Below are 112,752 nucleotides of genomic sequence, written 5' to 3'. Positions count from 1 at the left end.
GAGCTGGGCGCACGGGTCCGGGCGCTGCTGCGACGGGCGGCGCCCCAGCAGCCGGACGAGGAACTGTCGTTCGCGGATCTCTCGCTGGACGCGGCGACCCGCACCGGTCTGCGGGCGGGTCGTCCTCTCGAATTCAGCCGGACCGAATTCGCCCTGCTGGAACTTCTGATCCGCCACCCGGGCCAGGTACTCCCGAGGGAGACGATCCTTGAGCTCGTCTGGGGCCAGGACTTCGGGCCGGACTCCAACTCGCTCGCGGTGTACGTGGGTTACCTGCGCCGGAAACTGGAGGCGGGTGGCGAGCCACGGTTGGTGCACACCGTCCATGGCATCGGCTACCGCCTGGACACGCCATGAGCGGTGCCCGCCGGCTCGGGGCGCGCTGGCGGCGGCAGCGACCACTGCGCACCCGGCTGGCGCTGACGGCCTCGGCCGCGGTGGCCCTGGTCGCCCTCGGTGTGTGTACCGCGGCCTTCTTCGTGATCCGGTACGAGATGTTCCACCAGCTCGACCTGAATCTGACCCAGTCGGCGACCCGGCTGACCCAGGAGCACCGGGGCGAGGGCCCGGACGTTCTCGCCGGGGAGTGCCGATTCCTGTCCGCCCCCGCCTGCGCGCAGATCGTCCCCGCCACGCCGGCCGGCGATCCGGCCGCCCCGTACCTCCTCCCGGTCTCCGCCCCGGTCCGGGAGGTCGCGGCGGGCGGGCGCGCCCCGTACTTCACCAACATCACACTCTTCGGCAAACCTCACCGGATGCTGACCTCTCCCATCGGAGAGGGGAATGCGCTTCAGGTCGCACTGCGCTCGGACCCGGTGGAGAAGGGGGTCCGCCAGGCCGCCGGGCTGCTGGGGGCGATCGGCGTGGCGGGTGCGCTGGTGGCGGGAGGGCTCGGCTACTGGGTATCGCGCACCGTGCTGGCGCCGGTCGCCCGGCTGACCTCGGCCACCGAGCGCATCGCCACCACCCGGGACCCCCGCCACCGCATCGAACTGCCGCCGGGCCCACCGGGCCGGCAGGACGAGGTGACCCGCCTCGCCACCAGCTTCAACACGATGCTCGGCGAGCTGGAACAGTCGGTCACCGCCCAGCGCAGACTGGTCGCGGACGCCTCGCACGAACTGCGCACCCCGCTCACCGCGCTGCGCACCAACGCGGAGCTGCTGGCCCGCGCCGACCGGCTGACCGACGCGCAGCGCGATCGGGCATCGGGGGCGCTGGGGCGCCAGCTGCGCGAGGTGACCGGCTTGGTGAACGACCTGATCGAACTGGCCCGGGACGAGGAGCCCCGCCCCCTTCTGGAGGAGGTGCGTCTCGCGGACCTGGCCGAGCACGCGGTGGCGACTGCCCGCTTCCACTGGCCGGCGGCACGGTTCCTGCTCGACATCGTCCCCGAGGCGAGGTGGGTGACCTGCCCCGGCGTACCGTCCCGCCTCACCCGACTGCTGACCAACCTGCTGGACAATGCCGCCAAGTTCAGCCCACCGAACACCCCGGTCGAGGTAACACTGGCCACCTTCCCAGGCACTCTGGAACTCACGGTCCGCGACCACGGACCGGGGATCGCCCCGCAGGACATACCGCACGTCTTCGACCGCTTCTACCGCGCGGAATCCGCGCGCGCCCTGCCCGGGTCGGGGCTCGGCCTGGCCATGGCCCGTCAGATCGCCCGCGCCCACGGAGCCGACCTCACCGCGGAAGCGGCGCCTGGAGGCGGAGCACTGTTCCGCCTGGTGTTCCCGGTGGCCGATTCCTGAGACCGCCTGGCAGCGGCTGCGCCCTTGTCGCGGCTCCGAGGATGACGTGCGCAGCAGCCACTCGCAGTTGGTGTAACCGACAGCTTCACCTGGCCGCGCCGCCACTCGTCCAGGGCGGACCGCCCGCTCCCGGGGGTCGAGAGGGGGCGGGCGCCGGCGGGTCTCCGGTGCCCGAGAGGAGTTCGGCCGGGCGCCGGACGCGAGCCACTCCACAGCCCCCGCCGGTCACCTGCACGGCATCTCCACAGAAGCGGAACGCCGTTACCTGGCTATGACATAGCCGGCTTGAGTCACTGTCATCGCACAAGTAGTTTCGCTATGAAGCAAGATCATGCCAAGAGCCGGCGTCCCTGCGCCGGGAGAAAGAAGGGACGCCCATGGGTTCCCACGCCCGCCCCAACCGGATACACCGCACCGGGGTCCGGATCGCGACGGTCGCACTTGTCGGGGCAGCCCTGCCGCTCACCGCCGGCGGCCTCGCCGAGGCGGCCACCCCCGGTGCCACGCACTCCGCCGACGAGAACGGCCGGCAGGGCAGTGAGGCCACCACTTCGGCTGACCAGGACCAGGACGCGGCGCAGCAGCCGCAAGTGGCGCGGTCCGCCGTCAGGGAGAAGGCCGCCGACGCACAGGACCAGACCGCTCCCAAGATCAACGCCGACCACGCCTTCCTGCTGGATGCCCGCGACGGCAGTCAGGAGCGGGAGATGTGGGCCGGGTCCAAGGCTGATGAGAGCGTGCCGATGGCCAGCACCACCAAGATCATGACTGCCATGGTGGTGCTCAAACATCCGGAGTGGCTGAACCGGCAGATCACGGTGAAGCAGGCGTACCGGGACTACGTCCAGAACGCCGGCGGCAGCACCGCCGACCTCCAGACCGGCGATGCGCTGACCGTCGAGCAACTGTTGCACGCCATGCTGATCCCGTCCGGTGACGACGCCGCTATGGCCCTGGCCGACAACTTCGGCTCCGGGGACACCGAGGACGCGCGGATCGCCGACTTCGTGAACCAGATGAACGCCGAGGCGCAGCAGCTGGGCATGACCGGGACGCACTTCGACACCTTCGACGGCATCTCGCACGGCAACAACCACAGCACCGCCCGCGACCTGGCCAAGCTCGGCCAGCGGGCGATGCTGCAGCCGGTGTTCGCCGACGTCGTGAAGAACAAGGAGTTCAAGACCGAGGCCCCGGCGGCCAACGGCCACACCCGGTACTACACCTGGAACACCACCAACGAGCTGCTGAGCAGCTACGTCGGTGCCCTGGGCGTCAAGACCGGCAGCGGCCCGGAGGACGGCTACTGCCTCGTCTTCGCCGCCAGGCGGGACAACCGCACCCTGGTCGGCGCGATCCTCAAGGACGACACGGGCCGCTTCGACGACGCCACCAAGATGCTCGACTGGGGCTTCGCCCACTGAGCAGGCAGCGCCCCGGCACTGAGCGTGCTGAGCGTGCACCGCGTGCGGCACAGCTGGGCCCCCGCCCCGCCATCACGGCGGACCAGCGGGGGCTTTCGGTGTCGCGGACTCTCCGCGACACGCAATAGCCGGAGTTAAGTGTCGCTTCTCGTGACTCGAGTGAAAGCTGTTGACCGGCGGTTGGCCTCCTCAAGTGCCCCATCCCTGCCGTGATTCCTTGATCCGTACTGCGTCACTCCGTCCGATTACTTCATGCACAGGTTTCCCCGGCACGTCTGTGTGCGCCAGGCACAACCATCCTTGCCACTCGGGAGTCACATCAAGTGGGAGTGAACCGCTCTCAGAGACACAAGGGGGATACATGGGAAGCATGCGCAACATCGCGGCTGTCGGGGCGCTAACCACACTGGTGGCGGGCACCGCGGCAGTGTTCGGCCCGACCGCCTCTGCCGCACCCAACGTCACACCGCAGGGCGTCTGTGGCAGTGCCTACAAGACCGTGAACTCGGTGCCCGTCGGCTCGCTGGGCACCGTCTATCTGACGTACAACTCCTCGAACGGCAAGAACTGCGTCGCGACCATCCGTGCCAACCCGGGCGCGGCCAAGGACATGTCCACGTACATCTACGTCACCGACACCGACGCGTGGGCCGGAGACTCCGGGAACTACACGTCGTACGCTGGGCCGGGCTACGTCTACGGCAAGGGTCACTGCGTGAGTTGGGGTGGCAACATCGCCAACGTGTACGTGTCGGTTGAGAACTCCAACTGTGCAGCGCTGAAGGAACACCGGGTCACCGAAATCCGCTGATCCGGCGCATCACCCGGCCGCGAGGTCCCGCGCAGCGGCTCCCTGGAATCCAACCGACATACCGCTGACGGTTGCCGGGAGGTATCCATGTGCCGAAGGTGGGGCGGGACCTCGCAGTGGGCCGGACTGCCACGGCGTACGCGGGCTGCACGCTCGGCGACCTGAGCGCGCAGCCCGTGAGGGGCGCCCGCCGGTCACCGATGGCCCGTTCGCGGAGACCAAGGACCTCATCGCCGGCTGGATGGTGATCGATGTCGACAGTTACGAGCGCGCCATCGAGTTGGCCGGGGAACTGTCGGCCGAACCCGGGGCGGGCGGGAAGCCGATCCGCGAGTGGCTCGAGGTGCGCCCGTTCCTGGCCGCGCCGCCCACCATCGCGGAGTGGCTCCGGCCACTTCCGTGCGTGATCCGGCCCGCCGCGAGACGGCAACGGCCGGTGATACTGGTAATGGCGGCGGCGCGCCGCGGAAGGTGCGACGTACCTCCCTCGTCCGGAACGCCCCTGCACCTCAGCCGTCGCCGTATGACGCCGCGATCTCCTGCGGCGTTGCCCAGCGGCTGTAGGTCGGCGACTGGGGCCAGCCTTCGGGGGAGTCCTGCCACTCCTCCTGACGTCCGTAGGGCAGGAGATCGATCAGGGGGAACAGATAGCTCAGCTGCTCGGTGCCGCGGCCGTCGGTGTGCCAGGTGCGGTAGACCGTGTCGCCGTCGCGCAGGAACACGTTGACCGCGAATCCGCCGTTCGGCGGGGCGCCGATATCGCTGCCGAACGTGCTGTTCGCCGTTGAATACCACGTCATCGTGTTGCCCACCTTGCGCCTGTAGGCGAGCGCCTCGTCGATCGGGCCCTGGGTGACAATCACGAACCGGGCGTCGAACTTCTCCAGGCCCGCGAGCCGGGTGAACTGGGAGGTGAAGCCGGTGCAGCCTCCGCACTGCCACTCGGCGCCCTCATGCCACATGTGGCTGTAGACAATCAGCTGCGGGTGATCGCCGAAGATCTCAGCGAGCCGGACGGCGCCCTCCTCGCCCTCCAGTACGTAGCTGGGCATCTCGACCATCGGTAGCCGGCGGCGTTGCGCCGCGATGGCGTCGAGCTCACGGGTGGCGGCCTTCTCCCGCACGCGCAGAGCTGCCAGATTCTTCGCCCAGGTGGAGGCGTCGACGACGGCGGGCAAGGAGCTGCTTCTGGTGGACATGGTGCCTCCGGGCGGTAGGGAGCCGTTTTGAAAGTACCGACTCCCCGTCCGGTCGAAACTCATCGCTCACCCCGCGATGCGTCGTGTGCCCACCAGGTTCGGGTGTTGCAAGCATCGCACTCAGACCTTGGTCGGCGACTGTGCTGCTCCTCGTCGGGCTCCGGCTCCACTTCTGCGAGGCTGAGCTTTGTGCGCGCCCACCGGCGGGGTCAGCCGAGCACCTCGCTCCCCGGCGGGACGCGGTGCGGGGGTGAGGCGTTAGCTGCTTGCCGGTCGGTATGACGTGTCCGGCAACGCAGCCCCGCTGCGGCTGCTGCCCATTTCAGTAGAAGTCCCGTGAGGGCTGCGCGTTGTTGCGCCTGGGTCAGGAGGGACGGGTCGTTGGCGGGCTCTGTCGATGCTTGGCCGGGCCACGTTCCAGTGGGTTGCGGACGGAGCCGACCGGATTCGAACCGGTGTCCTCGCGATTTTGGAGACCGCGCGCGACGACCTCTGCGCTACGGCTCCGCCCGCTCGGCACCCTACGTCAACCCGATGCCTTTCCCACCCTTGGCTGCCCCGTGGTAGCCGAGGGTGGAGAGGGCTGCCTGTTGCTTGGATGTATTGCTGCAGGGCTGCTACGCATTGGTGAAGGCGTCCGCGCTCTTCCCTGTCTCCGCCCGAACCTCGTACGGCCTGTGCGGGTGTCTTCTGCGCCCGCACGGCGGCTGTCAGGCGTCCGGGGCAGTTCTGTCTTGCCGCCTCCGATAGGCCACGCTGCCGCTGAGGGCCACGAACAGGGAGCCTCCCGCCACCCATGGCAGGTCCGACACGAACGATGTCGTGGGGTCGTGGAACGTCCGTGACACGGCTACTCCGAGAAGTCCACCCACCAGAGTGGCCCCCCAGAGCAGCAGCAGGAGTGTCAAGCCATTCCGTGCACGCAGCCAGTCATTCATTTGATCACCATGCACCATTCGCTACCGATGAGAACCACCCTCGTGCAGAGAATGAGTAACTGGTACTCACCCATCCATGACCGATCCGGCTCATACTGTGAGCGGAGACGCAGACGCGGTGTCGCGAGTGGGAGAGATCAGATGACCATGTTGGGCGCGGTTCCCGGTCCGCTGCTGCTGACTGTCACGGCCGCAGTGCTTCTGTTGCTGAAGCGCCGCAGGAGTCCGTACAGGCAGCCTGCCCCCTGGTTCATCACCCTGACCGCTTTCGTCGTCGGCGCGCTGTGGGCAGGGGCACAGGGCCCCTCCCTGATCAACATGATCGTGAGTGGAGTCAGTGCGGCCCTACTCGTCGGGTTCGGCTACATCGCGTACCAGCGACGGAAGTCGCTCAGCAGGTAGAGCCGGCCAATGCCCGAGGGGTTCGCGGTGCGAAGGCCGTGAGGCCGGCGTTCTGCTGCGGTGTTCGGTGACGACGGCCGCGTGATGGGGAGGTGCGCGTGCCCCTGCGGAATGGGTGCGGACATCGCCCTGTCTGCGGGATGAGGGTGCTGCAGATCGATGGTGCCGTGGTGTGCACCCTTGCGGCCAGGGCGGACGTCTCCACAGTGCGGCCCTTCCCCGGCTTACCGTGGCCGACCGGTCACCGGTTCGCCGACCGAACCCGAACCGTTCACGGCACTGACCATGCCCAGGTGGAGGCAGGACACACAGCCGTCGCGCGATCCAGCGACAACTCGGCATGAGCCGAACCGTCAAACGGTACGCGGACGCTGCCAAGCCGGAGGACCTCTTCACCGGTCAGTGGCAACCCGGCACTCCGTCCTCGGCGAGTACAAGACCTACCGCCACGACCGCTGAACGAGGGCTGCGGCAACGCCTGGAAACTGGGGAAGAGATGGCCCCGCTCGGCTACCGGGACAGCTACCAGCGCGTTCGCGCCCACGTCCGCCAGAAACGACGCCGATGAGACCATGATGCCGCTTCCCGCGCTGTCAGCCGGGCCGCAGACCCTGGTGGCGTCTGGTGGGGCTGCTGACCGTCAGCGCCAGACCTCGGGCGTTCGCTTCGCTCGGCCGGCGCCATCGGCACCGGCCCGGACACCGCATGACCTGGTCAGCCGCCCTTTGCCCCCTGGTCCTGCTGGAGGCGGTTCGTGCCGATGTCCGCCAGAGCCGCGATCAGCGCGGCGACCACGAACGCGACCGACACGATCAGTCCGTGGTCGTAGGCGGTCGGCCACCCGTCGGCCATCTGGGCGAAGAAGACCGAGCCCACGGCGGCGATGCCCACGGCGGAGCCCACTCGCTGCCCGGTCTGAAGAGTTCCTCCCGCGCTGCCCCCCATGGACACCGGGACCTCCGACAGTGTCAGGGTCTGGTTGGGGGCGATCACCAGGCCGCTCCCCAGCCCCGCCAGCAGCAGCGGCCCCGCCATGGCCCAGCCCGCGCCGCGGCCCGGCACCATGTGCACCGCAAGTGCCGTGCCGCCCAGACCGACAGCCACCATCGTCAGTCCGATCGCGATAAGGGGCCGGCCGAAGCGGCTCACCAGCCGGCCTCCCAACGCAGCCGTTGCGCCCGAGCCGAGCGCGAATGGGGTGATGGCCAGTCCGGCGAGCAGCGCGGTGTAGTGCAGCCCGCTCTGCAGATAGAGGGTACTGATGAAGAAGATGGAGGTGAATCCGGCGAAGTACAGCAGGATCAGCAGACACCCCAGCCAGTACGAACGCACCCGGAAAAGAGCCATGTTCAGTACCGGCTGGATGCCCCGGCCGGAGCACCGGGACTCCCACCCGGTGAAAGCGGCGAGCAGCAGCAGCGCGACCGGGAGGAGCAGCCACTTCTGCGCGCCGTGCCACTGCTGGGACTGCACGAAGGGCAGCAGCAGCGCCAGCACACCGGCGCCGAGCAGGAACTCACCGAGCGGATCGAGATCGCGCAGGCGCACCCGGCTGGCCGTCGGGGTGTCCGGCAGGAGCCGGCGGGCCAGCGCGAGGCAGACGGCGCCCAGCGGAAGGTTCACGTAGAAGACCCAGCGCCAGCCCTCCTCGGGGCCCGCCGCCTGGATCAGCAGGCCACCGAGGAGAGGCCCCACGGCTGTCGAGATGCCGACCACGGTGCCGAACATCCCGAAGGCCCGGCCGCGCTCGTTGCCGGAGAACATCTGCTGGATCAGTGCAGAGATCTGAGGCGAGATCAGGCCGCCCGCCACGCCTTGCAACAGCCGTGCGATCACCAGCCACATACTGGACTGGGCCGCGCCGCAGGCCGCTGACGCGAGGGTGAAGAGGGCCAGGCCCACCATGAACACCGCGCGACGACCTCTCGCGTCACCCAGCCGTCCCGAGGGGATGAGGAACAGGCCGAAAGCGAGCGCGTACCCGGACACCACCCACTGCAGGTCGGACTCCGGTGTGTGCAGACCTTTACGGATCGAGGGCAGCGCGACGTTGACGATGGAGACGTCCAGGAGCGTCATGAACCCAGCGATCAGACACACACCGAGCGCTGTCCAGCGCCGCGGGTCCGGGCGTCCGGAGGTGTCTCCCCGACCGGCATCCGCATCGCCCACGGGTTGTGCCACAGAATCTTCCCTTCCTCCTGAGGCTGCCGGCCGGCGCCGCTGATTTGACCACACCGGGATGGAAGCAGTTGCTGAAATCGCCGGGCCTCAGAACGGCCGGAGTCCGTCGCGGAGTCACTCCAGTGGTGGTGCAAGGGAACGAGCCGGTCCCGATGGTCTCCCGTCGGTACGCGGTCCGCGGTGGAGGGTGGGGCGCGCCGCGTGGTCCGTGGAGACCTCCCCAGCGAGGTAGGTCCCGCCTGCGTGAAGGGCGGCCGTCCGCCGAGGCCCCTGTTCGGTCCACACAGACCATTCTCTGCTCGGCCAGCTGTGTGGAATCGGTGGTCTCGGAGAGATGCCGAGTGCTGATGCGGTCTTGTGGGCGGAGTCTCCAGCGGCGACCGGCGACGCGACCTGCTGCATCAGCTGACCCGCGTAGGTGAGCCTGCGCCGCAGGGACCGGACCACAGCCATGTCGGCAGGCGAACGTGCTCGATCGTGCCCCGCTCGTACTCGTCCGAGTGCCGCGTCATGTCCTTACTTCCTACCTGGCACTACTTCCTCCGGAACCTCTCAGATCCCAGTCTCCAGGTGTCCACGATCAAGGGAAGGCTTGACTGGCCAGGTGAATCAAAGATCTGGACATCGCCGAGGATCACCGGGCCTCGTCGTTCCCCGATGACAGGGGCGCCCAGGTGTATCTGATGCGCACGCCGCGGTCGTGGAGCCAGGAGGTCTCGCGGTGCCGGAGTTCGTGCGCGGACTCCGGCGCGATGGCACTGGGCCAGCGGACGAGTACGGCGGTGACGTGGCCCGTCTTTACCAGCTGTCTCACACGCCGCCACCCTCTGCGCTGGGCCGGGTCGGGCTCACCGTACGTGTCGGTGACGACCTCGGCGATCGTCAGTCCGCGCTCCTGGGCAAACGCGTGGCCTTCTGTCTGTGCGCGCTGCGTGGCTGCCCCGGGCGCGCCCGGGGCTCGGTCGGCGCATACGTACAGCACGACGGGGGATGTGGTTTCACCGTGGGGGGTCATGGGCGCCTTCTGTAGCTGCATCGAGGAGAAGGGACTCCTCGCCGTGCGAAGGGGACGCAGCAGCGGGGCCGTGCGGTGCCGACTGCGGTCTCTGCCGTTGGACGGGGAATCGGTCTGCTGTTGCAGCAGACCGGGCCTGTCCACGTGTATCCGGGCTGTCGCTGCCGGGGCGGGCTGCCGTATTCGGCACGGGCGGGCGCCCATGGCTTCAGGGGTAGGCTGTCAACTCTGCCCAGACGAAGTTGCCTTCGGCCCGCGTCGATCGTGCGGAGCCCCAGCGGTCCGCGAGTTGCTGAACGAGGAACAAGCCTCGCCCGCTCTCCTCGCCGGAGCCGGCGAGGAGAGCGGACGGCCTGACCGGTGTGCGGCCGTCGTCGTGGAGTTCGATACGCAGGCGCCGCTCGTCGCCGGTCAGCGTGAGGCCACACAGGACATGACCACTGTCGGTGTGGAGTACAGCGTTCGTAGTCAGCTCGGAGACCAGCAGCACCGCGTCGCAGCATCTGTCACCGGGCACCTTCCAGGAACGGAGCCGGTCGCGCACGGTGTCGCGGGCGGATCTCGCGCTGGTGCGCAGGGCGGGCAGGCCGAACCAGTACTCCCGACACGGCACGGTCGCGGCTAAGGCGGGGGTCGAGGCCGGGGCTGAGGGCATGGGCAGAGTCACGGAGTTCGCCTTCCAGTGCCTTTCGGGGGCAGGTGCGGTGTGGGATGCGGGCTGCGGCCCGAGAGGTGAGAGGCATGTGCCGCGGCAGGCCCCCTGGGTTGGGACGCCGACGACGACATCAGCATCGCGGGTCCCGTCGTCCGGGCCGGATGCTGCGTCAGAGCTGTGACTCGACCGCTCACATGCCAACTATGCGCGTCGTCCCCCTCACGCTGCAACCGACTCCCTGATAATTTCAGCAGCACGGGTATCGCCCTGGCGTCTTCACCAAGTCACTGTCACAATGGCGCTGTTGATGAACCCTCAGGAGGTTGGGCGTGAGTGAAGCCCGTTCCAGCACCAGCGCACCGACAGTCCTGCGCATGATCCTCGGCCGCCGGCTGCAGGAAATGCGGCTCGGCGCCGGAGCCTCGCTGGAGGATGCGGCAAAAGCACTGCGCGTGACGACCCTGACGATCCGCCGGCTGGAGAAGGCCGAGGTCGCTCTGAAGCCTCTCTACGTAGAAAAGCTCCTGGAGACCTTCGGCGCGGACCGACAGGAGATCGACGAGTTCGTCGACCTGGCCGAGCAGGCCAACGAGCCTGGCTGGTGGCACTCCTACCGCGACGCCGTTCCCAGCTGGTTCACCGCCTACGTCAGCCTGGAGACCGGTGCCAAGACCCTGCGCACCTATGAACCCCAGTACGTCACCGGCCTGCTGCAGACTCCCGACTACGCCCGCGCCGTGCTGCTCGGCGGGTTGCCGAACGGCAGCGAGGAGGAACTCACGCGCCGTGTGGAGCTGCGGCTGCACCGCCAGAGCCTGCTGGAGCGGGAGGATGCCCCCACATTGTGGGTGGTCATGGAGGAAGCCGTCCTGCACCGGGCGGTGGGCAGCCCTGACGTGATGCGGGAGCAGATCGAGCGGCTCCTGGACCTGTCCGAGCTCGAGCACATCAGCATCGACATCGTGCCCTTCGCCGCGGGTGCGCATGTCGGGGCGTGCGCCCCGTTCACGTATTTCCGGTTCGAGGAGCCCGAGCTACCCGACGTCGTCTACAGCGAATTGCTGTCTGCATCCGTCTACCTGGACCAGCGCGCGGACGTGGTCGCCCATCTCGAGGCGCATTCCCGTATGGCGCTGCTGACGTCGTCCGAGGACAGCAGGGCGCTCTTGAACCGCATGCGCAAGGAGTACTCGTGACGATCACCGACAAGGGCGTCTACAACGGTATGTCGGCCCGCGATCTCGGGGAACAGGGCTGGGAGCGTCCCTGGAGCGGGCCGAACGGCGGTCAGTGCGTCGAGACGAAGAAACTGGCCGACGGCCGCGTGGCCGTACGGCAGTCGACCGACCCGGCCGGGCCGGCGCTGATCTACGCGCCTGAGGAGATCGCCGCATTCGTCCGCGGGGTCAAAGAGGGCATGGCCGATCACTTGACCGCCGGGTGAACCGGCGGCGGGCAGAAGGGACGACGACACCGGTCCCGTTCCTGGCCTGCGGGCCGACAGACACACGCATGAAGGGGAGAACATGACCACCAGGCAGGCTGGCCGGGATCTCGACACGAGCAGGCCGCACTCGGCCCGGATGTACGACTACTTCCTCGGTGGCAAGGACCACTTCGAGATCGACAAGGAAGCGGCTCTGGTCGCAGCCGAGGCCCACCCCGGCCTCTTCGTGACTGCCCGCGAGAACCGGGCGTTCATGCACCGGGCCACGCGTGTCCTGGCGCAGGAGCACGGCATCCGCCAGTGGCTCGACATCGGCACCGGCATCCCGACCGAGCCAAACCTGCACCAGGTCGCCCAGTCCGTGGTGCCCGAGGCCCGCGTCATCTACGCCGACAACGACCCCCTGGTTCTCAAGTACGCCGAACGCCTCATGCGCAGCACGACGCAGGGACGCACGACCTATATCGAGGCCGATATCAAGGACCCCGATGCGCTGATGAGCTCCGTGCAGGCTTCGGAAGTCCTGGACTTCGACCAGCCCATCGCCCTCTCCCTCAACGCGCTCATGCATTTCATCACCGCCCCGCACGACCCATACGCCATCGTCCGCCGGCTGCTCGACTCGCTGCCGGTCGGCAGCGCCCTCGCCATGAACCACTGCACGCCCGACTTCGACCCCGTCACCTGGAACAAGGTCGCGGAGGTCTACACCAGCTCAGGGACTCCCGTGCAGTTCCGTTCACACAAGGAAGTCAACCGCTTCTTCGACGGGCTCGATCTGGTCGACCCCGGCCTCTGCTGCTGCCACCGCTGGCGGCCCGCCGGGCCCGCCGACGGGACGGAGCCCGCAGACGCCCAGATCGGCCTACTGGCGGGCGTAGGCATCAAACGCTGACCGGGGTCGGGTCAGGCCGACAGTCCGGTCGGCTGGGCACCTGCCTCCGCAGCGCAGTCGACCAGGGGCTGGGGGCTGCGGGGAGCACGAGACTCACACAAGTCACCTTCGCCTATTGCCCGCAGGGCGGTCCGGATGGCGTTGTACGTGTGTGTTCTTCGGCGGGTTGGCTGTGGGGGAGACGTTTCGCGGGAGCGTGGATGCCGACGCAGCTCGTGTCGGTGAGCGTCGGCAGCCACTCTCGTGCGGCTCCGCAGAGGACTGGCAGATCGACTCCGGTACTCGGAACATCAAGCAGCACGGGGAAACGTGCGCGTCATCACCGTCCCGGACGGATTTCCCCTCCGGACCACTCCCTGGAGCCGGGCTCGACCCACGATCTCACCCCCGCTCGTGGTGAGGCCGGCGGGCCTGGGCGCGGTGGCGACAGTCCGTGCGGACATTCGGGCCACCAGGCCAGGTGCTGATGAACCGAGAAGAGGACGGCATGACCGATGTGACCCGCTTGATCACTCACGCTGATCTGGACGTCGGTGCCACTGGTGCTCGGCAGCTGTCGGTGTCGGCACGACTTGTGGCCGTACTCGCCGACGGCCGAAGTCTGGTACTGCTCGACGATCGCGGCTGGAGTTCGTCGGGCCCAGCCAACATCCGAGCGGAGACTTCGGCCGAGGACATCGACAGGACCGCCCGGATGGTGGTCGGGCCGGACGAACCGTTCGACGGTAAGACACCAGCGCAAATGGCGGCCGATCACTGGGGTTCGCTGGCCGACACCCTCAGGCGAAAGGGCGTGGATGTCGACACACAAGAGCTCGAGCGGCTGCCGCACGATGTCCAGCTGAGCGAACGCCTTCGAGCATGGCTCATCTGAAGGACTCGACGCCTGTCACACATCGCACCGATTGTGCGCGCGAGCCGGAAGAGTCCCGCGGAGCTGTGTACCAGCACTGTGAACCCACCAGAGTCTCGCGTTCGTCCTCTGACGTCGGCCAGCGGCCGTCCCGTACATTGCATCGGATGTCAGGCGGAGGACTCCAGCGCCGCCGTTCCGTCGCTCAAGGCCACTCCGCAGTCCCTCCGCTGTGCCGTGGCTCAGGCGGCGATGAACTTCAGCAGGTCGGTGTTGAACCTGTCCTTGAACGGGGGCACCGCCATCAGACCGTGGGGTGCGCCCTCGTACACCTTGAGCTCCGCGCCCTTGACGAGTCCGACGGACTTCTTGCCTGCCGCGACGAGCGGGACGATCTGGTCGTCGTCACCGTGCACGATCAGTGTCGGGACGTCAATGAGCCCCAGGTCATCGGTCAGGTCGGTCTCGGAGAAGGCCTCGACGCAGTCGTAGGCCCCCTTCATACCCACCTGCATGCTCCACATCCAGAACATGTCCCGGACGCCTTGCGACACCTGGGAGCCCTCGCGGTTGGCCCCTTAGAAGTTCGCGCTCAGGTTCTCGTAGAACTGCGAACGGTCGGCGAGGAGGCCGTTGCGGATGTCGTCGAACACCTCGATGGGCAGGCCTTCGGGGTTGTCCGGTGTTTTCAGCATGAGCGGGGGGATGGCGCTCAGCAGGAGCACCTTCGACACCCGGGACGTGCCGTGTCTGCCGACGTAGCGGGTCACCTCGCCGCCGCCGGTGGAGTGGCCCACGAGAACCACGTCCCGCAGGTTCAGTTTTTCGATCAGCTGCGCGAGATCATCGGCGTAGGTGTCAAGGTCGTTGCCGTCCCACGGCTGGTCCGACCGGCCGCCGCCCCTCCTGTCGTGCGCGATCGCGCGGTAGCCGTTCCGCGCGACCAGGTGCAGCTGGTCGTCCCACGCGTCGGAGTTCAGCGGCCAGCCGTGGCTGAACACGACGGGCCGGCCGGTGCCCCAGTCCTTGTAGTAGATGCGAGTGTCGTCGGTGGTGGTGAAGGAGCTCATGAACGATTCCGTCCTCTCGTGCTCCCGATGGGGAAATGCAGGAGGTCCGTGAGTGCTCAGCGCCCGGATTCTCTCCGGCGCCCTCCCGGCCCGGTCACACGCGGCCGCTTTCCTCAGACGCATGGACCCGTTCCCAGACAATGCGGCACAGCTCGACGGAATCCGTCTCATTCAACGCGATCGCCATACACCCCTTCGGGGTCCTGTGCCCCGCAAGGTACTGCCGCCCGGCCCACGGCCCTCCGTTCCACTGTCCCCCGTGGCGGTGCATTCCGCATCAGTTGAATGGCCGCACCTCGACCGCCTCCCGCGTGAAGAGATCATCATGCGTGATTCATGACGGCAGCGTGTCCCGCACCGACAGGCCCGTCAGTGACTCCATAGTCCAGCTCAACATTCGCCCTCAGCCATCGGTCGGCTTCGGCGTCAGGGTTACGGCCACCTGCCAGTCAAGAGCGATGGGCGGCTCCACCAGTCCGGTGCGGAGCGTCTCCAGTCCCTCAGCTGCTGTACCCACCACTGCCAGCCCTCCGCGGCTGCCTACGCTCACCGCTCTACCGCCGCACACCGGTCAGTCCCAGGGCCAGCAGTACAGCAGAACGTACAGCAACCACACCGACGGCCAACGACCTTGGCCGGGTCTGTACTGCCCGGTCACGTCTAGAGTCTTTCGTCAACATCCACGGACTCTGGCTAACAGTTCTCACAGGTCAAGGACGTGGTGGCAGGTCATGAGATCGGCCGCATTTTTTTGGGGCGAAGCGGTCGCTCCGGCAGGGGGCATCGCAGGATGATGGCCTTTAGCGCCCTGGTGCCCACGTCCACTGGGCCGGGACACGTCGATGTCCGTCGGCTATGACTGGATTTCCTCGACTGGAAGAGTGCTACCCGGTCGGTGCCGCCAGGCGAATGCCCACGCCGATCGCCGCCAGATCTTGCTCGTAGGCGCCGTGTCGACGGGCGCACCGGGCCAGATCGCGGTCGTGGCGGAACGCCCCGCCTCGAGTGACGTGCGGATCGAATGCCCAGTCCTCGGTGTCCGGCACCCCGGCGGGAGCACCCGGGTAGGGGGCGTAGAGGGTGGAGGTCCACTCGTCGGCGTTGCCGGCCATGTCCAATACCCCGAAAGCGCTTGCGCCTTCGGGAAATGAGCCGACCGGCATCGTGGTGCAGATTCCCAGGTCCACCAGATTGGCCAGGCCGGTGCGGTACTGCGCACCCCAAGGAAACTCCCGGGCGTCGTCGCCACGGGCAGCGCGCTCCCACTCGTCCTCCGTGGGCAGCCGCACCTCCAGGCCGCCGAGCTGCTCCCCAAGCCATTGGCAGTAGGCCGTCGCCGCGTCCCAGGTGACCCCGATGACCGGATGGTCTGCCGGCGCCTGGGGGAGCGGCCTGCCGGTAGCTGCCGCGAAGAGTGACCACTGGCCGACCGTGACCTGGGTGCGGGCGATCCGAAATGCCGGCAGGGGGATCTCTGCGCGCGGGACTTCCTTTTGGTACCACTCCACTGGCACCCCGGTGTCGGCATATACGTGGGCCACCTCCGCCACCTCGTCAATCGGCGTACCCCGATGCAACAATCCGGACGGGACTTCAACCCAGTCCACCTGTTCGGCCCGCACGGCTCCTCCTCAGCTCGAACCAACAGCCCTCATGATCCACCTCGGTGGGCAGGGCGAGTATCGGCCGATGGACCTACCCCGACAGCGACCTTGGAACCAGGACCTTGTGGCCGCTGTTCCGGCATACAAGCTGTGCACGTTCGCGCGTTCCGGGCTGCACGGGAGCCCACGACGGGCGCGAGTTGCACCGGGAGGTGTCCGAAGGGGGCTGCCGAGCGGTCCCCCGCTCCGGTGCCCCTTTCCGGCTCCCGACTGCCAAACACAATCCCGCACACCAACTAACCCTCTCCGAGCGTCACCTGATGTGTGGGTAGGAGGGAGGCTTGCGTTCTTACGGGGATGTGGTCGCCTTCAGTCGGCCACCGAGGCTCCGAACTGGGCCCCGGTCGCGGGCAGGCCCATGGTGGACGAGCCGAACGAGAAGGAACCGCTCGCGGTGATGCCGCTCGAGGTGGCTGAGAAGACCCACGCGGCACCGTTGTTCGCGTTCTCCGCCCAGTCGCCGACGACCAGGCCTTCCTTCTTGTCGCCGTTGGCGTCGACGAGGGCGGTCTCGCTGCCGAAACGGTCCAGCTTCTCGGCCGAGCCGGTCACCCCGGCGGTGTTCTGGCTGAACGACTTGATGCCGGTGGTGGTCAGACCGTTCGCGCTGCCGCGCAGCACGAGCACGGTGCCGGCGTCGGTGAGGCCGTCGAAGTCCTCGCCGGGCAGGCCGGTCACCACGTCGGGGTAGCCGTCGCCGTTGGTGTCGCCGATCGACAGGCCGGAGCCCATGCCGTCATGCCACTCTCCCACGCCGGGTACGCCCGCGGTGTCCTGGTTGATCCACACCGGCTTGCGGGTGGTGGACACGCCGTTCGGGCCGCCGTGGACGACGGCGATCGCACCGCCCTTGACCGGGAGGCCGACGTCGTAGTCGGTGCCGTCGGCGGAGTGGCCGACGACGATCTCGGCGTGACCGTCCTTGTCGAGGTCGCCGATCTCGACGTCCTCGCCGCGGATGAGCCGGCCCTGGGCGTCCTTGAGGAGGCCCTTGTACGTGAACCCGGAAGGACCGCCCACCAGCAGGGCGACGCCACCGGTGCCGATCTCGCCGTCCTGCTGCCTGGCGCTGATGGCCAGATCGGCAACGCCGTCGCCGGTCACGTCACCGGCGGCCATCGCGATGGCGTACCACTCCTCACCGGGGAAGAGGGTGTACCGGGTCGTCCTCGCGCTGCCGCCGTCCCGCTGGAACGGGCCGTGCAGCACCGAGCCGTCGCCCGGCGTGCTCTCGTCGCCGTAGTCGTCGCCCGACACCGCCACGTCCGGGTTCTTGTCCCCATCAACGTCGGCGACCACGAAGGCTCCGCGGGAGTTCGCCGGCACGTTTCTCAGCAGGGTCGGCGTGGCGGACAGCCCCTTGGGGCCACCCCAGTTGACGGCCAGGAAACGTCCGTCGTAGCCGCTGATCGGCGACATGTCCACGAGCGACAACAGATCGGCGTAGCCGTCGCGGTCGATGTCGCCGCTCTGCAGATCGCTGCCGTAGCGCGTCTGTGGCTGCGTCGTTGACCGGCTCGACCAGGTCAGCAACTGTTTGTGCGATGTCGACAGCCCGCTGGACGAGCCGTACAGCACGCTGACGGCCCCCGCCTTCGTCTGCCCGTTCAACGTGGTGCCAGGCGCGCCGATCGCCAGGTCGGGGTAGCCGTCGCCGTTGAAGTCGTCGTGCAGGCGCTTGGTGCTGGGCGTGGTGGCGGTCGTGGCGGTGATCGTCGCGGCCGGGGAGGCGGCGTTGGCGACGGGAACCAGCACGGCACCGCTGACCAGGGCGATACCGGTGGCCAGGACCAGCCGTCTGCGGCGTCGGGGAAGGGAACGGGAAGCCATGGCTGTCCTGACGTAGGCGGAGAAGAAGGCGCGTGAGGGGTGGTGCGGGATCAGCGCGGGAACGCGTCGCCGAGCCAGGCGCCGCTCGCGTCCGTGCCGAGAGCGCGGGCGCCCAAGGAGAAGGAGCCCTTGGCCGTGACACCGGCGGGACCAGGAGCGGAACACCCATATGGCACCCGGCGTACGCATCCTCGCGCTGCCCAGTACGACTCACCAGAGAGACGGTTGGTTGTGCTGGGGTATGCCGCGACTTTCCCTGCCGTGGACGTAGCGCTCGTTCAGGCCGCGGCCCGCGCGATCTCCGCGCTGGTGGCCGCTGGTATCACCATGCTCCGCAGGGGCATGCTCGCCCAGGACTGGCCGGGCACGCATCGTCAGTCGATATGAGCTGTACTGGGTTGCTCGGTGGGGCGGCCGTCAGGAGATAGCGGCTTCCTCCACCGTTGCGCGGATCTGGAGGACGGCGTTCATGCCGGTCAGGTCCAGGAGGCGCCGCAGTTGCGTTCCGGGCGCGGCCACGCGCAGGTCGGTCTTCTGGTGCACGAGGATCAGCATGTTCAGGAACGAAGAGTCGGCGAAGGTGACGCCAGAGGCGTCCAGGATCACCCTCGGGTGCTCGGCGGCCGCCGCGGACAGTGCTGCCGACAGGGGAGTGATCGTGTCTATGTCGTACTCGCCGGCGGCCACCACCACCCAGGCGCCTGGCAGCGCGTACTGCGTCGCCCCGGCCTGCGCGGCTGCGCCACCGGAGCCCGCACCCGAGTCAGGAGGACACGCGCTGTTGGCGGCGGTGTCGCCGACAGGTCCTGTGATGATGGCTTCGTCCCACGGCATTCTCGGCCTCCCAGCCCGCTTCCCCTACAGAACCGCGTCGATCGATGCGTGAAACCATGTCACGCGATGCGCGAAAACTATGTCATGAATCCGGGTGCTGGCAAAACCGTTCCATCCCCTAAAATGCAAGGCATGATCGGAGAAGCTGAGGCCCGCATCGGGTGGACGTTCATCACCAACCACGCCCGCGTTCTGGCAGCCATCGCTGACGACCCGACCGTGCGGATCCGCGACATCGCCGTCCACTGCCGGCTCACCGAGCGGGCCGTCCAGCGGATCATCGCCGACCTTGAACAGGACGGCTACCTCTCCCACACCCGCGAAGGACGCACCAACATCTATCGCATCAGGGCGGACAAGGTGCTGCGCCACCCGGCGGAAGCCGGCCTGCCCGTCGCCTCCCTGCTCTCCCTCCTGGTCCAGGACGAGAGTGACCGAAGCCGGGGACCAGCCGCCCCATAGCCGTCCCCGTTCCGGCCGGACGTGCTCCCGCCCTGGCCGCAGTCCGAAGGGACCGTACTCATCCTGGCGCCCCGGCCGACGCCCGGCCGCACTTGACGCGGACATGCTTGCGGTGTCCGGTCTGGATGACGGACCACGTCCCTGAGGATCCTGGGAGCGAGCCCGAGAGGGGCGGCCGAACAGCGAGGAAGCCCCTGCCTGGCGCGGTGTTCCTGCCCGGTCGTACTTGCCCCCGTACGTTGAGGCAGATCAGCAGCTGGTCATCACGCACCCGGGGCAGCCTCCGTAGACCCATACGCTCCAGCCGCTGGTCTGGATGTGTCCAATTCGAAGCTGGGTGCTCCCGAGGGCCGGGTGTCAGCACGCCGCGGAGCTGGGGTGGTGGCCGCTGAGGCGTCTGGATGGATGGTGAGGACGCGGTCCAAGCCGATGAGGCGGAAGATCCGGACGGTGGTGGCGGGCACCGCAGCCAGGGCTATGTCACCGCCTTGTTCGGCAACCAGCTTGCGGGCGGGCGGCAGAGTGGTGACGCCGCTGGAGTCGCAGAACTCCAGATCGGTCAGGTCCGGTAGTTGCCCGGCAGCAGGGTGAGGTTGTCCACCGTCCGGCGAAGTTCGGGGGCTGTCGCGTGGTAGAGGTCACCGGTGATCCCAGTACGAGACCGGCCGCGACGTCTCGGGAGGTGATCGTCAGCGGTTCACATCAGTCTTCACCTGCAAGGGCGGGCACGCCGAGGGCGAGTCGCGCCGTGTCGTCGTCGAGTCCGTCGCCGAAGCCGGCGAGGAGCCCGCTCAGAGGTGTGACCAGGGCCTGCGGTCCAGCTGGCGGCTGTCCTGCGAGCCTTGTGGACCGGGGCTGGCCGGGTACCAAGACGCACGTCCTGTCGGACGCGAACGGACTGTCTCTTCTCGTCGGTCTCTCCGCCGCGAACGTCCACGACAGCCTCGCGCTGAAGACCATGGTCGAGGGCCACCAAACGCGACAGGACCCTACCGAGGAAGCCACTTCAAGCCCCAATGCCTCCCCGCGGACAAGGCCTACACGACGTCCCTCACCTGCGGAAATGGTTATGGGGCAAGCGCATCGGCGTGCGCATCGCCCGTAAGGGCATCGAGTCCAGCGAACGGTAAGGGCGCCGCAGTTGGGTCATCGAGCGGGCCATTGTCCTCGCTGACCGGCTGCCGCAGACTCAGCCCCCGCTACGAACGCCAACCCCGCAACTAGCCGGCCTTCCTTGGGCAGATGCACTCTGCTGCGACAAAGGACTCATCCGACTCACCACACAGGACATCGTCTTAAGGGCGAGGACACCAAGGCTCGCGCCAAGGAGATGGCGGACACCCGGCACTTCGTTGGCATCGCCCTGTTCGGCCGGATGGTCACCGACTCCGGTGATATCAAAGTATGTTCGTGGGGGGCGAGGACCCGCACAGCGTGATCGCCGACATGGCACATGGATCAAGGAGCGGGAAATGATCAGCAACATCGCAGCGGCCGTGGTGATCGGGGCCGTCGGCACCACCGGCGGCACCGGCTGGCTCACCGAGAACGTGACGATCGGCACCACCACCTACCACCTCAACGCGCTGCCCCACGGCGTGACCTACACGCTGGAGTTCCGGGATGCGGCGAGCCGGACCCGCCTGACCCCCTACGCGTCGGCGACGGCAGCGCAGCTGAACTCGCTGGCGTCCGTCAAGGCGGCGGGCATCCACTTCGCCGTGAGCAGCACGCTGGCTCCGCTGACCGAGCCGACCGGCGCGCTGCGCCCCTCGGCCTCGCCGAGCAAGTACCACATCAACCTTGTGCTGCGGAAGAGCAACGTCTCCGGCATGTCCTGGACCAACGCCTCCGTCTCGGCGCAGCGCTTCGCCTGGGGTGGGGACATCTGGATCACCCCGGAGTACTGGTCCAACTCGCACTGGATCAGCACCGACCCGGTCAAGAACACGGCCGACATCAAGAACACGATCACTCATGAGATCGGGCACTCGATCGGCCTGGACCACCCGAAGACCTTCAAGGTCCCGGCCGGGCGCGCCGTGCCGGTCATGACCCCCGGGCCGTCGGGCGGCTACCAATCGGCTGCCAATGGGGGCAAGTTCACTACCTACGACGTCGTCGGTATCAACGCGCTCGTCGCGAACGGAGGTCTGTGACCCATGGCTGTACTGGTGAGGTGCGATGCCTGCGGCACCACGGCGGAGACCACAGGACTGGTGATCTAGTACCCGTCGCCGTCGCAGATGACGGCGACGGGGCCATCCCCGCCGGGTCGGGCTGCCCGACGGCTGTCGCTACATGGACGTGCCGATGCCTGACAGCAGCAAGTGGTCCAAGATCCTGCCCCGAGGGTCTCAAGATCCTATGGAAGGTGCTGGGCGTGAAGTACGCCGAGCCTGAGCCGGAGGTGGGCTGATGTCCGGCTCGGCGGGGTTTTTGCCTGCTCTCCGCACGCGCGGGAAAGGGGCTGCGGGCCGCGTGGGCGTCCTGATGCTGCACTCAGGCATGATCGGGCAGCTCGTGTGCTGCTCGCCGCAGGACGCCCCGCACCGCCATGACAGGGTCACTTTCAAGGGCATCTGGTTGGCGGTCGAACCCCGTGGTCCGGACGATGGGCCGGCAGGGGCCCGACGCACTGGCGGTCGACCGTACCGGGTTCGGCCGGACACTGGCCGGGCGGCGCGAGTGCGTGAGGTCGGCCCTCCCCGGCCCAGGGGGTGACGACCCGCGCCTTGTTGACTGCGCGGGAGAACATCACGGACACCATCGCCGCGCGGGCGATGCTGTGCATTCTCGTTGCCAGGGCCGGAGTGACCGAGCGCCACAGGGTGGCGGTTTTCGCCAACTCCCTTGTTCAATAACTGCTGGGTTATGTCGGCCGGATACAGAGGAAGCACCCCTCCCAGGCGGGCATGGGCGGAGCGCGGCCCCTACCCCGGATGCGCCGCATGACTGCATGGGCGTCTCCGCCGCGTCAGCACAGCCGCGATCGTGGTCAACCAAGGCCCCGTAAGCAGCTGTTGTCTTCACAACGAGTGAGGGCCTTGTGGCCCCGTTTTCGCCGCACCCTGGTGTCGACCGGTCTCCGCGGATCGAATCGCGGGACGCTGTCCGCAGCAAGCGGGCGGCTACTGAGGCGGTCGTCTGCGAAGGGTCCTGGTCGGTAGGGTGACCGCCTGCCGATCAAGAAGTCGAGGGACGCTCATGGCCTCAGAGAGACACGTCAACGCGGCCCGTAGCAAGGTATTCGGTGAGGTGGCCGAGCTGTACGATGCCTCCCGCCCCGGCTACGCGGACACGATGGTCACGGAGGTGCTGGAGTACGCGGCACTCGGGGACCGTGCAGCTGTGGAAGTCGGCGCGGGTACCGGGAAGGCCACTGTGCCGTTCGCCGCGCTGGGGATTCCGCTGGTGTGCGTCGAGCCCGACGCGCGCATGGCCGAGGTGCTGCGGCGCAATGTCGCCGGGTATCCGAACGTCCGAGTCGAGGTCGGCGACTTCGAGCAGTGGCAGCCGGGCAGCCGGCGCTACGGGTTGCTGTTCGCCGCCTCCGCCTGGAATTTTCTGGACCATGACCGGCGCTGGGGCCTGGTCCACGCCGCGCTCGCACCTGGCAGTGCCGTCGCGCTGGTCAGAAACCCGCACGGCGTACATGACGCCGGATTACGCGCCGAACTCGCCGGCATCGGCGACCGTCACGGGATTACCGGGTCGCCGCACCGCTTCCTGGCTTCCGACATCGCCGGCGGCGAGCCCGGGAACTGGGACCAGGCCTGGCCGGATACCGAGTGCCGCCGAGACGGCCGCTTCACCGACCTGCGTTCGGTCCGGTTCCGGGAGGATCTGCGGTACGACACCGACCGCTACCTCGGCTACCTCTCGTCCCTGTCCGCCTATCGCATTCTGCCCGACGATCACCGCGAACAGGCGCTTGCCGAGGCCGGCCGCCTGCTCGACGCCCACGGCGGCGGAATCGACGTACTCCAGGTCACCGACGTCTTCCTCGCCCGCACTCGCTGAGAGACCGATGCGGGCACCCACGCAGGAAGAGTCTGCTGCGGTGGTCAGCTGGTGACCCTGCTGCCCGGCGCGAGGGCGGTAGCGGCGAGAGGACAGGAGTCAGTGTCGGTCTCGATGACGTTGCCGGGAGGCATCGCAGATGGGGCTCGGTACTACGGCGCTGTCACTGAGGACGGCGATCGTATCGACGACCCGTTCGAGGACGCGCTGTTCAGAAGGGGAAGGGTGTCGTAACTGCCCAGCGACGTGCTCGGCCATGGCGAAGACCCGTGAGGCGAATCGCGGAATTGCCCGTCGCCTTCTGGGCTGTCGCAGACTCCCCGCCCGGCCGCGCCTACTCTTCGGCCGGGTTGTTCGGCTATCCCTCCGCCCCTGTGAACGTGGGTGCGAGCGCCTGTTCGGGTGTAAGGCCGAAGCCGATATCGGTGCCGTAGACCGTCATGGCGAGAGCCTGGAACGTCGGCGGAGGCGTGATGGCGTTGGGATTTTTGGTGGACACCACCTCGATCGCCGTCTGACGGGCGGGCGAGTACATGGCGGTGGACTCGTAGCCGGCGAAACTGCCTTCTCCGCCGATGAACCCGCCGGACTCGACGAATCCCAGTCCGTATCGCCACTTACCGGGCCCGTTGTAGTGCCCCGCGAAGACGAAGGGGATCGGGTTCTTGGTCGCCTCGGCCCAGACCTCCGGCTTGAGCAGTGCACCGGTCGCCAAGGCACGGGACCAGCGCCGCATGTCCGAGAGGGTCGAGACCATGCTTCCGTGCGCCCAGAGGCATGACGCCGGAAGGGCTGTCGCATCATCGGAAGTGGTGGGTGCCTGCGTGGGACCCACATCTCCCAGCCCGTACCCGTGTGTGAAGGGCTTGCTGAGGCCGTTCCCCGACGTCGGGAGCAGGGTGCGACGGAGTCCGAGCGGTCGGGCGATGCGCTGCTGGACCGCGGTGCTCAGATCCTGGCCGCCGGCCAGCTCCACGACACGGCCGAGCAGGTTGTAACCGTAGTTGCTGTACGACCACTTGGTGCCGGGAGGTGCGACAGGGGGAAACTTCGCCTCGGCCGAGAGGAGCTCCGTGACGGTGCAGCCGGTGGTCACCTTCCCCTGGACGGTGGGCGTCGTGAAGCCGTCTGCGAGGCCGCTGGTGTGGTTGAGGAGCTGCCGGATCGTGATCTGGTCCCCGTTGGGCACGCCCGTCACCCATTTGGAGATGTGGTCGTCAAGGGCGACCTTCCCCTCTCCCACCAGCTGCAGTACGAGGTCGGCCGTGAATGTCTTCGTCTGGCTCGCGATCTTGAACTGCATGTCCGCTCGGAGGGGCGCCCCGGTCGCAAGGTCGGCGACGCCAGTGGCACTGACGAAGGTTCCCTTCGGGCTCCAGATGCCGACCAGGACACCCGGGGTGCGGTTGGTGTCCTGGAACCGGCGCACGACCTTTTTGACCTTGGCTTCAGTCGGCCCGTCGAGAGCAGCACTGTCGCTGCTACCCGGCACCAGGATGTCGCCGTGGGAGTCGCATGCCGACACTGCCAGGACACCGACCAGGACCAGGGCGCCAAGCAAACGTTCTTTGCACCGGCCCATGGCCTCACGGCTCCCGTGTGTCGACGTCTCCAGCGTCGACGAGCGAGAACGCTGGCTTTCCACCAGCGTCGCGTGCGGAGTGGCTGGGCGCATCCGGCCACGCCCATCGGAGTGGCGAACTGCCCGGTGGGGCCAACGATGGTGCTGCGCGCGGAAACGCGGGCACAGGTCTCCCCAGTGATCACCGAGCGTCGCAACTCCATGATCACCGGCACCTGCCCATCCTGTTACCGGTGTCCCCAACCACGCCCATCCGCGCGACCTCTAAAACACAAGCTCACCGGTTCGGGTTCCAACCGTCCCTCTGGCGCAGGGTCAGAAGTCGAGCTCGATGTAGTCGATGTCTGTGAGCTCTACGAGGAGGCCGTCGGCGCGGCGGCCGCGGTCCTTGAAGTAGACCTCCTGGAGCCCTTCGGCGGCGATGTTCTGCAGTTGCTGCTCCGAAGCGCCGGCGGCCTGGGCGTCGAACAGCCGTGAGGCGTAGGTCGGCGGGAGGTGCTGGGTGATCAGCCGCAGCCGTCCATCGTCGGTGGTGCCCGGGGCGGCGGTGAACCCGAACCTGGCCCGGGTCTCCATGGTGATGCCGGTAGCGGTGGCTGCGTTCTTCTTCGCCTTGGCCTGGACGCGGGGCTGCCACTTCTTGCGGACCTCCCCCGCCAGGCGTGCGGCGAGGTCCTTGCGGGGCCGCCTGAGCTGTCCCTTGATGTACCGCTCCACGGTGCGCTGCGAGATGCCCAGCAGTTGCGCTACGGCCATGGTGGAGCCCCGGTTCTGCTTGACCAGGTATCGCATCTGCGCTCCGGCGCTTTTGGGGATCGGCCGGGTCGCAGTGGCTGCGGTGGCCTTGTGGAGGCTGTCGCCCAGGATGCCCATCTCGGAGTCCTACTCTCCGTCGTCGATCGAGTCGGTGCCCTTGATGTACGAGGCGGGGTTGTGGCCCCCATCGAGCATCGTGACGGCCCACATCAGCGGCTCGGTGCCCTGGTGCTTGACCATGCCGGGGCTGACGCCGAGGCGGAATCCGCCGGGAACGGGCTTGCCGTCGGCGGTATGCGGGAGCACGTCCAGGGGGGAGGGCCCCTCTGAGAGGTACACGGCGCAGTCGGACAGGATCGCGATGGGAAGCAGCGCATCCTCACCCAGCGTCAGGTGCCCGACCGGGGCGGGGCCGGTCTGGGTGGCCAGGGCGGTCTTGAGGATCTTGCGGTGCATTCCGGTGCGGGCCTTGGCGATGACTTCGGCACGGATGTGCGGGCTCCACGCCACGCGCTTGAGGGCCGGCCACGGCTCACCGGCCGGGATCCGGGTGTCCTTGTTGCGCTCCCTCAGCTTGCCGATGCCGCCCTTGACGGTCGACTTGATCGCGGACAGCACGGCGACCATCGCCGGGTCGCTGTCCTTGTGGACGGCCATCGCGTCCAGGAACTCCTGCTCGCCCATCCCGGCGACGACGCCGAGGTCGGCCATCGTCGCTTTGTATGCGTCTGCCAGGCGCTTGTACCAGGGGTCCAGGTAGGGTCCGGACTCCTTGCGCAAGTACCCCTCGGCCGGCTCGATGGTGACGGGCAGCCGGTAGGTGTCGATGAGCTCAGCCGCGTAGGCGACGGTGGAAGTGGAGTACCAGCCCGGCCCCGTCGGTCCTTCGCCGCGGAACGTGAACGGGTTCGGCAGTCGCGGGTCCATCTCGATGGCGGACAGGTCGACCAGCCACGTGCCGGGCACCGCCTTGTCGAACACTGGCGTGCGGACATGGACCGGCTCGGACAGGCCTACGACCAGCCGGTTCGCGGCGGCGAGGAACGCGGTGTTCACGTCGATGCCGACCGCCCACTTCCGGGTGGCTTCCAGGTCGGTGAGCATTTCCACGTCGCGGAGCCAGTCGTAGGCTTCCTCATGGAAGACGTCGTCCTCGCTCCGCTCGCGCCCCTTGAACTCGGCAGCGACCACCGGGTGTTCGTCGGGTGCTTCGGGCAGGGCCGGCGGAAGCGGGCCGGGCAGGGAGCCGGGCATCGCGCCGGGCACCCAGGTGCCGGTCTCCTCGTCCTTGACCGCGCGGGTCGGTGGGCGCAGCGACGTCATCAGTTCCAGGCTGGAGACGGCCGTCGAGCCGCGCGGGGTCAACACCCGCATCGCGTACGTACCCAGGACCCGGGCAACCTCCGGGGCCTCCATCTCGCCGGTGTCGCCCCACGAGCGGGTGTCGAGCGCGTCCCAGGGCAGGATCGCGAACTGCACGCACTGCCGTTCCGTGCCGCGCCGGAACACGCGCGCCCACGGCCCGAAGCCGCGCTTGGTGAGTTCCCACTTGGCCTTGGTGATCTGCTTGATGACCTTGTGATCCTCGGGCAAGCGCAGCCCGCGCCGGTCCTCCAGACGCAGCGGCAGCCCGAGCCGTTCGGCGGCGGCTGCCGTGAGCACGATCAGCGGGTCGCCGTCCTTGCCTGACCGGTGCAGCCGGGGCGAGCCGAGCTTCGCCTCGCGCACAGTCCAGTCGACCAGGGCCGGGATCGTTTTGGCCGGGCATTCGAGGACCAGGCCGCCGACGCAGTACAGCGACCCGTCGCCGTCCAGTACACCGAGCGGCCCGTGTCCGAACCGAGGATCGACAGGGGCCGGGGTGGCGGGACTTGAGCTCTGCTTCTTCGCCGCCGGACGGCGCGACGTCGACGACGGCCTGGCGGCGGCCGTCGGAGGGGACGTCGGCACCGCGGCGGCAGCGGGTGCCTGCACCGGTTCCGGGGCCGGGCCGGTGAACAGCTGCGACACCTCCCGCTCCGTGGCGGTGGGCGCCTCGGTGGCCTGGGCGGGGAAGCGCGCGGCGAGGCCCTCCAGGAGCCGGGCGTAGGCGGCACGCTTCGGTGGCCGCGGCTCAGTCCTCCCGGCCTCCCAGTTTCCCACTGCTTCCCGGCGAGCGTTCAGCGCCGTGGCGACCTGAGCCTGGCTCAGACCGGCCGCTTCACGCAGCCGCTTCCGCTCGTCAGGTCCCGGCAGATCGTCTTGCGCGACCTGCTCCAGCAGCGCATCGACAGCGCTGAACAACTCGTTCTCGTCGATGGACACAGAGATCACCTCCACCGCCTATCGTACATTAATCGCGCATTGAATCGTGTTCAGATCGCTCTTCAATCGCGCTAAGAAATGTAGTACGTCGGCCCGGGTCAGCACGTATTGGGGGAGCCTGGGCGGCGCGGCCTTGTGCGAGGCCCGGATGCGGCTCAAGGCCGTCACCGGGCCTGCCGGGGCGGCGACGTAGATGGCGGCCGGTCCGCGCCGAGCATCACGGTCGTGTTCCCGGATCGGCAGGAGATCCGGGGGCACCTGTTTGCCCGTCGGCAGGTGGAGAGCGGTGAGGCGCTTCCAGGTCGGGGTGCCGATGTGGCGGCACGAGGAGGCGGAGGTCATCGCGGTCGAGTACCGGGTGTGGGTGTCTCCGGAGCAGTTGCGGCCGCTCGAAGGTGTCCGGTACGACCAGGTGCCTATCCGCGGTCTGCCGCCGGATCAGGAGCCGGCTCCGGCCGGCCCGCGGTGGGGATGGCGCGTCGTGCCGCTGCTCGACAACCGCCGCAGGACGCTCGGTCAGGTCGTCCATGTCCACGACTGCACAGAAGCGGAGGGCGGGCGCGACGCCGACCTGGACGAAGCGCTCGACGCGTTGCGCCGGCCGGGAGGCCAGGCATGCCAGGAGTGCGCTGCGGCAGAGGCCCTGCTGCCGCTTCAGTAGGGCGGTGTTGAGGAATGGGTCGGGTTGACCCGGCTCATCGGCCGGGCTGGTCGGCGGGCGGCATTGGCAACACGGGTGTCGCGCAGCCGTGTCGGTCGGCGGAGCGGGTCGCGAAGGTGCGCAGGTCGTTGCGCTCCTGTGAGGTGAGCGGCTGCTCGGTGAAGTCGCGCTTACTGTCCTCGGTGGTCGAGATGTCGTACACGGCTTTCTTGGATGCTCCCGGGCAGCGGGCCGAGCCCCACGTCCCAATACCGTCCTCGCCCCAAGGCTTCTCGTATCGCCCGGGGCCATTTGAACTTTTGGAGGTGCCGGGTACGAAGGGTCCGTAGTAGGCCCGTAGCACCAGGTCGTTGCCGAGCACACAGGACTCGGCGGGGGCGACTCCGGCCGCGGTTTCACGCATCCGGGGGTGCGAACGCAGCCCGGCGCAGGTTCCCTTCGCCGCTCCGGGGGCCGTCTCCTGGCCCGTGCCGCTTCCTGCGATCCGGGTGATTTTTCCTCCCGGGTGGGCGCCGCAGCCGCTTTGGTGCGCCGTTCGTTCGGCCGCGACGGTGGCGACCCGGGCCACCGGGGTGCGAGCGCCCTCGGCGCTCACGGTCACCAGGATCCCGGTGCCTTTGCTGCGGCTCCAGTCCGGGCAGTCCAGTAGCACTGAGGCGGTGGTGTCCGGGCCGTCAAGTGTCGTGTTGTCCTGTGCCAGCAGCCCCCTCCACCCCTGCCCGAGGGGGAGCGGGAGGATGTCGTCGCGTCGCTGGAAGGTGTGGTCGAAGTAGGGGTCGTAGACGTCGTCAGCCGTCTCGATCGTGACATTCACGCCTGATGGGGTGGCCCGGCAGGTGACGGGAAGGCCTTCCGGCTTACCGGCCTGGGCCGGACCGTCGGGATGCCAACTCTCCAGCGTGTAGTCCGAGCTGACGCCGCTCTCCGCGTCCGTCAGCTTGAGCATCTCGTCGACGGGCAGTGCCCCGTTGCAGATCTTGGCCAGCCGGACCGCGGGGGTGCGCTCCCTGAACCAGAGTGCGCCGCCCGCGACCGCCAGCACCACAGCCGCCACGACCGCCGCTATCCCGATCCGTTGCCACCTCAATGCAGCCCCCGTGCAGAGTTCCAGTTGAATCCCGGGAATCCTACGCACCCCCCGCCGTGGCCGACGAGCGCCTGCGACGACCACCGTTGCCGGCACGGTGGCCCGGCCGCACGTCCGGCGGTGCTGCACAGCTGATGCGCTCAGGTATCGAGGGGGCGCAGACGCACGAACTGGACGGTGGCGTGACGGCCGCTCGTGCGGCGGATCTCGGCGACGAACCCCGGGGCGACCGGGTGGACGGTGCGCCCGTCGGCGCCGCGGGTGCTCTCTTCGAGGTGTCCGGCCACCGCGCGGGCCACATGCGTGGCCTGGGGGATGTCGAGGCTCCGGGACGTCGTGACAGGAACGCCATCGAGGAGCACGCGTACTCCGTGAGGGCGCGCGGGCGGGCCCAGCACCGCGAGGACCGGTGCGTCCTCGGTGTCCGCCGACCGCCATACCATCCAGGCGCGCTTGAGCGCGGGCTCGGACAACGAGTCCCAGGCGGTGCGAGACCCTCAATTCCCGCGGAGGCTGCCGAGGTCTGCGCCCTGCCGTGGCTGGATCACCAGCCGGTCGGGGTAGCACAGCAGCGCGGCCACTCCCCGCCTCGGCCGCGCAGCGGCGTGTCCCTCTTCGTCGTTATCACCGCCGGTGTGGGAGTCTCAGCAACCGCGGCAACGTCCGCGGCGGCCGACAGCTTCACGCAGAAGTTCACCTGCAAGAAGGCGGACGCGCGGACCGAGCCGAACGGCAAGGCCACACGTCATGTACGCGTGCAAGGCGAACAAGGACTGGGGTCGTATCAGCAGGCAGTGACTCAACAGCAAGGGCAGCACCGTGTACTGGTGGGGCACTTGGCACTATGGCAAGACGGCCGAGAAGGGCTGGGCCAAGCTCTCGTGCGCGGACCCGCGCGGCTGAGATGTAAAGCCCCTGCCGGGCCGGTCTGTTGTGGGCCCGCCCGGCGATGCGATGCGCACCGCGCTGCCTGCGGCGATCACGACGCCGCCGGGCAGCGTGCTTGCCCGCCGGCCAAATGCCCGGCCTCGCCCCCACATCACCGATTCCGGAGAGGAACACCCCCCACCATGTCCCCATACATAACCCGGGCCGCACGTCTGCGCCCGCTGGCCATCACAGCCCTGAGCGTCGCCGCGGCGGTCACGCTCAACGCGTGCGACGCAGGCGGCGCCGACGGCCCGACGTCGAGCGCGAGCCGCGCGCCCAAAGGCGTGATCACCAAGGCGGCCGCCAAGAAGCTGCTCGACCGCTACGAATCCGTGAACTACCGGTCCAATCAAGCACGCAATGAGAAATTGCTGTCCACTGTCGAGGCGGGGCAGCTCAACGCGCAGTCGACTGCTGACTACGAGCAATGGAAGACGAGGACCAAGAAGGACCAGAAGAAGTACACCTCGAAATGGTCCTACACCAACCGCAGCTACTACATACCGTCCGCCGGTACGGCTTCCTGGTTCGCGGTCAAGGCAACCGCGACCGCAGATACCACGTACGAGTGCCTCCTGCTCTTCGACAAGGTGGGCGGCACCTACAAGGTCGTGGATGCCGTGTACGCCAAGAAGGGCCTCATACCCAAGCTGGCCACCGACCGCAATGGGCTCGCGACGGCCGTCGACCCAGCCAAGCGCGTGGGAACGCTGAGTCCGAATCAGGTCGGCGATGCGCTCTCGGACGTGCTGGAGACCGGTGGCAAGAAGGAAGGCACGCTACTGGCCTCCACCGCAGACACCGAGGCCTACCGCAAGTGGTACACGCAACGCGACACCAGCACCACCGGCAAGGATCTGAGCTGGCGCACGCTGAGGTACTTCACCAAGGATCCGGCGCACCCGAAGGTGTACTCGCTGCGACTGGCCAACGGTGGCGCCCTCGGGGTCTTCCCGTACGCCTTCAACGCCGAGTACCTGGACACCCGGTACACCAGCGGCGACAGGATCATCCCGAGTAAGGAGGAGGCGATCTACGACTCGAAGGACCGGCCGGTCGTCATCGACGTGTACCAGGGGCAGGCCATAGCGGCGCTGACCTCGACCGGCAAACCGCGCGTGCTCGGCGACGAAGAGCGCATGGTGGACTCCAGATGACCAGCCGACAGATGCCTAGATGGCCATCCGAGCGCAGATCACGCGGGTGGCCATGGGCTGTGGGCGGTCGTCTCCTGGGTCGTGGAGGGTCTCGGCCCGCAAGGTTGTGAATCCGTGTTCGGCCAGGAGTTTTTCCCATACCGGGAGATCGAGGACCCAGCGCTGCATGGTGTTTCCGTCGCCTCTGCGGGTGGGGATGTGTGCTGGGCGGCAGGCTGTCTCGGGTGGGGCCCCGTTGCTGTAGTGGGCCAGGGTGGACAGTACGAGCCGGCCGCCGGGCCGCAGCGCCGTGGTGATGGCGGGGAGGGTTGTCTGCGGGTCGGTGAAATCGAGTGCACCGAACAGTGAGTAGGCGAGGTCGACGCTGTGGGGATGCTCGCCCAGGTAGGTGACGGCCTCGGCCTCGATGAACTCCAGTCCCTGGACGTGTCCGTACAGCGCGCGGCCGCGCGTGTGCTGGGTGGGCGCGTTGTCGATGGCGAGGACCTGGGCTGGTGCGAGGGTGTGGGCAATGTGGGCGGCCTGGCGGCCGACGCCTGCGCCGAGCTCGGCGACTGTGCGGCCGGCGACGTCACCGAGGAGTTCTGCACCGGGCCCGGTGCGCTGGTACCAGTCCCAGTACATCCGGGCATCGACATCCCGGGGACGGTCGCCTTCGGGCGGGCGTGTGCCGTAGTGCTGCCAGAGGTCGGCGGGGGCTGCTGAGGCGGATGAGGACACAGTCACGGAGCCATCCTGGCCGCTCGCCATGATCAACCGCGCCCGCACAGCGGTCGGGTCCGCGAACAGCCGTTCCGCGAAGGCCTCTTGCAGCGGGCCCCGGGCCAGGTCCAGGGCCCGCTCGCGCGCAGTCGCGTCGATGAGCGGCGATGGCGCACCGAAGTGGATCGGTTGCTGCAGCACGTGGTGACGAGCGCGGCGGTCACATTCGTTTCGTCATCGATCCGGTCCACGACGTCCAACTCCTCCGCGAGGGTCGGCGGAGGCTGGGCGGGGACCAGGAAGCCGGCTCGTGAGGAACGCCAGAGGAACTCAGCCTCCCGCAACCGCTCGGCAGAACTCCGGCCGCAGCCCGGCCCAGCCGGCGAGTCGCGCGGATGATGCCCGGGTTCGCCAGCACGTGCAGCATCGCGGTCAGCTCGGCCAGCAGGGAGGCGGCGAACCGCAGTCGCTCGGACGGCAGGCCGCTGATGTCGATCCTCAACGTCACCCCCTCATCATCACTGACCGGATCGACGGCGACGGCGTCGGCGTCGGTTGGCGGTTGTCCGTCACCGACGTACCCAGCCCGGCGGCGTTGACGCGCCATGGCAACCACCACCAAGATCCAGCCCCGTGCCTCGTCTGTGCCTCCGGAGGCCGCTATGCCGTCGCCCTGGCCGTGGACGCGCTCGGCATCGGCCTGCTCCGGCCCTTTCTGCTGCTCTACGAGGCGACGGTGCTGAGGCTGTTCGCGCCGGACACCGGCATCGCCATGACGGGCGGCGTCGTCGTGGGTCTGGTGTGCAGGCCAGCAGTCGGCCGGTGGCTGAACCGGGACGCACGCAGCACGGTCGTGGCAGCGTCGATACTGGTAAGGATGATGGGCGTGGCGCTGCTGGGCACCTCCCCTCGTGCGCCGTTCTTCCACCTGCCGGAGGGGGAGCCGTGCTGATGGCGACGGGTTGGCACGATCGACCGGTGAGCCGGCCAGGGACGGAGAGCGGAAACGGGCGCTGGGGTGGGCCGGGTCACGGAGCGGGGACGGGCCGCCGAGCCTCAATGGTCCCGGGGACACCCCTCTTCCCCGGCGCCTCGAGATCCCATGGCGCACCCTCGATACCTGTAATGGTGTGGCGCGCCGCCGTGTCGCTCTTTTCTTGTGAGTTTCAGAAAGAGTCGCCCCGTATGGTGATCGACATGGCTGAACAAATGAGTGAGGACGTGTGGCGGGCCTTCATCCTGCAAGGCACTCGCACCGGAAAATTGTCCACCACGAGAGCGGACGGCAGTCCTCACATCACGCCCATGTGGTTCCTCATGGATGGCAGCGATCTCATGTTCACTACAGAGAAGAAGACCGTCAAAGGATACAACCTGCTGCGGGACGAACGGGTGGCGTTGTGTGTGGACGACGAGCGGCCACCCTATTCCTTCGTGATGCTGCGCGGGCGTGTTGAGATCTCGGAAGACCCCGGACTTCTGCTCACCTGGGCGACCGACATTGCCGCGCGGTACATGGGCCAGGAACGTGCCCGGGAATTCGGGGAGCGCAACAGCGTTTCGGGCATGCTACTGGGTCGGATGCGAATCGAACACGTCGCCGCCTACGCGGCCATTGCTTGAGCACTGCGACTACGCCTCACAGTCCATATCGTCTCATCGCGCGAATGTCCGCTGGTAGGCGCCACTCACGGTCCAACGCCCACCATTGCGGCCTGCACCACTAACCTCTCGTACACGAATGGCAGCGCAGCTTCGGTCTCAGACGAATCGAGCAGGTCCGAGGATTTCAATCGCCGCTGCTGGTCTCCCTCTGATTCACTTGGCAAGTTCTCTTCTGGAAGGCCTGACGATGGGCGCGGACAACCTGACCAAAGCTGGGGCTCCCGAGGTATTCGACCACACCACGAAACTGACGGTGAACGGGCTCCCGTCCGTCCTCAGCGTCGACACACGCGTCACGCTTTTGGACGCGTTGCGTGATCACCTCGGTCTGGTGGGGACGAAGAAGGGCTGTGACCAGGGTGCTTGCGGTGCCTGCACAGTGCATGTGAACGGAAAGCGGGTTCTGTCGTGTCTCACCCTTGCAGCGCAGTGTGAGGGGTACGCGGTAACGACGATCGAGGGCCTCGCACCCCCGGGCGGGACGCATCCGATGCAAGACGCCTTCGTCGCGCATGACGGCTTTCAGTGCGGATTCTGCACGCCGGGACAGATTATGTCGGCGGTGGCCCTGATCAATGAGGGGCGGGCCGGAACGGATGAGGAGATCCGCGAATTCATGAGCGGGAACCTATGTCGGTGCGGCGCCTATCCGAACATGGTGGCGGCGATTCACGAAGTGGCGTCCGCCGGGAGCAGCGATGCGGTCGTTTGAGTACGTCCGGGCGACAGAAGTCGCCGATGCGGTGCGGCTGGTCTCGGCTCATCCCGGCGGGGCGTATCTGGCCGGGGGAACGACACAGGTCGATCTGATGAAGGACGGGGTGCTCGGTCCTGACCTGCTGGTGGACATCACGCGCCTCCCGCTGACCGGTGTCGAGCGGCGGGACGAGGTCCTTCGCGTTGGTGCCCTGACGACGATGGAGGAGCTGGCGGCCGATCCCACCGTCATCGAACGCCTCCCTCTGGTCCGCGAAGCGCTGCTGAAAGGAGCGTCGGCGCAGCTGCGGAACATGGCCACGATCGGCGGAAACCTTCTGCAGCGGACACGTTGCCGGTATTTCCGCGACCTCGACGTCCCGAAGTGCAATAAGCGCCTTGTCGAATCTGGTTGTGCGGCCGTCGAGGGCGCGCCCCGTATGCACGCCGTCCTCGGTGCGAACGAGCGGTGCATCGCCTTGCACGCCTCGGACCTGGCGGTCCCTCTGGTGGCCCTCGATGCGGTCGTGTGCCTCCTGGGTGCCGCGGGGGAACGGCAGATCCCACTGACCGATTTCTACTTCGCCTCGTCGGACAGTCCCGACGTCGAGAATCGCCTCTCACACGGCGAATTGATCACCGCGATCGAGATTCCGCTGCTCCCCGTCGAAGCTGTTTCGGGCTACCTGAAGGTGCGCGATCGGGTCTCCTACGAATTCGCCCTCGCCTCGGCCGCGGTGGCCCTGGTGATCTCCGGCGGGGTCATCCGACAGGCCCGGATCGGGCTCGGTGGGGTGGGTAGCAAGCCGTGGCGGGCGTGGGACGCGGAGCGGGAACTCGTTGGCTCGCCCACCGCCACCGCAACCTTCAGGCGGGCTGCGCAGGTTGCCGTACAGGGTGCCTGGACACTGCCCGGCACGGCGTTCAAGGTGGAACTCGCGCAGCGCTGTCTGGTCCGCGAACTGCGCACGGTGTCAGGAGTGGCGGCATGAGCGGAAGGGCTGTCGGGGCCGGGATCAACCGTGTGGACGGCCCGCTCAAGGTGGCGGGCGCGGCACCCTATCCGTCGGACTTCGACGTCCGCCATCCGGCACACGCCGCGCTCGTCGGGAGCACAGTCGCTGCCGGCCATGTCGTCCGTATGGAAACCGCCGCCGCCGAAGCCTCGCCCGGTGTGATCACGGTCCTCACCCACCTCAACATGCCACGGCTGGAGCGTGGGCCCATGACGGCCCTCGGTGTCTCGCCGCCGGCACCCATGCAGGACAGCCGCATCCGGCATTACGGCCAGCACGTTGCTTTTGTCGTGGCGGAAAGCCTCGAGCAGGCAGCGGCCGCGGCCCGGCTCGTGTCGGTCGAGTACGAGCGTGAGGAGCCGTTGCTCGACGTGCTGGATCCGCAGGCCACGCAGGTGATCGACCCGTGGGGGTTGGACAGCGATCGGGGGAACGCCTCCGGGGCCCTTGCCGCGGCGGAGGTGAAGGTCGAGCAGACCTACACCACACCGGACAACACCAACAGTCCGCTCGGCCTCTTCGCCACCCTCGCCATCTGGGACCAGGACCGGCTCACCGTCCACGACACCACCCAGTGGCCCTCCATGGTCAAGGCGACGCTGGCCGGCGTCTTCAAGATCCCGGAGAGTTCGGTTCGCGTCCTTGTGCCGTACGTGGGAGGTGCTTTCGGCGCCGGCCTGCGGACCTGGCAACATGTGATCCTCACGGTCCTCGCCGCCCGTCGCATCGGCCGGCCGGTCAAACTCGTGCTGACCCGGCCCCAGATGTTCAGCTGCGTGGGTCATCGGCCGGACACCGTGCAGCGAGTGTCACTCGCGGCGAACCGGAGTGGGGAGCTAACCGCGATCGACCACCGTAGCGTCTCGTCACTGGCGATGGAGGACGACGACTACGAGGCAATCTCGGCCGGCTCGGCGTTCGCGTACCGGTGCCCGAACGTGGTGACCCGGGACATCCAGGCACGTCTGAACCGTCCTGCCCCCTGCTCGATGCGGGCCCCCGCGGAGGGCCAGGGCAACTTCGCCCTGGAGTCAGCGATGGATGAGCTGGCCTACGCCCTGGCGATGGACCCGCTGGAGCTGCGTGTTCGCAACTACGCTGAATCGCACCCCCAGTTGAGCCTGCCGTGGTCGAGCAAGGCATTGCGGGAGTGTTATGAGGTGGGGGCGGAGAGGTTCGGGTGGTCACTGCGCAATCCCCAGCCCCGCTCCATGCGGGACGGCGACTGGCTCATCGGATACGGAGTGGCCGGATGCAGCTACCCGTGGTATGCGGCGCCCTGCTCCGCACAGGCCACCGTCAGTCGCGACGGCAGCGCGCTGGTACGCAGCGCAGCCACCGACATCGGAACCGGCACCTACACGGTGATGAAGCAGCTCTCGGCAGAGCGGCTGGGACTCCCTCTTGATCTGGTCCGCTTCGATCTCGGTGACTCCGACATGCCCCCCGCACCCCAAGCGGGTGGCTCCGGGCTCACCGGGGCCTTGGGGGCTGCCGTCCTCGACGCCTGCGACCGGCTGCTCCGCCGGTTCGCCGAACTCGCCGTGACAGACGCGGATTCGCCGTTGCACGCCGCCTCGCCTGACGCGGTGACCGTCACTGGCGGACATGTCCATGTGATCGGCGCTCCCTCCCAAGGGGAGCCCTACACCGACATCCTCGGCCGCCACGGGCTCTCGGAACTCTCGGCAGACGGTTCGAGCGCACCCGCTTCGCCGCAGGATCTCGGCATGGCCCCCGCCGGTGCCTTCGGCGCCAAGTTCGTCGAGGTGCGCGTCGACCGCGACCTGGGACTGGTGCGCGTGGCGAGGGTCGTGTCCGCCATCGACGGCGGCCGCATCCTCAACGAGAAGACAGGTCGGAGCCAGATCATCGGCGCGACGATCGGCGGCATCGGCCAGGCTCTGCTCGAAAACACGGTCACCGACCCGCAAACCGGCCGTATCGCCAATGGCACCTTCGGGGACTATCTCATCCCCGTCAGCGCCGACATCCCGGACCTCGATGTCGTCTTCGTGGGGGAACCGGACCGCTTCTCGCCGGTCGGCACCAAGGGTATCGGCGAAGTCGGCCTGGTGGGTATCGCCGCCGCTGTGGCAAACGCCGTCCACCACGCCACTGGCAAGCGCATCCGCTCGCTGCCCATCTCCATCGACGCCCTCCTGTAGCTGCTTGATCCGTTCGCCTGCCGCTCATACCGGTGGCGCCTTTCGGACGGTCGGGACGATGCCTGACCGGCGATGCCGTCAAGTTCCAGGCAGTCATGGAACAGGTTCTGGCCACGGGTACCTGCGTAACGGACCGTGCGTACCGCGTCCCTGCCGTCGCCGGAGAACAGCGCGACCGCGCCTTCTCGGCCTCGTTTTCTGCGCCTGGACGACGCCAACGGCCGCCGCTGGGAGTGTGCCTGGCCATCATCAAGGAAAGGCGATGGGCGGGGGACCGCCTGGCCGTGGTCAGCGAGTCCGGCGCCCGCATCGGCGCCACGCTGGACGTCACAGGAGCTGGCCGACTTCACGGTGCCCTTCTTCGCCGACTACGTGACCGTCGATCTGACGGGGGCGGTGCGGCTAGGCGAGGAGCCGCTGGAGCGGCTGAGCCCCTCGCACGGGCGCATTCCCACATTCCGGCGCGCCGGCAGAGCCTCCGTCCCGACCCCACCCACGACATCTGGCTGGACAACGATCCCGCGCGGGCGGAGAAGATCCGTGAGTTCGGCATGCACTCACTGCTGATCCGCCCCATCCACGCCCGGGAGTCCTTCTGGGCGTTGCGGTGTTCGTGCGGACGGAAAACCCGACGCCGTTCGACGAGAGCGACCAGTTGCCGGCCGAGGAACTAGTGGCCAGGGCGCCGCGCTGAGCCTGCCGCCGGCGTCGATCTCGATATGCCTCCGGGGAAGCTACCGACCAGGCTGGACCGGACGTGCATCCGACTGGTCGAGGACGAGGACCGGGACGGAGTGGGAGCCAGCCCCGGCCCCGTTCATGGGTGCCACCTGCGTCTACAACCCGGACGTGCACGGTGGCCCTGGCAGGGCATCCGCCGCCCGCCCTCGTCCACCCGGGCGGTGGCGTCACCTTCCCCGACCTGCCGCACGGCACGCCGCTCGGCCTCGGCGTGCTGCCCTATGAGTCCGCGGAGCTGGAACTGCCCGCAGGCAGTCTGATCGCCCTCTACACAGACGGACTCATCGAGGACCGTCACCAGGACATCGACGTCAGGAGGGAGCGGGTGAGAGACGCTCTGGCCCGTCCGGCTCGACCCTGGAGGAACTCTGCAGGTCTGTGATCAACACGCTGCCCACCGCGACTCCGGCTGACGACGTCACTCTCCTGCTGGCCCGCAGCCTCCGAAACAGCTGAAGCGTCCGCCCATGGCGGGTTGGTCAGTCAAAGCGCACGCCAGGGAGACAGAATTGCCTGCTCCGTGATCTAGCCTGGCCCTGAAGGCACGTACCGATGGCTGACAGTGGCGGCCCCGCCGTACGTCGTACGGGGCGGCTTCTCACCAACGCGCTGGCCCTTGAGCGATGAACGCGCTGACGACCCCAGGCGTGACAGCCCACCAACAGGAGGTGGAGCGGGTGCCGGCACCCGGCAGCTCACCGGTCGGGCGAATTCATGCCTGGCTGCGAGCGAAGGACCCAGAACTGGCCGTGACCCGGAGGGCCGCGCGTGCCGCGCTGGTACTGCCGGGTCTGTTCGCCTTGTGCACCTACATTCTCCACTCACCGACCATGGCAACCTTCGCAGCATTCGGCTCTGTTTCCATGCTTCTCTTCGTGGATTACGCCGGTCCCACGGCACGAAGACTGCGGGCGCACATGGGACTGGCAGCTGCCTGGGGGGTGCTCATCTGTCTGGGTACCGTCGCGGCCCGCGAAAGCTGGCTCGCGGTCCTCACCATGACAGGGGTCGGCTTTCTGGTGCTCTTCGCCGGCGTTGTCAGTTCCGTTCTGGCAGGGAGCGCGACCGCGCTGCTCCTTGGGTTCATTCTTCCGGTGACCTCGCCCGTACCGCTGTCAGAGGTTCCGGAGCGGCTCGCCGGAGCAGGCCTTGCCGCAGGTGCCTCGGCCCTCGCGGTGACCCTGCTGTGGCCGCTGCCCGCAGCAGACCCCCTGAGCGCGCCTGCGGCTCAGGTATGCCGCACCGTTGCCACGCAGCTACGGACCGATGCCTCGAGGCGCACCGGCGGCCCGCACTCACCGAGCATCCACCGATACCGAGAAGTCGCCTCTCAGGCGGCCGACGCCGCCGCAGCATTGCGCACCGCATTTGAAGCCACCCCGTACCGGCCGACTGCACTGTCCACCAGCTCTCGCGCCTTGGTTCGTCTTGTCGACGAGCTCACCTGGTTGAGCATCATCGCGGCCGCCGGTGAGCTCTCCCCCGAGCACCGCCCCGCCTGCGACCCCGACGCGCACACCGTCCAGCGAGCCGTCGCCACCGCCCTGGAGAGGACTGCCGTTCTGCTGGAAGCCCCGCGAACGAGGCCCGATGCGCTGCAATCCGCGACAGCAGGCTTGCACCAGGCCATGACGGGGATGGAGGACAACGCCAGCACGAGGCTCCCCGAGCAGCAGCAAGGTCCCTCTTCGGAAGAGGAATTCCGCGCATTTCTGGAAACACTCGACCTGTCGTTCGGCGCCCAGGAACTCGGCTTCGTCGCACTCCAAGTCGCTGCCAACGCGGAACTGTTCGCCACAGCACACCAACGGACGTGGAGGGAACGACTACTCGGCCGACAGCCTGGAGCGCCGAAAAAGCCTCTGGCTTCCGCCCTCGATCGCGCGAAAGCCCATTTCCAGCGGCACTCTGTCTGGCTCCACAACAGCCTCCGAGGGGCCGTAGGGCTCGGTACAGCAGTTGCACTGGTGTACCTGGCCGACGTGCAGAACTCCTTCTGGGTACTTCTGGGGACCCTGTCGGTGCTTCGATCGAATGCGCTCAACACTGGTCAGAGCGCCATCCGCGCCTTGGGCGGCACATGTGTGGGATCGGCTCTCGGGGCCGCATTGCTGTACGCGTTGCACGACCAGCGTGCCGTCCTGTGGTTTCTCCTGCCACTCGCGGTGCTCATCGCAGGGATCGCGCCGGCCGCCATTTCATTCACAGTGGGTCAGGCAGCCTTCACCGTCACCCTGATCATCCTCTTCAGCGTCGGACATGGCTCCAACTGGCACATCGCGCTGCTGCGGGCACAGGACATTGGCATTGGCTGCGGAGTCGGACTACTCGTAGGCCTTCTCTTCTGGCCCCGCGGCGCCGCAACAGCCGTCGGCCGTGCCCTTGCTGACGCGTACACACAAAGCTCTCGCTATCTGGCTGCGGCAGTCCAATACGCCGTCAATTGTTGCGAACCCTCGTCCACCACTGCCCCAGGGCCCCCGATGGAGGACGGGCGGCAGGCCGCCGCGGCGGCACACAGACTCGATGATGCGTTCCGTACATATCTGGCCGAGCGAGGAGCGAAGCCTCTGGCCCTAGCGGACATGACCGCCCTGGTCACCGGCGTTGCGGGACTTCGCCTGGCCGCCGACGCTGTGCTGAGCTTGTGGCAGCACGCCTCGGACGCCTCCACGCCTTTGAGCCGAGGTCACGCCCGCCTTGCCCTGCTGGAGGCAGCCGCGAGGGTGACTCACTGGTACCTGTACCTGGCTGCCAGCCTGGAGAAGGGAGCAGGCAGCCCCCCGGCCCCGTTGCCGCCCGACCAGACCGTGGTGACACGATTGGTCGGCTCCATTCTTGATGAGCTGTACACCGAAAGCGGGCAGGCCACTACCACTGCCGTCCGCGTCATCTGGACAGGTGACCACATCAAGGCAGCTCGCCGTCTCCAGCCGAGGTTGTGGTCCGCTGCACGGAATAGCGGTCTTACTTCGTAATCGCCGCCACCGAGCCCCTTCCTGCCATCGGGCTGCCGACATCCGTCAGGCGCGGCACCCACACACCAAGTGAGACGGTTCCTCAGCACCGCCCCAGCGACGGACTCTCGATGTCAGCCGTCCACCCGGGGAGTCAGCAGGTCGGACAGGCCGATGCGGTCGTAGAAGTCGGCGCGGATGCGGTCGGCCACATCGCTGGCCTTTTTCGGATCCGTCGTCGGCCGGGCCGATGGTGGTGCCGAAGGGGCGGCTGCCTTGGGATATGGCGACGATTGCGCGGGCGACCTCGTTGACGTCGGCGTCCGGGGGCGCCAGGGTGGCCAGCCGCTTGCCGACCTCGTCCATCAGGCTCGCGTAGAAGGCGTCGTGCGCCTCCGCCGTCGCGGTGTCCTGTGGCTGCATGGCATGCGCGAAGTGGTTGGTGCCCGATGTGAACGAGCCGGGGACGACGAGGGCAGTGTCGCTGCCGAAGCGGGCGAGCTCGACGGCGTAACTCTTGGCCAGGTGGTCCGTGGCGGCCTTGGCGTCGAAGTAGGGGCCCGAGATACGGGGGCGTGCCGCCGTACGTACTGGTGGAGCCCACCCATACGAGCAGGCCGTCACGGCCACTCGCATCTGCGGGAGTACGGCTCGGTCGACCCGTTGGATGGAGACCATGTTGGTGTCATGGATCTCGGCGATCCGCTCCGGGGTGAAGGGACTCGGTAGGGCCGAGCACCATATGGCCAACGTTGTGCACGACGACGTCGAGCTGCGCTTCCTGGGTGATCGTCGCGACCGCGGAGTCGAGAGAGCTCTGGTGGGAGACGTCGAGTTCGGCCGTACGGAGCTGTACTGCCCGCGCCGTTCACCACGCCGGTACGGGAACGGGGCGTCCACTGGGTCGAGCCCGTCCTCGTGGTGGAGATCGGCTTCACCGAATGGACCCGTGACGGGATGTCGCGCCCACGCTTTCTCGGGCTCCGGCAGGACGAGCCCGCAGCCGATGTCGTGCGGGAGCGGGCGCGCATTTCGCGGTGAAGCCCACCGGAGTCCGGCACGCCGCCACGTACGACGACACCCTCACCCCCTGGCCGCGCCGAGACGCTTCTGCGCCGACTCAGGCAGGCCCATGAGCGCGCGTCAGCCCGGATCGCCGGGTGTGAGCCTGTCCCACCGAATCTGACCGGCCACGGGCCCGAACCGGCCTCCGGTCGGAAATCCGTTGAAGGTCGGACCGGAGGATGCGCGGGCCCCTGTGAAGTGGACAGCAGCGGTGCTTGGTCTGCCCAGTACGAGGTGCTGTTCGGTCAGCCGGCTGCGTGGCTCCCAGCTCTCAGCCGCTGGTGTGGGGCGTTGAGAATGGGTCTTGCGGTCTCAGTTGTCCTCGATGTCGTTGCCGCTGAGTTCCGGAATCTGACTGAGGATCCGGGTGAGCGGGTCGTCTTCGCCGGCGGAGACGTTGTCGGCACACTGCTGGGTGTGCGGCGTGGACAGGATGGGGATGTCCTGAAGTGCGATGTTGGCGAGGCCGACGACGGTCTGGAGGCCGAGCTTGGCTGGAAGGTCGCCGCAGACCTTGTTGAGCGCCGCTCCCTCGACGAGGCCGAACTGTGGTGAAAGGTCGTCGGACGACACGGCGAGCCCGTTCAGGACGTCAGACGACTTCAGCTTTTCGATGAGCGCGTTGACCGGGTTGTCCGAGTCGTTCTTGACGGCTTCGGCGCACTTTGCGTACTCCGGGACTCGCAGCCGGGCAAGGTCCTTGGCCGTGAACGTGGTCAGGTCCGGTATGCCCTTGAGGGGCGCCTTGTCGGACATGCCGAGACACTTCGCGGTGGTGTCGGCGATCAGACCGATGCGGGCCTCCTTGGCCGGGGAGTCGGCAGCCATGGCGGTGGGGGCGGTGCCGCCGAGAACAGCGGCGGTACTCAGAGCGAAGGCGGTCAGGAAGACGCGGTGATGCATCAGGGTTCTCCTGTGGGTACGCGCCGCATTGCGGCGAGGGGAAAGTTGGCATAACCCACAGTCACAGGGGAGATGAGCGGCCGCGCGGCGGGATGATCCGTATGAGCTACTGTGCCATGGCCGAGCCTGAACTTGATCTTTATACGGACACCTTGCGTCGGCCATGCTCGTCCCCGGTTTTCGGTTGGTCGACCCTTCCTCTCCGCCGACAGGGTGCGGCTTCCCCGCTCGTGTCGGTGCGTTTGCCGATGAGAATGTTCGGCCGGTGCCCGCCGTCACGCCCGCGTTCGCGTTTGGACTCCTCCGGATGGCGCAGATGACCGTACGGCTACAGTCGGGAAGCCGGGGAGGGCGTGGACCAGCACGTCGTGCCGCCCCGGGCGGGCTCCGGTGAGCCAGAACCGGATCAGGCGGTCATACACAGCCCGGATCCCGTGGACCCCCCGCGGCCCCGCCCGCGCGCTACGTGTTCCGCGACGGGCGCGACGATGGTGCAACACCACCCACCGACTGGCGGTCCGTGTTCAGTGGCCCCGCCTGGCACCGAGTGCCCGACGGGCAGTGGTACCTGCACCTGATCGCTCCCGAGCGCTTTGGACCGCCGCTCCCTCTACACCAGTGCCTTCACCGCGGTGGTGTCGTCCCCGGTGAGGTCTCAGCGATGCAAAACCAGTTCCTCGCGCATGTGCTCAGCGAAGAAGGGCACCGTGACCGAACGTCCGGTCCACATCACCTCAGTCCCGGGCGGCAGGTCCGATGCGGCCGCTTGCGTGATCTCGGCGAGGTGGGCGCAGAGCGCGGTGAACGCTGACCCGAGTTCCGAAAAGGTCAGGGCCCGGTAGGGGTCCTCCCGGTCAAAATCCGCGAGTGGCCCACCGGCGCGCCCCCCAAGTGGGCGGTGATGACCCGAGCCAGCTCTTCGGCGTTGCCGGTTTGATGAATCAGCACATCACGCACTGTCCATGCTTCACACCACGTTCCGTCATCGGGCCGCCTTGCCTGTACGGCATGAGTGAACGCCTCCCACTCGGGAAGCACATCGGCGATTGCCGCAGAGATACGCACCCACTCCCTCTCCCGCATTCCGCGCCAGGACGTATCTGTGCTCAGCCGGTTGACAGGGCTCCGATCAAGTCGCCGGGACCGGGCGGGTGGAGGCCGCCTTCTTCGCGGGCGTTCCCTCCGCTTACGGGGTCCTGGATGACGGCAGCTCACCGTTCCACAATGAGTACCCGAGTGGCGCTTCAACACGCACGGCGTGCGCGCAGGGAGCGGATCCGCGTCCCGAGGAGGTCTGATTCAGCAGGCCAGAGGCCTGGAGGCGCACCGGGCCCGCCCCGTGGCATGCCACGGGGCGGGCCCGGCTCAGGCTCCAGCGGATGCGTAGGCTGGACCTGCCTGTGGACCAATACTGGGGCGGTACCGGTAACTCGCTCGCAACTCACGATCGACCACGGGGCTTCGGCCGTGCTGAGTTCCCCGAGTGGGCTATCGCGTCACTTCCGCCAGAACAGGTGGTGTGTCACGCCGCTCGGGCTGGGCACGACCTCGAGGTGGAACCGGTCGAGCAGCTCATCGGGTGACTCCCAGAGTCGCAATCCGGACCCGAGCTTCACCTGCGAGACCGCCACATGCATGGTGTCGACGAGGTCGGCGTCAAGGAACTGCCGAACGGTGGTGACCCCGCCGCCGAGTCGGACGTCCTTGCCCTGCGCCGCCTTCCGCGCCTGCTCGAGGACTGTCGCCGGATCGCCGCCGACGAAGTGGAACGTGGTGTCGGAGAGCGCGAACGATGGACGCTCGTGATGGGTCATGACGAACACCGGGGTGTGGAACGGGGGCTCGTCACCCCACCAGCCGCGCCACTCATGGTCGTGCCAGGGCCCTCGGTCGGGTCCGAACTTGTTTCGGCCCATGATCTCGGCGCCGATGTTGCGCGCGAAGTCCCGCGTGAAGTAGTCATCGAGGCCACGGCTCCCCCCGGAGTCGGTGCGCATGGGCCAACTGGCCGTGGCTCCGGCCCAGGCAAACATCCTCTCGGGATCGACGTGACCGAACGGTCGCTCGAGGCTCTGGTCCTCACCGGCACCGATTCCGTCACTCGAGACATTGAAGTTCTGGACTCTCAGCAGCTGAGCCACCTGTTCCTCCTGTGTTGTCGTCAACGGTGGTGAGACTCTGACTCTCCGGGCCGGAAGGACTCATCGCTGCGTCCCTGGCCGGCCATCATGCGGACCACCGGGCGACCTGGCCCGGGAGGTTCTCAGGGGTTGGGAGAAGCTGCTCCCGGGAGGCGCGCCCCCGCACGGACGCCGGTTCCCCCGGCCGGTGCGAGCGCGTTCCCTGCGCTCGGCGGCGGAGGCCTCCGGTGTCCGCGGTTCCTCGGGTGTCGGCCCGGCATGTCCGAGCCGAGGGTCGTGCTGCGCTCCACCAATCTGCGGGAGACGGGACAGATGTGCACCGTACCTCCCTCTCGGCCGGCAACAGTGGTGACCTGCCCTTCAGACGTCGGTGGTGTTCCTGCGCAGGTTGCGGCGCTGATCGGGCGGCTGCCGCCGGCCGAGGTCACATGCGGTCTTCGTGTTCGCGATCTTCGTGTGTGTGGTGGGGGTGGGGGGGGCAGTAGCCGTCCGTACCCGGAACCCATCCGAGCGAGTGGCGGCGGGAGGCAGCCTGGTGACTGCTTCCCCCGTGGCAGCAACTGACCTGCGCTGTCTGCGCGTTGTGTGAAGCAGGGAGCCTGGGGCCAGCGGGCTCGGCTGCGGCCCCACCTCATCGTCCACCCCGTGTGGCCTTCACCGTCGGCCGTCACTCGGGGAAAGGTATCCAGGCGACCACGGCCATGGGGCAGATACGAACCGCCATCCACTCACTGTCCTCGCTGGATCTCGAATGCGACGAGCTGCTGGCCCGGCTCAACGACACGGTCGCGCGCCTCGCCAACGAGCGTTCCGGCCTCGACCTCGGAGAACTCCCGCGCGAAGAGGAGCTGACCGTGGGTTGTCCGTACGGCACCTTCGACCCCCGATCTGGACCGAGCAGGAGATGCCCCCGCCCACTCCGGCCTCCTGAGCCTTCCCCCGCCCTTGACGGTCTGACGTCCGGCTCGGCGACGGCGTGGGCCGGCTTCCGTACACCTCCGCGTGCGGGCCAGAGGCTCCGCAGGTATCGAGGGTGCGTTCGAACCGGTGATGGGCTTCGATCTCGTAGCTGCACCTGCCCGGCTACCCGGCGGCTGTGACCGTGTCGGCACTCAAGGAGCGCTGTCGTCGCTACGCCGTGCGATCCCCCTGGCGGATGCGTCGGCCGTTGCCACATCACGCGGGTAGGTGCGCAGGGCAAGCGTCCCCAGGAGGCCGGCCGCGATCAGCGGGAGGAGGAAGAGCAGCAGTGTGCGGTCCAGCGCCGCTCCGCCGCCGCCGAACGCGTGCTCCGACACGTATCCGAAGGCAGTGGGTGCCGCCGCCTCGCAGAGCGTGCGCAGCAGGGTCCGTACACCCTCCGCCGTCCCCCACAGATAGGGATGCATGATGTCCAGCCTCGCGGCGTCCAGCGGCGGGTTCACCGCGCCCAGCAGGAACAGCCCGCCCATCAGCAGCGGCAGCGCGACCAGCAGCGAGGTGAGAAGGGTGGCCGGCGCCAGCAGAATCGGCACGGCCAGCAGACACACGGTCGGAACCAGGACGCGGGCGTTGGCGCGGCCCCGGCGCATCAGACGATCGGCCACCCGTCCTCCGACGAGCACCCCCGCCAGCGCGCCGATGCCCACCACCAGCACCAGTTGGGTGGCGAGTGCCGTGCTTACGCCGTAGTGCTCCGTGGCGAACAGAGGGGCGAAAGCACGCATTCCGCTGAAGAAGAAGTAGCCCAGGCCCGAGGCGACGATCAGAACGAGATTCGTGGGAACCCGCAGCACATATCGGATGGCGCGCCACGGGGAGAACTGCCGGGGGTCGTCCCGCAGTACACGTTGCCCGACGGGGCGTACGCCGGCCCGTTCGGCAGCTTGCTCGGCCAGCCCGCGCACCGGTTCCGGAGGGGATTCGCCGCGCTCCCGCGGGGCGTCCGTCCCGGCTTCGCCTGCCGGCTGCGGCTTTACCTGCCCGCCCCTTTCCGGCTCGGGCAGGCGGCTGAGCGCCCATACGAGTACACCGCTCGGGATGGCCAGCCACCAGAAGGCGAACCGCCAGCCGAGGGCCGAAGCGACGGCACCGGAGACGGCAAGCCCCAGGCCCGTGCCGACGAGTTCACCGCCGAGGATGAACCCGTACATTCGCGCCCGCTCCCGGTTGGGCACCAGGTCTCCGATCAGCGAGGCCACGGTGGGGCCCGCGGTGGCGCTGACGGCTCCGAGTGCTGCACGTGACACCAACAGCCACGTATATGACGGGGCGAACCCGGACATGAACGTGGCGACTCCCCACAGAGCGGAGCTCAGAGCCAGCAGCCTGGTGCGTGACACCCTGTCGGTGAGGAGCCCGACGGGCAAGGTACACAGAGCTCCCGCAAGGGTCACGACGGAGAGCAGCAGACCGATTTGCGTATTATTGATACCGAGGTCGTCCTTCAGCGGGACTGCGATGGCGGCGACGGCCCCGTTGTCCGCTCCGCTCAGAGCGAGAGCACCGCCCAGCACCAGCACGATCCTGACGCGGGCCCCACCTCCCAATGCGCCAACCACTGGCCGAACCAGCCACCCCGAGAGGACGTTCCTTCTCACGAGGGACCCCGCACGGCACCGACCTGGGGGCCTGACGTGCTTGGCATCGCGAACATGACGTCACCATGGCATCTGCGCCCGCATCCGAGCGCCTACCTCGCCGCCGGCGGGAACCGAGTCCGACCGATGGAGCGTTCTGGGGGAGTGCCCTGTTCAAGGCCGCCATGGTTCACACCGCTGACCTGGCCTCACGGTCATCCTCGTCGCCAACATCACCCAGATCATCGTGCAGCCCTTTGGTGCGGTCATCGCCACCAGGATGGAGAGCTGGGCCCGTGCCGTGCTCGTGGTGCTGGCACCCGAACTGGCGATGCTCGGTGTCTCCGTCGCCACCATCCCGAACTGCCCGCACTACGCCGAACTTGCCCGCATGCTGGCGAGCCGCTTCCCCGCCCATCTGAGCTGCACCGGCATCTCGCTAAGCTGCCAGCTGTGCGGCACGCTGCTGGGCGGTACGACGCCGGTCATCGGCCAGTTCCTGCTCAACCGGAACGGCCCCATCACCGCGGACATCGCCTACGCCATCTTCCAGGTGGCGCTCACCCGGGGCTGCATGCTCCTGCTGCTCAAGCGCCTCAACTACGACGCGCAGTGCGCCGGCCCCGCCGTCACCGCGCCTCGCACCGTCAGCGTCTGACCGCTCCGTATGCCTCCGGTGCCTGCGGCGCATGGTGACCTGGACATGGTGACGCTTCCTCCTCGGCTGAGCGATGGAGCTGACGCCGCATCGTGCCTCTGTGCAGCCCGAGGGCACCGGTCTCCGCGCCGGCAGCCATCTGTGTCGGGTCGGTGGGTGCGGTCTGTCGCAGTGTGCGGGGTGCGAGCGGCGGGGGAACGGCAGGGGCTGGGGTGGGTTCGTGGGTGGACCTGTTCCAGCCCCTGCCGGGACCTGAGTCCTGCCGTTCCTGGGGGAGCCGGCCGTCCCACGGACTCAGGTGGTCGTGGGGTGTGTGGTCGATCCGCTGGGTCAGTAGGCGGAGTTGACGTTGTCCATCGAGCCGTATTTGTCGGCGGCGTAGTTGGCTGCGGCGACGATGTTGGCGACGGGGTCGGTGAGGCTGTTCTTGGTGCCCTTGACGTGGTAGGTGTCGAAGGTGGGCTGGATCACCTGGAGGAGGCCCTTGGAGGGGATGCCGTTTTGGGCGTTGACGTCCCAGTTGTTCTGGGCGTTGGGGTTGCCGCTGGACTCGCGCATGATGTTGCGGTGCAGGCCGTCGTAGCTGCCGGGGATGTGCTTGGCCTTCATGATGGCCAGTGACTCGCGGATCCAGCCGTCGAGGTTGTTGCCGTATTTCGTGCTCTTGACGATCTCGGTCACGGCGTCGGTGTGCTTGGCGCCGGAGGTCTTCTTCACGGCGGCGGTCTTCTCGGCGTGGTCGGCCTGCTGGGCGACCTGGGCGGCGGTGACGGTGGAGGCCGACACGGGCGCGGTGCGGACGGGCTCGGCGGCGTGGGCCGGGTGCGGGGCCAGGGTCAGTGCGCAGGCCGCGGCGGCGGAGGCGGCGAGGCCGGCCGCGGAGGTCTTGCGGAGGTTCAGGGTGCGGCGGGTGGTGGCGGTCATGCGGGTACCTCTCCATTCGGGGACGTCGTGGGGAGGCCGACTGGGGGGTCGGCGACACGGGTGAGGCGCTGGCGCCCTGGTTCGTGTCGTGGGGCCGGTGTCTGGATGGCGGGCGGTGTGCTCTGCCCGATCCGGCGCTCGGCTCCCCGGTACGTCCAACACCTTGCGAGACGGTCCCGGCCGCTGGCAATCGTGTGACCTACGACCATAAATAGTGACAAAAGGGACAGGGGTGTGGAGAGGTTGTGCGGCAAGGGGGCAAGCCCCGCCGGGGGCCTACTAAGCACCGTCCTATGTGACGCGGACCCTATGCCCGAGCTCACAGACCACCGGCCCCAGCACCCCCGGATTCCCACTCCGCGTCACCACGCGTACACGGCAACACCCCGTCCCGCCCCGCCCTCGACCGGCCCTGCGGCCGCCTCGGCCACACCCCCACCCATCGCGCGAAGTGACCAGGGCTCGACCAAGCGTCGACGTTTGTCAGGCACATGGTCTCGCCGGCCACTGCGTACTCGAAGGCGTCGCCGACTCCGGCAGGGCGCCCCCTGGGGCCGTCTGCGCTACGCGATCGCCGAGGCGAACCTGGCCCCGTCATCCGGGCGGTCCGAGGACGGGCCGTTGCCCTTACTCGACGCCGCGGGCTAAGCCACGCGCCTCGCAGCCCGCTCGCGCCCCGCGCTCCGCAATCACCAGACCCGGACCCAGACGTTCAGCCAAGCGCACGTCAGCTCGCACGGACTGGTCCACTTCGGCGCTTTTCATGTCCTGTCCGACGGTCGGCTGCCCTGTTCCGGAACTTCGGACTCGCCGAGAGCTCAGGCTTCGAGATGTGAGCGATCGATGCCGAGTTCCGTCACGCCACCTCGCCGATGACCGCTGTTACGCGTCGAGCCGTTAGCTCGGACACCGCAAGGAACACGAGCAGTCCCTGCGTCAAGCGGGTGGCCGGCCGACAGGTGGAAGGGGCCGATTGCCGGCCGCATGCCCAGAGCGCGTCGCCGTGGGCGAGTTCGCCCGCCGCCTGCTCACCAGGAGCATGCGAATGCCACTTCCGTCCACCAAGATCGAAGGGTCCGCTACGTTGGCTCGGAGGTGTCTCTGATCGGGGTGCCCTCGATGCGGGAACCCGGAGCGGAACGGTCGGGTGTGGCCGGGCTGTGCGCGTGACGGAGCGGCGCCGGTTGCTCGTCTCCCTCTGCGCCGGCTCCGGCAGGGGGGATGCGCAGGACGAGCAGGGCGATGTCGTCGCCGCTGGGATCGATGCGGGCGAGGAGTTCGTCAAGGAATTCCTCGACGTCGCGGCGCGCCAGGGCGGCGGCATGGCGTCGTAGGCTGGCCAGCCCGGTGTCGATGGGATTGGTGCGGCTTTCGACGAGGCCGTCGGTGTAGAAGAGGAGGGTCGACTGCGGCGGAAGGTCATCGCGGGTGTCGGGCCAGGAAAGGCCAAGGTGCAACGTCGCGCTTATCCCCAGCAGTGGGCCGTGGCCGCCTTCCAGGAAGCGGGCATGCCCGTCGGAGGTAACCAGCAGTGGCGGGGGGTGCCCGGCGTTGACCCAATGCAGCTGCCAAGGCCCTCCTTCGGGCCCTTCGATGCGGGCGAAGATGGCGGTGGCCATGGGGGCGTCGCTGGTGTTGGTCATCGCCTCGTCCAGGCGGCGCATGATCACGCTGGGGGGCTCCTGATGGTCCCAGGCCAGGGCCCGCAGCATGTTGCGGACCTCGGCCATGTGGGCTGCGGCCTGGAGGTCATGCCCCACCACGTCTCCGATGACCATGGTCATGACGCCGTCGGCCAGCATGAAGGCGTCGTACCAGTCGCCGCCGATCTCGGCCGCCACCTGGGCGGGCTGGTAGCGGGCGGCCATCGTCAAGTGGTCGACTTGGGGCAGCGGGGTGAGGAGCTGGCGCTGCATGGTCTCGGCGACGTGGCGCTGCTGGTCGTACAGCTGGGCGCCTTCCATCACCAGGCCGGCGCGCCGGCCGATGTCCGCCAGCACTGTCACCTCGGCGTCGGTGTACAGAGGTAGTTGCCCGGTGCGGGCCACGGTCAGCGCACCGAGAACCTGCCTGCGGGCGCTCAGTGGCACAACGACGGCGGAGTGCCCGCCGAGCCGATGAAATAGTTCCTGATGCGCTTGCGCGAGCGGCGTATCCGCTTCCCCGGCGAGCTCATCGGCGTCCAGCCGCAGGGGCTCGCCCCCGTGCATCGCGCGTACCAGGAGCGATGAGGAGGCCTCGGGCAGCGGTGGCAGTGGCCCCAGCAGTTCCTCGGCCGTGCCGTTCGTGGCGTGGACGGCGATCCGCTGCATCTCTCCGGCCTCGCCCGGCACGAGCCGGTCCACCACCGCCCAGTCACCCAGATCTGGCACCAGCAGACGCACCAGCCTGTGCAGCATCTCGGGGAGGCCGAGGGTGGTGGAGAGCACCGCGGAAGCCTCCGACACCATGATCAGCCGCTCGGTGAACCCCTCCAGGCACGCCAGCTGGGCCGCTGTCTGCTCGGCGGCCTCGCGGTGCAGAGTGAAGTCGTGGAGGACCAAGACCACCCCGTCCACCCGGCCGTCCCGCCACAGTGGGGCGGCCGCCCAGATGATCGGAACCAAGGTGCCGTCGCCCTTGACCAGGAACTCGTCGCTTCCCTGAGTCGGTTGTCCGCTCTCCAGCACCGCCAGCATCCGGCACTCACCGCGCGGAAGCTTGCTGCCGTTCGCCTGACGGTGCAGCAGGTCATGGAGATCGCGGCCGAGCGTCTGCTCCTCGGATCGGCCCACGAGTCGCTGAGCGCACGGGTTGGAGGCAGTGATACGTCCGGAGGCGTCCATCACGTACAGCCCTGCCTCCACGCTGTTGAAGACAGCACGCAAGGTTTCTGGCTCCAGGGGGCTGCTGGCAGAACTCATCGCTCCTCCTGGGCCTGGCCCGTTCCGGATGGCTGCACGGCCCTGTCACCGCTTTCCCGGCACCTCTCCACCGCGGCCGGGCCCTGCTGCCCTTCTCGGCCGTTCGGCTTCCTATAACCATGGTCCATCCGAGAGGGCTGCTGCGCTCGCCGGGCCCGGGCCCAGAGGAAGCCAGCGGGGGACGTGCCGGCCCGGCTGCAGTGGCGTCCAGCGTGGGAAGACCTGGCCCCACGGGCGGACCAGGCCCCACAGCAGCAAGGCGCCGAGCGGCACCGTGGCGTCCAGGCCCCAGGACTCCAAGGTGACGTCCATCAGCAGGCCGAACGCGGCGATGCCGTCCGGGACGCAGACCATCCACAGCAGCACGCGTAACGCCGGCAGCAGTCCGTACCGCGACACCGCACCACAGGCCAGGGCCGCCAGCGCCCTCGCCCCCACGCCCCCCAGGCCAGCGCCGAGGGTCCGGGCCTGCTGCCCAGGTAGAGCAGCGGCGTCCCGCTGAGCGCGCATGTCAGGCCGAAGCCGGCGTACATCACCGCCATCGTGGCCCGGGCAGCCACGCGACATCAACTGCCAGAACGAGCTCTCTGTGCTATCGGATGAGCACTTTCTACGCCCCAGGGATGTCTCACGCGCGTGACGTCACAGCCGACCACACGTGGGTACGCGACCTGACCTCCGTCAGCCAGCCAGAGGCGGCAGTGGTCCCGCGTTCGCAGTCACGACCCTGCCGTCATTTCCCCTCGCATGCACGAGCCGGATGGTATCGCCAACTGACTTGCGAACTGGCCGACAAACGCTGTTCCTGGAAAGGCCGGAGCCATCGGGGCCTTTGCCGTGCGACGGGAAGGGATCTGGGCGCTCTTGGCAAGCTCGGTTAGCGGAGGCAGGCCGCAGTATCCGTGGGGCGCGGACCATTGAAGGCGGCGCCCAGGGCTCGGGGCGTGGACCAGTGTGGGCACCCGCGCAGCAGGACAGAAGAGGGTGGAGGCGCTCAGGTCCACGACGAGGCCCATTGCGGACTGGGTCGCCACAGAACTCCGCGGGCTCCCGAGCGCCGACCCGGCCGAAAGAAATCGCAGCCCTGGAGTTCTTCTCGTCCTTCTGGGACGCCAGGCTTGCGACGTACGCCCTTGCCAGGCCTCCTCGACAGGGCCCCGACAGCACGCTTTCCCGACCGTGCCGGATGGTCAACGCATGTCGTGCCATGGTCCGCCACGGGTGATCGGGAGGGGCGGACTGCGGGGAAGCCGAGCATGCCTGTGGCGAGGATGGCGATCAGGTCAAGTCGGCTTCGGGCGCGCGTTTCGGTTACCTGCCATGCGTGTGAGATGCGTGGAAGGAGGGCGTGCGCGGTGATCTGAGCGCCCGTCAGGCCGCTTTGGTGTTTCTTGCAGGCAGTGGAAAGCCGGGGACAGTGCGGGCAGGGGAGTGGCTGCGGAACGACGGGCGGGCCCGTTGGACGGGATAGGCCCGAGGCGGAAGAACTGGCTCGGTGGCTACGAGAGGTGACGCCCTCTCTTGCCGCGCGGCAGCCGGCGGACCGGTTCTTCTACGGCCATGCCCGCGGGTGTGATGTTGATCTGCTGGGGCACCCGCGTCTGTATGTCCGTGAAGGGGTGACTTACTGCGTTGCCCATGCCCCCGTGTGAACGGAAGTAGACATGCTTCTTCTTGTCGTGGCCTTACTCGTGCTGGCCGTCCTGGTCGGATCGGCCACCTATCTTCCCCTGCCCGTGACCCTCGTGGTCGGCGTCGCCATCACTCTGTGGCTGGTCGTGTTCGCCGTCCGCGAGCGGCGTAAGCACGGCCAAACCCGAAAGGCGTGACGTGATGCGACTGACAGAGCCCCCGCGGCGGGAGACCGGCAGGCGGGACACCGAGGGAATGGCCGTCGCCTCCTTCGTCCTCGGCCTCGTCGGACTCCTCGTCCTTAACTTCCTCCTCGGCCCTTGCGCCATCGTCCTGGCCACCCTGGCCCTGCACCGCAACACGCCCCGCCGCTTCAGAGCACTGCTCGGTCTGTGGCTCGGTATCGCGGACATCGTGCTGCTCGCCGTCCTCATGGCAGTGAACGGCACCACGTCATGGACCATTTTTGGCTGAACTCTGCCTGCCGCACGGCATGGGGTCGGGCGTGGACTGCCCGAGGGAGTGTGAAAGCGCGGTTCCGCGACCGGCGGTGAGCCCACCGCGGAACCGCTGGACCTGACCGGGCATACCGCCGATGCACTTCGGGTACTGGCGGCCGGACCGGCGGGGGCGTCGTTGCCGGTCGGGGCACACCCGCTTCGGTCACTCACGGGCGATGCCGGGCTGGGGTTGATTCCAGGCCGGGCACGGTTCACCAGTACGCCAGGTCGTCCCGGGGACACGAAGCCGGTGTCACGGCAGCAATCGCTGCTCCTGGGCGACCGCAACCGCCCCCGCTCGGGTCTGCACACCCAGCTTGCCGTACATCCGTGCCAGGTGGGTTTTGACCGTGGCTTCGCTGATGAACAGGGCACGGGAGATCTCCCGGTTGCCCAGACCGCGCGCCAACTGCTGGAGAATGTCCCGCTCGCGCTCGGAGAGGGCGGGGCGCGGACTGCGCATCCTGGCCAGCACCCGGTCGGCGACGGGTGGCGACAGCGCGGTGCGGCCGGTCGCCGCGCTACGGATCGCGGAGAACAGTTCCTCCGGCCGTTCGGCCTTGAGCAGGTAACCGGTGGCGCCTGCCTCAATGGCACGGGTGATGTCGGCGTCGGTGTCGAACATGGTGAGTACCAGCACGCGCGGGCCCGTCGTCTCGGTGCCGTCCCCGCCCCCTGACGACAGGCGCCGGGTGGCGGTCACACCGTCCATGCCGTCACCGAGCTGAAGGTCCATCAGCACGACGTCGGGGCGCAGGCGGTCGGCCATGGCAAGGGCCTCCTCGCCGCTGCCCGCTTCACCGACCACCTCGATGCCGTCGGCGCCGGACAGAAGAGCGCGCAGCCCGGCACGCACCACGGCATGGTCGTCGCACAGCAGCAGCCGAATCGGCGGGGAGGGTTCTGGTGGGCTCACGGGGCGGTCTCCTTCGGGGTGGCGGGGGCCGGGGCGCCCTCGACGAGGGCGAGGGCCTCGGGGGCGGGGGAAGCGAGGGGAACGGCCGCCGACACCACGGTGCCCTCGCCGGGCGTGGATTCCACGGTGAGTACACCGCCCGACTGCCGCGCCCGGATACGCATGGCCGGCAGCCCGTGGCCGCGTGCCTGGTCAGCTCCGGGGGTTGGGGGAGGACCGGTCAGGTCGAAGCCGCGGCCGTTGTCGGCGATGTCCAGGCAGACCTGGTCGCCCAGGAAGGTCAGGGTCAGCGCGGCCTGCGTCGCCGCGGCGTGCTCGCGCACATTGGCCAGCGCGCCCTGGGCGATGCGCAGCAGCGCCGCATCGACCCGTTGCGGCAGTGGGCCAAGAGGGCCGTCGAGCCGGAAGTCCACTGCCAGACCCGCACCGCTCTCGCGCTCCGCGAGCGCACACAACGCCTCGGCCAGGGTCTGCTCGGCGAGGTCGGCCGGAGCCAGGTCATGCACGAAGCGGCGGGCCTCGGTGAGGCTTCGGGACGTGATCTCGGCCGTCTTCCTGATGTGCTCGCGGGCCACGCCCGGGTTCGCCTGCCAGATGCGCTCCGCGGCCTGCAGCAGCATCTGCTGGCTCGACAGGCTCTGCGCGAGGGTGTCGTGGATCTCCGTGGACAGTCGCTGCCGCTCCGCCAGGATGCCCGCCCGCCGCTCGGTGGCTGACAGGTCGCGGCGGGTGCGGATCAGGTCGTCGATCAGGACGCGCTGTCTGGCGGCCTGACGCTGCAGATGGACCAGAACGGCTGTGGCGACCGCTGCAATGGCCGGCGGGGCGAGCACCATATTGGGATTGAGCGTGCCGTGCGACACCCGCACCTGGGAGGCGACGACCAGCGCGGTGAGCCCCGCCACCACCGGCACCGAGATCCGCACGGGCAGCGTGTGCAGGCCGGCGAACAGAAGTGGCATCGCACACCACGTGGCGCTCGGTGCGAGGGCGAGCAGGAGGACCCACACGGCAGACACCGCGCCCAGCCAGGCCAGGTGCCGGGTGGTGGGCCGGGCGCCGGGGCGCGGAGGGGGTGCCAGCCACCGGCCGAGGACGTAGAGCAGCGAGAAGACGGCGAACAGGGGGACGACCCATGCGATACGGGTGCCGCCCTGGTACCGGATCAGGAAGCGGGCGAGAGAGGAGCCCAGCAGCACGAAGAACGCGGCGTGCATGACCGCCGTCACCCATCGGCCGTCGGGGTCGGCCCGTGTGCGGAAGCCGAACCGCCCTTCGGGACCGGCCTGCCCGTCCGGATCACGCCGCTCGCCGGCCTCCGGGATCCGCCCTCCTGCCGCCGCCGTCACAGGTCGCCCCTAAAAGTCGCCGCCGGCGCGGCTGATACGTCGGGCGCGACCTCTGCGGCTGTACAGGACCGATACGACCCTTGATCCGTCGACACCGACGGCCTCCTCATCGCCACACCCGGCCTCTCCTCGCAGACGTTCTGACGTGTTCCGACGCATTCGACGTGCCCAGCGTGCCCGACGCGGTGCCGCAACCCCCAATCGGCTGACACCTGCATCCCCCGAACCGGCCCCACATCCGAGCCGGTTCGCCACCTCGGGCAGCCGCCCACACGGCGAGGCTGGGATTCAGACAAGCCAGGCGCGGCGGTCACGGCCGCCGCGTCCGCACCGACGAGGAGAAGCTCCGCGTGCCTGCCAAGAACGTCACCGTCAACCGCGCCGCCCTCGGGCACCGCATCGCCTACGCACTGCGCCACCCCGAGCGGGTGCCACGCCACATGGCCCGTACCGCCCGGGACGCGTGGCTGCGCCACCGCTGGCCGGACCACGTTTCGTACTACCGAGCGGTGATGCGCTCCGACACCCGCGCAGACCCGGACGCGGCGGTCGGCAGCCGCAGCCACGAACGGTGGTTGTCACTTGGGGCGATGCAGTTCGACTACCTGCTCGGCCATGGCCTGCGCCCCGAGCACCGGATGCTGGAGATCGGGTGCGGCAACCTCCGCGCGGGCTGGCGGTTCATCCGGCACCTGGAGCCGGGGCACTACCACGGCGTCGACATCTCCCCCGACATCCTTGCCGCTGCGCAGGACACGATGGTGCGCATGGAGCTGCAGAAACGCCTCCCCACGCTCACCCCGGTGCAGGACCTGACCCTGCGCTTCCTGCCAGAGAACCACTTCGACGTGGTGCACGCGCACAGCGTCTTCTCCCACTCCCCGCTCCCCGTCATCGAGGAGTGCCTGGCCAACGTCGGCCGGCTACTGGCACCAGGTGGCTGGTTCGACTTCACCTTCGACCGCACCGAGGGCACGGAGCACCAGGTGCTGCGGGAAGACTTCTACTACCGCACCGAGACGCTCATCGCCCTGGCGGAGACGCACGGCCTGGTGGCCCGGTTCATGGACGACTGGGAGGAACTGCCGCACGGCCAGTCCAAGATCCGCGTCACCCACGCCCCCGGCCAACGACAGTGAGCGACACCAATGATTCGTCCACAAGGGGCTTGCCGGCGCTGGGGGCGCGTGGCTGTGTTCGGCCGGCGCTGGTGCGGCTGACCCGGTGGTGGCCCTGGCCCTGGGCCGGTGTCGCCGGGCGGGGACGTCGAAGTCACGAGGGCAGGCTGTGACGATGGCGTAGCCGGGGTCGGGGACGCCGAGCAGGGGCGACGAGCCGGGTGAAGACCTCTGCGTCGCCCGGACTCGCACGCCGCCCGGACCCGGCTCGCGCCGCGGCGCCAGAGCCGTCGATCGGTGTGCAGTCAGGGTGCTGGTCGCGGTCTACGCCACGGTCATGGTCGGAACGGCCATGGCGCTGGCGGTCACGGCATCACGGCGTCGCAACAGGCGACCGATGAGGCGTGCGGGCAACCCCCGCTCGTCACGTTCTTCGCCGTGCTCCTTCTGGCGCGACTCCGGTCCGCCCGATCGGGCAGTACCAGGTCGGTCCGGGCACCCGGCATCATCGCCATGGCGATGCTCGTCGTGAACACACGCGGTGATCACCGGCGCGATCAACGCCCACCGCTCGTCCGTCAGGTCGCGCACATACCGCTTGCGCTCACTCACCCGCCCAACCCAGCAGTCCGAGCCTTGTTGATCAGACGAGACGTCCCACCCCCACACCATCAGGTGACGACAATTCAGTCATCTCCTCGCGAACCGCCCTCTCAGAGTTCGGCGGGCAGCTACCGGTTCGGCAGAAGGACATGGCCGCGGAGTACAACATCCCCCGCAGGCCGTCAGCAACCTCATCGCACCGCTGTGTGAGCTCAACATCGTGCTGCGCCCGCGTAACGGCGAACGCCGAGGCAGCAGTTACCGGTTGCACCCGCTCGCGGCCGAGTACCGCAGATCTGCGCAGCCGTCACCTGAGTGCAGTCCACGTCCTGGATCAGGTCCTCGAAGGGCAACTGGGCCAGAGCCTCGGCGGCGGGCTTGGCCTGGTTCGTGTCCAGGTACATGGCAGGCCCGTAGCCCCAGTCATCGCTGGTGAACGTCTGCTCGTCATGGACGATGCCCAGGGGGAAGCCGGCCCGATCGAGGAGGAAGGCGACGGCGTGCCACGCCTTGTGGGTCGCAAGCGACGGGCATCTGACGTGGCGACGTCGTTGACGCCGTCCGCTTCCCTGGCCTTCTCGGCGTATTCAAACGCCCATTTCGGGTCCTCGATCGACCGGGCCAACTCGGCGGCGGTCACGCGCAGGTACACCATTCGGCTCACCAGCCCAGAGTTTGAGGCACCGCTGACACAGCCGCCCCCGGGAGCCCCGATCTGCGAACCGAGCCAGAGCAACTTGCTACAACCCGGAGCCTGAAGTACCTGCTGCAGCGGCCCCAAAGAACCTGCTAAGAGGTCGTAACGCGATCTTGTTGAAGAGACCTGGTCGAGCGTGACCGGTGTGATGATCCTGCGGTTGGTGAGGGAGTGAGCACTCGGCCCTCGGGATTCGAACGGAGGGGCGTCAGTGGTGAGGTCGGCAGTCGTCGGCTGACGGGGATGGTGTCCTGCGCCCTCGAAGGTTGAGTCGCATGGATCACCGAGGATCACGGACGGCGCGCCAGGAAGACGAACTCCTTTCCTGGGCGGTCGGGCGCATCGCGAACGCCACCCACCACGTATCCATGCGCGTCCAAGACCCTCTCGACTTCGTCCCGCTCGCGAAAGCGGAGCGTCGAATCCGACGTCAGCACCTGTCCGTCCGCTGCGAACCTGTAGGTCCAGCGGAACGTCACCAGAGGCCGGCTCACTTCTTTCATTTGAACCCAGCTCTCGACGGAGCCGACGCCTGGAATCGCGGTCACGCGGTAGAACTTCTCACGGGTCCACTCTTCCCAGGCGCGTCTGGCCGGATCGCGTGTCTCGAAGACCAGATGCCCGCCAGGTCGCAGTGCTTCGTAGGCTCCACGTAGCGTCTTCTGCCATGTCTGCGGATCAGCGATGGCCTGGGCGACATTCGCTGTCGTCGTCGCGAGGTCAACCTGCAGCGATGGAATGCCCGTCGCGTCGCCGCAGATCCAGCGCACTCGTCCACTTCGTGGGATCGGCGGACTGGCACGCCCGGAGGTTCACCAGTTTCATCGCGACCTTCGCGCAGCCGCGCGGGGTGGATGAGCTGCGGTTCGAAGTGCTTCTCTGGGAGCAGCTGCAGTTGCTCCACGAAGCCACGGGTGGCCGCCTTCCGTGCCGTACGTTCGCGGCCTGGCTGGGGGAGCGGGGCTGGGTGCGGCACTTCACGCACGCGGCGTCGCCCGGCACGACGTCGCGTGTGATCGAACCGGGTGCGATCCGGGCCGCCGTCACGCTGCCGCTGCAGGCACCGGCTGCACCCGGCATGGTGTCGACCGGGTTCAGCCTCCCTCCGCCGGGGTGAGCTTCTGTGGGGTCGCTCGGACGCAGGCGCCCTGGGTGGTGGCTCCGTAGCGGGCGATCTCTGCGTCCATGTCGAGTTCACCGCGGGCAGAGCGGGTCTTGTCGTCGACCAGGACGTGTGGCACCAGCCAGCAGACCTCGAACTCAAGGCCGTCCGGGTCCTTGGCATACACGCCCTTGGTGGTGCCGTGGTCGGTCGCGCCGACCAGCGCGCCGCGCTCGGCGAGCCGCTCGGCCACGGCGCGCAGGTCGGCCAGCGTGGGAACCTCCCAGGCGAGGTGGTAGAGCCCGGTCTCGCCGCGTCCGGCTCTGGTCTCGTCGGCCTGCGGGCCGATGCCGAACAGCCCGAGGTCGTGGTCGTTGTCCGATTCCGGCGCCCGGAGGAAGACCGCTTTCCGCGGTGCCTCCCCGGACTCGGCGACCACTTTGAATCCGAGGACGTCCGTATAGAAACGGGTGCTGGCCTCCGCGTCCCGCACCCACAGCACCGCGTGATTGATTCCCCGGACCGGCACGGGAATTCCTTCCGAAATCGTCTACGGCAGGGCGGATTCTGCCCCGCCTCGCCGCCACCATTGTGCATACACGTCGTCGTCCTCGACAAGGGCGAGGTATCCCTTGGCGATATGCGCACACAGCACGTCCACGACGGGGACAACCGGGGAATCGGTGCGCCAGGCGAGCACCAGCTCGCGGAACAGCGGGTCGCCGGTGAGGGTGAGGGTGGCCAGCGACTCGCGCGCGCTGCCCAGCGGGTAGAGCACGCAGACCGCGTCCCCGGCCGCCGTCAGGGAGAAGGCGACGTGCGCCTCGTCCGTGACGTGCGCGACGCGCTGTTCGAACCCGGTACGCCGGCAGGTGTCGGCCACGTAGTCGTTCATGCCGCTGTCGTCAGGGTGCGGCATCACCCAGTCGTCGTCCGCCAGGTCGCCCAGTGCGATCCGGCCCGCCGCGGCGAGGCGGTGACCGAGGGAGACTCCGACGAAGATCGGCTCGGTCAGCAGGACCCGGTGCGCGACGCCGGACGGCAGCGTCAGCGCGGTGCCCGGGAATCGGCGCAGCACCGCCACGTCGAGTTCACAGGAGGCGAGCAGCGCGCTGATGGTGTCGGTGCGCCGAACCGTGCGGCTGGTCGTACCGCGAGCGGGCAGCAAGGCGCCGAGCGCCTTGATCAGCAGGCTGAACTGCTGCGCCGGCACGCCACCGACGCGCACCGGCGCCTCCGCGTCGTCCTGGAGGGCGCGGCGGGCGGTGTGGGTCAGGCCGGCCAAGTCCACCCGGATGCGGGCGGCGTCGCGGACGAAGAGGGCGCCCGCGCGGGTGGGCAGCATGCCGTCCGGGAGGCGGACGAACAGCTCGCCACCCAAGTGCTGCTCTATCCGCTTGAGTTGAGCCGTCACCGCGGGCTGGGTGAGGTGCAGCCGGGCGGCTGCCCGCCGCAGGCTGCCCGCCTCAGCGATGGTGAGGACCAGATCCAGATGCCGCACGTCCAGACGCATGGCCGGATCGTACGGCCGCCGCGACCACCAGAACAGAAGTGTTATCGCCTAATGCGATAGGGCCGCATTCGGGACAGCGGCCAACAATTCCGGTCCGTCCGACATCACCCGGCCATCCGCCGGTTGCTCCGCCGCTGTGCCCGGTGACACGGTCGGATGCCGGCCTTCGTAGCGCCGGCTTCCGAAAAGGTGGTTACGTGCTGACGCATACCAGGAACGAGAGCGAGCGCACCGTCCGCGCGCCGGGGGATTCCGCCGTGCTGTTTTCTGAATCCGCACTGAACCGTTTTCTCGCGGCGGCCGTCCGGGAATACGCGAAGATCACCGAGAACGATCCGGTTCCGTGCTTCGCGGTATTGCTGGGAACGGCCGTGGACGGCGACTGGCTGGTTCATGACGTGGCGTTCGGCCGCAACGCCCGCACCACCGACCCGAGCGCCCGGCAGGAGTTCGCTTCGACTATCGTGCCCCGCTTCGGGGCGGCCTACGAGAATCCGGTCCGGGCATGGTGGCTGGACGCGGCGGACCTGCTGCGCATCGCACGCGAGGCTGACCGCCGGGACCTGGACATCCTCGGCTCGGTCCACATGCACCCTGACTGGCACCGGCTCGGCCCCCAGCAGGCCCGCGCCCACCCACTGGACGAGTGCCCTACCGAGATGGACCGCTACGCGTTCCGCAGCAGCAGCTGGCCGGTCAACGTCGTCTGCTACGTGGAGCGCCGGCACGCGGCGCACGGCTATGCCCTCTCCGCATGGGACGCGGAGTGCCAGCGGCTCGCCCTGCGTGTACACCGGCCGGCCGATGCCGGTGTCCTGCCCTACGGCGGAGGCGAAGATGACTGACGACGACGTGTCCGCGCTGTGGCGGACGATGGCGGCGTGTTGGCTGCGCGGCGACGCCGAGGCGTTCGGCGCCGTCTTCGCCGAGGACGTCGACTTCGTGACCGTACGCGGTGAGGAACTGCGGGGCCGTGACGCCGTGGTGGCCGGGCACGCCCGCATGTTCGCCGGGCCGTTCCGCGGCACCCGGCTGATCCCCGAGGTCCGCCTGGTCCGTTCGCTTGCCAGGGGACTCAGCCTGGTCCACGCGGTGACCGTGATCGAACCGGACGGCCCTACCACGCACGCGCAGGCGGTTGTGGTTGACGACCGGAACGGGCGGCGGATCGCCGCGTTTCACAACATGACAGTCCCAGCACCCCTAGGAGAACAGAAGTGAACCGGCCCCGCCTCCGACACGTGGCCCTGGTCGTCCAGGACCCCGCCGCTGCCGCCGCCTTCTACCGCGCGACCCTCCAGATGAAGGAGTTTCACCAGGACCCGGACGGCAGCCGATTCGTTACTGACGGGTACATCAACCTCGCGCTCATCCAGCAACGCCTGGACGGGGACGTGCCGACCGGGTTCAACCACTTCGGCTTCGAGGTTCCGGACGTCGCCTGCGTCGCGGACCGGATGACGGAGCGCGGCGTCCCCCGCCCGGTGCTACGCGCAGGCGACCGGCCGTTCGCCGAGTACCGGGCCATCGACCCGGAGGGCAACTGGTTCGACCTGTCCGCGCACGGCTTCCTGCCGCCAGGCGTGGCCGAGTAGTCCCGTTCACCCGGCCGTTCCTGCCGGTCAGCAACAGGAGTTGCCGGTGGCGGGATCTTCGGCAGGTGATCGACCTGTTCTGCACCGGGTTCGGACCGGCGTGCGGTCGCGCGACTTGCCCGTAGGGTTCGGACCGTGGAAGACCGCCAGAAGGAATTGCCACTTGATCGTTGGGGAGTTCTCCCACGTCACGCCGATCGTGGGCATCTTCAGTCGCGGATAGGGTAGGCCAGCGTGGTCGCCGTGCATTCCTCGGGCCCGGTCGCCGCAGCGGCTGACGCCTATCTTTGGCGGTGTGCAGACACTTGGCGAGGACATCCTGCTGTTGGCCGTCCGCCCGACCTTCTCAAGTCCCGCCGCGCCGTGGTCACCCCCGATCAGGTGGGCCTTGCCCTCACCGGCCACCTCCGCCGCGTCACCGGCCTACGCCGTGAGGAAGTAGCCCAGCTCGCCCCGATCAGCACCGAGTACTACACCCGCCTCGAACAAGTGCGGCTGCCCGGTGCCTCCCCGTCCACTCTGGAGGCGATCGCCCGCGCCCTGCCCCTGGACGCAGATCAGACCCGCTACCTCTACGAGCTCGCCGACAAGCACGCAGCCCAGCCCAGCCCCGCCCCCGCAAACGCCCAGCCCAACGGGTCCGTTCTCAGACCCAGCTGCTCCTGGACAACCTCACCGACACCCCCGCCATGATCCTGGGGCGCCACATGAGCGTCCTGGCCTGGAACACCCTCGCCGCCCTCTACACCGGCTTCGCCGCACTCCCGCCAGTCGGACGCAACCTGCTGCGCCTGGCCTTCCTCGACCCGGCGATCCGGGATCTGTACGCCCACTGCCACTCGAAGCGGTCAGTGGCGCGGGCTCACCACGACTTGTGCGGCGGGAACATCGCCGACCTCAATCGTCGCAGCCGACCCGGCCGCCCCCGGCATACCTGGTGCCGTTGACCTCCACCCACCCAGTGATCTCGGCGCAGTAGGTGTTGGCGCCTGAGACGTAGATACCTCCGGCGTAGGTCGAGAAGGAGCCCCTGTCGGACCAAGAGGTCTGCCAGACGTAGCGGCGGACGCGAATTTCCATGGTGTGCAAGCCGGCACGCCTGCCTGCGTGGGAGGAGCTCAGGCTACCCTGCAGGCGAGTCAGCCCTACACTATTGGCATGACTGCCTCTGAAGTTGGGCTCACTTCTTCCAGCGGAAGTCAGCCTCGGAGCGGATTGTGCGCGCTCCTGCCGTCGCGACAGTGTCAGCCGAGGGTGTCACGGTGCGAGGAAAGACACCTCCTTAGGAAGCGGCAACATGATCACCAGTGTTGATGGGGGCAGATCCGCTACGGTGCGTCATCGATTGAAGGTGCATCATGAGCGCACCAGGCGCGTCCGATGATTCAGCGCCCATTTCGACGGCAGCCTCTCCGCCACTCACCTCCGCGCAACGCGCGCGCCTGACTGCCTATGGCGTGGCGCAGGACGTGCGCAGCGGAGATGTCGTCTTCCGCTCCGGAGACCTGGCATACGACCTGATCCTCATCGAAGCCGGAAGGATCGAGATTTTCGCTCCGCCGACCCACGGCCGGGGTGAGGAACTCGTGACTGCGTACGGTCCAGGCGAATTCCTGGGTGAACTCAATCTGCTGACCGGGCAGACCGCGCAACTAACAGCCCGCGTCGTGGGTTCCGGGCGAATCCACCGCATCTCCTCTTCGCAGTTCCGACGACTGATGGCTGAGGACCCCGATCTGTCCGACGTGCTGCTGCGGACCTTCCTCACCCGGCGCGACCGGCTCCGGTCCAGTGCTGCCGCCCACATGCTGGAGATCATCGGCACCGGCTTTTCGGCGGAGGCGCTCGCCCTGCGCACCTATGTCGCCCGCCAACGCCTTCCCCACGTCTGGATGGACGCCGGCAGCCTGGCAGGCCGCAGCGTCATGCGCTCGACGCCCCTGGACGCCACCGACCTACCCGCTGCCCTCACTCATGACCGTGTGCTGCGACGCGCCACCCCAGCCGAGCTGGCCGAGTTGCTTGGCCTGTCCTACCGGCCGATTGGCGACAGTCCGGTCGACCTCACCGTGGTCGGTGCCGGCCCCGCCGGCCTGGCGGCAGCCGTCTACGGCGCCTCCGAGGGACTGGATACCGTGATCCTCGATGCCGTCGGAACTGGCGGCCAGGCAGCCGCCAGCTCCCGCATCGAGAACTACCTCGGCTTCCCGTCAGGCATCAGCGGCAGCGACCTCACCCAGAAGGCCACGCTGCAAGCCCTGAAGTTCGGGGCCCGGCTCTCCAGCCCCTGTCAAGCGGTGGCCCTGGACACCGACGGTCACTATCTGCGCATCGTCCTGGCCGACGGGACGGGCATCGACACCCGTGCCGTGGTCATCGCCACCGGCGCCCACTACCGCGCCCTTCCCCTTCCACGCTGGGCACAGTTCGAAGGTGCCGGCATCTACTACGCCGCCACCTACCTCGAAGCTCAGATGTGCCACGACGCACCGGTCACCGTCGTCGGCGGAGCCAACTCCGCCGGCCAAGCCGCTCTGTACCTGGCCTCGCACGGATGCCCGGTCACCCTCGCCGTACGCGGCAGCGACCTCGAGGCCGGAATGTCCTCCTATCTCGCCGACCGCCTCGTGGTCGATCCGCGGATCACAGTGCGTACCTCGACGCAGGTCAGCGCACTGGCGGGCACGGCGGCCCTCGAAGCCATCACGCTCACCGACCGGGCCTCCCGGACCAGCGCGGAGCAACCCTGTCGCGGTCTGTTCTGCTTCATCGGCGCAGACCCGGCGACCGGCTGGCTGCACGCCCTGTCGTTGGACGCCGACGGCTTCATCCGCACCGACGTCCAGCTGGACGCATACCCACTCAATCCCGTGTGGGCCGACCTGGGACGTGCCCCACTACCGTTCGAGACCAGCTCGCCCGGGGTCTTCGCCGCGGGCGACGTCCGCTCCGGATCCATGAAACGAGTGGCCTCCTCGGTAGGGGAGGGCGCGAGCGCCGTCCACTCCGTCCACACTGCCATCGGTCCACGCGTCTAACAGGCGCGCTGGACCGTAGCGGTGTGCGTGATCGTGGTGTCCATTGATCTGACCGGAAGACCGTGCCTGCCGACGCGGAGCCGGGGTGCCCGCCGACCCCCTGCTGCGGGCCCGTGTGGGGCTGGTTGACCAGGTCGCGCGTACCAGATAGGCCTGTTTAACTCGAACATATGGACCACATTTCGTTCATTGTGGTGGCAGTTATCGTCGCGGCCTTGGCATTCGACTTCACGAATGGCTTTCATGACACGGCGAACGCGATGGCTACGTCCATCGCGACCAGGGCACTGCGGCCCAAGGTCGCGGTCCTGATCAGTGCCGTGTTGAATGTCGCCGGTGCGTTCCTGTCCACTGAAGTGGCGAAGACGATCTCGAACGGCATCGTGAACGACACTCTGGTGACTCCGGCCATGGTCTTCGCAGGTCTGGTGGGCGCCATCCTGTGGAACCTGTTGACCTGGCTGCTCGGTCTGCCCTCCTCGTCCTCGCACGCCCTGTTCGGGGGATTGATCGGTGCCGTGTGGGTCGGGGCGGGAGCCTCCGCTATCAACTTCTCCGAAGTGGTCGAGAAGATCATTATTCCTGCGTTCGCGTCACCGTTCGTCGCCGGTACGGCCGCGCTGATGGCCACTTATGCGGCCTACCGGATCACCGTGCGCGCGCGTAAGGGCACGGTGACGCGCGGCTTCCGGCTCGGCCAGACGGCCTCGGCCTCGCTGGTCTCACTCGCACACGGTACGAACGACGCGCAGAAGACGATGGGAGCGATCACCCTCACCCTGATCTCCGCCGGCGCGCTCCCTTCCGGCTCCGGGCCACCGCTGTGGGTGATCATCACCGCCGGGCTAGCGATCGGCCTGGGCACCTATCTGGGCGGCTGGCGGATTATCCGGACGATGGGCAACGGCCTGACCGACATCCAATCCCCTCAGGGCTTCGCGGCCGAGAGCTCCTCCGCCGCCGTTATCCTCACCTCGGCGCATTTTGGCTTCGCCCTGTCCACCACCCAGGTCTGCTCGGGCGCCATCATCGGGGCCGGGGTCGGCAAGCGGCTGGCCAGGGTGCGGTGGGGAACGGCCGGGCGGATGGCCATTGCCTGGTTGGTCACCCTGCCGTCGGCTGGCCTTGTCGGCGCGGCCGCGGCCGCGGGGGTCACGCAGGGCGGGAACCTCGGCATCGTGGTGGTGTCGGTGTGCGCACTCGCCGTCGCCACGGTCATCGTCGTACTGGCCCGGCGCAATCAGGTCACCGCGCGCAACGTCAACGAGGCCAAGACGGTACAGGTCATTGCCGCGGTGCAGACGGGCGGGGACACGGACCGGTGACCTGCCGGCAGAACCGGACCAGTGCGGCACAGGCGCATCGACGAGAGGAAGGCCAGCGCAATGAACCTGCACTTGCACTGGAGCGCACTCGGCCAGGTGGTCATAGTGGGAGCGGGAGCAGCACTTGCTGTCGTCGTTGTCTTCTCCTTCGGCGTGGTCGCGCTGTCGCGACGGGACACCGCACGCGGGCACGGCGAGGCCGGAAGGGCGCCGCTCGCGGCTGCCGGCCTATGTTTCATCGCCTGTGCCGTCGCGGTGCTGTACGGGATCTACCTCATCGTTCCCCAATTCCATCAGTGATCCCGGCGCGCGATGCAATCGCGTCGATCAGATACTTGTAGGGGTGCAGCCCCGGCTCTTCTTCTTCCACACGTTCCAGATCCGTGTGGAGTACCCGCCGGCCACAGAGCACAGAGCATGCAGTGGCACGGGTGCGACCGGTTGCTGGAGTAGTGGAAGTAGATGGGCTCCAGATGCGCGTCACGCAGCGGCGTGGAACGCGGGCCTTCGCCGTCGTCCAGACGACCTGCGAGACATCTGGGCAGGGCTCCGGGCACTGACTGCACCGCGACTGCCTCGACCGCTTCCATTGACCGCGGTCAGTGGACCTCCGAACCAGTGCGGGAAGTCGATCAGATCAGCGGCTCTGCACCGTCCGGTCCGGCCGCATCGCAGGCAGCGGAACGGTACGAAGGTTTTGTACCGGCCCGGGGCCATGACGCGCTGGTCATCAGCCGCGAGTTGCCGAGCTCAAGCGCCGCGCGAACGGCGGCAGCCCACTGGGATCGTGTACGGGGACTGGCACACCTCGCCTTCACCTACATTGGATCTGTTCCAGAGCGCCTACCTCATCGGCACGCTCGGCCGTCGGCCTGAGTACGCCGCTGACCGATCGGGGGACCGAGCGCCCCGGGTCTTGACCGAGGCTGGAGGCCGCAGCCGCGCTTGCGATCCGATCTGTCTGAACTGCCAGGGGTTTGCCCGCGCCCTTACTTCAGGATCCTCCCAAGCCCTGCGTACCTGCTCGTAGTACACGCGAATCCCTGTGCGACCTCGTCGTGCTCCTCATGGCCCGGCCCCCACGCCGGGAACGTGTGGCGGCCCCGAACCCTCCTCCGGGGTTCGGGCCGCCGTCATGGGACGGCTGCTCCACCCGCGGCGCCGCCACGTGCCACATCACCCCTGCTCACTCGGAGCGCACCATCACACGCCCGGCGAGGTGTCAAAGATCGATGGCGAGGTCAGTGCGCGGCGGCTTTGGGTGTTCGGCTACGGCGACTGGACGGCCCGACCTCGGCCACCGTCGTCGGCGTGGGCCGCCCGGCCCGCGACGCGGCATAGGCCATCGGCCAGCTGCTTGCCGGCGAGGCCAAGCGCGTCGGTTTGAGACAATGAAGGCACGTGAGTGACGTGCCGCGAGGAGGCCGCCATGGCAGATCCATCCTCTCAGTCCCTCCAGCCGCAGCACCTACCCGTAGCGATCATCGAGGCTGACGAGCAGCACGCTTTCCTGACGTTCTCCGGTGTCCTGGACGCGCACGCTCTGCCCGCGCTGGAAGAGCTCATCAGTGACCGGCGCCTGCGGCAGGCAGGCGACTGGGTGTGGGATATGAGCGGTCTTGAGCGGATCGACCTCGCGTGTGCCTACGCGCTCCTCCGCGCGGTCACGCGTGCACCGCGCACAGTCTCCGTCACCACCCGCGGGGCCCGCCGTGCCGTTCAGCACACCCTGCGCCATGCCGGCCTCGACACCGTCGTGACCACCGAGGAGTAGTCAGCCGCCATGCGGCGACTGCAGCGGAGTGACTCCAGTCCGCCTGCCGTGTTGGTTAGGCCTGTTTCGTCTCAGCTCACGCTTGCTGCGGCAGTCGCTCGATCGCCACTATGGCGGCGTCGTCATCCAGACGTCCGCCGGTATGGCGCCGCAGGCCCTCGCGCAGGTGGGCCAGGATAGCTTCGGGACCCTCGCCGGACGTGCGGAGCACTCGCTCCGTGAGCGGGTGGAACATGCCGTGCGCGTCGCGGGCCTCGATGACACCGTCCGTGTAGAGACGGACGATGTCACCGGGGTCGAAAGCGAACGTTTGTGCGGTGAGGTCGGTTTCCACGAATTGGGTGAGACCCAGAGGCGGGGCCGGGTGGCGTACTTCGAGCAGGCGGCCCTGGCCGCCGCGCAGAAGCAGGGGCGGCGGGTGCCCGCAGCTGACCAAGTGAAGGGCAGGCTCGTCGTCGGGAACGTCCAGCACGGCGGCGGTGATGAATTCCTAGCCGCGGTTCTCGGACTTCTCCTCGGGGGCTGCGGGATCATCCAGGTCAGGAGAGACGGTTCCTTCCAGGAGAGCGATCAGTTCGAAAGGCCCACCTGCCTGTGGGCCGCACTCCGGAACGCGCCGAGAAGCAGGGCGGCCGCACCTACCGCTCTTCAAGGCTTTGCCCCTGACGTGGACGATGATCACCCGGGTTCCTTGCGCTGTGCGGACGGCGGCATACAGGTCGCCGCCGATCTTCGCCTCACTTTCCGCGGCCAGGTAGACGGATGCGATGCGCAAGGGTCCGATGCGGTGCGGGAGTGGCTTGAGCATCGCATCCTGCGCGGCCGTCGCCACCGAGCGCACCTGAGTCAGCTCCCTCCCGCGCTGTTCTCGCCAGGAGGTGAAGAAGGTCAGGAACGCTGAGACCAGAATCAGCGCAAGGAGCTGGAACATGTGGTTCAGATCAAAAGGCTCGTGCGCACGAGGCCAGTCACGGCTTGCGCCAGGACAGCGAGGGCGCCAATGCATCCCGTCGTCCGGGGGCCCGCGAACGACGCTGTCACAGCGGGCGCGACGATGAGGAAAGGCCCGAGGTGGACGTCGGGCGGAGCGAGGGGTCGACCACCATGAGAAGCGCGATCAGCGCGATCGGCACAGCCAGCAGCGCATGACGCGGCTCTCCCGGCAGGCGGCAATACGCACTGAACCGCCCAGGAATCATATGCCCTGAATGCACCCGATCGCACCCCGATGCCCGAGCCGACACCGCACACCTGCTCCGTCAGCCACGCCCCGCCTGTGCGGATCATGAATGGTCCCTTGGTGTTCGGGCAGCACCCCCCCAAAGGTCCTGGCAGACGCTCAGATTACGGGCGGGCCGCCTACCTTCGGACACCCGTTACAGAAACCGGACATGACGGGCGGTTAGGCGCCCCGTCGTGCGCCCCCGGCGCGCGGGGAGGGCGAAATTCTCCCAGCAAGCAGAAGGGAGAAAATGGTCCGACGGACCTGACAGACAGGCCGATCCCGCCGGCCGCTGACCGCGTCGAAGACGTTCGCGATCGGCTCCGTGACCCGGCAGCCGCCCGCGACATCCTCGACCTCGACGGCTTCCACCCCCGTGTTCAGGACGTCGCCCTCAACACTCCCGGGGCCTTGCCGGCATCGATGCCCTGGCTGGTCGCTGGCACGTTCGCGGAGGTCTTCACGCTCTGCGCGTCGTGCGCGCAGGCACTTGGTTCGTCGTCGCGGCCTTCGGCCTTGCGGACCAGGCACCGCAGGAGTCCGTTGAGTTGGTCGAAGACGCCTTGTTTCTGCCAGGTGGCGAAGTAGCCGTAGACCGTCTCCCACGGCGGAAAGTCGTGGGGCAGGTAACGCCAGGCAATGCCGGTGCGGTCGACGTAGTGGATGGCGTCCATGATGCGGCGCAGGTCGCGCTCGGGTGGTCGGCCGATGTCGAGACCCTTGCCTCTCCGCTCGGCCCGCCAGGTGGTGAGCGTGGGTCCGATCAGTTCCCAGCGTGCGTCGGAGAGGTCGCTGGGATACGGGCGGTGTCGCGTCATGTTTCGGTAGTACCGTCGAACAGCCCGCCTCCCCAGGGCGTAAACGAGGACAAGCGGGGGCGCATTGTGATCAGACAGGAGCGAACCAAACGAAACGGGTCGCCGAAGGGTGACACGAGCCCCTTGCACCACATCGGAAACATCAGCCTGAAAGTCCCCGCACCGGCGCGGTCTACAAATCAACGCCAAACACCCCTGTCGGGACAAAGCGCTCTTTGAGCGCCTGTTTCTAATCTTGGTTGCGGATGACTCCCCTCTAGGAGCATCGTCTTGACATGATCGAACTGAGTTCTCTGGGACCGGATGACTGGCCGGTGTGGCGCGACCTGCGGCTAGCCGCGCTTGCCGAGGCGCCGTATGCCTTCGGCTCGACGTTGGCGGAGTGGCAGGGGCAGGGCGACCGGGAGGAACGTTGGAGAGACCGCCTAGGAATTCCTCGGTCTCACAACGTTGTCGCAGTCCGCGCGGGCGGGCCGGTCGGGATGGTCAGCGGTGTACCGGCTGAGCAGCCAGATGCCGTGGAGTTGATCTCGATGTGGGTCAGCCCCACGGTTCGAGGTCAGGGGGTGGGAGACCTCTTGATCGGAGAGATCGCGCAGTGGGCTGTGCAGAGGGACGCTAGGACCTTGCGGTTGTCGGTAATGCCGGATAACCGTGCAGCTATCGCGCTCTATGAACGTCACGGCTTCAAGGACACCGGGGAGCCTGGCGACCTGCTGCCGGATGGTGTGCGCAGGGAATGGGTCATGGCAAAGGCTCTCGATCCCGTGGTCAGCGGCTGACGGGCGGGCCTCGGTATGCTGGTTGCGCTGTTGGAGCCGCGTGGTGGTGCGACAATTGGGCTGGTTTGACGGCCCGGTGACCTCTTGGTGGGACTGCTGACCGTCAGTGCCAAGTGGATCAGTCGCGCTGGGCCTCGTGGGAGGCCGGTTGTCTGCTTCTGCGGGAATTTCGGCGGGTGATTCGCCTGGTCATGAGGGTGATCGCGGCCCCGGTGATCAGTGACTCCCATTCTCTGAACTACGGACCGGATCTCGTGGGACCCCGCTTGTGGGGTTGTCTCCTGGGTAGGTCATGATGCGGCGATGAGCGTGCAGCATCCTCAGGAAGTTGGCCAGGGACATGTCGTGGCCCGGTATGTCGCTGGTGAACAGCGATACCTCGAACTACTGGGAGGTAGTTTCCTCCACCTTGGGGAGGAAGTACGGGCCGCCTTCGTGGCCTCGCTGCAAGCTGACTCTCTCCAGGCGAGCGACCAGGAGATCAGGGCACTCCTCGGGTATGAATGGCGTGCCCGACTGACCGCTGCGTGGTTGGTCGGTGTGGCCCGGCGGGTTGAGTGGCGTGAACGCATCGGGAGCCTCCTGCTGGCCAGTGAACTCACCTATGCAGGTCAGGGCTACTGCTTTGCGCTTGCCCGGTTCGGCAGCCAGGAGGATGCGGAGATCCTTATATCCTACTTGGACCGTTATCTTCCTCAGTTGGAATGCCGGTACGACCAGGGATCCGCCCTTGGAGCTCTCATGAGGCTGGATTCCCAGCTGGGCACAAGTCACGCCGAGCGATTCGTTTCTCCGGACGGCCTCTGGGAACGCTGGGTCGATGCACTTCCGCATACGCGCGGGACCGCGACCGCGTGGGCGGACAGATCCAGAGAAGCGATCGACGCATGGTGCGGGCCTTGGAACGCTTGATCTGTCGCTCATGAAGTGGAGAACGGTGTCGACCGTCGGCTGTCGGTGGCGCGTCCCGCGATCTGGTTGAAGGTGGGCATCCCGAGATCGACCGCCGAAGCCGTGCGGGCTATGGCGGCGTCCATCGGGACGAGCTTGTCGTTGGCGCCGGCGAGGCTGGTTTCGAGTCCTTCGACTTCGCCGAGCCAGCCTTCCCGCTTGGCCTCGGCGATGCGGTCGATGAGGTTGTCGCGGATCTCGATGAGCCGGGGTCGTTCGGCGGGGTCTGGCCGGAGCATGGCACATCGCAAGCAGGCGTGCTCATGAATGCAAGGGGTGGAGAAGGCCCGGCCGCAGGTGCCGATGGAGAGTTTCCGCTTCTCGAAGTGGCCGAGGAAGGAGTCCCATTCCTCATCGGTGGGTGTGCGGTATTCCTCGCTGGGCCGGGCGGCCCGGCGGCGGGCGATGAAGGCGTGGTGGGCTTCGATGACCCCTCGGGGGTAGACCGCGAGGTAGCCCATGGTCGTGTCGATCACACGGTGACCGGCGACGAGTTGTGCGATGTGGGGAGGCATTCCGTTCATCACCGCGTCGGTGATGAAGATTCTTCGGAAGTCGTGCGGCTGCATGGTCAGCCGCTCGCCGCTGGCGTCGGTCAGACCGGTGCTTGCAAGGGCCTGGGCAATGTAGGTCCGGATGCAGGTCGGGTGCATGGCCCGGTTCTCGGTGCCGATGCGGTGCTGGAACAGCAGCGGCATCGGCGGGTTCCAGACGCGTTCGTGGGGGTCGTAGGCGGCAACCGAGGCGACGATGTTGTTGCTGTCGCGGACTCGCATGATGATGCGGCTCAGGACGTCGGCCAGCTCGGGGGTTACCAGGATCAGGCGTTCTTGATCGGTCTTCGACGGGGCGATCTGCAGGAGCGGGACGAGCTCGCCGGTGGTCGGCAGCCGGTACTGGATGAGCGAGTGGTGGCTCAGCTCACACAGTTCCTCGATCCGGATGCCGGTGTGACGCAGGACTTCAATGGCGGCCCAGGCCCAGAACGCCTTGTGGTCCTCGTGGGTGAGATCGTGCCGGGCGGCCCGGACTGCGGTCCTGGGCGCGTCAAGCTCTTGGGCCCAGACCTTGGCGCCGGACGCGGATTTCAGAACTGGTCGGAAGAGTGTCCGGCCGTCGACAGCGAAGATGGTGCCGGGCTCGGCCTGTCGCGCGGCGGCGAGGACCGCTGCGGCCTGGAGGCGGTTGCGTTGGCTGGTGATGACGAGGAGTGGGAGCACGGGCAGTCGTTCCCGTGTGCGCTGGTCCATCTTCGCCTTGACGCGGCGCTGGTGCTTCTTCTGGTTCGCTTCCGCGCTGGTGACGGGGCTGGGGGCTGCCCAAGAGGCCCAGCGCGCGGGGTCCTCGGCAGCCCACTGGGCGAGGTCGAGGTAGAACGCCCGCACCGTTGTCAGATCCGATCGCGCGCTCTCCCGCCGACTGGTGACCGAGGCCGTGCTGCCATCAGTCCTTCGGACTGTCGTCGTCTTCGTCCGGTGCCGCGTCTTCCAAGCGGAGGCAACTTCCGGCGGCAGGCGAAGAGAGTTATGCCCGGGTGATGGGTTTCCAGGTCCTTCCAGAACAAACTCCCCAACACACGGGAGACGGCCGCGAGAGACGTGTAGTCCAGGGCGGGCTGGCGCTCGCACAGGTAGTCCACCAGCAAGTCGCGTACCGGCTTGCAGACGATCTCGTAGCGGTCGATCATCTCCGCGGCGCTGAGCTGACCTTGTCCGCCGGTGAAGGCTCGGATCGTTGACGGCGCGTCCTGAGGGAAGACGCCGGCTCTGTGCAATAGGCGGTAGAACGCGGTCCGGTCGCCGGTCGCTGCGTGGGTGGCGTCCTGGGCCTTCAGGATCTCCACGCAGTCCCCGACCGTGATGTCGCGGATGGAGCCGCCGTTGCGGGCGAGGATGACAGAGACCCGATGCCGGGCGATACGCAAGACGGCCGGCGGCACCTTGTCGGACGCCGCTTGTGTACCCAGATGCTCGAAGCCCTCTGGGTCACGGGCAGATGCCATCGCTCGTGCGAGGTGCTGCGAGGTGCGGCTGAGGAGCCATGTCGACGTGGGACGGATGACGTCCCCGCAGATCAGCATCAGGAGCCCTGGCGACAACTGGGAGTCACGCAGGACCAGTCCTTCAGTTCGGATGAACCACTGCCGGGCCAGGTCGAGCCAGCCCTCCTTCGGCAGGCTCTCGGCGCCCGTGGAGGCCCAGCGTTCCTGCCAGGTGACCCCGGCCTGAGCCTCCAGCCAGGCCAGTACGAAGCGGACGCCGCGAGACCGGGACCTCGTCGTGGCCTTGTTCTGCGCGGTGAAGGGGTGCTGTGCCAAGCGGTACACGACTTCGTCCTTGGACGCCTGGGTGGCCGGCCAGGAGACGGCCCGAGTCCGGGCAGGGAACTTCTCTCTCAGTGCCGATTGTGCTTCCCCAAATCGTCCCCGTTCCGCGGTCTTCAGAACTGGCGGGCTGTGCTCGACGGTGGTCACGAGCCAGCCCTTCCGAACATGACGTCCATCGAGACGGGGTCGTACCCGGGGGCGGGCAGTGGTGGCCGCGGCTGTTCGGTGGCCTTCATCTCCTGCCGGGCATGGTGGGCCATCATGTGCCCGACGATCTCGTCGGAGTCGGGGGTGAGGTAGATCTGAAGGGTGGTCAGCTGCTTGTGGGCCAGGACCCACTGCACGTCGGTGAGGCGGACGAGGGGATCGCTGGTCATGCGGTAGGTCGCCGTGTGGCGGAGGTCGTGCAGGGACCAGTTCGATCCGAGGAGCTCCTGGACACGGATGAACATCGCTCTGGCTGCCGGGTACTCCAGCGGTCTCCAGGGCCGCCGGAGCGTCCACCAGAGCGGGGCGTTGCGCTCCCGGGGCACCCCACAGCGCCAGGCTTCCTCCTGGGCGAGCCTCAGCCAGACGAACGCGTCCGGCGAGGCCGGCACCCGCTGGTAGTCGCGGGTTCCCTTACGGATCACGCCGATGACCTGTTCGCCAGGCAGAGCGTCGCGGTTCGTGCTGGTCAGTAGCTCTTCCGCGCGCACGCCCGTGGAGACCCAGAAGGCGAGCATCGCGCGGTCCCGGTTGTACTTCAGCGCGGCGAAGATCGCGTTGAACATCTCGTCCGGGATCCGTCGCGGGACCCGCTTCGGGACCTTGGGCCGGTAGCGGCCGGTCCGCTCGTGCTTGAACCGATCCATCGGATTGTGGTGAGCGTTGGCCCGGCCAGCTCGGCGGGAGCGGTCCAGAGGGAACGGGTTGATGATCGGTCCGGTGCCCTCGGAGAGGTGGAAGTCGTAGAAGGTCCGCACGACCGTTTCGCAGTGGGCCCTCGTGGTCGCCGCGTACTTGACGCCCGGCGACGACTTGCCCGTCACGGGATTCGGTGTCCCCGGTGCCGACCGCAGGACACCTGGCCCTTGCGGGGCTGCCGTCTGCGATCGGAGCTGGAGGCGCCAGTGCACGCGCACGGGCTTGTCGGCCAGCAGCATCCAGCGCATGAAGTCCCTCGCCTCGACGCTGGTCGCCTGGTCCCACCTGATGTCGAGCACCCAGAGGAATCGCAGCCAGCGCAGCAGGTCCAGCGCGTAGGAGCGCAGGGTCGTGTCTTCGCGGCCCGCGGCCTGGAGGTCCTTGAAGAACGCCTGGGCCTCCGCGCAGACCTTCCCGTCCTTGTCGATCAGCTGGTACGGATCCCAGGGATCACCGGTTTCTCGTAAGCGGCCCCACTGTGGCAGCTCCAGAGCGGACAGATCACGCTCGGCCCCCTCGTTCTCAGACATGCCCGGAAGCTAGCAGCAGCATCCTCCATACCGTGCCTGAACTGGGAAAACTCCCAAGTTAGTTCAGTCAACAGGAAGTGCTGGAAGAGCCGTTCGTAGTCGCGAGCGTGCCGACGGGCGTGCATGACCCAGAGCGTTCGACGACCCAGCGACGGGGCAGGACGACGAATCCAGGGGGTGTTCTTCGGGCGGCTGACGGTCTTGATCGTCAGGTTCAGGTACGTCTTCGCCCAGGTCAAGAGCTGTCCGGCATAGACGGAGTCGGCCCAGACGATGGTGATTTCGGGGTGCATCAGCCGTAGCCGGAACAGCATTTCCTCCGCCGCGTTGCGGTCGGTCATGTCGGCCGGGGTGACCATGACGAAAAGCGGCAGGCCCTTGGTGTCCACGACCAGGTGCCGCTTGCGGCCGCTATCTTGAGCCGGATCGACGATTAGCCTTCTGAGCTGTGGCTTTGCCATGGGGACAATGACCGCGACGCGACGGGCGGGACGTGGACGTGGCTGCGGAAATGTCGTCGTTCGGCGTGTCGCGGGGCAGATCTGCTGACGGTCATCGGACTTCTGGATCGATGGTTGCTCCAACGGAATGGTGCCGGAGGCGGCTGGCGATGAGTTCCATCTCGACCAGCGTTCCGACCAGCCCGGTCGTCCTGAGCTGGTCTGCCAGGGATTGTGCTTGCGCCAATGTCAGCGCGTGCACTTCTCGAAGTGTGCGCAGGACTACCACCGGACTGGCCACCGGCTCTGTCAGTCGAAGGCGGGCAGGTCCGTGTTCGGTCAAGAGGGCCTGGCGGATCTCCTCGGGTGTCTCGCCGCCGCTGTCCTGCTCGCACCAGGCGACGGGACAGGACAGGCACGTCCCCTCGGTTCCCCACCACAGTTGATCGCGGTCGATGAACTGGCCGGTGTCGTGGATCAGCACGCCACCGCAGGCTTCGCACTGTGCTGTGATCTTCACGCCCTGGGTGATCACCGAGCTCCTCGTCATCCGATCTTGCCGAGGAGGATCTCGCAACAGTTCCTGTCCGTCGACCTCGTATTTCCGTGGTCCCATGCGGCTGCGCGAGCGAGCGGTTGCGGCGCCTACGCGGCGGGTCCTCAGCAGGGGCCGAGCGTCCTTGGAACTGCAGCCTTCGCGGGGGCACCGCGAGTGCCTCGGACCTGGGCAGCTCGGGCCAGGCACCTCCCTATAGGTCCTGGCAGGCGCTCAGATTAAGGGCGAGCCGCCCACCTTCGGACACCTGTTACTGAAACCGGACATGACGGGCAGTTAGGTGCCCCGTCTTGCGCCCCCGGCGCGCGGGGAGGGCGATTCGTTCCTCCAGTACGACCATTACGTACGGGCGAGTGAACCCCAGCCTGGGACTCCGGCGCGTCGCAGTGGACCCCTGCCCGCCGCCAGGCCTACGCCAGCGACCTCGGCGCTGCGCGTTCCCTGGTCGCGGTCACCGCGAAGCCCGACCGCTCCAAAGCCGACCAGGACCCGGCCACCTGGATGCCCCCGGCCACAAACACCCGCTGCACGTATGTCGCGGACTGGGTCGCCACGACACTCCGCCGGCACCTGAGCGCCGACCCGACCGAAACCGCGGCTTGGACGACCTGGCCCAAGGCTGCGCGAACACACCCCTCGACTACACCCCCGCTGACTAGACGGTCAGTTGGGGTGGGATCGGAGCCTCGCCGCGCTGAAGTGTTCGCTGACGGGACCTACGGTGGCAGCGTCGTCTCCTTCACCCCCGCCCTCTACCCCCTGGCAGTTCTACCCGTTCAGAGCTGATGGTGCCGGGTGGTTCCCGGGCCCTGAACGGTGGTTGTTCCTATGTGTTCCGTATCGTCTGAGAGGTGTTCGTGATGAGCCGAAGCTTGACCGTCGTGGATGTGTAGAAAGACTTCTGCGAGGGAGGCAGTGTCCCCGTGACGGGAGGCGCCCGGATTGCCACCAAGATCGCCGATCTGGTGGAGGAGAGCGCGGGTGGCGACTACCGGTACGTCGTGGCGACCCTGGACCACCACATCGACCCGGGAAGTCACTTCTCCAAGAACCCCGACTACAAGGACAGTTTCCCCGTCCACTACGTGGTCGGCCACGAGGGCGGCGAGTTCCACCCACACTTCGCGCCCACCGTCTCTGGCGGCAGGGTGGATGGTGTTTTCTTCAAGGGCGCCCACAGCGCCTCGAAGAGCGGTTTCGAAGGCGCCGACGCAGCGGGAACGTCCCTGGTGGACTGGCTGCGCGAGCGGGGGGTGGAGGACGTCGACGTGGTGGGCACCGCGACGGACCACTGTGTGCGCGCGACGGCGCTGGATGCCGTGAAGGCCGGGTTCCGCGCCCGGGTACGGCTGGACTGCTCGGTTGGTGTCGCACCGGACACGACAGCCTCGACTCTGGACGACTTCCGTCGGGCAGGTGTGGCTGTCTCCGGTGAGACACCGGTACCGCGGTAGCGGCCTCGGCTCCTGGGCGCTGAGCTCCTGTCGCACAGGCAGATACGCGGACAGCTCGTAAAACGAGAACGGGCTCCCGCGGCCCGTGAGGGACGCGGGAGCCCAACCGGTTCGCTGACGTGCTGTCCTTGTCCTGGCTGGTTTGCGGCGTACCGGTGAATTTCGTTGCTCCCGTGGGTGATCCAGACGGTGCCCGCGGCGGCTTTACCGATGTTCTGGGCTGGGCTCTCGATCTCTACCCAGGCTGGGCAGCGCGTCCGGGAGCTGACGTCGGCTGAGGCAGCGCCGCTCCTGTGCGCGGGTTTCACGACGTTCAACGCGCGCCTCAGGCGCGCACCAAGGCCGACGACCTGGTGGCCATCCAGGGCATCGGCGGCCTCGGACACCTGGGTATCCAGTACGCGGCCAAGTTGGGCCTGCGGGTCGTCGCCGTCGCTCGCGGCACCGCCAAGGAGAAGCTGGCCCGCGAGCTCGGCGCGCAGCACTACATCGACTCCACCGAGACGGACCCCGGCGAGGAACTCAGCAAGCTCGGCGGTGCAACAGGTCGTCATCGCAACAGCTGCCGCCGGCGACATCTCCCCCCTGCTCAACGGCCTTGCCAGCGGTGGACGACTCGTCGTCGTGGGAGCGTCCGACGAACCGGTTAAGGTCACCCCGATGCAGCTCGTCTTCGGCAACGTCCGGATCATGGGATCCCTCACCGGAAGTGCCATCCAGAACGAGAACAACCTCCGATTCGCCACGGACCAAGGGATCCGGGCGATGATCGAGACGCGGCCAATGAGCGAAGCGACTGAGGCGTACGAGCGGATGTCCAGCGGCGACGCCCGCTTCCGCATGGTGCTCAAGGTGTGACCCCACAGGCTGGCTGATACGGGCCTAGGCGGCGGATCTCCTCCGTGAAGACGTCCCGGAGTCTCGGGCCTCGATGACGCCGTCTGTGTACAGGATCAGAACGTCGCCGACACCGAAGGGGAACGTCTCTTCCGTGAACGCGACGCCGAGCAGGTGGCCCAGGCCGAGCGGGGGGGGGGGGGGGGGATCAGGCCCAGCTGGTGCGTTGGATGACCCATGGGCGGCGCCCTACAGGCACTGAGAGTCACCGGCGGAACTCCGCCAGGACCTTGCCGAGGTCTTGTTCGAGATCGCCGGGTGTCTGGAGGCCCCGGTCCGCTAGGTAGTCCAGGCGCTCACGGCTTTCGGGCAGGGCGATCAGGGCCTGAAACGTGGCGGAGTCGGAGCGGACCTGCGCGGAGTCCGCCAGTGTGAGGTCGTTGATGGCGCGCTTGGCGGCCTTGGCGCCCTCGGGAGGGAAGCCGGCGATGCGCTGGGCCAAGCGCGCGACGAAGCCGTCCAGTTCGGCATCGGGCAGGGCGCGGTTGATCCAGCCGTAGCGCTCGGCGAGGTCGGCGTCGAAGTCATCCGCGCCGACGATGGCTTCGATGGCGCGTGTCCTGCCGAGTCGCCGGGTCAGATGCTGGATGCCGCCCGCGCCGGGCAGGGCGCCGGTGCCTGTCTCGAACTGAGCGAAGACCGCGTTCTCGCGCGAGGCGAAGATCATGTCGCAGGCCAGGGCGAGTTCGTTGCCGCCGCCGCGGGCCCTGCCGCGCACTTTGGCGATGGTGATCACCGGGACCCGTGCCAGCTTGTGCAGGAACATGCCCAGCGAGGCGTCACCGGGGCCGCCGGCCTTCGCGGCCTCGGCGGTGTACTGCGGGACCGCCGTGAGGTCCACGTGTGCCGAGAAGAAGTCGGGTGAGGCGCTGTCGATGACGACGACCCGCACGTCACGGGGGTCGGTGTACAGCGTGTCGACGAGCGAGACGAGGTCGCGGACGAGGTCGACACCGATCAGGTTGAGGGGGCCGGCGTCGAGAGTGGCGAACAGGACACCCCCTTCCTGTCGGGTCCTGATCGACGAGTATGCGAAGCTCATGACAACTCCTGTGGGTGAGAGGCAGGTCGGGAACCGGCAAGCGTCGCGGGTTCTGCTGGAGCGCGCGGTGTGGGTCGAAGTGCCCGCGCCCGCTCGTTGGCCGTCGGCACCAGATCCAGGTCGATCCACTGTCCGGTGATTTGCAGCCTGCGGTCAGACGCAGCAGTGCGGATGCCAGGTCAGTTCGCCTGCCACCAACGGGTGACGACCTCGGCGTAGTCGTCGGCACCTTCCTCCCAGACGAAGTGGCCCGCGTCGATGACGTCGAGCTTGCTGTTGGGCAGGTGCTTGTGCAGGTACTCCTCGTTCTCCAGCGGCACGACCGGGTCGTTGCGGCCGGCGATGATCTGGACCGGCGTCTCGATGGCGGGCAGCAGCTCGCCAAGGTTCGGCAGTTCGGTGGGGTACGTGCGAACGTAGGTCATCTGGTCAACGAACCGCTGGCCCACGTAGGACGCGAGGTAGTCCTCGCGCACGACGTCCGGCAGCTCGTAGCCGTGAATGTTGTTTATCGCGGCCGTCACGGCTGCCTTGGGGCCCATGGCCCGGTACGGAGCCAGGTCCTCGGCTTGCACCCACTCGTTCAGGGGATCCCCCAGCTTCAGGGGGACCACCGCCCCTCCGGTGCCCACAACCAGGCTTTGGAACCGGTCCGGGTGCCGGGCCGCGGCGAACAATGACGCCGCCGTGCCGATGTCAGGGCCCACAAGGTGCGGCCTCGCCAGCCCGAACTCGTCGGTGAGCCGCACGATGAAGTCGCCCATCGCTGTGGGGGACAGCAGGTCATGTCGGAGTTCAGAATGCCCGAATCCCGGCAGGTCCACCGCGACCAACTGCGCGTGCGCGGCCAGCTTCGACCAGGTCGCGTCGAAGCTGTACAGGCTTTCCGGCCACGGGCTCAGCAGCAGGGCCTGGCGATCGCGGGGCCCGTCGCTCTCTGCATACCGGATGGCCAATCCGTCGATCGTGCGAAATCGGGGTTTGATCTCGCTCATGTCCTTGTCCTCTCAGATCGTGACGTGAGGCTCCGGGGGTTCTTGCGCGGATGCCAGCCGGTAGCGCGTCGGCGACGGCCGCCCTGCTGTCGATCAGCAGAGCGCAGGCGGGTGAGCTGCTCGTGGCGCCGGGCCTGCGCTCAGGTGTCGTCGCTGCGGGCGGTCGCGCGCCGCACGACCGGCCAGCGGCGTTGTGGATCGCCGAGCAGCCACGCGGGCCGCAGGTCCTGCTCGCCAGAGCGGCCCCCGAGCCACAGCGCCAGCGAGTGCGCCATGGCTATAGGTGTCGACCGAGATCAGGAATCGCGGCATCGAGGACTGTGCATATGCACCATAAGATTGGGCCCCACGGGGCAGGGCCGCAAATGCTGGACGCACTACGTCTGGCACCGGGCGACGACGCCGCCACCGTCACCGCCAGGCAGATGCGCGAGCTCATCGAACGGCTCATCACAGCCGGCCGGTGGAAGGACGCCGACCCGGAGATCCTGATCGTGGTGGACGCCGGATACGACGTGCCACGTCTGGCCTTCCTTCTGAAGGATCTGCCGGTGCAGGTGCTGGGCCGGATGCGCTCGGACCGCGTCCTGCGACACGCGGTCCCACCCCGTGAGCTTGCAGTTCGGGGCCGCCCGCCCCGCCACGGCGGCGAGTTCGTCTTCGGTGACCCGGCCACCTGGAACACACCCGACATTCAGACGGTGACCGCGACCCGCCTTTACGGCAGCGCCACCGCACGGGCCTGGGACCGGCTCCACCCGAGACTGACCCACCGCTCGGCCTGGACCGCAGAGCTGGGTGCCCTGCCGGTCATCGAGGGCACCGTGATCCGTCTGCAGGTCGAGCACCTGCCCAGCGGCGCGACACCGAAGCCGGTCTGGCTGTGGTGGTCAGGCACCGCCGCCACCGTCGACCTGCTCTGGCAGGCATTCCAGCGACGCTTCGACATCGAACACACCTTCCGGCTCTTCAAACAGACCCTGGGCTGGACCTGCCCGAAGATCCGCAGCCCCGAAGCCGCCGATCGCTGGACCTGGCTGATCCTCGCCGCCTTCACCCAGCTCCGGCTCGCACGCCCACTGGCGGCAGACCTCCGACGGCCGTGGGAGAAGCAGGCCCCGCCCGACAGGCTCACCCCCGCACGAGTCCGCCGCGACTTTCGGCACCTCCGCACGAAGGCCGCCTGTCCAGCCGAAGCACCGAAAACCGCCCGGCCCGGCCCAGGACGCCCACCCCGCCGCAAGAACAACCAGCCCACTGCCCGCTATGGCGTGCACACAGTTGGCAGACCAGGCTCCGCGAAGCGACGCACGAAGAAGTCAACGACCCCGCGTCCACGCCGCACTGTTAAAGATCAAGCTAGGAGGGGGATCGGGTGCGGGTGCACACGGGTTACGCGCAGTAGGTCGGTAAAGGATCAGGCGCCGGTGGTGCAGGACTCCTGTGCTGTGGTTCGTCGTCCCGACCAACCACCCACCTCATGGGTCCCGGCGTCGGTGGGTGGGGCCGGCGGCTTTGCTTGGTGTGACGCTCAACGTGAGGTGGGCATCGGGCTTCGGTCAGGCTGAGGTGCGTTCGCGAATCCATGACGCGGCCAAGGTTGTCCAGGTCTCCACGTCCCCCGCGCCTTCGGCCAGGCCGAGGCTGTGCGGTCCGTGCGTGAACACGTGAACGGCATGCGGGACGGTGTGATCCGCGAGCGCGGCAGCGAATCGGTAGGTGTGTTCGGGAGGGACGTAGACATCTTCCGCGGTGTGCCAGACGAAGAATGGTGGTGACTCAGACGTCACCAGTGCGTCCAACGATGTGGAGCGTCGCAGCGCCGGGCCGGCATTCTCCCCCAGCAGGATCAGTCTGGCGGGGCGATAGGTCTCGGTCTCCATCGACGTGATCGCATATCCGAGGACTACGAATTGCACCGCTCCCTGCTCCTCGACACCAGGTACGAGGGCCGCAAGGCCAGCCAGGTGACCGCCCGCGGAGAAACCCATCAGACCGATGCGCTCCGCTCCGCTCGTGCGGATGCGTCGGATCTCCGCACGGAGGGCATCGAGAGGTGCGGGGTGCCTGGCGTTGAGCGGATAGCGGAAGACGCTCGCCTGCACCCCGAGCCCGCTGAGCCAGTCGACGATCGGCTCTGCCTCGTGAGGCGCATGCTCGGCGTACCCACCGCCCGGGAGGACGATCACGTGCGTTCTCGCCATTGATGGTCCCTCGCTCCAGTCACTCTGCTGGCACGATTGCAAGCCAGTCCGCCAGAGAACGGTGTCCTTTCGGTGGCGCCGCCATCCGACTCACCAAGCAAACCCCGGCACGCCGGACATCGCACGGTGAGCCCCGCCGGCGGCAGCGGAGAGATGGGCCTCGCCGCGCCTGCCCCGGCATCACCGCGGCCGCGCCCTGGCGCGCAACACCACCGAAGCCGTCGTCGGCGCCGTCACCGGCTCCCGCCGCTGTCCATCCAGTTAGATATGGGGTCGGCACACGACCTGGAGGCCCCATGACGACCCACGCCCAGCTCGAGACGCTGACCCTCGCCCACGACCTGACCATCACCCGCATGGGATACGGCGCCATGCAGTTGGCCGGACCCGGCGTCTTCGGACCGCCCGAGGACCGAGACCAGGCGATCGCCGTACTGCGCGAGGCGGTCGATCTCGGTCTCACCCACATCGACACCAGCGACTTCTACGGCCCGGCCGTCGTCAACGAACTGATCAAGGAAGCTCTGCACCCCTACCCTCACAACCTGCACATCGTCACCAAAGTTGGTGCCCGCCGCGACAACCAGGCCGGCGTGATCACTTCCCTCGATCCCACCGACCTCCAGGCCCAGGTCCACGAGAACCTCCAGCACCTCGGCCTGGAGACCTTGGACGTGGTAAACCTGCGCGTGGCTGTCGGGGCCGGTAGCGACGACTCCATCGCGGAACAGTTCCGGGCCCTGGCCGCCCTGCGCGACCACGGACTGATCCGCCACCTGGGCCTGAGCGGCGTCTCCGCAGCCCAGCTCACCGAAGCGCAGGCCATCGCCCCGGTAGTCACCGTGCAGAACTTGTACAACCTGGCCAACCGCGCCGACGACGCCCTGGTGGCCCGCTGCGCCGCGGAGAACATCGCCTACGCCGCGTACTTCCCCCTCGGCGGATTCAACCCGCTGCAGTCGCAGACCCTGACCGGTGTGGCTGCCCGGCTGGGTGCCTCCCGCCAGCAGGTGGCCCTGGCGTGGCTACTGCAGCGCTCGCCTTCCATGGTGCTGATCCCCGGCACTTCCTCGGTGGACCACCTGCGGGAGAACATCGCCGCCGCCGAACTGACTCTGCCCGCCGACGCGGTCGAGGTACTAGATGCCATCGGCCAGTGACCCCCGTCCCTCTCGCATCAGGGCAGTTGCGACGCCTCGCCCACTGCGCCTGACGCGCGTCGCGCCGAGGGCGCGCCGGAGCCTGTCTGGAGGAGGCAGTGTTCGAGGCGTCGTAGAAAAACGTCGAAGGACTCGTCTTCGGGCCAGGTCTGATAGGCGGTGTGGGTGGCGGCCACGGCGAGGTTCAGGCGCAAGGTCGCGGTCAACTCGTCTGACTTGGTGGTGCGGTCCGCCACCCAGTTCCGCAGATCGGTGAAGAACTGCTCGCCGAAGCTCTGGCCCGACTGGGCGAGGGCGGGTGACTGCGTCTTGAGTCGGCGCTGTAGCGGCATGCGCTCGCGCAGGCTTTCGCAGAACCCCGTCAAGATGGCGGTCAGCGAGTCCCAGAGGGGCTCGTCGGCGGGGCGGTTGTTCATCAGGGCCTGCCAATGGCGCCGCTCCTCGGGGTCCTGGTCGAAGACAACAGCCTCCTTGCTGGCGAAGTAGTTGAAGAAGGTGGCGCGCGAGACGTTCGCTGCGGCCGCGATCTGCTCGACGGTCGTGGTCTCGAAGCCCGACTCGTCGAAGAGTGCCAGGGCGGCGGAGCGGATGGCGCGCCAGGTCGCCAGCTTCTTGCGCTCTCGCAGATTCATGGTTCCTGCCATGTGCGGCATTGTACGTTTTGATTTATGGACGAGTGTATATTTGGACGAGTCTAACTTTGTGGGTTACGGTGAAATCGGCCCCGGGAGGTCAGTTCCGGGAGGCCGACCCCGAAGGAGAAGTCATGAGCAAGGTCTGGTTCATTACCGGTACGTCGCGCGGCCTGGGGCGTGCCTTCGCCCAGTCCGCGCTGCAGCGTGGCGACAGGGTCGCCGCGACCGCCAGGAACGTGGCCGCACTGGACGATCTGGTCACCAAGTACGGTGACGACGCGGTCCTGCCGCTGGCGCTGGACGTCACCGACAAAGCGGCTGTCGCAGCCGCGGCGGGCGCCGCGCACGACAAGTTCGGCCGCCTCGACGTCGTGGTCAACAACGCCGGCTACGGACTGTTCGGCATGATCGAGGAGATCAACGAGCAGCAGCTGCGCGACCAGATGGAGACGAACCTCTTCGGCGCGTTCTGGGTCACCCAGGCGGTCCTGCCGATCCTGCGTGCGCAGAGGAGCGGCCACATCGTGCAGGTGTCATCCGTCGGCGGAATCGCCGCGTTCCCGTCGCTGGGCGCGTACCACGCGTCCAAATGGGCGCTCGAGGGCTTCAGCGAGTCCCTTGCCCAGGAAGTTGTCGGACACGGGATCAAGGTGACTGTCGTCGAGCCAGGTGGCTTCACCACCGCCTGGGCCGGCTCCTCCGCCGCGCACGCCCAGCCGAACCCCGCCTACGACCAGGTCCGCGAGGACATCGCGGCCCGCTTCGGCGACGCCCGGTATGCCGACCCCGCCGACGCAGGCGCCGCCCTGCTGAAGATCGTCGATGCCGAGAACCCGCCGCTGCGGGTGCTGTTCGGTACAGAACCCATCGAGATCATCGACCCCGTCTACGCCCAGCGCCTTCAGACCTGGGCCGACTGGGAGCACGTCTCCCGGATCGCGCAGGGCTGACCCGGGAGCGGCCCGGCCGCGCTGCTGTGCGTCGGCCACTTCGCTGTTCCCACGCCTCCGCGTCCGGTCGCGAAGGCACGCCCCGGCTGTTCTCATGGGCAAAGATGCAGCCCATCGGCCCGTACAAGGGAAGCAAGCGGTCGAACGTCGTGCCGGCCCGTAGGAGCAGGTCCTCGACATCGCCCGGCACCCCCCCTCGTTGCGGCATCTTGCCAGGCAACCGCCCCTCGTCACCGAAACAGGCGGAGCGCCCCGCTTTCCGGACGGCGAGTTCGACCGTTACGTAGGCGGGCGCCGCCCGACCCCGATCGCCGAGTCGCCGAACGCGCATGGCGGACGAGCTACAGACTTCGTGCGGCTCGGTTTTCTGAAGTCATTTCCAGTCAGGAGATTCAACTCATGTCCGTACCTCACAGCCCTCTCTCCTTCGGGCCGAGCACCACAGCCGCCGAGGTGATCGACGGTGTCGACCTGCACGGCCGCCGGGCCGTGGTGACCGGAGCCAGTTCCGGAATCGGGGTGGAGACGGTCCGGGTGCTCGCCGCGGCGGGCGCCGACGTCACCCTGGCCGTGCGGGACACCGCATCGGGGGCCCGCGTGGCGGCACGCCTGGAAGAGGAACTGCCCTCCGAAGCAGGTAAGTTGACCGTGCGGCGGCTCGATCTGGCCGACCGGTCGACGGCCGCGGAGTTCGTGGCGGCCTGGCATGGCCCGCTGCACATCCTGGTCAACAATGCGGGAGTGATGGCCACGCCGCAGCTCACCCGTACACCTGACGGGCAGGAATGGCAGTTCGCCGTCAACCACCTGGGCCACTTCGCCCTCGCCACCGGCCTCCGTCCGGCGCTCGCAGCGGCGAAGGGTGCACGGGTCGTATCGGTGAGCTCCCTCGGCCATCTCTTCTCACCGGTCGTCTTCGACGACCTGGCCTACCGCTTCCGTCCGTACGACCCGTGGACCTCCTACGGGCAGTCGAAGACCGCCAACGCCCTCTTCGCTGTCGGTGCCGCCGAGCGATGGGCCGACGACGGCGTCACCGCCAACGCGGTGATGCCGGGCAACATCGCGGACACGTCCCTGGCCCGGCACATCGACATGGAGCAGGTGGCCGCCTTTATCGCCTCGGGTGAACTCGCACTGCCGCCCGGCAAGACGGTGGAGCAGGGTGCCGCGACCTCGGTACTGCTGGCCGCCTCACCGACGGCGGAGGGCATCACCGGCCGCTATTTCGAGGACTGTGCGCAGGCCGAGCTGGTTGCCGAGCGAGCCGGTGCCCCCGCCGGCGTCGCGCCGTACGCCCTGGACCGGGACAACGCGGCTCGTCTGTGGGCCGTATCCGAGGCTCTCGTCCGCTAACGATCCACGCTGCGGGTGTGACCTCGGGACGTGATCACTGGGCCCGGCTGCGCCGTCAGCTGTGGCGGCCTCCGCGCGCCCATGGCGCGCACCCGCGTGAGCGTGTGGTCGGCCCGCTCGAGCTGTTCCACGACCTGGTCGTGGTGGTGCTGGTCGCCCAGGCCGCCCACCGCTTGGCCGGGCACCTGACCTGGCGTGGTCTGGGTGAGTTCGCCACGGTGTCGCGCTGGTGTGGATCGCCTGGTTGTTCAGGCCCTTGTGCGATCGGTGCTCCACCGACGGCATCGCCTCGCGGTGGGCCGCGCCGTAGGAGCGGAGTTTGTCCGTGACGATCACCCGCGGAACCGCCCTGGTCTTCTTCATCAGGCGGCGGAAGAACCGCCTGGCCGCAGCCGTGTCCCGCCGGTTCTGCACCAGGATGTCCAGGACGTTGCCGTCCTGGTCGACGGCCCGCCACAGATACTTCAGCTCGCCGGTGATCCTGACGAAGACCTCGTCCAGATGCCACTTGTCGCCTGGCCGGGGCCGGGGCCGGGGCCGGGGCCAGCGGCGGCGAAGCGCGTTGGCGCACGCCCGGCCGAACTTCAGACACCAGCGGCGCACCGGTCTCGTAGGAGACGATGACGCCGCCCTGGAGCATCAGCTCCTCGACCTCGCGGAAGCTGAGCGGGAACCGGAAGTACAGCCACACGCAGTGCGAGATCACATCGACCGGGTACCGGTGACCCCCTGCACGACGGCGACCCGTCCCCCACGGAGAACCTAACAGGCGCGTGGCTGCTGCTGAATCCCGGACGCTGATCGAGGACTACCTCTCGGTCTGGCACGCGATCACGCCGGGCACGGGTGCCCCATCTCCGGATTCGCCGCCAACTGGGGCGCGAGCCCGACCAGGCCGCCCGCGCTCACGACGTCTTCGCCAACGGGGTACCGAACCGCGCCGCTCGGCTGGCCACCGGCGAGGAAGACGGCCTTGCGCAGTTCTGCACCAAGGTCGGTGCCGTTGTCCTCGCCCGCGCCACCCAGGGCGCCCCGATCTCCGAAGAACTGCTCCAGGCCGCACGCACCGCTCTCACCGAGAGCGGCATCGGGCAGCCCGAACCGCAGCAGCGCACGGACTGACCCAGGGGCCGGGTCCGGCGTCAGCTCGCGACGCGCGGCCGGACCGGGCGCCGACGCAGCCGTCCGCAGACCACGGGCCCGCAGTTCGGCCTCGGGGAAGCGCCCCCGGTGCAGGCTGCCGAGCAGGTCGCTGGCCGTGCGGTAGTGCTGGTGCCGTAGTGCGAGCGCGGCAGCGACACGGTGGTCCCGATGTTCGCATCGGCTACGTCGACGTGCACGCGGCCATCGAAGACCACTCGCGTCTGGCCCGCGCCCGAGATCTGGCCCGACGACCGCGGTTCCCACCGACCGAGGCGGACACCCGCGCCGACACGCCGGACCACGTCCGCCGCGGCTCCGGGCCGCTCAGGGCACACGCGATTCCGCGTCCTCGGCCCGCTCTGCACCGCCACGGTGTTCGCCAGCACGCAGGGGGACCTGGCAGCAATTGCGGTGCACGCAGCGCCCGGCGCCCCGTTCAAGCGGCCCGCGGAGTCAGTCGGTGAAGCCCCTTGCGGTCGTAGTAGCGAGTCATGGCGAACCCGAAGAGCAAGGCGGTGGCGATGCCGATCGCGATCATGCTCCAGCCGCGGCTCAGCCCCGCGTCGGCCCGAGCATCGAAGTAGAGGATGGCCCGCACGCCGTCGCTCAGCTGACGCATCGGTTCGAACAGTGCCAGGAAGCGGTAGAAAACAGGAACGGCCTGCAGGGGCACCGTTGCCCCGGAGGACGGCAGGGCCAGTGCGATGAACACGAACATGGACACCACCTGGCCGATCCCGCCGAAGGCAGCGTTGATGGCCTGCACCCCCAGGCCCACAGCCAGGCTCGCGCAGAAGGAGAAGGCCCACAGCAGCGGTAGGTGCGAGGCGTCCATGCCCAGGATCGCAACCGTAGTGATCAGAATCAGGCTGGTGGTGAGCACAGCGATACCCGCGGTCATGAGCATCTTCAGCAGGAGCGTCTGCGTGCGGCTGATCGGGACCGTCGGCCGCCGGCTGTGCCAGGGCCCGATCTCGTTGTCGGTGTAGCCCAGGCCTGCGTCGACCCCATTGTTGATGACGTTCCCGCCCACGAACGCGCCGAGTACCAGGAGCAGCGTGTAGTAAAAGGCCGTCAGGCCCACGCCGCTGTGCCGGCCGATTGGACGGCCCACCTGGGTGGCGACGGTGACCGGGTCGGCCAGGAGCACGCGGAGCCTGGTGTCGGAGCCCTTCCCGGTTGCCTGGGCCGTCAGCTGCCGGCCGATCGTCAAGGACGCCTGGTGAGCAGCGCCCTGGGTGATCTGGCTGGCCAGTGAGGAGCCCAGGCTCCCCAGCCCGGGGTTGGTCAGGACGGTGAGGGCGGGCCGTACCGCAGCCCGAGGGGTCGTCAACGCCGCCACCGATGCGGTGAAATCCGCTGGGACGATCAGAGCGCCGTAGATCTTGCCCGACGCCAGCTGGTCCTGCATCTGGGCCTGGTCGATTCGGCGCCACTGCACAGTGCCCGCTGGGGTCGATGCGATGACTGCCCGGCTCAACTGCTCGCCCAGGGTTTGGCGTTGTCCTGGCAGCGATGGGCCCTGGTCCGTATCGACCAGGGCGATCGGGAGGTGGTGCAGGTTCCCCCTCAAGTTGAGAATGCCACCCATGTAGAGCAGCGACAGGAACAGTGCCACCAGCGCGGACAGGATGGTCGGCACGAGCCAAATTTTGCCGCGACGTGCCACAACGGCGGCGCGTGCACGTGGCTGCTGCTGCCCGGAACCCGCTGAGGTCATGGCACTCCATCAGGTATCCCGGTCCTGTGCTGTCCCGGACCTGGCTGTCGTCTTGAGGCCGCACACACGTGCCCCTGGCGCTCACGCGTTCGCAGTGCGTACGCACCGGTCGCGCCTACAGCGACCATATCCCCATGGCTGCCAACGCCCCTCCCGACACGACCGCGGCCGCGCCCACCAGCCGGGGCCGATGTCGGAGGCCCTGATGCCAACGGCGCTCGCGCGCTTGTTGATCTGAAGGCCGTTCGGGGCCGGCCGGGGATCGAGGTTGTGCGGGGCGAGCAGTGCGGTGCGGCGCAGGGAGCCTCGATGCTCTGCCCGGCACTCACGACGAGCAGCGCATGCGATCCGGCGCCGACCAGTCCGAGCGCGCCCCGTCTGCTCACGGACGGGCGGGCCAGTGCGGGTGCGACGAGCCCGTACGGATTGGACGGTTCCGGTTCGGTTTGCCCCGTGTCCGTGGCCAGGACCGAGCGCAGGGTGCGGGAGCATCCAGGATGTGGCGGTTGCGCAGGCAGTCGCGGTGGGCGGCGACGCAGGTCTCCACGGCTCGGCCGAGGCCCTGCCACAGATGGAACCGGTCTGCGACCTGCAAGGCGTCGGGGGCCCGCGCCGGGCCCCCTCGGCGTAGGCGCCCGCCCGGTCCCGGCAGATAATCTCCACGCCGGGGTGGCGGATCAGCCACGCGGCCAGCGGCCCGGCTTCACGCGTCGGGAGGACATCGACCACGCGATGATCTTCGACACTGGTCAAGACTGCTGTCCCATTTCCACATGGGACACGAATCCCACGCTGCCGAATCCACACCGGTCCGCCCTCACGCTGACAAGGCATACGACGTCCCTCACCTGCGTAAATGGCTGTGGGGCAAGCACATCGGAGTCCGGATTGCCCGCAAGGGAGTCGAGTCCAGCGAGCGGCTCGGCCGACGCAGATGGGTCACCGAGCGCACCATGTCCTGGCTGACTGGCTACCGCAGACTCAACCACCGCTACGAGCGGAATCCAGGCAACTACCTGGCCTTTCTCGGACTCGCCGCCACGCTCTGCTGCTACAGACGGTTCCTCAACCTCACCATGTAGGACATGGTCTAAGCCGGACGAGATAGCGCCGGAGGAGAAGAACCTCGTGCGTAAGCAGCGCGACCGGCCAGTGGAGGTACTGGCCGGGGGACCACAAGGCACGCCACAGTCACCGTGACACGGGTACAGCGACGCCGCCGGAGTCATCGACGCCGTGGGCCCCCAAGTCGACGCCCACCGCGTCGGACAACGGGTCTGGGTATACGGCGCCCAGTCCTACCGCCCCTTCGGCACCGCCGCCCAGTACACCGTCGTACCTGACCACCAAGCCGGACCTCTGCCCGACCACCTCAGTGACGAGCTGGGGGCGAGCTTCGGCATCTCCGGCATCACCGCCCACCGCGCCGTCTTCGCCGACGGCCCGGTCGACGGCCAACTGGTTCTGGTCCACGGAGTTCTCGGCGGCGTCGGCTCCCTGGCCGCCCAGCTCGCTCGCTGGGCCGGCGCCACCGTGATCGCCACCGTCCGCCGCACCGCGGACCTCAACCACGTCGACCCGGCCGTCGCCCACGCCATCGCCCTGGACACTGGCGACCCCGCCGCTTCCATCCGCGCGTACGCGCCGCAGGGCGTCGACCGGATCATCGAGGTCGCGCTGTCCGACAACGCCGATCTCGACAACGCCGTCGCTGCCAACAACGCCGTCATCGCCGCCTACGCCACCCGCTCGGACCGCACTGAGATCCCCTTCTGGCCTTTGCTGTTCAACAACGTCACCCTGCGGCTGCTCGGCAGCGACGACTTTCCCGGCGAGGCCAAGCGCCAGCCCGCCCGCGACCTCACCTCCGCCGCCGTCGGCGACTGTTACCCGCTGGACGACATCGCCAAGGCTCACGACCGCGTCGACGCCGGCGGTGCCCACGGCCGCATCCTGCTCACCATCCCCCGATAGCGCAGACTCGGAACACTGCCCTGCTCAACTGCCTAGCTCTACGGGTCGGCCCGTCGCGCTGCCAAGTATTCGGACCAGTTCCCGCCGGCGAGGGTGGCCCAGCGTTCGGCTGTCTTGGGGTGGATGCCGAGCAGGTCGGCGATGACCATGGGCGGCAGGTCTATCAGGGCGTCCATCATGGCGGTGTTCCGTGCAGCGCGGGCGGGCAGACCGTGGTGTCTCAAGGTGTCGGCGAGGCCGAGGGGGTTGCGCGGACGTCCAGGGCTGTGACCGGGCAAGAGGTGAAGGCGTCGACCTTGACTGGAAGAGGGACTTCTACCGGGGCACCGACGCGGGCAGGAAGGAACTCGCCAAGGATGTGTGCGCCATGGCCAACACCGTCGGGGGCCTGGTCGTCGTCGGCGTAGACGACGGTAAGCAGGATCAGCTCTTCATCGCCTCGTCCTCGTCCAACAGCTCCAAGTCCGACTCGGGACCCGCGGACTGAAAGCCTTCTGGTGCACCTACTGCGAGGACTACACCCACATCAAATCCGTCGTCAACGTCACCACCACCGACCCCGAGAAGACCGCCCTGACCTCCGTGCTCGACACCTGCAGCTCCTGAGACCCCGGCACGACGCGAGCAGCGTGAAGCGGTCTCGACAGCTGCAGTACTGGGGCCAGTAGCCCCGTGACCTACGGCGTCTGATGGCCATCCGCGCGCAGTTCACGCGGGTGGCCATCGGCGGTGTGCTGTCGTCACAGGGTCGTAGAGGGTCGCGGCCTGCAAGGTGGCGTGGTTGCTGTCCCGACCCTCGGCTTTCAGCGTCAGGGGGGTGGCCTCGTGACTGGCGCAGCGGGGGATGCGGAGGCGGGGCTGGCGAGAGCGATGAGGGAGAGCGCGGCCGCACCGCGCAGCAGGTGGTTGATCACGCCCGACTTCATACCGGTCAGGTCGCGCTCCGCCGGCTGGGCCGCAGCGAGCCCACCCGCCTGGGGGTACATGCTCACTGCAGAACGGGACCTCTTCGCCACACGACTTGGGGCTTAGCCGTGGGTCAAGCAGTCCAGTTCGCTGCTGATCGCATCCCGCAGCACATCGTGTTGCGGGCCAAGCCTGAACTGCTCGTCACTCCACCGGTCACGCGGATACAGCCACACCGGCTTGCCTACTAGCTCGGCCGGCTCCCATTCGAATCGCGGCCAGACATGGGCATGCAAGAACGGGTCTGTGTTGCCAAGGATCTCCAGGTTGACCCGGCGGAAGCCGGGGTCCAGCCGCCGGCAGGCCCGCTCAACCGCTTCTCCGAGTTGGTCCATGTTGGACAGAAACGACAGTCGCTTGGCCCTAGGCAGGTCAGATAGCCGTTGAACATCCGGTTCGTCCGCGAGGAGAACTGAATACCCGGGCAGAAACTGAACGTCGCCGATCGCGGCGAAGCCAGAGTCAAGCCGCCGCAGCACAGTCGGATTCTGGCCCCGCAGAGCAGCCCCGATCCTGTCCATCCGCCAGTCACCAGTCATGGCCCGAACCTACCCACAGGTGATCAAGACCTGCTCTTCGCCCCCACCCACCGAGCCGAATAGCGCAGGGTTGAAACACCGACTCTTCCCCAGTCGCACGGTCGCTCGTGCTGCCGCACACCCCATGGATGGTCCGCTGCTGGCTGGCTCTCCGTTCTGACCCGCTACTGCACCTGGAAGTGTTCGCGGGCGTACGCGCGCAGCTCCTTCATGGGCTGCTCAGGTCGTCCGTCAAGGCGGCTGATCAATGCACACGCCAGGTCAACGCAGCGCGTCGACGCCGAGGTCACGGCCGAAGCTCTTCGCCCTGCACAGCACCCTCGCGTTCCAACCGAACCCACGGATCTACCGACCTGAAGCAGACCGGTGTCCCTGCGGGTTCAGGCTGAAGGACCTTCGGTTTCCTTGAACCCACGGGGATCAAAGGGGATCGCCGAGATAAGCTCAAAAGGGGCGGGATGATCTTGAAGCCCCGAGCGCCGGGCCCGTCCCGTATTTCAGAGGGACACCTACGCTGTTCTGCCAGCGACAGAACACCGGCCGGACAGGGCTCGACGATCACTACAGTCCAGTCTCATGACGACGATTACGACGCGTACGGTCGAGTACTCGGCCGACGGTTTGACGATGATCGGGCACCTCGCGCTCCCGGCCGGTGTCGACCGCCGGCCCGCAGTGCTGCTCGGGCCAGAGGGCATGGGGCTCAGCGACGTCGAGTGCCGCCGGGCCGATGCTCTCGCCGAGCTGGGGTATGTAGCGCTGGCCTTCGACCTTCACGGCGGGCGCTATTTGGGTGACCCCGAGGAGATGCTGGCCCGTTGCATGCCACTGCTCGCTGATCCCGACCGGATGCGACGCATCGGCCATGCGGCGCTCGACGAGTTGCGCACCGAAACCCGGACCGACCCCGACCGGACCGCCGCCATCGGCTACGGCACCGGGGTCGGAAGACCCGATCATGCCGCCCGCGCAACGGAACGCGTTCACCGCCGAGATGCAGGCCGCGGGCGTCGACTGGCGCCTCACTGTCTACGGCGGCGCCTTGCACGCCTTCCATCACCCGCCGGTCGACCACCCCTTGGCCCCCGGCGTCGGCTACCACCCACAGCACGCGCAGCGAGCCTGGCGCGACGTCGTCGACTTGCTGGCCGAGTGCCTGCCCGTGACGGAGTTTCCCTGCGGATCCCGCTCATCAGCTGCGATAGGTTGCCCGCCATGACTGAGCTCGGACCCGTTGCCTGGCCACCTTCCCCGATAAGGACCGAACGGCTCGTGCTCCGCGAGTCCGAGGTCCGGGACCGTGCGGCATTCATTGAACTGTTCGCCTTGCCAGAGGTGCGCACCTATCTCGGTGGCCCTCGACCGCGTGACGAGCTCGAACGCGCGGTGCCTGAACTGCCCGGTCGGCGCCCTGGCCTTTTCGTGATCGATCTCGACGGAGCGATGATCGGCTCGATCACGCTGGATCGGCGCGACGCGGAGCGTCCAGGGCCCGTCCGTCCGGACGCCGGGGAGGCGGAGCTCGGCTATATGTTCCTGCCGGAGGCGTGGGGATGCGGGTATGCCGCCGAGGCGTGCGCGGCGGCGCTCGGCTGGTTCGCCAACGTGCTTCCTGGCAAGCCGGTGGTGCTCTGCACTCAGACTGCCAACGTCCGCTCGATGCGCCTCGCGGCGAAGTTGGGGTTCACCGAGGTGCAACGGTTCGAGGAGTGGGGCGCCGAGCAGTGGTTCGGCGTGTGGTCCCCGGCCACGGTGCCTGGTTGAGCTTGGACTTGGGCCTGCCTGGCGGCCTTCGAGGGCAGCGCCGGCGGATGAAGTGGCGAAGCAGCGAGTGGGAGACGCAGACTTCGTAGTCGTCCATGAGCCACAGCCATATCGGGGGTTGGGGAACATCGGAACGAAAACTGGCGCTAAGCCTTGATCAGTCCTGGTGGACGGCTGACGGAGCGTCGGAGACCGGACCCGTCTGAAGTCTTCCCACGGATAACGCCCTATTATCTGCGGGAGTGTGTCTGCCCTTCCCACAAGGCGCGCATTGCCTCTTCGATCGGCGCCAGCGGGTCCTTTCCCGACATGGTCGATAGGGCAGTGCCGAACTTCTGACGAGCGTTGCGTAGTTCACCGAGCATGGTGCCCAGAGTGGCCCGGCTGTTGTTGGGCTGTACGACCGAGTGCGCCGCAGCCTCCACAGCTTTGATGGCCTCGCTGTAGGCGTGAACTGGCTTTGGCATGCGCCCGTAAGCGGCCTGCCACGCAGCGGTCAGATGCTCGCCAGCAGAGCCAGCAGAGCCAGCAGAGCCAGCAGAGCCAGCAGAGCCAGCAGAGCCAGCAGAGCCAGCAGAGCCAGCAGAGCCAGTCTGAGACGTCGCTTCGGCGACAGTCTGTTGTACGGCGTCGCCCACGGCTGGCATGACGCGCTCTTCCAAGCGGTCGCCTGTGTCCGCCACGCGATACGCCGACCCTCCCTCGTTCAAAATCCTCACGAGGGCATCAACCCAGCCCTTGGACAGGCGGCCCTCGCCAATGAGGTCCAGCACCTGGTCCACCACGTCGAGCAGAGCGTCATCGGTGGAGCTGGTCAAAGGTTCGAGGTACCTGGCGACGCCTGAATGCTCCTGAGATGGAGGGAGACGCAGTCAGCAGAAGGACGGTGCGGACCGCCTCCGTGTCAACTCCTCCACGGAACCCGAACGCTTCGGACACCCACGACTGCAAGGGTTCGACGAGGTACTGGGGCGCCCCCTCATGCGGTCCGTCGAAGGTGGGCGCGGATCTTCCTGTACGGACGGAGAAACGAGGACGCGATGGCATGGTCATAGCGGGACGGTACCGGCGGCCTTGAGCGCCTTGCACTGCATATCGCACCAGATCATCGTGGCGCGGGCAGCGAAGCAGGGGTGTCGCTCGGCAGCAAGGAGTCGCGGCCGGCTGCCAGCTCCGGCAGGTACTTTGTCCGCCCGTCCTGCTACAGCACTTCGCCCCGGCACGGGCGTTGATCGGCTCGTACCAGGGCGGGCAGGAGTTCAGCGGCGTTATTGGCCGCTGCTGACTTCAAACTCCTCTCCGGTTTCATCAGTAACCGAGATTCCCTGCCAGAAGTTGACCCTCACGCCCTTGTGGCTGCTCGAGCCTGGAGCTTGATCTGCAAAGGCGGGTCCTGCCAACGACAACGCAGCCACCGTGAGGGCAAGAGCGGCGATCGCACGCGTAGTGATCTTCATGGGCTGCTAACGAGTCCAGGTATGAGCGGTCACGGAGGCGCCTTCTTGGCCCTGTTCTCGTATAGCTACCGCCAGGTGGCGTCTAGCGCTGAGTAACTACTTGCGGCTGCGGCGACAAGGGCGGTGTCGGGCCCCATCATGGCCGCCCCTGACTCCTCGCGCGCCTGACGAACGGCGCTGCTCGTGTCAGTGCCCTGGGGCAGGATCGAAGGATGACCGATCTTGTACAGAACCCGTTCGACCCCGGAAACGACTGGAGCAATCGCACACGGCACCGATTCACTGGCTTGTCAGCAGAGCTGACTGACCTGGTCCTGCACTTGGGCACCACCTCCGAGTTCTGGGACTACCGCTACAAGGTCGACACCGTCTGGAAGCGTCGAGCCAAGGCCCTGCTCAAGACATCCGGCGCCCGCGAGCTGGTCCAGTACGCTGTCCGGGAACTGGCCCAGTCAGGCTCCTTCCACGGAATGACCGATCCGCGACACGTCATCAGAGAGCTCGGACAGGCGAAGCCGCCTTCCCCGGCTCGGAGCCTGGCGATCGGTGCAACGCTCGCCGCAGGCTGGCTCGCTGGGGATACAAGCGAACTCGCCGATAACCTCGCAGTGGTGGGCCGGAAGAACGCACAGGCCATGGACACCTATTACCGGGTGGACGACGACATCGCTGGCGCCGCATTCATGGCCCTGGGCGAACTGCCCGGCCGGGACGCATTGGAGGAACTATGGGCACTGCACTATTGGGTCGTCCCGGCCCGGCACTCGCACAAGGTCCTGGTGAAGTCCGTAAAGAAGGCCGCCACCCGCGCCGGGGTCCCGCCCCACGAGCTGGCCGAACGCACCGTGCCGCGTCATGGACTGGAACCGGACGGGACGCTGACGCTCGGCTGGATCGGGCGCGGCGCACGCTGGTGGAACGCCGCGCTTGACGCGGTCATCACGGTCCACGACAGCGGGCAGGTGACCGTCGACTGGATAGACGACGAGAAAGCAACGCGCACGCGCACCACGGCACCTTTCCGATCCCCCACCGGCTACAAGACGCGGACCCGAGCCGAAAGCGTCGACGGGGTGCGGCTTCACGCTCAAGACATAGTGAAGACCCTGGCCGCAGAGCGGCTCCGACTCACCACCGCGGCCTTTGAAAAGCGCACCTGGCTCTGGTCGGACTGGTCGCGGTACTACCGTGACCACCCGATCACCAGCGTCGTCACGCGTTCGTTGGAATGGGAGTACGAGACACCTGGCGAACACGGCTACCGGCACCTCGGCACCAGTGCCGCCGGCGTCGAGATCGAGCCCACAGCACGGGTCCGGCTGCGGCCCGCCGGCCCCGGATCAATCACCGGCCGAGCTGCCTGAGCTGGGCACCGGGGCCGACGCGGAACGCCCAGTATTGTGCGGCAGCGGCCACACGGTGGCGTTCCTCGGGATCGAAGGGTCTCGAGAGTCCCGTCGAGGGCGGGGCAAGAACGTGGTCACTCTGGGAGTGGCGTCCAGCGATCATTAATCGAACACGCGCACCCTTGCCGTGTGACCATGTACCCCTTTCCTGATGATCTCCGGGCAGCTCAGACGGAGCTCCATGTGACTCGTGCTGCGTATGAGGCGCTGTTGCGGGAGCTGCCGCGGTCGGTGGAGCCGGTCGAGGCGGTGGAGGACAGGGAGCACTGGTATCGGCGCAACCATCCGCTCCCGGCGTCGCCCGGGTACACATCCGAGCAGCGCCAGCAGGTTGAGGATCTGCACGCCCGGCTGCTCGATACGTCGGCCCGGGTCGGCACCCACCCGTGATTGGGGGAGCCCGGGCGGCGGCCTTGTGCGAGGCCCGGATGCGGCTCAAGGCCGTCACCGGGCCTGCCGGGGCGGCGACGTAGATGGCGGCCGGTCCGCCGCCGAGCATCACGGTCGTGCTCCCGGATCGGCAGGAGATCCGGGGGCGTCTGTATGCCCGACGGCAGGTGGAGAGCGGTGAGTGGCGCTACCAGGTCGGGGTGCCGATGTGGCGCCACGAGCAGGCGGAGGTCATCGCGGCCGAGTACCGGGTGTGGGTGTCTCCGGAGCAGTTGCGGCCGCTCGAAGGTGTCCGGTACGACCAGGTGCCTATCCGCGGTCTGCCGCCGGATCAGGAGCCGGCTCCGGCCGGCCCGCGGTGGGGATGGCGCGTCGTGCCGCTGCTCGACAACCGCCGCAGGACGCTCGGTCAGGTCGTCCATGTCCACGACTGCACCGAGGCAGAGGGTGGGCGCGACGCCGACCTGGACGAAGCGCTCGACGCGTTGCGCCGGCCGGGAGGCCAGGCATGCCAGGAGTGCGCTGCGGCAGAGGCGCTACTGCCGCTTCAGTGAGGGACTGCCGGAGCGCGCGCTCAGCTTGTTCTTTAACATTTGGCGGAGCCTCATGACGCTGGTAGGTTCTCCGCGGTGACTTTGATGGAGACGCAGGGCCTCGTGTCGATGACCGACGAGGCGCAGTTACGTTGGATGGCGCTGGGGGACACGACTCGGCAGCCGCCCGTGGTCATGCTCCATGGTGGTCCGGGGCTGCCGGACTATCTGGGCGATGTCGCCCCCATGGTCGCGGACCTCGCGCCCGTGTACCGGTACGACCAGCGTGGCACGGGCCAATCCCCGTGGCGGGGCCGCCATTCCTTCGCCCGGCATGTCGACGATCTCGCCGAGCTGCTCGACGCATGGGACGTGCCCAAGGTCGTACTGATTGGGCACTCCTACGGCACTGACCTGGCGAGCCGGTTCTGTCTGACGCACTCTGACCGGGTTGCCGCGATGATGCTGATGTGCGGGCCATTCGTCGGTGATTGGCGTACCGGGGATCGGGCGGAGCGCGGCCGTCGTATGTCCGCAGCGCAGCAGGAGCGGCTACGCGACTTGGAGGAGTTGCCGCACCGCACGGAGGAGCAGGAAGTCGAGCTGCTCACGCTGGCTTGGTTCACCGACCACTCCGATCGCGAACAGGGGTGGCACTGGGCCGCGCAGGGTGCCCGGCGGCGTCGCCCCGTCAACTGGGCTATGAACGGTGAACTTGGCAGGGAAGGACGTGCGGACCCGCTCGATGAGCATCTTGCCGAGCTGCGCTTGTGCCTGCCCGCGCGAACGGAGCTTCTCGGTGGGGCCGACGATCCCCGCCCTATGTCGGCTCTTGAATCACTCGCGCTCCGGCTCAGTCTTCCGCTGACGCTGATCGAGGGCGCTGGGCACGAGCCCTGGTTGGAGCAGCACGACGCCGTGCGTGCGCACCTTCGGCGATTCGTGCAAGGCACGGTGGGCGCATAGGGCTTCGATCGGTTTGCCGGCTGGCCTCATTCCAGGTTGTCGGCGCTGCAGCGGATCCGGTGCCGAAATGGACCTCGAACTAGGCCGCTCACCTGGGGATTCGCCGGACATGGGGGGGCTTCGTCTGATCCTGTGCTCCGACCACGGTGCACGTGACCAAGACGAAGGCTGTGAGGGTGAGTCTGCTGCCAGATGCTGTCCGGAGGGAAGCGTTCGCTGAAGCGACGCGCTTCCGGGGCGAGTTCTACGAGTGTCTGACCGCCCGGTGCGATGAGTTGTTCGAGCTGATGGACGCGGTGCTGTGCGCGGACGGTGCGTGAAGTCTCCGCCTTCCCCGAGCGGGGCTGGCTGGCCGGACACTGTCGTTGCCGCCGGTCAGCCGGTGAAGGACTCGGGTCCGAAGCGGCCCCACGCAATGAATGCTGCAAGCGCGAGATAGATCAGGTTCAGCATCACGAACTTGGCTTCGCCGCGTCGGCCGTGGGTGATCATCGCGCCGATCATCAGCAAGACCCAGCAGACGGCAGTCACCGGCACCAGGACCGGTGCGATGTCGAGGGCGGCGGGCAGGATCAGGCCTGCCGCGGCCAGGATCTCGAGGACGCCGAGGGTCTTGACGAAGCGGGCGCTGGCGTCTCCGGTCCATCCCCCGCCCGGGGCCGCAGCCAGTCTTTCCTTGGGCACGAATGTCTTGGTGATGCCGCCGGCCAGGGCCACTGCGGCCAGCAGTCCGGCAGCGATCCACAGCGCGAGGTTCATCATCTACTCCTTGATCGAGGATTGCCTGCACCTCGTACGACGAGACAGGAACCCCGCCCGTGACATCTGCGAACCCCCGGGCATGTGAAGGCGGGCGGCGCGCACGGCCTCCCTGGGCATGTCCTCATCCCGGCCATCAGTGAGCGGGAGCAATCCGAGCTGCAGCATCAGGAACCGGACGCTTTCTGACCGGCTCGTAGTGACCGGTGCGTTCTGGCCCGCCCGTTCTTCGAAGCCTGGTCAGCGTTGACGGCGGTCGGTCAACGCTGAACTGTTCGCCTCTCCCCCGGACTTGCGTCAGCGGCATCATGGGGAGCCGCTGGCTTTCCCGTTTGAGAGGCACCGTCGAACTGGTCGTCGGCGAAGTACGCTCCTGGCACCACGCACCATGGATCTGGGTCGACCTCACCTGCGCCCTGCAATGACGAGCCGGGCATCAGGACTCGGCGGCGGCACTCTCACGTTCGGCGAGGAACATGTCGAGCAGTTCGAAGAGCACCTTGAGGACGTGTGTTTCCCGCTCCGGCGAGAGGTCCCATCCGCCGTTCCAGCCGGGGATGGCCACCTGCAGGATCTGGGCTTCCCAGACGAGGTTGCCGCTGGCCTCGTAATTTCTCATCAACCACTCGCGCCAGCCGTCCAGGCCGGCCCCGCCGTGACGGCGGGCCGCCTGTTCGTAACCCACTATGAAGGCCACCACACCGGTCAGGGACGGGCGGCCGATGAACATACCGGTCCGTTTGGCGAACTGGGCGAAGTACTCACGCTCGCTCATGTCGATCAGTGTTGTCACCCCAGAATCCTGCTGTCCCCTGCACCAGCTGTCGACCAGCAGCACCAACTGGGCCACGTACCTCAGGCACCCTCGCCAATTGCCCGGGCAACTCACGACGATCCAATACGTGATGCCGTCAGTAAACCGTGGTGGGAACAGGCTTGTAGCTTGATTGCCATCACAGTGGCATTGATCGACTCGACTTGGCCTTCTCTCCACCGCCGGCTGGCTGCGGTACCTTGCCCCGGAACTCGATCCGCTGCTGCTTTTGGATCCCGAGGGTGTCCCCTGGGGACCGAAGAGCACGTCCTTCATCACAGACCGTCTGGTCACTACTGCTCACGCAGTAGTCGAGCGGGGCGCGAAGTTAGTCGTGGTGCCCTGCAATACCGCCACTGTCACTGCGATCGACGCCCTGCGCCGGGAGTTCGAGAAGGACTGCCAGCAGAGGTCGATGTCCGCTTCGGTTGCGTCGGTGCGCGACCACCACAGCCAGACCGGCTTGTTGACTCCGCCGCTGGGCAGCTTCTCCACGACAAGACGGATGACGGTGCTCTCGATGACGGGCAGCGGCCCGCCGTGGTCGAGCCACGCGGCCCGGCGGGTTAGCCGCGGGTGCAGCCGGTCCCACGCCTGCGCGGTCGCCTTCCCGTAGAGCCGGGTGTCCGTGCCCGTCACGGCCTGCTCGGTGCCCCAGGTTGCGGGATCGCCGAAGACGAACTCGCCGCCGTGCTTGGGTGGCCGGCCGCCCTTGGGGTGGGCGGTGGAACTCTTCGCGGGATGGTGTCGGACCCCGCATCTGTAGGACAGGACACGTCCGGGCGGCTGGTGTTTCCGCCTCCTGGGAACTACGGCCCATAGGCTGCGTCACATGAACGTTGCCTTCATCACGAGTACGGCGGTCGTTGTCGCTGACCCGCCGCAGAGCCGCAAACTCTTCATTGACGCCCTTGGGCTCCCGCTGGTGGGTGAAGGCGATGGCTACTACTCCAGTGGGAGCATTCCGGGCAGTAAGCACTTCGGCGTGTGGCCGCTCTCGCAGGCAGCCGAGGCGTGCTTTGGCACGGCGGCGTGGCCCGCCGACCGGGTGGTCCCTCAGGCGTCGATCGAGTTCGAGGTCGAGGATGCAGATGCTGTCGCAGCGGCTGGCGGGGAGCTTGAGCGCGCGGGCTTCGACCTGCTTCACCCAGCCCGTACGGAGCCGTGGGGACAGACGGTGACCCGGCTTCTCACGGACGATGGCTTGATCGTCGGTATCTCCTATGCCCCCTCGCTTCACGACGAAGAACGGGCCTGAGCTTCGAGTTCCACGCGCCGTAGGAGTGCGGTGACCTGTTCCGCGGGAGTGGTTTGCGGGAGATGATCATGCACGGCATCGGCAACGTCCTGTTCCCCGTACGCGCGGGGATGGTCCCGTGGCTGTAAGGACGAGCTTTGATGTCGCGTCGGTGTCATCGGCCGTCCGCACGAGTGCTGTGTGTCGTGGTCGGGAGGTCGTCGGGCAGCAGGGAGAAGAGGATCAGGTCGACCCGGCCGGTGTGAACGTAACCTGCGTTTCGCAAGATGCCTTCACGGTGAAAGCCGGCTTTGAGCGCGGCTTTCTGGGAAGCGGTGTTCTCGGTCGCGGCTCGGAGCTCCAGACGCTGGAACTGCTGGTCGGTCAGAAGCCACCGAGCCAGGGCCCGAGTGGCTTCGGCGGCTGTGCCGTTGCCGCGCGCCCAGGGGGAAATCCAGTAGCCGACCTCGGTCACCCGAGCTCGCCAGTCGGTCTTCTTCAGCCCGGTGGTGCCCATCAGCCGCCCGGTGTGGGAGTCGGTGATCGCAAAGTGGATGCCGTCGCCGGATTCGCGAAGGGCGGGGGCCACTGCCGTGCACCAAGCGGTGGCGTCGTCCAGGGTGTAGGGCTGAGGGAGGGGGAGCCATTGCTGGGTGAGCGGGTCCGAGCAGCTCACTTGGGTGTCGCGGATATCGCTGCTGCTGAATGGGCGAAGGGTCAGTCCATCGGTATGGAGCACCGTCTCGGGGAACATGTGTGGCTCCGCTCATTCCTGATCACTGGCGCGGAAGACGGTAACAGTGCCAGCCCGGACTTCTGTCTCAGCGAACCTAGGCGCGCGACTGAGGGCGCTGGGGGTGCTGGGTGGCTGTACCGGCTGGGGTGGATCGTGCAGAGCCATGTAGCGAGTTGTCGTCCGTAGACGCGGTGCACGGACGCTGTCGGCGTCCGCTGCGGGACTGTGTGACGGGCCGATTCGAGGAGGTCGCTCCGGTGCACGTTTCGCTGGTCGCGCGGTCAGCGTCACTTCCCGGGCTGGTACTGGGCAGCGACGACCGGGCGGCACGTCGGCTTCGAGTCGTGGCTGGAGCGGGACCGGCTGCTGCTGATGGATTTCGACCCGAGCGTGGTGGGGATCGGCTCGCAGCCGTTCTGCACGCCTTCTTCCCTCGCGATACCATCCCTCCGCCACGCAACCCCGGGGACACCGACGCCGAGACACGACGGAGCCTGATCGCCCCCTACTTGCTCTACTGCTGAGGTTGGAATCGTGGCGTCTGAAGGGGGACATTCCTTGCTCAACGCGGTACGCCTCGGGCACGCAGTATCCATAACGCACCAGTGCTGGCAGCAGGTTGAGGCCGCAGACGACGCATGACAGGCTCATGCCCCGTGATCGATGATTTCGCGAAAGACTACCTACACAACGATCTGCGAGTGATTCGCGAGGCGATGCTCTGGAAGCTCGACGGGCTCGGCGAGTACGACATCCGCCGCCCCGTGACCTCGACGGGCACGAACCTTCTCGGCCTGGTCAAGCACCTGTCGATTTGGGAGTCCAGGTACTTCGGCGAGGTCTTCGACCGGCCGTTCCCCGAACCTCTGCCCCGGTGGGACGATGCCGGGGAACGAGGTGCGGACATGTGGGCGACCGAGCACGAGACGCGCGAGGAGATCGTCGACCGTTACCGTCGCGTCTGGGAGCACTCAGACGCGACGATCACCGCCCTCGCCATCGATTCTCCCGGCTACGTGCCCTGGTGGCCACGCCCCAACGTGAAACTGTTCAACATCCTGGTCCACATACTCACCGAGACCAGCCGGCACGCCGGACACGCCGACATCCTGCGCGAACAACTCGACAAGTCGACAGGCACAACAGCCCAGTACGCGGCTCCACAACGCGACGCGGCCTTTTGGGAAGCCCAGTGCGCAGAGATCGAGCGAGCCGCCAAAGCGGCCGTCACCAATCCCGATCACACTGGTCCCTACGACACCACGCTTTGAAGGTCAGCGGGCCCCATCGGTCCAGGCACCGACCTTTCGTCTCAACTAACCAAGTCCACCCGTCTCATCCAACCTAGTCCACGCAGGTCAGCGTCGCGTGGACGACTAGCTTCCTTGAGACAGGACATGCCCAGAGACGCGTTGCCGCATCGAGGTGGCATGCCTTCTGAGTGGTACGTCGTACGCGCGCCTTGTGACCCCCTGAGACCGGCCCTGTCCGTGCGGGTGCCTCCGGTCAGCACGGGTAGGGCCGCCAACTCCGCTCCCTATCAAATCCTGGGCTGGTCGGGCGCGTTCGGAGCGGCTACCCCATCTGCACAGCGAACCCCCTGATCAAGTCAACTGGAGGTTCGGGGCGTTGATCGTCTGCGTGTTCGACCTGTCGCAGCGTGTTAATCTGAACGGGACGCGGTAAAACGCGTCCACCCCCCTTTTCGAAGGGGGTAGAGACTCGATGAGCAGTCCTCCATCGAGACCCGCCAGATGTCTTCTGTACCGGGCCGTCGCCCCGGAAAACGAAGCGACGTGAGCTATGTCGTAAAGGCTGCACGACAGAACTCGACCAGGCCCCCTCCTTGTGGACGGGGGGCCTCTCAAGCCCGCCCGTTCAAAGGGGGGTCGGTCGAGTCTGTCTTGGCCGGTCCCCTCCTCCATTAGTCGAGGAAGAATAAGTGACCGGTAATCAGAAGAAACTGATCGCAGTTGCCTGCTGCGTGATCACGTCCCTGCTTCTCGCCGATGCCTGCAAGGACGTGACCGCCGCGCTTGGCGCATCGACACTCGCCAGCGTCTCTGCTGGCGGAGGGGCGTTCGGCTTGTCCTGCGGCCTGGGGCTGCTGGGCACCAGCCTGTTCACCTATACCGACAGTCCGCCGACGCCCCCCGGCCCGAATCAGCCGGGGGCGCCCACGACGTGACTACCGGATCGGACAGGCGCCGCTCGCACAGTTCACGTCCGTGGAGTCCTCGATCGAGGTCACCGAGGAGGAGTTGAACTCTTCCTCGGTGATCCGCTCCTATGGGCTCTGCGGGCGGGTCTGTCAGGCATCAGGGGCGTGCCCTTCAGGTCCGGCAGTCACGACTCGATGAACTTCATCGCCTCGTACTTCCCTCCGGAAGTTCACCGTGAACGAGACCGCGTTGTCCGCCCACTCGGCCTGGTACATGGGAAGGTGAGCGCCGAGTTGAGCACGATCTCGTCCGCCGACCCGCAGCGCAACTCGACCCCCGCCCGGCCTTCGGTGCCTCCCCGGCGTAGGGCCAAGCGATACCTCTCGCCCGAGGGTCCCGGTGGCTGTGATCAGGACCACGGACTCGCATGTCACCTGGAAGTTCGCGCGTTGAGGCGGAGAATCCGCACAGGAGCGCCACATCGGCCTCACAGGGTCTTTCGAAGACGCCGTTACCGTTGCAGGCTGCTCGATCCCACGCTCGATCCCTCGTGCAAAACCGTCAGGAAGAAGCGGATGGACTACTGCTCCTCGTGTCGTCGGCACCTCAACGGAGCCCTGGTGTGCCCGGGTTGCGGTGCTTACGCCCCGGACATAGCGCCGTTGATCGAAGGCGGCCGCACCGTCCCGGCCCTGGCAGCCCCAGTGCTCTGGCCGGAGGTGGCGGCGACACCGGGGACCGACGCGTACGGCGCCCACGACGACGCCGGCAGTATTTTCGACGATGCCGACGGTGATTTCGAGGGCGCCGACAATGATGCCAAGGGTCCGGCACCCGCGCCGCAGGGGCGGGCGGCCCGGCGCCGACAGCGGGCCCGCTGGAAGAAGAACCAGCGCCGAGCCGTGGTCGCGACCGCCGTCGCGCTCGTCGGCGGCGGTCTGACCGTCGCATCGATGGACAGCGGTTCCGGCCACCGCGCCCAGGCGTCGACGGCCACGGACCTCTCGAGCGTGGGCACCGATGAGCAGCCGACGGACCAGACCGCCGAGCTCCCGCCGGCCGGGAAGGGCAAGCACCGGAAGCCCTCGACCACGAGCTCCCAGCCCTCCACGACCGGCACCTCGCAACATCGTCCCGAACCCTCCGCGACCCACACGGACTCGGCAGGGGCGCAGCCCTACACGGGCGCCGCCCCGCACACGACGACGAAGGCTGCCGCGCAGCGGACCGCGTTCACACCCTCCGCCGACACGACCACCGGCACCAGTACGCCGGCGACCCAGTCACCCGCCCCGACGGCCCGGGATCGGGAACAACGGGATCTTCAGGCACATCGGGCACATCGGGCACATCGGGCACTTCGCATACTTCGTCTTCGGGATCTCCGGGCTCTGTGGGAACATCCCAGTCGAGCTCCACACCGGCGGCGACCTCTCCGTCGGGGATCTGTGTGCTCGGGCTGATCTGCCTGAGCTGACCCCCCCTACCGGCTCAACTGGTCGAGCTGTGCTTCACCCCGACCTACGGTGTCCTCATCGGTCTGCACCCGGTGTGAGATCACCGAAAGCCGACTCCCTCCTGACGAACACCAGCACCCTCGCCCCCGCCGGGACTGCCAACCTTCCTGATCGGTCAGCCTCCCGACCCGGTCAGAGAGCGGACTCCAGCAGCCGCTGGGCCAAATGCTGCAACAGCCCGCCTCGCCGTCAGTAGCAGGACCTCCCACTGAGGCGGGCCCGCCGGCTGCGCCTCATCTCCCTCTTCGCCGCCACTCATGCCACCCAGTCGAGTCCGAGGTTGGCGAGGGCGGTGAGTTGTTGTTCGTTTAGGCGGTCGCGTCTGCTCTTTTGGTTGCTGAGAAACACACCTAGACGAACATTCGTTCCATCGGGCATCTCCTCAACGTGTGCTCTGCCGACCACGGTCTTCCCCTCCCTGGCGATGTATTGCTGGAGGGCTGCTACGCCCCTGGTGAAGGCGTCGGTGCTCTTCCCTGTCTCCGCGCGGGTCTTCGCACCGGGCTGCCGCGGTGCCTTCTTGGCCCGTACGGCGGGTTTCACGCCGAGGGCGTCCAGGCGCCGCTGTTGCTCGGGGTTGAGCTGTGTCCAGTCCCGCTTCTGCCGTGTGGTCCAGCGTCCGATGTCGTCGCCGCGGTAAGTAACGCCGGGTTGGATGTCCTCGAGCTTCCCCCCGGCCTCCAGCAGGGCAGCCAGACCCACGTGGTGGCGTTGCCAGTCCACAGTCCACCCCAACAGTCCGGGGTTCCAGTCGGGGTCGATCGCGGCGAGCTGCTCGCCGCGTCGCTGCGCCCGCCCGGGGTCTTTGCCGAGCCCGCCGGGCCGGCGGAGGTTGGTCAGCCATTGCCCCACGGGCTTGTCCAAAGCAGTGGCGTGCCGCGGGGCGGCCAGGGTCCCAGCTTCGGCGTAGTAGGCGCGGGCCGCGGCGAGGTTCTCCTCGAACCCGGCGTCAGCGGTGTCCCACACCATCCCGAGCTCCTCCAGCTCGTCCGCCCGGGTGCTGGGCATAGTCCCGGCCCGGTACGCCCTTCGCTGATCTGACAGCCACCTGCCCAGTGGATACGCGCCCTCCTGGTGCCCGTAGGGCACATCGAGACTGTCTTCCCGCTCTTGGTAGCGGCGTGCGGCGTCGTACCCGCGGGCCCAGTCCTGGCGTTCGGTGTCGAGGACGTGGAACTTGACCCACTTGGCGACCATCACCGGATCCCGGGGGGCCGCGAAGCGCAGCAGCAGCCGCGACTCCTCTGCGCCTTCCTCTGGTTCCGGGCCGATGTTTTCCGACGGATCTACAACCCGCTTCTGTCCTTCTTGAGGAATTGCGAGCATCTCGATGGCACGTTCATCATGCGCCCGAAGCCCTTCAAGGACCTTCACCAAGGGGCGATACGAAGCGGAGGTGAACATGTCTTCCGGCTGCTCACCCGGCGCCAGAAACACGGGCACGATCAGTGTCGCAATCTTCCCCTGCCCAGGTTTCTGACGTAGTGCCCGACCGATGGCCTGAACGATATCGACCGCGGACCCCTTCGAGTCCAACAGGGCCACACTGTCCACCGCTCGAATATCCACACCCTCGTTCAGAACACGACAATTCGAAAGGACCGCACGCCCCGCCCTGCGCCCGAAGTCGGCGAGCACGGAGCGCCGGTGGTCCATCTCGTGCTCACCGCCCAGCCAGTTCGCCCACACCTTCTCCGGATACCGCTCCGGATCCGAGGCGTGCAACCGCTGCGCGACCCGGGGCAGTCCCTTCGCGAACGCACTGGCTTCTATGGTCCGGTGGTGGAAGGTGATGGTGGTCTGGAGCTGATGGGCTCTCATAGTCTCCAGCAGCGCGGCCTGCAGGGCGCCCATCCGCTCACCGCGGACCTGTTCCTCCCGGCCCTCTTCGCCGGCCAGGCGGGCCGGGGTCACGAGAGGATCCCTCAACTCGGCCACCACAATCTGGTAGCGCGCGAGCAGCCCGCGCGAGACCGCTGACGCCAGCGACAGCTCGTACACCACAGGGCCGTAGATTTTCGGATCGTCCATAGAACAGGCCAACTCCCGAGGCAACCGATCCCACCCCTCAAAGGGCCCCCCGGTCGCCGAGACGGCCCGCTCAAGCCGTCGCGGCGGACGCTCCTTCCAGATCCGAGGGGTCGCGGTCATATAGAGCCGGCGCATCGCCGGAATGACCTCCTGGTCATGAACCGCAGCCCACGCCTTACCTGCCGAGCCACTGGTGCGGTGGGCCTCATCAACGACCACAAGGTCAAAGACGTCCATGGGAAGCCCATACGCACCCTCATGCGCCTCCGCCAGCACCGGCAGGGAGGCGTAGGTGGCGTAGACCGTCACCGGTCCGCTCCCGTGCCACAGCGCCAACTGCGGCGCACTGGTAGTGGATCGCACATCCAGATCCCACATGTACGGGTCATCGTCCAGCGAGCACACCGCCACAGCCGGACCCGTATGCCCGGCAGAGCGCCACTCCCGCACTGTCTGCGTCAGCAGATCCAAGGTCGGAAGCAACACCAGGACACGCCCGTTGCGTGCCAGACGCAGCGCAGCATGGGCGGCAATGAAAGTCTTCCCGGTACCGCACGCCGCCACTACCGTGGCCCGCAGACCATCGCAAGGAATCCGCTTGCCCGGAGGGATATCAAGACCGCACACCACGGCGTCAACAGCTTCAATCTGATGAGGCCGCAGCGTGATCTTTTCCGGATTCGACATATCCGTACTCCAAGAATCGAGAGGGGTGACGGTCCCTGACGGAGGGGGTAGCGATTTACTCGGGATTCTACACAGTGCATCTTCGCACACTGATACAGATCCACGATGATAATGCGCGAGTCCCACTCTAGCGCAGCTGTATATGCTCGTGATGTTTTTCGGGTAGACTTGTTCACGCACTGACCACCTCATGCGGAGGTGAGAGGGCATCAGGGGTGAATGGAGCGAAGCGGAGTTCGAACCCCGACACCCGGGTGCCGGCATCCGGGTCGAGTGACGTCCCGTCAACATCTGAGAGTGGCTTGTTCTTCGGGATCCTACACAGACCCGCAGTGATGCACCCACCCTGCCCTGTAGCCAGCCGTTCCGGCGGAGCCGGAACAGGCAGGGGAGCGAAGCGGACCTGCCCGTCTTTCAGGAATTTAAGCGAAGCGTAATTCCCATTCCTGGCGAGCCAGGAATAAAAGGTGCGAAGCACCTTTCACGAATTGCGAAGCAATTCGTTTTCCTTGCACATCGCGCAGCGAT

At 67.7% G+C, this 112,752-nt stretch carries 101 protein-coding genes, 1 tRNA gene and 19 pseudogenes (1 of these 121 only partly in view); 65 read left to right on the top strand and 56 right to left on the bottom strand.

What is annotated here, in order from left to right; translation table 11 throughout:
* The 5 genes and pseudogenes from OHS16_RS00605 to OHS16_RS00585 form a co-directional block, all read left to right on the top strand.
* On the top strand, window positions 1-357 hold the 3' portion of the coding sequence (locus OHS16_RS00605; protein ID WP_328535136.1) for a response regulator transcription factor. The gene continues 321 nt to the left of window position 1, outside the view; only the last 357 of its 678 coding nucleotides appear in the window; the start codon falls outside the window, past its left edge; its stop codon occupies window positions 355-357.
* On the top strand, window positions 354-1,757 hold the full coding sequence (locus OHS16_RS00600) for a HAMP domain-containing sensor histidine kinase (protein ID WP_328535135.1): 1,404 nt from the start codon (window positions 354-356) through the stop codon (window positions 1,755-1,757). The genes OHS16_RS00605 and OHS16_RS00600 overlap by 4 nt, the downstream gene beginning before the upstream one ends.
* Window positions 1,758-2,134: 377 nt before the next feature.
* On the top strand, window positions 2,135-3,181 hold the full coding sequence (locus tag OHS16_RS00595) for a D-alanyl-D-alanine carboxypeptidase family protein (protein ID WP_328535134.1): 1,047 nt from the start codon (window positions 2,135-2,137) through the stop codon (window positions 3,179-3,181).
* A gap of 361 nt (window positions 3,182-3,542) precedes the next feature.
* On the top strand, window positions 3,543-3,992 hold the full coding sequence (locus OHS16_RS00590) for a spore-associated protein (RefSeq protein WP_328535133.1): 450 nt from the start codon (window positions 3,543-3,545) through the stop codon (window positions 3,990-3,992).
* 178 nt (window positions 3,993-4,170) lie between these two features.
* Window positions 4,171-4,374 (top strand): annotated as a pseudogene (locus OHS16_RS00585) (YciI family protein); the annotation flags it as partial.
* Window positions 4,375-4,501: 127 nt separating this feature from the next.
* Here OHS16_RS00585 and OHS16_RS00580 read toward each other — a convergent pair.
* Together OHS16_RS00580 and OHS16_RS00575 are read right to left on the bottom strand one after the other, a co-directional pair.
* The gene (locus OHS16_RS00580) at window positions 4,502-5,191 is read right to left on the bottom strand and encodes a DUF899 family protein (RefSeq protein WP_328535132.1); all 690 of its coding nucleotides are present in this window, start codon (window positions 5,189-5,191) and stop codon (window positions 4,502-4,504) included.
* Window positions 5,192-5,623: 432 nt separating this feature from the next.
* Window positions 5,624-5,698: transfer RNA gene (locus OHS16_RS00575), tRNA-Trp, on the bottom strand.
* A gap of 572 nt (window positions 5,699-6,270) precedes the next feature.
* Between OHS16_RS00575 and OHS16_RS00570 the strand changes: the two genes are divergently transcribed.
* A complete protein-coding gene (locus tag OHS16_RS00570; protein ID WP_328535131.1) occupies window positions 6,271-6,531 on the top strand; it encodes a hypothetical protein in 261 nt (86 codons plus the stop codon).
* 714 nt (window positions 6,532-7,245) lie between these two features.
* On the opposite strand, the gene OHS16_RS00565 is transcribed toward OHS16_RS00570, so the two are convergent.
* The 3 genes from OHS16_RS00565 to OHS16_RS00555 form a co-directional block, all read right to left on the bottom strand.
* Complete coding sequence (locus OHS16_RS00565) at window positions 7,246-8,715, bottom strand: MFS transporter (protein WP_328535130.1); 1,470 nt, start codon at window positions 8,713-8,715, stop codon at window positions 7,246-7,248.
* A gap of 634 nt (window positions 8,716-9,349) precedes the next feature.
* The gene (locus OHS16_RS00560; protein WP_328535129.1) at window positions 9,350-9,730 is read right to left on the bottom strand and encodes a hypothetical protein; all 381 of its coding nucleotides are present in this window, start codon (window positions 9,728-9,730) and stop codon (window positions 9,350-9,352) included.
* Between the two features lie 208 nt (window positions 9,731-9,938).
* Window positions 9,939-10,343 (bottom strand): ATP-binding protein, encoded by a 405-nt coding sequence (locus tag OHS16_RS00555; protein ID WP_328535128.1) that lies wholly within the window; start codon window positions 10,341-10,343, stop codon window positions 9,939-9,941.
* 371 nt (window positions 10,344-10,714) lie between these two features.
* Here OHS16_RS00555 and OHS16_RS00550 point away from each other — a divergent pair, with 371 nt between their 5' ends.
* The 4 genes from OHS16_RS00550 to OHS16_RS00535 all read left to right on the top strand — a co-directional run bounded on the left by OHS16_RS00550 (window position 10,715) and on the right by OHS16_RS00535 (window position 13,601).
* Window positions 10,715-11,581 (top strand): helix-turn-helix domain-containing protein, encoded by an 867-nt coding sequence (locus OHS16_RS00550; RefSeq protein WP_328535127.1) that lies wholly within the window; start codon window positions 10,715-10,717, stop codon window positions 11,579-11,581.
* Between the two features lie 29 nt (window positions 11,582-11,610).
* Entirely contained in the window at window positions 11,611-11,829 is a 219-nt protein-coding gene (locus tag OHS16_RS00545; RefSeq protein ID WP_443042727.1) for a DUF397 domain-containing protein, read from the top strand.
* Window positions 11,830-11,911: 82 nt separating this feature from the next.
* On the top strand, window positions 11,912-12,727 hold the full coding sequence (locus OHS16_RS00540; RefSeq protein WP_328535125.1) for an SAM-dependent methyltransferase: 816 nt from the start codon (window positions 11,912-11,914) through the stop codon (window positions 12,725-12,727).
* A gap of 466 nt (window positions 12,728-13,193) precedes the next feature.
* Complete coding sequence (locus OHS16_RS00535; protein WP_328535124.1) at window positions 13,194-13,601, top strand: hypothetical protein; 408 nt, start codon at window positions 13,194-13,196, stop codon at window positions 13,599-13,601.
* Between the two features lie 221 nt (window positions 13,602-13,822).
* Here the strand turns inward: OHS16_RS00535 and OHS16_RS00530 are convergent.
* From OHS16_RS00530 to OHS16_RS00520, 3 genes and pseudogenes are all read right to left on the bottom strand, one after another.
* Window positions 13,823-14,650: pseudogene (locus OHS16_RS00530) on the bottom strand (alpha/beta fold hydrolase).
* An 884-nt stretch (window positions 14,651-15,534) separates the two neighbouring features.
* Window positions 15,535-16,272 carry a formylglycine-generating enzyme family protein gene (locus tag OHS16_RS00525; protein ID WP_328535123.1) on the bottom strand — a complete coding sequence of 246 codons (738 nt, stop codon included), beginning with the start codon at window positions 16,270-16,272 and terminating at the stop codon, window positions 15,535-15,537.
* A 351-nt stretch (window positions 16,273-16,623) separates the two neighbouring features.
* Entirely contained in the window at window positions 16,624-18,144 is a 1,521-nt protein-coding gene (locus OHS16_RS00520) for an FG-GAP-like repeat-containing protein (RefSeq protein ID WP_328535122.1), read from the bottom strand.
* A gap of 261 nt (window positions 18,145-18,405) precedes the next feature.
* On the opposite strand from OHS16_RS00520, the gene OHS16_RS00515 reads away from it, so the two are divergent.
* Complete coding sequence (locus OHS16_RS00515; RefSeq protein ID WP_328535121.1) at window positions 18,406-18,531, top strand: hypothetical protein; 126 nt, start codon at window positions 18,406-18,408, stop codon at window positions 18,529-18,531.
* Window positions 18,532-18,561: 30 nt separating this feature from the next.
* On the opposite strand, the gene OHS16_RS00510 is transcribed toward OHS16_RS00515, so the two are convergent.
* Window positions 18,562-18,978, bottom strand: coding sequence for an STAS domain-containing protein (locus OHS16_RS00510; RefSeq protein WP_328535120.1), 417 nt, complete (start codon window positions 18,976-18,978; stop codon window positions 18,562-18,564).
* A 132-nt stretch (window positions 18,979-19,110) separates the two neighbouring features.
* On the opposite strand from OHS16_RS00510, the gene OHS16_RS00505 reads away from it, so the two are divergent.
* Window positions 19,111-19,440 carry a helix-turn-helix transcriptional regulator gene (locus tag OHS16_RS00505; RefSeq protein WP_328535119.1) on the top strand — a complete coding sequence of 110 codons (330 nt, stop codon included), beginning with the start codon at window positions 19,111-19,113 and terminating at the stop codon, window positions 19,438-19,440.
* Between the two features lie 263 nt (window positions 19,441-19,703).
* Here the strand turns inward: OHS16_RS00505 and OHS16_RS00500 are convergent, their stop codons facing one another.
* Window positions 19,704-19,961 carry an STAS domain-containing protein gene (locus OHS16_RS00500; protein WP_328540663.1) on the bottom strand — a complete coding sequence of 86 codons (258 nt, stop codon included), beginning with the start codon at window positions 19,959-19,961 and terminating at the stop codon, window positions 19,704-19,706.
* A gap of 317 nt (window positions 19,962-20,278) precedes the next feature.
* Here OHS16_RS00500 and OHS16_RS00495 point away from each other — a divergent pair.
* The 3 genes and pseudogenes from OHS16_RS00495 to OHS16_RS00485 form a co-directional block, all read left to right on the top strand.
* Window positions 20,279-20,723: pseudogene (locus OHS16_RS00495) on the top strand (transposase); the annotation flags it as partial.
* 189 nt (window positions 20,724-20,912) lie between these two features.
* The gene (locus OHS16_RS00490; protein ID WP_328541058.1) at window positions 20,913-21,599 is read left to right on the top strand and encodes a hypothetical protein; all 687 of its coding nucleotides are present in this window, start codon (window positions 20,913-20,915) and stop codon (window positions 21,597-21,599) included.
* Window positions 21,600-22,647: 1,048 nt separating this feature from the next.
* On the top strand, window positions 22,648-23,463 hold the full coding sequence (locus OHS16_RS00485; protein WP_328535118.1) for a class I SAM-dependent methyltransferase: 816 nt from the start codon (window positions 22,648-22,650) through the stop codon (window positions 23,461-23,463).
* A 358-nt stretch (window positions 23,464-23,821) separates the two neighbouring features.
* Here the strand turns inward: OHS16_RS00485 and OHS16_RS00480 are convergent, their stop codons facing one another.
* The 3 genes from OHS16_RS00480 to tap all read right to left on the bottom strand — a co-directional run bounded on the left by OHS16_RS00480 (window position 23,822) and on the right by tap (window position 28,120).
* Window positions 23,822-25,045, bottom strand: a complete 1,224-nt coding sequence (locus OHS16_RS00480) for a serine hydrolase domain-containing protein (RefSeq protein WP_328535117.1) — start codon at window positions 25,043-25,045, stop codon at window positions 23,822-23,824.
* Window positions 25,046-25,360: 315 nt separating this feature from the next.
* On the bottom strand, window positions 25,361-25,918 hold the full coding sequence (gene tpg, locus OHS16_RS00475) for a telomere-protecting terminal protein Tpg (RefSeq protein ID WP_328535116.1): 558 nt from the start codon (window positions 25,916-25,918) through the stop codon (window positions 25,361-25,363).
* A gap of 9 nt (window positions 25,919-25,927) precedes the next feature.
* On the bottom strand, window positions 25,928-28,120 hold the full coding sequence (tap, locus tag OHS16_RS00470; protein WP_328535115.1) for a telomere-associated protein Tap: 2,193 nt from the start codon (window positions 28,118-28,120) through the stop codon (window positions 25,928-25,930).
* Between the two features lie 271 nt (window positions 28,121-28,391).
* Between tap and OHS16_RS00465 the strand changes: the two genes are divergently transcribed.
* A complete protein-coding gene (locus tag OHS16_RS00465; protein WP_328535114.1) occupies window positions 28,392-28,766 on the top strand; it encodes a DUF6233 domain-containing protein in 375 nt (124 codons plus the stop codon).
* Window positions 28,767-28,800: 34 nt separating this feature from the next.
* Here the strand turns inward: OHS16_RS00465 and OHS16_RS00460 are convergent, their stop codons facing one another.
* Window positions 28,801-29,853, bottom strand: coding sequence for a hypothetical protein (locus OHS16_RS00460; RefSeq protein ID WP_328535113.1), 1,053 nt, complete (start codon window positions 29,851-29,853; stop codon window positions 28,801-28,803).
* 140 nt (window positions 29,854-29,993) lie between these two features.
* A complete protein-coding gene (locus OHS16_RS00455; protein ID WP_328535112.1) occupies window positions 29,994-30,215 on the bottom strand; it encodes a hypothetical protein in 222 nt (73 codons plus the stop codon).
* A 708-nt stretch (window positions 30,216-30,923) separates the two neighbouring features.
* Here OHS16_RS00455 and OHS16_RS00450 point away from each other — a divergent pair.
* Window positions 30,924-31,940 carry a hypothetical protein gene (locus OHS16_RS00450; protein WP_328535111.1) on the top strand — a complete coding sequence of 339 codons (1,017 nt, stop codon included), beginning with the start codon at window positions 30,924-30,926 and terminating at the stop codon, window positions 31,938-31,940.
* Window positions 31,941-31,955: 15 nt separating this feature from the next.
* Here OHS16_RS00450 and OHS16_RS00445 read toward each other — a convergent pair whose 3' ends face one another.
* Together OHS16_RS00445 and OHS16_RS00440 are read right to left on the bottom strand one after the other, a co-directional pair.
* Window positions 31,956-32,801, bottom strand: coding sequence for a class I SAM-dependent methyltransferase (locus tag OHS16_RS00445; protein ID WP_328540662.1), 846 nt, complete (start codon window positions 32,799-32,801; stop codon window positions 31,956-31,958).
* Window positions 32,693-33,249 (bottom strand): annotated as a pseudogene (locus OHS16_RS00440) (DUF5937 family protein). The gene OHS16_RS00445 and the pseudogene OHS16_RS00440 overlap by 109 nt, the downstream one beginning before the upstream one ends.
* Here OHS16_RS00440 and OHS16_RS00435 point away from each other — a divergent pair.
* The 7 genes and pseudogenes from OHS16_RS00435 to OHS16_RS00405 all read left to right on the top strand — a co-directional run.
* A pseudogene (locus OHS16_RS00435) lies at window positions 33,248-33,552 on the top strand (MFS transporter); the annotation flags it as partial. The pseudogenes OHS16_RS00440 and OHS16_RS00435 sit on opposite strands and share 2 nt — an antisense overlap.
* Window positions 33,553-33,839: 287 nt before the next feature.
* Window positions 33,840-34,265, top strand: coding sequence for a PPOX class F420-dependent oxidoreductase (locus tag OHS16_RS00430; RefSeq protein WP_328540661.1), 426 nt, complete (start codon window positions 33,840-33,842; stop codon window positions 34,263-34,265).
* Between the two features lie 229 nt (window positions 34,266-34,494).
* On the top strand, window positions 34,495-35,019 hold the full coding sequence (locus OHS16_RS00425) for a (2Fe-2S)-binding protein (RefSeq protein ID WP_328535110.1): 525 nt from the start codon (window positions 34,495-34,497) through the stop codon (window positions 35,017-35,019).
* Window positions 35,006-35,995, top strand: coding sequence for an FAD binding domain-containing protein (locus OHS16_RS00420; protein WP_328535109.1), 990 nt, complete (start codon window positions 35,006-35,008; stop codon window positions 35,993-35,995). Before OHS16_RS00425 ends, OHS16_RS00420 begins: the two co-directional genes overlap by 14 nt.
* Entirely contained in the window at window positions 35,992-38,187 is a 2,196-nt protein-coding gene (locus OHS16_RS00415; protein ID WP_328535108.1) for a xanthine dehydrogenase family protein molybdopterin-binding subunit, read from the top strand. Before OHS16_RS00420 ends, OHS16_RS00415 begins: the two co-directional genes overlap by 4 nt.
* 856 nt (window positions 38,188-39,043) lie before the next feature.
* Window positions 39,044-39,310, top strand: coding sequence for a PP2C family protein-serine/threonine phosphatase (locus OHS16_RS00410; protein ID WP_328535107.1), 267 nt, complete (start codon window positions 39,044-39,046; stop codon window positions 39,308-39,310).
* Window positions 39,311-39,551: 241 nt separating this feature from the next.
* A complete protein-coding gene (locus tag OHS16_RS00405) occupies window positions 39,552-41,906 on the top strand; it encodes an FUSC family protein (RefSeq protein ID WP_328535106.1) in 2,355 nt (784 codons plus the stop codon).
* Between the two features lie 45 nt (window positions 41,907-41,951).
* Here OHS16_RS00405 and OHS16_RS00400 read toward each other — a convergent pair whose 3' ends face one another.
* Entirely contained in the window at window positions 41,952-42,563 is a 612-nt protein-coding gene (locus OHS16_RS00400) for a hypothetical protein (RefSeq protein ID WP_328535105.1), read from the bottom strand.
* 177 nt (window positions 42,564-42,740) lie between these two features.
* On the opposite strand from OHS16_RS00400, the gene OHS16_RS00395 reads away from it, so the two are divergent.
* Entirely contained in the window at window positions 42,741-42,926 is a 186-nt protein-coding gene (locus OHS16_RS00395) for an ATP dependent DNA ligase (protein ID WP_443042726.1), read from the top strand.
* 336 nt (window positions 42,927-43,262) lie between these two features.
* Here OHS16_RS00395 and OHS16_RS00390 read toward each other — a convergent pair whose 3' ends face one another.
* Both OHS16_RS00390 and OHS16_RS00385 read right to left on the bottom strand, forming a co-directional pair.
* Window positions 43,263-43,853 carry a hypothetical protein gene (locus OHS16_RS00390; RefSeq protein ID WP_328535104.1) on the bottom strand — a complete coding sequence of 197 codons (591 nt, stop codon included), beginning with the start codon at window positions 43,851-43,853 and terminating at the stop codon, window positions 43,263-43,265.
* Between the two features lie 1,496 nt (window positions 43,854-45,349).
* The gene (locus OHS16_RS00385) at window positions 45,350-45,994 is read right to left on the bottom strand and encodes a dihydrofolate reductase family protein (RefSeq protein ID WP_328535103.1); all 645 of its coding nucleotides are present in this window, start codon (window positions 45,992-45,994) and stop codon (window positions 45,350-45,352) included.
* Window positions 45,995-46,641: 647 nt separating this feature from the next.
* Between OHS16_RS00385 and OHS16_RS00380 the strand changes: the two genes are divergently transcribed.
* Window positions 46,642-47,094: a SpoIIE family protein phosphatase gene (locus tag OHS16_RS00380; RefSeq protein WP_328535102.1), complete on the top strand. Its 453-nt coding sequence runs from the start codon at window positions 46,642-46,644 to the stop codon at window positions 47,092-47,094.
* A 12-nt stretch (window positions 47,095-47,106) separates the two neighbouring features.
* On the opposite strand, the gene OHS16_RS00375 is transcribed toward OHS16_RS00380, so the two are convergent.
* Window positions 47,107-48,522: an MFS transporter gene (locus tag OHS16_RS00375; protein WP_328535101.1), complete on the bottom strand. Its 1,416-nt coding sequence runs from the start codon at window positions 48,520-48,522 to the stop codon at window positions 47,107-47,109.
* A 277-nt stretch (window positions 48,523-48,799) separates the two neighbouring features.
* On the opposite strand from OHS16_RS00375, the gene OHS16_RS00370 reads away from it, so the two are divergent.
* Window positions 48,800-49,210, top strand: coding sequence for a hypothetical protein (locus tag OHS16_RS00370; protein ID WP_328535100.1), 411 nt, complete (start codon window positions 48,800-48,802; stop codon window positions 49,208-49,210).
* A gap of 330 nt (window positions 49,211-49,540) precedes the next feature.
* Here the strand turns inward: OHS16_RS00370 and OHS16_RS00365 are convergent, their stop codons facing one another.
* The 3 genes from OHS16_RS00365 to OHS16_RS00355 all read right to left on the bottom strand — a co-directional run bounded on the left by OHS16_RS00365 (window position 49,541) and on the right by OHS16_RS00355 (window position 53,475).
* Window positions 49,541-50,134, bottom strand: coding sequence for a transglycosylase SLT domain-containing protein (locus OHS16_RS00365; protein ID WP_328535099.1), 594 nt, complete (start codon window positions 50,132-50,134; stop codon window positions 49,541-49,543).
* A gap of 1,079 nt (window positions 50,135-51,213) precedes the next feature.
* Entirely contained in the window at window positions 51,214-53,037 is a 1,824-nt protein-coding gene (locus tag OHS16_RS00360) for a SpoIIE family protein phosphatase (protein WP_328535098.1), read from the bottom strand.
* Between the two features lie 111 nt (window positions 53,038-53,148).
* The gene (locus OHS16_RS00355; protein ID WP_328535097.1) at window positions 53,149-53,475 is read right to left on the bottom strand and encodes a hypothetical protein; all 327 of its coding nucleotides are present in this window, start codon (window positions 53,473-53,475) and stop codon (window positions 53,149-53,151) included.
* Window positions 53,476-54,701: 1,226 nt separating this feature from the next.
* Here OHS16_RS00355 and OHS16_RS00350 point away from each other — a divergent pair.
* Both OHS16_RS00350 and OHS16_RS00345 read left to right on the top strand, forming a co-directional pair.
* Window positions 54,702-54,866, top strand: a complete 165-nt coding sequence (locus tag OHS16_RS00350; RefSeq protein WP_328535096.1) for a hypothetical protein — start codon at window positions 54,702-54,704, stop codon at window positions 54,864-54,866.
* A gap of 4 nt (window positions 54,867-54,870) precedes the next feature.
* Window positions 54,871-55,143 (top strand): DUF4190 domain-containing protein, encoded by a 273-nt coding sequence (locus OHS16_RS00345; RefSeq protein WP_328535095.1) that lies wholly within the window; start codon window positions 54,871-54,873, stop codon window positions 55,141-55,143.
* Between the two features lie 279 nt (window positions 55,144-55,422).
* On the opposite strand, the gene OHS16_RS00340 is transcribed toward OHS16_RS00345, so the two are convergent.
* Window positions 55,423-56,085 carry a response regulator transcription factor gene (locus OHS16_RS00340; protein ID WP_328535094.1) on the bottom strand — a complete coding sequence of 221 codons (663 nt, stop codon included), beginning with the start codon at window positions 56,083-56,085 and terminating at the stop codon, window positions 55,423-55,425.
* On the bottom strand, window positions 56,082-57,302 hold the full coding sequence (locus OHS16_RS00335) for a sensor histidine kinase (protein WP_328540660.1): 1,221 nt from the start codon (window positions 57,300-57,302) through the stop codon (window positions 56,082-56,084). The genes OHS16_RS00340 and OHS16_RS00335 overlap by 4 nt, the downstream gene beginning before the upstream one ends.
* Window positions 57,303-57,784: 482 nt before the next feature.
* On the opposite strand from OHS16_RS00335, the gene OHS16_RS00330 reads away from it, so the two are divergent.
* Window positions 57,785-58,573 (top strand): class I SAM-dependent DNA methyltransferase, encoded by a 789-nt coding sequence (locus tag OHS16_RS00330; protein ID WP_328535093.1) that lies wholly within the window; start codon window positions 57,785-57,787, stop codon window positions 58,571-58,573.
* A gap of 303 nt (window positions 58,574-58,876) precedes the next feature.
* Here the strand turns inward: OHS16_RS00330 and OHS16_RS00325 are convergent, their stop codons facing one another.
* The 3 genes and pseudogenes from OHS16_RS00325 to OHS16_RS00315 form a co-directional block, all read right to left on the bottom strand.
* On the bottom strand, window positions 58,877-59,164 hold the full coding sequence (locus tag OHS16_RS00325) for a hypothetical protein (protein WP_328535092.1): 288 nt from the start codon (window positions 59,162-59,164) through the stop codon (window positions 58,877-58,879).
* Between the two features lie 203 nt (window positions 59,165-59,367).
* The gene (locus OHS16_RS00320) at window positions 59,368-59,742 is read right to left on the bottom strand and encodes a DUF1877 family protein (RefSeq protein ID WP_328540659.1); all 375 of its coding nucleotides are present in this window, start codon (window positions 59,740-59,742) and stop codon (window positions 59,368-59,370) included.
* Between the two features lie 400 nt (window positions 59,743-60,142).
* Window positions 60,143-60,637: pseudogene (locus OHS16_RS00315) on the bottom strand (class I SAM-dependent methyltransferase); the annotation flags it as partial.
* A 110-nt stretch (window positions 60,638-60,747) separates the two neighbouring features.
* On the opposite strand from OHS16_RS00315, the pseudogene OHS16_RS00310 reads away from it, so the two are divergent.
* A pseudogene (locus OHS16_RS00310) lies at window positions 60,748-60,891 on the top strand (MOSC domain-containing protein); the annotation flags it as partial.
* A gap of 55 nt (window positions 60,892-60,946) precedes the next feature.
* Here the strand turns inward: OHS16_RS00310 and OHS16_RS00305 are convergent.
* On the bottom strand, window positions 60,947-61,483 hold the full coding sequence (locus OHS16_RS00305; protein ID WP_328535091.1) for a VOC family protein: 537 nt from the start codon (window positions 61,481-61,483) through the stop codon (window positions 60,947-60,949).
* 21 nt (window positions 61,484-61,504) lie between these two features.
* Complete coding sequence (locus OHS16_RS00300; RefSeq protein WP_328535090.1) at window positions 61,505-62,467, bottom strand: LysR family transcriptional regulator; 963 nt, start codon at window positions 62,465-62,467, stop codon at window positions 61,505-61,507.
* A 257-nt stretch (window positions 62,468-62,724) separates the two neighbouring features.
* Between OHS16_RS00300 and OHS16_RS00295 the strand changes: the two genes are divergently transcribed.
* The 9 genes from OHS16_RS00295 (at window position 62,725) to OHS16_RS00255 (ending at window position 70,199) form a co-directional block, all read left to right on the top strand.
* Window positions 62,725-63,312 (top strand): hypothetical protein, encoded by a 588-nt coding sequence (locus OHS16_RS00295; protein ID WP_328535089.1) that lies wholly within the window; start codon window positions 62,725-62,727, stop codon window positions 63,310-63,312.
* Window positions 63,305-63,688 (top strand): SgcJ/EcaC family oxidoreductase, encoded by a 384-nt coding sequence (locus OHS16_RS00290; protein WP_328535088.1) that lies wholly within the window; start codon window positions 63,305-63,307, stop codon window positions 63,686-63,688. Before OHS16_RS00295 ends, OHS16_RS00290 begins: the two co-directional genes overlap by 8 nt.
* Complete coding sequence (locus OHS16_RS00285; RefSeq protein ID WP_328535087.1) at window positions 63,685-64,062, top strand: VOC family protein; 378 nt, start codon at window positions 63,685-63,687, stop codon at window positions 64,060-64,062. The genes OHS16_RS00290 and OHS16_RS00285 overlap by 4 nt, the downstream gene beginning before the upstream one ends.
* Window positions 64,063-64,425: 363 nt before the next feature.
* Window positions 64,426-64,755 carry a helix-turn-helix domain-containing protein gene (locus OHS16_RS00280; RefSeq protein ID WP_328535086.1) on the top strand — a complete coding sequence of 110 codons (330 nt, stop codon included), beginning with the start codon at window positions 64,426-64,428 and terminating at the stop codon, window positions 64,753-64,755.
* Window positions 64,752-65,009 (top strand): MmyB family transcriptional regulator, encoded by a 258-nt coding sequence (locus tag OHS16_RS00275; RefSeq protein ID WP_328535085.1) that lies wholly within the window; start codon window positions 64,752-64,754, stop codon window positions 65,007-65,009. Before OHS16_RS00280 ends, OHS16_RS00275 begins: the two co-directional genes overlap by 4 nt.
* Before the next feature lie 510 nt (window positions 65,010-65,519).
* Window positions 65,520-67,100, top strand: coding sequence for an FAD-dependent oxidoreductase (locus OHS16_RS00270; protein WP_328535084.1), 1,581 nt, complete (start codon window positions 65,520-65,522; stop codon window positions 67,098-67,100).
* A gap of 170 nt (window positions 67,101-67,270) precedes the next feature.
* Complete coding sequence (locus tag OHS16_RS00265; protein ID WP_328535083.1) at window positions 67,271-68,425, top strand: inorganic phosphate transporter; 1,155 nt, start codon at window positions 67,271-67,273, stop codon at window positions 68,423-68,425.
* Between the two features lie 60 nt (window positions 68,426-68,485).
* The gene (locus OHS16_RS00260) at window positions 68,486-68,725 is read left to right on the top strand and encodes a hypothetical protein (protein ID WP_443042532.1); all 240 of its coding nucleotides are present in this window, start codon (window positions 68,486-68,488) and stop codon (window positions 68,723-68,725) included.
* Window positions 68,726-69,854: 1,129 nt separating this feature from the next.
* Window positions 69,855-70,199 carry an STAS domain-containing protein gene (locus OHS16_RS00255; RefSeq protein WP_328535082.1) on the top strand — a complete coding sequence of 115 codons (345 nt, stop codon included), beginning with the start codon at window positions 69,855-69,857 and terminating at the stop codon, window positions 70,197-70,199.
* A 76-nt stretch (window positions 70,200-70,275) separates the two neighbouring features.
* Here the strand turns inward: OHS16_RS00255 and OHS16_RS32025 are convergent, their stop codons facing one another.
* The 3 genes and pseudogenes from OHS16_RS32025 to OHS16_RS00245 all read right to left on the bottom strand — a co-directional run.
* Window positions 70,276-70,671, bottom strand: a complete 396-nt coding sequence (locus OHS16_RS32025; protein ID WP_443042531.1) for a PP2C family protein-serine/threonine phosphatase — start codon at window positions 70,669-70,671, stop codon at window positions 70,276-70,278.
* An 18-nt stretch (window positions 70,672-70,689) separates the two neighbouring features.
* On the bottom strand, window positions 70,690-71,130 hold the full coding sequence (locus OHS16_RS32020; protein WP_443042530.1) for a hypothetical protein: 441 nt from the start codon (window positions 71,128-71,130) through the stop codon (window positions 70,690-70,692).
* Between the two features lie 701 nt (window positions 71,131-71,831).
* Window positions 71,832-72,239: pseudogene (locus OHS16_RS00245) on the bottom strand (transposase); the annotation flags it as partial.
* Between the two features lie 275 nt (window positions 72,240-72,514).
* Between OHS16_RS00245 and OHS16_RS00240 the strand changes: the two are divergent.
* Complete coding sequence (locus OHS16_RS00240; RefSeq protein ID WP_328535081.1) at window positions 72,515-73,021, top strand: GNAT family N-acetyltransferase; 507 nt, start codon at window positions 72,515-72,517, stop codon at window positions 73,019-73,021.
* Window positions 73,022-73,324: 303 nt separating this feature from the next.
* The gene (locus tag OHS16_RS00235) at window positions 73,325-73,933 is read left to right on the top strand and encodes a DUF6000 family protein (protein WP_306084932.1); all 609 of its coding nucleotides are present in this window, start codon (window positions 73,325-73,327) and stop codon (window positions 73,931-73,933) included.
* A gap of 8 nt (window positions 73,934-73,941) precedes the next feature.
* On the opposite strand, the gene OHS16_RS00230 is transcribed toward OHS16_RS00235, so the two are convergent.
* The 6 genes and pseudogenes from OHS16_RS00230 to OHS16_RS00205 all read right to left on the bottom strand — a co-directional run bounded on the left by OHS16_RS00230 (window position 73,942) and on the right by OHS16_RS00205 (window position 79,284).
* Window positions 73,942-75,357: a tyrosine-type recombinase/integrase gene (locus OHS16_RS00230; protein ID WP_328535080.1), complete on the bottom strand. Its 1,416-nt coding sequence runs from the start codon at window positions 75,355-75,357 to the stop codon at window positions 73,942-73,944.
* Window positions 75,358-75,362: 5 nt separating this feature from the next.
* Entirely contained in the window at window positions 75,363-76,298 is a 936-nt protein-coding gene (locus OHS16_RS00225; RefSeq protein WP_328535079.1) for a hypothetical protein, read from the bottom strand.
* A 143-nt stretch (window positions 76,299-76,441) separates the two neighbouring features.
* Window positions 76,442-77,734, bottom strand: a complete 1,293-nt coding sequence (locus OHS16_RS00220; RefSeq protein WP_328535078.1) for a tyrosine-type recombinase/integrase — start codon at window positions 77,732-77,734, stop codon at window positions 76,442-76,444.
* A gap of 77 nt (window positions 77,735-77,811) precedes the next feature.
* Window positions 77,812-78,147: pseudogene (locus OHS16_RS00215) on the bottom strand (transposase); the annotation flags it as partial.
* Window positions 78,148-78,286: 139 nt separating this feature from the next.
* Window positions 78,287-78,709, bottom strand: a complete 423-nt coding sequence (locus OHS16_RS00210; protein WP_328535077.1) for a hypothetical protein — start codon at window positions 78,707-78,709, stop codon at window positions 78,287-78,289.
* Between the two features lie 431 nt (window positions 78,710-79,140).
* The gene (locus OHS16_RS00205; RefSeq protein ID WP_328535076.1) at window positions 79,141-79,284 is read right to left on the bottom strand and encodes a hypothetical protein; all 144 of its coding nucleotides are present in this window, start codon (window positions 79,282-79,284) and stop codon (window positions 79,141-79,143) included.
* Between the two features lie 306 nt (window positions 79,285-79,590).
* On the opposite strand from OHS16_RS00205, the pseudogene OHS16_RS00200 reads away from it, so the two are divergent.
* The 3 genes and pseudogenes from OHS16_RS00200 to OHS16_RS00195 all read left to right on the top strand — a co-directional run bounded on the left by OHS16_RS00200 (window position 79,591) and on the right by OHS16_RS00195 (window position 81,042).
* Window positions 79,591-80,184: pseudogene (locus tag OHS16_RS00200) on the top strand (isochorismatase family protein).
* Window positions 80,185-80,477: 293 nt separating this feature from the next.
* The gene (locus OHS16_RS32015; RefSeq protein WP_443042529.1) at window positions 80,478-80,834 is read left to right on the top strand and encodes a zinc-binding dehydrogenase; all 357 of its coding nucleotides are present in this window, start codon (window positions 80,478-80,480) and stop codon (window positions 80,832-80,834) included.
* Window positions 80,722-81,042 (top strand): hypothetical protein, encoded by a 321-nt coding sequence (locus OHS16_RS00195; RefSeq protein WP_328535075.1) that lies wholly within the window; start codon window positions 80,722-80,724, stop codon window positions 81,040-81,042. Before OHS16_RS32015 ends, OHS16_RS00195 begins: the two co-directional genes overlap by 113 nt.
* 24 nt (window positions 81,043-81,066) lie before the next feature.
* On the opposite strand, the pseudogene OHS16_RS00190 reads toward OHS16_RS00195, so the two are convergent.
* The 3 genes and pseudogenes from OHS16_RS00190 to OHS16_RS00180 all read right to left on the bottom strand — a co-directional run.
* Window positions 81,067-81,213 (bottom strand): annotated as a pseudogene (locus OHS16_RS00190) (SpoIIE family protein phosphatase); the annotation flags it as partial.
* Between the two features lie 73 nt (window positions 81,214-81,286).
* Window positions 81,287-82,123: an enoyl-CoA hydratase/isomerase family protein gene (locus tag OHS16_RS00185; RefSeq protein WP_328535074.1), complete on the bottom strand. Its 837-nt coding sequence runs from the start codon at window positions 82,121-82,123 to the stop codon at window positions 81,287-81,289.
* A 179-nt stretch (window positions 82,124-82,302) separates the two neighbouring features.
* Complete coding sequence (locus tag OHS16_RS00180) at window positions 82,303-83,118, bottom strand: alpha/beta fold hydrolase (protein WP_328535073.1); 816 nt, start codon at window positions 83,116-83,118, stop codon at window positions 82,303-82,305.
* Between the two features lie 50 nt (window positions 83,119-83,168).
* Between OHS16_RS00180 and OHS16_RS00175 the strand changes: the two genes are divergently transcribed.
* Window positions 83,169-84,686: a transposase gene (locus OHS16_RS00175; RefSeq protein WP_328535072.1), complete on the top strand. Its 1,518-nt coding sequence runs from the start codon at window positions 83,169-83,171 to the stop codon at window positions 84,684-84,686.
* Here OHS16_RS00175 and OHS16_RS00170 read toward each other — a convergent pair.
* Window positions 84,678-85,322 (bottom strand): alpha/beta hydrolase, encoded by a 645-nt coding sequence (locus OHS16_RS00170; RefSeq protein ID WP_328535071.1) that lies wholly within the window; start codon window positions 85,320-85,322, stop codon window positions 84,678-84,680. The genes OHS16_RS00175 and OHS16_RS00170 overlap by 9 nt on opposite strands.
* Window positions 85,323-85,618: 296 nt before the next feature.
* Between OHS16_RS00170 and OHS16_RS00165 the strand changes: the two genes are divergently transcribed.
* Window positions 85,619-86,482: an oxidoreductase gene (locus OHS16_RS00165; protein ID WP_328535070.1), complete on the top strand. Its 864-nt coding sequence runs from the start codon at window positions 85,619-85,621 to the stop codon at window positions 86,480-86,482.
* 17 nt (window positions 86,483-86,499) lie between these two features.
* Here the strand turns inward: OHS16_RS00165 and OHS16_RS00160 are convergent, their stop codons facing one another.
* Window positions 86,500-87,126 (bottom strand): TetR/AcrR family transcriptional regulator, encoded by a 627-nt coding sequence (locus OHS16_RS00160; protein ID WP_328535069.1) that lies wholly within the window; start codon window positions 87,124-87,126, stop codon window positions 86,500-86,502.
* 122 nt (window positions 87,127-87,248) lie between these two features.
* On the opposite strand from OHS16_RS00160, the gene OHS16_RS00155 reads away from it, so the two are divergent.
* The 3 genes and pseudogenes from OHS16_RS00155 to OHS16_RS32010 form a co-directional block, all read left to right on the top strand.
* Complete coding sequence (locus tag OHS16_RS00155) at window positions 87,249-88,067, top strand: SDR family oxidoreductase (protein ID WP_328535068.1); 819 nt, start codon at window positions 87,249-87,251, stop codon at window positions 88,065-88,067.
* 399 nt (window positions 88,068-88,466) lie between these two features.
* Window positions 88,467-89,423: an SDR family NAD(P)-dependent oxidoreductase gene (locus OHS16_RS00150; protein WP_328535067.1), complete on the top strand. Its 957-nt coding sequence runs from the start codon at window positions 88,467-88,469 to the stop codon at window positions 89,421-89,423.
* Window positions 89,393-89,590, top strand: a pseudogene (locus OHS16_RS32010) (hypothetical protein); the annotation flags it as partial. The gene OHS16_RS00150 and the pseudogene OHS16_RS32010, both read left to right, overlap by 31 nt.
* On the opposite strand, the pseudogene OHS16_RS00140 reads toward OHS16_RS32010, so the two are convergent.
* A pseudogene (locus OHS16_RS00140) lies at window positions 89,589-90,192 on the bottom strand (IS6 family transposase); the annotation flags it as partial. The pseudogenes OHS16_RS32010 and OHS16_RS00140 sit on opposite strands and share 2 nt — an antisense overlap.
* A gap of 77 nt (window positions 90,193-90,269) precedes the next feature.
* On the opposite strand from OHS16_RS00140, the gene OHS16_RS00135 reads away from it, so the two are divergent.
* Window positions 90,270-90,545 (top strand): hypothetical protein, encoded by a 276-nt coding sequence (locus OHS16_RS00135; RefSeq protein ID WP_328535065.1) that lies wholly within the window; start codon window positions 90,270-90,272, stop codon window positions 90,543-90,545.
* Window positions 90,546-91,002: 457 nt separating this feature from the next.
* On the opposite strand, the gene OHS16_RS00130 is transcribed toward OHS16_RS00135, so the two are convergent.
* A complete protein-coding gene (locus OHS16_RS00130) occupies window positions 91,003-92,217 on the bottom strand; it encodes a DUF3533 domain-containing protein (protein ID WP_443042724.1) in 1,215 nt (404 codons plus the stop codon).
* A gap of 875 nt (window positions 92,218-93,092) precedes the next feature.
* Here OHS16_RS00130 and OHS16_RS00115 point away from each other — a divergent pair.
* Both OHS16_RS00115 and OHS16_RS00110 read left to right on the top strand, forming a co-directional pair.
* Window positions 93,093-93,368: pseudogene (locus OHS16_RS00115) on the top strand (transposase); the annotation flags it as partial.
* A 124-nt stretch (window positions 93,369-93,492) separates the two neighbouring features.
* Window positions 93,493-94,260, top strand: a pseudogene (locus OHS16_RS00110) (zinc-binding dehydrogenase); the annotation flags it as partial.
* A gap of 38 nt (window positions 94,261-94,298) precedes the next feature.
* On the opposite strand, the gene OHS16_RS00105 reads toward OHS16_RS00110, so the two are convergent.
* Window positions 94,299-94,439, bottom strand: a complete 141-nt coding sequence (locus tag OHS16_RS00105) for a hypothetical protein (protein WP_328535063.1) — start codon at window positions 94,437-94,439, stop codon at window positions 94,299-94,301.
* Window positions 94,440-94,450: 11 nt separating this feature from the next.
* On the opposite strand from OHS16_RS00105, the pseudogene OHS16_RS32005 reads away from it, so the two are divergent.
* A pseudogene (locus OHS16_RS32005) lies at window positions 94,451-94,624 on the top strand (hypothetical protein); the annotation flags it as partial.
* Between the two features lie 445 nt (window positions 94,625-95,069).
* Here the strand turns inward: OHS16_RS32005 and OHS16_RS00095 are convergent.
* Window positions 95,070-95,252, bottom strand: coding sequence for a hypothetical protein (locus OHS16_RS00095; RefSeq protein ID WP_328535061.1), 183 nt, complete (start codon window positions 95,250-95,252; stop codon window positions 95,070-95,072).
* Window positions 95,253-95,288: 36 nt separating this feature from the next.
* Window positions 95,289-95,765 (bottom strand): diadenosine tetraphosphate hydrolase, encoded by a 477-nt coding sequence (locus OHS16_RS00090; protein ID WP_328535060.1) that lies wholly within the window; start codon window positions 95,763-95,765, stop codon window positions 95,289-95,291.
* A 576-nt stretch (window positions 95,766-96,341) separates the two neighbouring features.
* Here OHS16_RS00090 and OHS16_RS00085 point away from each other — a divergent pair.
* Both OHS16_RS00085 and OHS16_RS00080 read left to right on the top strand, forming a co-directional pair.
* Window positions 96,342-96,984 (top strand): annotated as a pseudogene (locus OHS16_RS00085) (dienelactone hydrolase family protein).
* A complete protein-coding gene (locus tag OHS16_RS00080; RefSeq protein ID WP_328535059.1) occupies window positions 96,981-97,529 on the top strand; it encodes a GNAT family N-acetyltransferase in 549 nt (182 codons plus the stop codon). Before OHS16_RS00085 ends, OHS16_RS00080 begins: the two are co-directional and overlap by 4 nt.
* A gap of 230 nt (window positions 97,530-97,759) precedes the next feature.
* Here the strand turns inward: OHS16_RS00080 and OHS16_RS00075 are convergent, their stop codons facing one another.
* A complete protein-coding gene (locus OHS16_RS00075; protein WP_328535058.1) occupies window positions 97,760-98,347 on the bottom strand; it encodes a hypothetical protein in 588 nt (195 codons plus the stop codon).
* A gap of 851 nt (window positions 98,348-99,198) precedes the next feature.
* Between OHS16_RS00075 and OHS16_RS00070 the strand changes: the two genes are divergently transcribed.
* The 5 genes from OHS16_RS00070 to OHS16_RS00050 all read left to right on the top strand — a co-directional run bounded on the left by OHS16_RS00070 (window position 99,199) and on the right by OHS16_RS00050 (window position 102,601).
* Window positions 99,199-100,350, top strand: a complete 1,152-nt coding sequence (locus OHS16_RS00070; RefSeq protein WP_328535057.1) for a DUF4132 domain-containing protein — start codon at window positions 99,199-99,201, stop codon at window positions 100,348-100,350.
* A gap of 225 nt (window positions 100,351-100,575) precedes the next feature.
* The gene (locus tag OHS16_RS00065; protein WP_328535056.1) at window positions 100,576-100,782 is read left to right on the top strand and encodes a hypothetical protein; all 207 of its coding nucleotides are present in this window, start codon (window positions 100,576-100,578) and stop codon (window positions 100,780-100,782) included.
* A 116-nt stretch (window positions 100,783-100,898) separates the two neighbouring features.
* A complete protein-coding gene (locus OHS16_RS00060) occupies window positions 100,899-101,336 on the top strand; it encodes a DUF6233 domain-containing protein (RefSeq protein ID WP_328535055.1) in 438 nt (145 codons plus the stop codon).
* 84 nt (window positions 101,337-101,420) lie between these two features.
* Complete coding sequence (locus OHS16_RS00055) at window positions 101,421-102,281, top strand: alpha/beta fold hydrolase (protein WP_328540657.1); 861 nt, start codon at window positions 101,421-101,423, stop codon at window positions 102,279-102,281.
* Between the two features lie 176 nt (window positions 102,282-102,457).
* Window positions 102,458-102,601, top strand: coding sequence for a hypothetical protein (locus OHS16_RS00050; protein ID WP_328535054.1), 144 nt, complete (start codon window positions 102,458-102,460; stop codon window positions 102,599-102,601).
* Between the two features lie 55 nt (window positions 102,602-102,656).
* Here OHS16_RS00050 and OHS16_RS00045 read toward each other — a convergent pair whose 3' ends face one another.
* From OHS16_RS00045 to OHS16_RS00035, 3 genes and pseudogenes are all read right to left on the bottom strand, one after another.
* A complete protein-coding gene (locus OHS16_RS00045) occupies window positions 102,657-103,040 on the bottom strand; it encodes a DoxX family protein (protein WP_328540656.1) in 384 nt (127 codons plus the stop codon).
* 436 nt (window positions 103,041-103,476) lie between these two features.
* Window positions 103,477-103,833, bottom strand: coding sequence for a hypothetical protein (locus OHS16_RS00040; protein WP_328535053.1), 357 nt, complete (start codon window positions 103,831-103,833; stop codon window positions 103,477-103,479).
* A gap of 414 nt (window positions 103,834-104,247) precedes the next feature.
* Window positions 104,248-104,562, bottom strand: a pseudogene (locus OHS16_RS00035) (NF041680 family putative transposase); the annotation flags it as partial.
* Between the two features lie 124 nt (window positions 104,563-104,686).
* On the opposite strand from OHS16_RS00035, the gene OHS16_RS00030 reads away from it, so the two are divergent.
* Window positions 104,687-105,112 carry a VOC family protein gene (locus OHS16_RS00030; RefSeq protein ID WP_328535052.1) on the top strand — a complete coding sequence of 142 codons (426 nt, stop codon included), beginning with the start codon at window positions 104,687-104,689 and terminating at the stop codon, window positions 105,110-105,112.
* Between the two features lie 154 nt (window positions 105,113-105,266).
* Here OHS16_RS00030 and OHS16_RS00025 read toward each other — a convergent pair whose 3' ends face one another.
* Window positions 105,267-105,845, bottom strand: coding sequence for a GNAT family N-acetyltransferase (locus OHS16_RS00025; protein ID WP_328535051.1), 579 nt, complete (start codon window positions 105,843-105,845; stop codon window positions 105,267-105,269).
* Window positions 105,846-106,483: 638 nt separating this feature from the next.
* Here OHS16_RS00025 and OHS16_RS00015 point away from each other — a divergent pair.
* The 3 genes and pseudogenes from OHS16_RS00015 to OHS16_RS32000 all read left to right on the top strand — a co-directional run.
* Window positions 106,484-107,098, top strand: coding sequence for a DinB family protein (locus OHS16_RS00015; RefSeq protein WP_328535050.1), 615 nt, complete (start codon window positions 106,484-106,486; stop codon window positions 107,096-107,098).
* A 671-nt stretch (window positions 107,099-107,769) separates the two neighbouring features.
* The gene (locus OHS16_RS00010) at window positions 107,770-108,015 is read left to right on the top strand and encodes a hypothetical protein (protein ID WP_328535049.1); all 246 of its coding nucleotides are present in this window, start codon (window positions 107,770-107,772) and stop codon (window positions 108,013-108,015) included.
* A gap of 549 nt (window positions 108,016-108,564) precedes the next feature.
* Window positions 108,565-108,985 (top strand): annotated as a pseudogene (locus OHS16_RS32000) (SCO2400 family protein); the annotation flags it as partial.
* Window positions 108,986-109,761: 776 nt separating this feature from the next.
* On the opposite strand, the gene OHS16_RS00005 reads toward OHS16_RS32000, so the two are convergent.
* A complete protein-coding gene (locus OHS16_RS00005) occupies window positions 109,762-112,350 on the bottom strand; it encodes a Helicase associated domain protein (protein ID WP_443042528.1) in 2,589 nt (862 codons plus the stop codon).
* Between the last annotated feature and the right edge of the window lie 402 nt (window positions 112,351-112,752).

Source organism: Streptomyces sp. NBC_00344, from assembly GCF_036088315.1.
GTDB lineage: Bacteria > Actinomycetota > Actinomycetes > Streptomycetales > Streptomycetaceae > Streptomyces.
The sequence above is the reverse complement of the archived record's forward strand: the minus strand, read 5'-3'. Positions and strand labels throughout refer to the sequence as shown.

What these genes read in the sequence shown, in the direction of transcription:
- OHS16_RS00600 (WP_328535135.1), top strand. Translation starts at nt 354, where the DNA reads ATGAGCGGTGCCCGCCGGCTCGGGGCGCGCTGGCGGCGGCAGCGACCA.
- OHS16_RS00595 (WP_328535134.1), top strand. Translation starts at nt 2,135, where the DNA reads ATGGGTTCCCACGCCCGCCCCAACCGGATACACCGCACCGGGGTCCGG.
- OHS16_RS00590 (WP_328535133.1), top strand. Translation starts at nt 3,543, where the DNA reads ATGGGAAGCATGCGCAACATCGCGGCTGTCGGGGCGCTAACCACACTG.
- OHS16_RS00580 (WP_328535132.1), bottom strand. Translation starts at nt 5,191, where the DNA reads ATGTCCACCAGAAGCAGCTCCTTGCCCGCCGTCGTCGACGCCTCCACC.
- OHS16_RS00570 (WP_328535131.1), top strand. Translation starts at nt 6,271, where the DNA reads ATGACCATGTTGGGCGCGGTTCCCGGTCCGCTGCTGCTGACTGTCACG.
- OHS16_RS00560 (WP_328535129.1), bottom strand. Translation starts at nt 9,730, where the DNA reads ATGACCCCCCACGGTGAAACCACATCCCCCGTCGTGCTGTACGTATGC.
- OHS16_RS00545 (WP_443042727.1), top strand. Translation starts at nt 11,611, where the DNA reads ATGTCGGCCCGCGATCTCGGGGAACAGGGCTGGGAGCGTCCCTGGAGC.
- OHS16_RS00540 (WP_328535125.1), top strand. Translation starts at nt 11,912, where the DNA reads ATGACCACCAGGCAGGCTGGCCGGGATCTCGACACGAGCAGGCCGCAC.
- OHS16_RS00535 (WP_328535124.1), top strand. Translation starts at nt 13,194, where the DNA reads ATGAACCGAGAAGAGGACGGCATGACCGATGTGACCCGCTTGATCACT.
- OHS16_RS00520 (WP_328535122.1), bottom strand. Translation starts at nt 18,144, where the DNA reads ATGGCTTCCCGTTCCCTTCCCCGACGCCGCAGACGGCTGGTCCTGGCC.
- OHS16_RS00510 (WP_328535120.1), bottom strand. Translation starts at nt 18,978, where the DNA reads ATGCCGTGGGACGAAGCCATCATCACAGGACCTGTCGGCGACACCGCC.
- OHS16_RS00505 (WP_328535119.1), top strand. Translation starts at nt 19,111, where the DNA reads ATGATCGGAGAAGCTGAGGCCCGCATCGGGTGGACGTTCATCACCAAC.
- OHS16_RS00490 (WP_328541058.1), top strand. Translation starts at nt 20,913, where the DNA reads ATGATCAGCAACATCGCAGCGGCCGTGGTGATCGGGGCCGTCGGCACC.
- OHS16_RS00485 (WP_328535118.1), top strand. Translation starts at nt 22,648, where the DNA reads ATGGCCTCAGAGAGACACGTCAACGCGGCCCGTAGCAAGGTATTCGGT.
- OHS16_RS00480 (WP_328535117.1), bottom strand. Translation starts at nt 25,045, where the DNA reads ATGGGCCGGTGCAAAGAACGTTTGCTTGGCGCCCTGGTCCTGGTCGGT.
- tpg (WP_328535116.1), bottom strand. Translation starts at nt 25,918, where the DNA reads ATGGGCATCCTGGGCGACAGCCTCCACAAGGCCACCGCAGCCACTGCG.
- OHS16_RS00450 (WP_328535111.1), top strand. Translation starts at nt 30,924, where the DNA reads ATGTCCCCATACATAACCCGGGCCGCACGTCTGCGCCCGCTGGCCATC.
- OHS16_RS00430 (WP_328540661.1), top strand. Translation starts at nt 33,840, where the DNA reads ATGGCTGAACAAATGAGTGAGGACGTGTGGCGGGCCTTCATCCTGCAA.
- OHS16_RS00425 (WP_328535110.1), top strand. Translation starts at nt 34,495, where the DNA reads ATGGGCGCGGACAACCTGACCAAAGCTGGGGCTCCCGAGGTATTCGAC.
- OHS16_RS00420 (WP_328535109.1), top strand. Translation starts at nt 35,006, where the DNA reads ATGCGGTCGTTTGAGTACGTCCGGGCGACAGAAGTCGCCGATGCGGTG.
- OHS16_RS00415 (WP_328535108.1), top strand. Translation starts at nt 35,992, where the DNA reads ATGAGCGGAAGGGCTGTCGGGGCCGGGATCAACCGTGTGGACGGCCCG.
- OHS16_RS00405 (WP_328535106.1), top strand. Translation starts at nt 39,552, where the DNA reads ATGAACGCGCTGACGACCCCAGGCGTGACAGCCCACCAACAGGAGGTG.
- OHS16_RS00400 (WP_328535105.1), bottom strand. Translation starts at nt 42,563, where the DNA reads ATGGTCTCCATCCAACGGGTCGACCGAGCCGTACTCCCGCAGATGCGA.
- OHS16_RS00390 (WP_328535104.1), bottom strand. Translation starts at nt 43,853, where the DNA reads ATGCATCACCGCGTCTTCCTGACCGCCTTCGCTCTGAGTACCGCCGCT.
- OHS16_RS00365 (WP_328535099.1), bottom strand. Translation starts at nt 50,134, where the DNA reads ATGACCGCCACCACCCGCCGCACCCTGAACCTCCGCAAGACCTCCGCG.
- OHS16_RS00360 (WP_328535098.1), bottom strand. Translation starts at nt 53,037, where the DNA reads ATGAGTTCTGCCAGCAGCCCCCTGGAGCCAGAAACCTTGCGTGCTGTC.
- OHS16_RS00350 (WP_328535096.1), top strand. Translation starts at nt 54,702, where the DNA reads ATGCTTCTTCTTGTCGTGGCCTTACTCGTGCTGGCCGTCCTGGTCGGA.
- OHS16_RS00345 (WP_328535095.1), top strand. Translation starts at nt 54,871, where the DNA reads ATGCGACTGACAGAGCCCCCGCGGCGGGAGACCGGCAGGCGGGACACC.
- OHS16_RS00335 (WP_328540660.1), bottom strand. Translation starts at nt 57,302, where the DNA reads ATGCACGCCGCGTTCTTCGTGCTGCTGGGCTCCTCTCTCGCCCGCTTC.
- OHS16_RS00300 (WP_328535090.1), bottom strand. Translation starts at nt 62,467, where the DNA reads ATGCGTCTGGACGTGCGGCATCTGGATCTGGTCCTCACCATCGCTGAG.
- OHS16_RS00290 (WP_328535088.1), top strand. Translation starts at nt 63,305, where the DNA reads ATGACTGACGACGACGTGTCCGCGCTGTGGCGGACGATGGCGGCGTGT.
- OHS16_RS00275 (WP_328535085.1), top strand. Translation starts at nt 64,752, where the DNA reads ATGATCCTGGGGCGCCACATGAGCGTCCTGGCCTGGAACACCCTCGCC.
- OHS16_RS00265 (WP_328535083.1), top strand. Translation starts at nt 67,271, where the DNA reads ATGGACCACATTTCGTTCATTGTGGTGGCAGTTATCGTCGCGGCCTTG.
- OHS16_RS00260 (WP_443042532.1), top strand. Translation starts at nt 68,486, where the DNA reads ATGAACCTGCACTTGCACTGGAGCGCACTCGGCCAGGTGGTCATAGTG.
- OHS16_RS00255 (WP_328535082.1), top strand. Translation starts at nt 69,855, where the DNA reads ATGGCAGATCCATCCTCTCAGTCCCTCCAGCCGCAGCACCTACCCGTA.
- OHS16_RS32020 (WP_443042530.1), bottom strand. Translation starts at nt 71,130, where the DNA reads ATGTTCCAGCTCCTTGCGCTGATTCTGGTCTCAGCGTTCCTGACCTTC.
- OHS16_RS00240 (WP_328535081.1), top strand. Translation starts at nt 72,515, where the DNA reads ATGATCGAACTGAGTTCTCTGGGACCGGATGACTGGCCGGTGTGGCGC.
- OHS16_RS00235 (WP_306084932.1), top strand. Translation starts at nt 73,325, where the DNA reads ATGAGCGTGCAGCATCCTCAGGAAGTTGGCCAGGGACATGTCGTGGCC.
- OHS16_RS00220 (WP_328535078.1), bottom strand. Translation starts at nt 77,734, where the DNA reads ATGTCTGAGAACGAGGGGGCCGAGCGTGATCTGTCCGCTCTGGAGCTG.
- OHS16_RS00185 (WP_328535074.1), bottom strand. Translation starts at nt 82,123, where the DNA reads ATGAGCTTCGCATACTCGTCGATCAGGACCCGACAGGAAGGGGGTGTC.
- OHS16_RS00180 (WP_328535073.1), bottom strand. Translation starts at nt 83,118, where the DNA reads ATGAGCGAGATCAAACCCCGATTTCGCACGATCGACGGATTGGCCATC.
- OHS16_RS00175 (WP_328535072.1), top strand. Translation starts at nt 83,169, where the DNA reads ATGCCAGCCGGTAGCGCGTCGGCGACGGCCGCCCTGCTGTCGATCAGC.
- OHS16_RS00170 (WP_328535071.1), bottom strand. Translation starts at nt 85,322, where the DNA reads ATGGCGAGAACGCACGTGATCGTCCTCCCGGGCGGTGGGTACGCCGAG.
- OHS16_RS00165 (WP_328535070.1), top strand. Translation starts at nt 85,619, where the DNA reads ATGACGACCCACGCCCAGCTCGAGACGCTGACCCTCGCCCACGACCTG.
- OHS16_RS00160 (WP_328535069.1), bottom strand. Translation starts at nt 87,126, where the DNA reads ATGGCAGGAACCATGAATCTGCGAGAGCGCAAGAAGCTGGCGACCTGG.
- OHS16_RS00155 (WP_328535068.1), top strand. Translation starts at nt 87,249, where the DNA reads ATGAGCAAGGTCTGGTTCATTACCGGTACGTCGCGCGGCCTGGGGCGT.
- OHS16_RS00150 (WP_328535067.1), top strand. Translation starts at nt 88,467, where the DNA reads ATGTCCGTACCTCACAGCCCTCTCTCCTTCGGGCCGAGCACCACAGCC.
- OHS16_RS00105 (WP_328535063.1), bottom strand. Translation starts at nt 94,439, where the DNA reads ATGATGGACGCCCTGATAGACCTGCCGCCCATGGTCATCGCCGACCTG.
- OHS16_RS00090 (WP_328535060.1), bottom strand. Translation starts at nt 95,765, where the DNA reads ATGACTGGTGACTGGCGGATGGACAGGATCGGGGCTGCTCTGCGGGGC.
- OHS16_RS00080 (WP_328535059.1), top strand. Translation starts at nt 96,981, where the DNA reads ATGACTGAGCTCGGACCCGTTGCCTGGCCACCTTCCCCGATAAGGACC.
- OHS16_RS00070 (WP_328535057.1), top strand. Translation starts at nt 99,199, where the DNA reads ATGACCGATCTTGTACAGAACCCGTTCGACCCCGGAAACGACTGGAGC.
- OHS16_RS00055 (WP_328540657.1), top strand. Translation starts at nt 101,421, where the DNA reads ATGGAGACGCAGGGCCTCGTGTCGATGACCGACGAGGCGCAGTTACGT.
- OHS16_RS00045 (WP_328540656.1), bottom strand. Translation starts at nt 103,040, where the DNA reads ATGAACCTCGCGCTGTGGATCGCTGCCGGACTGCTGGCCGCAGTGGCC.
- OHS16_RS00030 (WP_328535052.1), top strand. Translation starts at nt 104,687, where the DNA reads ATGAACGTTGCCTTCATCACGAGTACGGCGGTCGTTGTCGCTGACCCG.
- OHS16_RS00025 (WP_328535051.1), bottom strand. Translation starts at nt 105,845, where the DNA reads ATGTTCCCCGAGACGGTGCTCCATACCGATGGACTGACCCTTCGCCCA.